The organism is Streptomyces zagrosensis, assembly GCF_014203645.1.
GTDB classification, from domain to species: domain Bacteria; phylum Actinomycetota; class Actinomycetes; order Streptomycetales; family Streptomycetaceae; genus Streptomyces; species Streptomyces zagrosensis.
Genome location: NZ_JACHJL010000004.1, coordinates 230,687 through 346,029, shown reverse-complemented (window position 1 = coordinate 346,029; position 115,343 = coordinate 230,687). Strand labels below are relative to the sequence as shown.

The 115,343-nt window shown below is 69.4% G+C and carries 85 protein-coding genes, 3 tRNA genes and 6 pseudogenes (1 of these 94 cut by a window edge); 38 read left to right on the top strand and 56 right to left on the bottom strand.

The window, feature by feature from the left end:
- Positions 1-151 precede the first annotated feature (151 nt).
- On the top strand, positions 152-691 hold the full coding sequence (locus FHS42_RS10480) for a GNAT family N-acetyltransferase (RefSeq protein WP_246494455.1): 540 nt from the start codon (positions 152-154) through the stop codon (positions 689-691).
- 107 nt (positions 692-798) lie between these two features.
- Here FHS42_RS10480 and FHS42_RS36170 read toward each other — a convergent pair.
- From FHS42_RS36170 to ehuB, 8 genes and pseudogenes are all read right to left on the bottom strand, one after another.
- Positions 799-894: pseudogene (locus FHS42_RS36170) on the bottom strand (DUF5999 family protein); the annotation flags it as partial.
- A gap of 105 nt (positions 895-999) precedes the next feature.
- A complete protein-coding gene (locus FHS42_RS10475) occupies positions 1,000-1,593 on the bottom strand; it encodes a DinB family protein (protein WP_184571295.1) in 594 nt (197 codons plus the stop codon).
- 258 nt (positions 1,594-1,851) lie between these two features.
- A tRNA-Lys gene (locus FHS42_RS10470) sits at positions 1,852-1,925 on the bottom strand.
- A gap of 123 nt (positions 1,926-2,048) precedes the next feature.
- Positions 2,049-2,810 carry an IclR family transcriptional regulator gene (locus FHS42_RS10465; RefSeq protein ID WP_184571293.1) on the bottom strand — a complete coding sequence of 254 codons (762 nt, stop codon included), beginning with the start codon at positions 2,808-2,810 and terminating at the stop codon, positions 2,049-2,051.
- A 280-nt stretch (positions 2,811-3,090) separates the two neighbouring features.
- Positions 3,091-3,861, bottom strand: a complete 771-nt coding sequence (gene ehuA, locus FHS42_RS10460) for an ectoine/hydroxyectoine ABC transporter ATP-binding protein EhuA (protein WP_184571641.1) — start codon at positions 3,859-3,861, stop codon at positions 3,091-3,093.
- Between the two features lie 22 nt (positions 3,862-3,883).
- Positions 3,884-4,534 (bottom strand): ectoine/hydroxyectoine ABC transporter permease subunit EhuD, encoded by a 651-nt coding sequence (gene ehuD / locus FHS42_RS10455; protein ID WP_184571291.1) that lies wholly within the window; start codon positions 4,532-4,534, stop codon positions 3,884-3,886.
- Positions 4,531-5,274 carry an ectoine/hydroxyectoine ABC transporter permease subunit EhuC gene (gene ehuC / locus FHS42_RS10450; RefSeq protein ID WP_184571289.1) on the bottom strand — a complete coding sequence of 248 codons (744 nt, stop codon included), beginning with the start codon at positions 5,272-5,274 and terminating at the stop codon, positions 4,531-4,533. Before ehuC ends, ehuD begins: the two co-directional genes overlap by 4 nt.
- Positions 5,271-6,179 carry an ectoine/hydroxyectoine ABC transporter substrate-binding protein EhuB gene (gene ehuB / locus FHS42_RS10445; RefSeq protein ID WP_184571287.1) on the bottom strand — a complete coding sequence of 303 codons (909 nt, stop codon included), beginning with the start codon at positions 6,177-6,179 and terminating at the stop codon, positions 5,271-5,273. The genes ehuC and ehuB overlap by 4 nt, the downstream gene beginning before the upstream one ends.
- Before the next feature lie 131 nt (positions 6,180-6,310).
- On the opposite strand from ehuB, the gene FHS42_RS10440 reads away from it, so the two are divergent.
- Positions 6,311-6,874: a DUF3830 family protein gene (locus tag FHS42_RS10440; RefSeq protein WP_184571285.1), complete on the top strand. Its 564-nt coding sequence runs from the start codon at positions 6,311-6,313 to the stop codon at positions 6,872-6,874.
- On the opposite strand, the gene FHS42_RS10435 is transcribed toward FHS42_RS10440, so the two are convergent.
- Both FHS42_RS10435 and FHS42_RS10430 read right to left on the bottom strand, forming a co-directional pair.
- Positions 6,855-8,345 carry an amidase gene (locus tag FHS42_RS10435; RefSeq protein WP_184571284.1) on the bottom strand — a complete coding sequence of 497 codons (1,491 nt, stop codon included), beginning with the start codon at positions 8,343-8,345 and terminating at the stop codon, positions 6,855-6,857. The genes FHS42_RS10440 and FHS42_RS10435 overlap by 20 nt on opposite strands.
- Positions 8,346-8,454: 109 nt before the next feature.
- Entirely contained in the window at positions 8,455-9,399 is a 945-nt protein-coding gene (locus FHS42_RS10430; protein ID WP_184571282.1) for a D-2-hydroxyacid dehydrogenase, read from the bottom strand.
- A gap of 203 nt (positions 9,400-9,602) precedes the next feature.
- Here FHS42_RS10430 and FHS42_RS10425 point away from each other — a divergent pair, with 203 nt between their 5' ends.
- From FHS42_RS10425 to FHS42_RS10415, 3 genes are all read left to right on the top strand, one after another.
- Positions 9,603-10,493, top strand: coding sequence for a maleate cis-trans isomerase family protein (locus FHS42_RS10425; RefSeq protein WP_184571279.1), 891 nt, complete (start codon positions 9,603-9,605; stop codon positions 10,491-10,493).
- Positions 10,494-10,797: 304 nt separating this feature from the next.
- Positions 10,798-11,514 (top strand): maleate cis-trans isomerase family protein, encoded by a 717-nt coding sequence (locus tag FHS42_RS10420; protein ID WP_184571277.1) that lies wholly within the window; start codon positions 10,798-10,800, stop codon positions 11,512-11,514.
- A 325-nt stretch (positions 11,515-11,839) separates the two neighbouring features.
- Positions 11,840-12,931 (top strand): LLM class flavin-dependent oxidoreductase, encoded by a 1,092-nt coding sequence (locus FHS42_RS10415; RefSeq protein ID WP_312866815.1) that lies wholly within the window; start codon positions 11,840-11,842, stop codon positions 12,929-12,931.
- A gap of 191 nt (positions 12,932-13,122) precedes the next feature.
- On the opposite strand, the gene FHS42_RS36875 is transcribed toward FHS42_RS10415, so the two are convergent.
- A complete protein-coding gene (locus FHS42_RS36875; RefSeq protein ID WP_376772561.1) occupies positions 13,123-15,180 on the bottom strand; it encodes a putative bifunctional diguanylate cyclase/phosphodiesterase in 2,058 nt (685 codons plus the stop codon).
- Positions 15,181-15,547: 367 nt separating this feature from the next.
- Between FHS42_RS36875 and FHS42_RS10400 the strand changes: the two genes are divergently transcribed.
- Complete coding sequence (locus FHS42_RS10400) at positions 15,548-16,828, top strand: M6 family metalloprotease domain-containing protein (protein WP_312866814.1); 1,281 nt, start codon at positions 15,548-15,550, stop codon at positions 16,826-16,828.
- Positions 16,829-16,965: 137 nt separating this feature from the next.
- Here FHS42_RS10400 and FHS42_RS10395 read toward each other — a convergent pair.
- The 12 genes and pseudogenes from FHS42_RS10395 to FHS42_RS10335 form a co-directional block, all read right to left on the bottom strand.
- A tRNA-Lys gene (locus FHS42_RS10395) sits at positions 16,966-17,039 on the bottom strand.
- 728 nt (positions 17,040-17,767) lie between these two features.
- A pseudogene (locus FHS42_RS10390) lies at positions 17,768-18,184 on the bottom strand (bifunctional DNA primase/polymerase); the annotation flags it as partial.
- Positions 18,185-19,089: 905 nt separating this feature from the next.
- On the bottom strand, positions 19,090-19,458 hold the full coding sequence (locus FHS42_RS10385; RefSeq protein ID WP_184571273.1) for a DUF8844 domain-containing protein: 369 nt from the start codon (positions 19,456-19,458) through the stop codon (positions 19,090-19,092).
- A 281-nt stretch (positions 19,459-19,739) separates the two neighbouring features.
- Positions 19,740-20,204, bottom strand: coding sequence for a hypothetical protein (locus FHS42_RS36865; RefSeq protein WP_246494454.1), 465 nt, complete (start codon positions 20,202-20,204; stop codon positions 19,740-19,742).
- A gap of 99 nt (positions 20,205-20,303) precedes the next feature.
- Positions 20,304-20,531: a DUF397 domain-containing protein gene (locus tag FHS42_RS10380; protein ID WP_184571271.1), complete on the bottom strand. Its 228-nt coding sequence runs from the start codon at positions 20,529-20,531 to the stop codon at positions 20,304-20,306.
- Between the two features lie 424 nt (positions 20,532-20,955).
- Positions 20,956-21,828, bottom strand: coding sequence for a helix-turn-helix domain-containing protein (locus FHS42_RS10375; protein WP_246494453.1), 873 nt, complete (start codon positions 21,826-21,828; stop codon positions 20,956-20,958).
- A complete protein-coding gene (locus FHS42_RS10370) occupies positions 21,797-22,333 on the bottom strand; it encodes a DUF6879 family protein (RefSeq protein ID WP_184571267.1) in 537 nt (178 codons plus the stop codon). The genes FHS42_RS10375 and FHS42_RS10370 overlap by 32 nt, the downstream gene beginning before the upstream one ends.
- Entirely contained in the window at positions 22,314-22,517 is a 204-nt protein-coding gene (locus FHS42_RS10365) for a hypothetical protein (RefSeq protein WP_184571265.1), read from the bottom strand. The genes FHS42_RS10370 and FHS42_RS10365 overlap by 20 nt, the downstream gene beginning before the upstream one ends.
- A 244-nt stretch (positions 22,518-22,761) precedes the next feature.
- On the bottom strand, positions 22,762-24,123 hold the full coding sequence (locus FHS42_RS10360; protein WP_184571637.1) for an AAA domain-containing protein: 1,362 nt from the start codon (positions 24,121-24,123) through the stop codon (positions 22,762-22,764).
- A 344-nt stretch (positions 24,124-24,467) separates the two neighbouring features.
- Positions 24,468-26,288 (bottom strand): annotated as a pseudogene (locus tag FHS42_RS36860) (hypothetical protein); the annotation flags it as partial.
- Positions 26,279-27,895, bottom strand: coding sequence for a hypothetical protein (locus FHS42_RS36855; RefSeq protein WP_376772559.1), 1,617 nt, complete (start codon positions 27,893-27,895; stop codon positions 26,279-26,281). The pseudogene FHS42_RS36860 and the gene FHS42_RS36855, both read right to left, overlap by 10 nt.
- A gap of 322 nt (positions 27,896-28,217) precedes the next feature.
- A pseudogene (locus FHS42_RS10335) lies at positions 28,218-29,153 on the bottom strand (phosphatase PAP2 family protein); the annotation flags it as partial.
- Between the two features lie 272 nt (positions 29,154-29,425).
- On the opposite strand from FHS42_RS10335, the gene FHS42_RS10330 reads away from it, so the two are divergent.
- Positions 29,426-30,043, top strand: a complete 618-nt coding sequence (locus FHS42_RS10330) for a histidine phosphatase family protein (RefSeq protein WP_184571263.1) — start codon at positions 29,426-29,428, stop codon at positions 30,041-30,043.
- A gap of 17 nt (positions 30,044-30,060) precedes the next feature.
- Here the strand turns inward: FHS42_RS10330 and FHS42_RS10325 are convergent, their stop codons facing one another.
- Positions 30,061-31,407: an NsdA family TPR-like regulatory protein gene (locus tag FHS42_RS10325; RefSeq protein WP_184571261.1), complete on the bottom strand. Its 1,347-nt coding sequence runs from the start codon at positions 31,405-31,407 to the stop codon at positions 30,061-30,063.
- Positions 31,408-32,220: 813 nt separating this feature from the next.
- Here FHS42_RS10325 and FHS42_RS10320 point away from each other — a divergent pair.
- The 4 genes from FHS42_RS10320 to FHS42_RS10305 all read left to right on the top strand — a co-directional run bounded on the left by FHS42_RS10320 (position 32,221) and on the right by FHS42_RS10305 (position 35,910).
- Positions 32,221-32,697 (top strand): hypothetical protein, encoded by a 477-nt coding sequence (locus FHS42_RS10320; RefSeq protein WP_184571258.1) that lies wholly within the window; start codon positions 32,221-32,223, stop codon positions 32,695-32,697.
- Positions 32,698-32,883: 186 nt separating this feature from the next.
- Positions 32,884-33,927 carry a spermidine synthase gene (locus FHS42_RS10315; protein ID WP_246494451.1) on the top strand — a complete coding sequence of 348 codons (1,044 nt, stop codon included), beginning with the start codon at positions 32,884-32,886 and terminating at the stop codon, positions 33,925-33,927.
- 376 nt (positions 33,928-34,303) lie between these two features.
- The gene (locus FHS42_RS10310) at positions 34,304-35,359 is read left to right on the top strand and encodes a LacI family DNA-binding transcriptional regulator (protein WP_184571634.1); all 1,056 of its coding nucleotides are present in this window, start codon (positions 34,304-34,306) and stop codon (positions 35,357-35,359) included.
- Positions 35,360-35,685: 326 nt separating this feature from the next.
- Complete coding sequence (locus FHS42_RS10305) at positions 35,686-35,910, top strand: hypothetical protein (protein WP_184571256.1); 225 nt, start codon at positions 35,686-35,688, stop codon at positions 35,908-35,910.
- A gap of 168 nt (positions 35,911-36,078) precedes the next feature.
- Here the strand turns inward: FHS42_RS10305 and FHS42_RS10300 are convergent.
- From FHS42_RS10300 to FHS42_RS10285, 4 genes are all read right to left on the bottom strand, one after another.
- Positions 36,079-36,151, bottom strand: a tRNA-His gene (locus FHS42_RS10300).
- A gap of 94 nt (positions 36,152-36,245) precedes the next feature.
- Positions 36,246-36,854 (bottom strand): oligoribonuclease, encoded by a 609-nt coding sequence (gene orn, locus FHS42_RS10295; protein WP_184571254.1) that lies wholly within the window; start codon positions 36,852-36,854, stop codon positions 36,246-36,248.
- Positions 36,855-36,858: 4 nt separating this feature from the next.
- A complete protein-coding gene (locus FHS42_RS10290; RefSeq protein ID WP_184571252.1) occupies positions 36,859-38,202 on the bottom strand; it encodes a helix-turn-helix domain-containing protein in 1,344 nt (447 codons plus the stop codon).
- Between the two features lie 368 nt (positions 38,203-38,570).
- Positions 38,571-38,945: a hypothetical protein gene (locus tag FHS42_RS10285; protein ID WP_312866812.1), complete on the bottom strand. Its 375-nt coding sequence runs from the start codon at positions 38,943-38,945 to the stop codon at positions 38,571-38,573.
- 587 nt (positions 38,946-39,532) lie between these two features.
- On the opposite strand from FHS42_RS10285, the gene FHS42_RS10280 reads away from it, so the two are divergent.
- On the top strand, positions 39,533-40,054 hold the full coding sequence (locus FHS42_RS10280; RefSeq protein WP_184571250.1) for a universal stress protein: 522 nt from the start codon (positions 39,533-39,535) through the stop codon (positions 40,052-40,054).
- A 678-nt stretch (positions 40,055-40,732) separates the two neighbouring features.
- Here the strand turns inward: FHS42_RS10280 and glmS are convergent.
- From glmS to FHS42_RS10240, 7 genes are all read right to left on the bottom strand, one after another.
- Positions 40,733-42,553, bottom strand: coding sequence for a glutamine--fructose-6-phosphate transaminase (isomerizing) (gene glmS / locus FHS42_RS10275; protein WP_184571248.1), 1,821 nt, complete (start codon positions 42,551-42,553; stop codon positions 40,733-40,735).
- A gap of 137 nt (positions 42,554-42,690) precedes the next feature.
- Positions 42,691-42,990 (bottom strand): hypothetical protein, encoded by a 300-nt coding sequence (locus FHS42_RS10270; RefSeq protein WP_184571246.1) that lies wholly within the window; start codon positions 42,988-42,990, stop codon positions 42,691-42,693.
- 86 nt (positions 42,991-43,076) lie between these two features.
- A complete protein-coding gene (locus FHS42_RS10265) occupies positions 43,077-43,973 on the bottom strand; it encodes a DUF4429 domain-containing protein (RefSeq protein WP_184571244.1) in 897 nt (298 codons plus the stop codon).
- Between the two features lie 192 nt (positions 43,974-44,165).
- A complete protein-coding gene (locus FHS42_RS10260) occupies positions 44,166-45,332 on the bottom strand; it encodes an acyl-CoA dehydrogenase family protein (protein ID WP_184571242.1) in 1,167 nt (388 codons plus the stop codon).
- Positions 45,333-45,334: 2 nt separating this feature from the next.
- A complete protein-coding gene (locus FHS42_RS36850) occupies positions 45,335-46,474 on the bottom strand; it encodes a hydroxymethylglutaryl-CoA lyase (protein WP_246494510.1) in 1,140 nt (379 codons plus the stop codon).
- A gap of 14 nt (positions 46,475-46,488) precedes the next feature.
- The gene (locus tag FHS42_RS10245) at positions 46,489-48,708 is read right to left on the bottom strand and encodes an acetyl/propionyl/methylcrotonyl-CoA carboxylase subunit alpha (protein WP_184571630.1); all 2,220 of its coding nucleotides are present in this window, start codon (positions 48,706-48,708) and stop codon (positions 46,489-46,491) included.
- Positions 48,709-48,856: 148 nt separating this feature from the next.
- Positions 48,857-50,503: a carboxyl transferase domain-containing protein gene (locus FHS42_RS10240; protein WP_184571240.1), complete on the bottom strand. Its 1,647-nt coding sequence runs from the start codon at positions 50,501-50,503 to the stop codon at positions 48,857-48,859.
- Positions 50,504-50,604: 101 nt separating this feature from the next.
- On the opposite strand from FHS42_RS10240, the gene FHS42_RS10235 reads away from it, so the two are divergent.
- The 3 genes from FHS42_RS10235 (at position 50,605) to FHS42_RS10225 (ending at position 53,705) form a co-directional block, all read left to right on the top strand.
- Positions 50,605-51,198 carry an SACE_7040 family transcriptional regulator gene (locus FHS42_RS10235; protein WP_184571628.1) on the top strand — a complete coding sequence of 198 codons (594 nt, stop codon included), beginning with the start codon at positions 50,605-50,607 and terminating at the stop codon, positions 51,196-51,198.
- A gap of 436 nt (positions 51,199-51,634) precedes the next feature.
- On the top strand, positions 51,635-52,792 hold the full coding sequence (locus tag FHS42_RS10230; RefSeq protein WP_184571238.1) for an acyl-CoA dehydrogenase family protein: 1,158 nt from the start codon (positions 51,635-51,637) through the stop codon (positions 52,790-52,792).
- Between the two features lie 16 nt (positions 52,793-52,808).
- The gene (locus FHS42_RS10225) at positions 52,809-53,705 is read left to right on the top strand and encodes an acyl-CoA thioesterase (protein WP_184571236.1); all 897 of its coding nucleotides are present in this window, start codon (positions 52,809-52,811) and stop codon (positions 53,703-53,705) included.
- Between the two features lie 263 nt (positions 53,706-53,968).
- Here FHS42_RS10225 and FHS42_RS10220 read toward each other — a convergent pair whose 3' ends face one another.
- The gene (locus FHS42_RS10220) at positions 53,969-54,778 is read right to left on the bottom strand and encodes a phosphatase (protein ID WP_184571234.1); all 810 of its coding nucleotides are present in this window, start codon (positions 54,776-54,778) and stop codon (positions 53,969-53,971) included.
- A 335-nt stretch (positions 54,779-55,113) separates the two neighbouring features.
- Here FHS42_RS10220 and speB point away from each other — a divergent pair, with 335 nt between their 5' ends.
- Both speB and FHS42_RS10210 read left to right on the top strand, forming a co-directional pair.
- Positions 55,114-56,088, top strand: a complete 975-nt coding sequence (gene speB, locus FHS42_RS10215) for an agmatinase (RefSeq protein ID WP_184571232.1) — start codon at positions 55,114-55,116, stop codon at positions 56,086-56,088.
- 414 nt (positions 56,089-56,502) lie between these two features.
- Positions 56,503-59,871 carry a discoidin domain-containing protein gene (locus FHS42_RS10210; RefSeq protein ID WP_184571230.1) on the top strand — a complete coding sequence of 1,123 codons (3,369 nt, stop codon included), beginning with the start codon at positions 56,503-56,505 and terminating at the stop codon, positions 59,869-59,871.
- A gap of 275 nt (positions 59,872-60,146) precedes the next feature.
- Here the strand turns inward: FHS42_RS10210 and map are convergent, their stop codons facing one another.
- Positions 60,147-60,914, bottom strand: a complete 768-nt coding sequence (gene map / locus FHS42_RS10205) for a type I methionyl aminopeptidase (RefSeq protein WP_184571626.1) — start codon at positions 60,912-60,914, stop codon at positions 60,147-60,149.
- Between the two features lie 171 nt (positions 60,915-61,085).
- On the opposite strand from map, the gene FHS42_RS10200 reads away from it, so the two are divergent.
- Together FHS42_RS10200 and FHS42_RS10195 are read left to right on the top strand one after the other, a co-directional pair.
- Complete coding sequence (locus tag FHS42_RS10200) at positions 61,086-61,367, top strand: helix-turn-helix domain-containing protein (protein ID WP_184571228.1); 282 nt, start codon at positions 61,086-61,088, stop codon at positions 61,365-61,367.
- A 333-nt stretch (positions 61,368-61,700) separates the two neighbouring features.
- A pseudogene (locus tag FHS42_RS10195) lies at positions 61,701-66,227 on the top strand (ABC transporter ATP-binding protein); the annotation flags it as partial.
- 326 nt (positions 66,228-66,553) lie between these two features.
- On the opposite strand, the gene FHS42_RS10190 reads toward FHS42_RS10195, so the two are convergent.
- Positions 66,554-67,012, bottom strand: a complete 459-nt coding sequence (locus FHS42_RS10190) for a hypothetical protein (protein WP_184571224.1) — start codon at positions 67,010-67,012, stop codon at positions 66,554-66,556.
- A 167-nt stretch (positions 67,013-67,179) separates the two neighbouring features.
- Here FHS42_RS10190 and FHS42_RS10185 point away from each other — a divergent pair, with 167 nt between their 5' ends.
- A complete protein-coding gene (locus FHS42_RS10185; RefSeq protein ID WP_184571222.1) occupies positions 67,180-68,601 on the top strand; it encodes a S28 family serine protease in 1,422 nt (473 codons plus the stop codon).
- 431 nt (positions 68,602-69,032) lie between these two features.
- Here FHS42_RS10185 and FHS42_RS10180 read toward each other — a convergent pair whose 3' ends face one another.
- A complete protein-coding gene (locus FHS42_RS10180; RefSeq protein ID WP_184571220.1) occupies positions 69,033-69,941 on the bottom strand; it encodes a LysR family transcriptional regulator in 909 nt (302 codons plus the stop codon).
- A 133-nt stretch (positions 69,942-70,074) separates the two neighbouring features.
- Between FHS42_RS10180 and FHS42_RS10175 the strand changes: the two genes are divergently transcribed.
- Positions 70,075-71,064 carry an EamA family transporter gene (locus FHS42_RS10175; protein WP_184571218.1) on the top strand — a complete coding sequence of 330 codons (990 nt, stop codon included), beginning with the start codon at positions 70,075-70,077 and terminating at the stop codon, positions 71,062-71,064.
- A gap of 78 nt (positions 71,065-71,142) precedes the next feature.
- On the opposite strand, the gene FHS42_RS10170 is transcribed toward FHS42_RS10175, so the two are convergent.
- Both FHS42_RS10170 and FHS42_RS10165 read right to left on the bottom strand, forming a co-directional pair.
- The gene (locus FHS42_RS10170; RefSeq protein WP_184571216.1) at positions 71,143-72,024 is read right to left on the bottom strand and encodes a sugar phosphate isomerase/epimerase family protein; all 882 of its coding nucleotides are present in this window, start codon (positions 72,022-72,024) and stop codon (positions 71,143-71,145) included.
- Positions 72,025-72,259: 235 nt separating this feature from the next.
- Positions 72,260-73,513: a LacI family DNA-binding transcriptional regulator gene (locus FHS42_RS10165; RefSeq protein WP_184571214.1), complete on the bottom strand. Its 1,254-nt coding sequence runs from the start codon at positions 73,511-73,513 to the stop codon at positions 72,260-72,262.
- A 1,207-nt stretch (positions 73,514-74,720) separates the two neighbouring features.
- On the opposite strand from FHS42_RS10165, the gene recD2 reads away from it, so the two are divergent.
- Together recD2 and FHS42_RS10155 are read left to right on the top strand one after the other, a co-directional pair.
- The gene (recD2, locus tag FHS42_RS10160) at positions 74,721-76,988 is read left to right on the top strand and encodes an SF1B family DNA helicase RecD2 (RefSeq protein WP_246494450.1); all 2,268 of its coding nucleotides are present in this window, start codon (positions 74,721-74,723) and stop codon (positions 76,986-76,988) included.
- A 127-nt stretch (positions 76,989-77,115) separates the two neighbouring features.
- Positions 77,116-78,405 (top strand): citrate synthase, encoded by a 1,290-nt coding sequence (locus FHS42_RS10155; protein WP_312866810.1) that lies wholly within the window; start codon positions 77,116-77,118, stop codon positions 78,403-78,405.
- 256 nt (positions 78,406-78,661) lie between these two features.
- Here FHS42_RS10155 and FHS42_RS10150 read toward each other — a convergent pair whose 3' ends face one another.
- Positions 78,662-79,219 (bottom strand): TetR/AcrR family transcriptional regulator, encoded by a 558-nt coding sequence (locus FHS42_RS10150; protein ID WP_184571204.1) that lies wholly within the window; start codon positions 79,217-79,219, stop codon positions 78,662-78,664.
- Between FHS42_RS10150 and FHS42_RS10145 the strand changes: the two genes are divergently transcribed.
- Positions 79,118-79,672, top strand: a complete 555-nt coding sequence (locus FHS42_RS10145) for a hypothetical protein (RefSeq protein WP_184571687.1) — start codon at positions 79,118-79,120, stop codon at positions 79,670-79,672. The genes FHS42_RS10150 and FHS42_RS10145 overlap by 102 nt on opposite strands.
- Here FHS42_RS10145 and FHS42_RS10140 read toward each other — a convergent pair.
- The 3 genes from FHS42_RS10140 to FHS42_RS36845 form a co-directional block, all read right to left on the bottom strand.
- Positions 79,610-81,289 (bottom strand): MFS transporter, encoded by a 1,680-nt coding sequence (locus FHS42_RS10140; RefSeq protein ID WP_184571202.1) that lies wholly within the window; start codon positions 81,287-81,289, stop codon positions 79,610-79,612. The genes FHS42_RS10145 and FHS42_RS10140 overlap by 63 nt on opposite strands.
- A gap of 998 nt (positions 81,290-82,287) precedes the next feature.
- Positions 82,288-82,545, bottom strand: a complete 258-nt coding sequence (locus tag FHS42_RS10135) for a heavy-metal-associated domain-containing protein (protein ID WP_184571200.1) — start codon at positions 82,543-82,545, stop codon at positions 82,288-82,290.
- Between the two features lie 191 nt (positions 82,546-82,736).
- On the bottom strand, positions 82,737-83,708 hold the full coding sequence (locus FHS42_RS36845) for a TetR family transcriptional regulator (RefSeq protein ID WP_312866809.1): 972 nt from the start codon (positions 83,706-83,708) through the stop codon (positions 82,737-82,739).
- Between the two features lie 163 nt (positions 83,709-83,871).
- Between FHS42_RS36845 and FHS42_RS36840 the strand changes: the two genes are divergently transcribed.
- A complete protein-coding gene (locus FHS42_RS36840; protein ID WP_246494449.1) occupies positions 83,872-86,502 on the top strand; it encodes an MMPL family transporter in 2,631 nt (876 codons plus the stop codon).
- A gap of 46 nt (positions 86,503-86,548) precedes the next feature.
- Here the strand turns inward: FHS42_RS36840 and FHS42_RS10115 are convergent, their stop codons facing one another.
- From FHS42_RS10115 to FHS42_RS10100, 4 genes are all read right to left on the bottom strand, one after another.
- Complete coding sequence (locus FHS42_RS10115; protein ID WP_184571197.1) at positions 86,549-86,749, bottom strand: helix-turn-helix transcriptional regulator; 201 nt, start codon at positions 86,747-86,749, stop codon at positions 86,549-86,551.
- Positions 86,750-86,938: 189 nt separating this feature from the next.
- Positions 86,939-87,958, bottom strand: coding sequence for a Gfo/Idh/MocA family protein (locus FHS42_RS10110; protein ID WP_184571195.1), 1,020 nt, complete (start codon positions 87,956-87,958; stop codon positions 86,939-86,941).
- Positions 87,959-88,456: 498 nt separating this feature from the next.
- Positions 88,457-89,476, bottom strand: coding sequence for a Gfo/Idh/MocA family protein (locus FHS42_RS10105; protein ID WP_184571193.1), 1,020 nt, complete (start codon positions 89,474-89,476; stop codon positions 88,457-88,459).
- Between the two features lie 111 nt (positions 89,477-89,587).
- Positions 89,588-90,511: a sugar phosphate isomerase/epimerase family protein gene (locus tag FHS42_RS10100; protein WP_184571191.1), complete on the bottom strand. Its 924-nt coding sequence runs from the start codon at positions 90,509-90,511 to the stop codon at positions 89,588-89,590.
- A gap of 267 nt (positions 90,512-90,778) precedes the next feature.
- Between FHS42_RS10100 and iolC the strand changes: the two genes are divergently transcribed.
- The 8 genes from iolC to FHS42_RS10060 all read left to right on the top strand — a co-directional run bounded on the left by iolC (position 90,779) and on the right by FHS42_RS10060 (position 102,033).
- A complete protein-coding gene (gene iolC, locus FHS42_RS10095) occupies positions 90,779-91,768 on the top strand; it encodes a 5-dehydro-2-deoxygluconokinase (protein WP_184571189.1) in 990 nt (329 codons plus the stop codon).
- 465 nt (positions 91,769-92,233) lie between these two features.
- Complete coding sequence (locus tag FHS42_RS10090) at positions 92,234-93,121, top strand: Cgl0159 family (beta/alpha)8-fold protein (protein WP_184571187.1); 888 nt, start codon at positions 92,234-92,236, stop codon at positions 93,119-93,121.
- A 29-nt stretch (positions 93,122-93,150) separates the two neighbouring features.
- The gene (iolB, locus tag FHS42_RS10085; protein WP_184571185.1) at positions 93,151-94,146 is read left to right on the top strand and encodes a 5-deoxy-glucuronate isomerase; all 996 of its coding nucleotides are present in this window, start codon (positions 93,151-93,153) and stop codon (positions 94,144-94,146) included.
- The gene (iolD, locus tag FHS42_RS10080; protein ID WP_184571183.1) at positions 94,143-96,020 is read left to right on the top strand and encodes a 3D-(3,5/4)-trihydroxycyclohexane-1,2-dione acylhydrolase (decyclizing); all 1,878 of its coding nucleotides are present in this window, start codon (positions 94,143-94,145) and stop codon (positions 96,018-96,020) included. The genes iolB and iolD overlap by 4 nt, the downstream gene beginning before the upstream one ends.
- A gap of 254 nt (positions 96,021-96,274) precedes the next feature.
- Positions 96,275-97,768 (top strand): CoA-acylating methylmalonate-semialdehyde dehydrogenase, encoded by a 1,494-nt coding sequence (locus FHS42_RS10075; RefSeq protein WP_184571181.1) that lies wholly within the window; start codon positions 96,275-96,277, stop codon positions 97,766-97,768.
- A 570-nt stretch (positions 97,769-98,338) separates the two neighbouring features.
- The gene (locus FHS42_RS10070) at positions 98,339-98,827 is read left to right on the top strand and encodes an ATP-binding protein (protein WP_184571179.1); all 489 of its coding nucleotides are present in this window, start codon (positions 98,339-98,341) and stop codon (positions 98,825-98,827) included.
- Positions 98,828-99,101: 274 nt separating this feature from the next.
- Entirely contained in the window at positions 99,102-99,629 is a 528-nt protein-coding gene (locus FHS42_RS10065; protein ID WP_246494448.1) for a hypothetical protein, read from the top strand.
- A 154-nt stretch (positions 99,630-99,783) separates the two neighbouring features.
- Positions 99,784-102,033 (top strand): FUSC family protein, encoded by a 2,250-nt coding sequence (locus FHS42_RS10060; protein WP_184571177.1) that lies wholly within the window; start codon positions 99,784-99,786, stop codon positions 102,031-102,033.
- Positions 102,034-102,197: 164 nt separating this feature from the next.
- Here the strand turns inward: FHS42_RS10060 and FHS42_RS10055 are convergent, their stop codons facing one another.
- Positions 102,198-102,734 carry a P-loop NTPase family protein gene (locus FHS42_RS10055; RefSeq protein ID WP_184571175.1) on the bottom strand — a complete coding sequence of 179 codons (537 nt, stop codon included), beginning with the start codon at positions 102,732-102,734 and terminating at the stop codon, positions 102,198-102,200.
- A gap of 165 nt (positions 102,735-102,899) precedes the next feature.
- Entirely contained in the window at positions 102,900-103,859 is a 960-nt protein-coding gene (locus FHS42_RS10050) for an alpha/beta hydrolase family protein (RefSeq protein WP_184571173.1), read from the bottom strand.
- 167 nt (positions 103,860-104,026) lie between these two features.
- On the opposite strand from FHS42_RS10050, the gene FHS42_RS10045 reads away from it, so the two are divergent.
- Positions 104,027-104,623, top strand: a complete 597-nt coding sequence (locus tag FHS42_RS10045; RefSeq protein WP_184571171.1) for a TetR/AcrR family transcriptional regulator — start codon at positions 104,027-104,029, stop codon at positions 104,621-104,623.
- A gap of 228 nt (positions 104,624-104,851) precedes the next feature.
- Here the strand turns inward: FHS42_RS10045 and FHS42_RS10040 are convergent, their stop codons facing one another.
- The gene (locus tag FHS42_RS10040) at positions 104,852-105,424 is read right to left on the bottom strand and encodes a GNAT family N-acetyltransferase (RefSeq protein WP_184571169.1); all 573 of its coding nucleotides are present in this window, start codon (positions 105,422-105,424) and stop codon (positions 104,852-104,854) included.
- A 329-nt stretch (positions 105,425-105,753) separates the two neighbouring features.
- Between FHS42_RS10040 and FHS42_RS38160 the strand changes: the two are divergent.
- Positions 105,754-106,122: pseudogene (locus FHS42_RS38160) on the top strand (DUF1062 domain-containing protein); the annotation flags it as partial.
- A gap of 511 nt (positions 106,123-106,633) precedes the next feature.
- Here FHS42_RS38160 and FHS42_RS10030 read toward each other — a convergent pair.
- Genes FHS42_RS10030 through FHS42_RS10020 form a run of 3 tightly spaced genes read right to left on the bottom strand, consistent with a single transcriptional unit; the run spans position 106,634 to position 110,194 of the window.
- Positions 106,634-107,392: a succinate dehydrogenase/fumarate reductase iron-sulfur subunit gene (locus FHS42_RS10030; RefSeq protein WP_184571165.1), complete on the bottom strand. Its 759-nt coding sequence runs from the start codon at positions 107,390-107,392 to the stop codon at positions 106,634-106,636.
- Positions 107,389-109,488 carry a fumarate reductase/succinate dehydrogenase flavoprotein subunit gene (locus tag FHS42_RS10025; protein ID WP_246494447.1) on the bottom strand — a complete coding sequence of 700 codons (2,100 nt, stop codon included), beginning with the start codon at positions 109,486-109,488 and terminating at the stop codon, positions 107,389-107,391. The genes FHS42_RS10030 and FHS42_RS10025 overlap by 4 nt, the downstream gene beginning before the upstream one ends.
- A 1-nt stretch (position 109,489) precedes the next feature.
- Entirely contained in the window at positions 109,490-110,194 is a 705-nt protein-coding gene (locus tag FHS42_RS10020; RefSeq protein ID WP_184571163.1) for a succinate dehydrogenase cytochrome b subunit, read from the bottom strand.
- An 84-nt stretch (positions 110,195-110,278) separates the two neighbouring features.
- Between FHS42_RS10020 and FHS42_RS10015 the strand changes: the two genes are divergently transcribed.
- Positions 110,279-111,244, top strand: a complete 966-nt coding sequence (locus FHS42_RS10015; protein WP_184571161.1) for a LysR family transcriptional regulator — start codon at positions 110,279-110,281, stop codon at positions 111,242-111,244.
- Between the two features lie 75 nt (positions 111,245-111,319).
- Here FHS42_RS10015 and FHS42_RS10010 read toward each other — a convergent pair whose 3' ends face one another.
- Entirely contained in the window at positions 111,320-112,741 is a 1,422-nt protein-coding gene (locus FHS42_RS10010; protein WP_184571159.1) for a PKD domain-containing protein, read from the bottom strand.
- A gap of 876 nt (positions 112,742-113,617) precedes the next feature.
- On the opposite strand from FHS42_RS10010, the gene FHS42_RS10005 reads away from it, so the two are divergent.
- A complete protein-coding gene (locus FHS42_RS10005) occupies positions 113,618-113,902 on the top strand; it encodes a PKD domain-containing protein (protein WP_184571157.1) in 285 nt (94 codons plus the stop codon).
- Between the two features lie 569 nt (positions 113,903-114,471).
- Positions 114,472-115,343, top strand: the start of a protein-coding gene (locus FHS42_RS36825; RefSeq protein WP_246494446.1) for a helix-turn-helix transcriptional regulator. It continues 2,446 nt past the right edge of the window; the window shows 872 of its 3,318 coding nt (coding positions 1-872); the start codon lies at positions 114,472-114,474; its stop codon lies beyond the right edge, outside the window.

Here is a 115,343-nt window from a genome sequence, read left to right as displayed (position 1 = left end):
TCAGCGGTCCCAGCCATTTGACCCACACCACCCGTTCCGCGTCCAGGCAGCGGAGAACGGCGTAATGCACCCCAGGGTGGCGGGGACGCAGCGCGCAGCCGAACCAGAGGAGCGCATCCTGCTCCAGTAGGCGTGAGGCAAGATCAGTCTCATGACGGACACTGCTTCGAGCCTGACCATGTCCTTCCGACAGGCCGCGGAGAGTGACCTCTCCGAACTCGTTCGCCTTCGAGATGCTGCTGCACACTGGCAGATCGAGCGCGGCATCGATCAATGGAAGCCGGGTGAGCTGGGGCGGTCGCACTTCCGCGCACGCCTGCATGACGGGGAGGTGTGGATCGCCACACTTGGGCCGGAAGGTCCGACCGCTGGGGCATGGGAGTTGTGGTGGGACGACCTCGCCGCATGGGGAGAACAACCGCCGGTCGCCGGCTACGTGCACCGGCTGATGGTTGACCGCATGACGGCACCGTCCGGTGCGGGACTCATCATGCTGGCTGAAGCCGAGCAGCGGATCTTCGCGTACGGCCGCGCGATCTGCCGACTGGATTGCCTGGCCAACAACGCGCGGTTGCGCCGGTATTACGAGGACGCGGGGTACACGGTGGTCGGGGAGCAGCCCTCGAAGAACGGTGATGGTGGGAAGAGTTACGGCGTCACGTTGCTGGAGAAGCACCTCGGCGCAGTGTGAGCTCGAGCCGCCGTCCCTCACGGACTGCTGAGAAAACATGTCCCTCGCAAATGAGCAGCTCAGGTCTGTAGGCAGCGCCTGAGATCGACATCACCTCGAAGAGCAGTTACCCCGTGGCACAGCGCACTCCAGCCCTGCTCAGGGTGGTGTGCGGTGATAAAAGCGGCCTCCCTGTCGGGGGCCTCAGCCGTGGGGCGCGGCACGGCGAGGTGTGCGGGCACATGGTGCTCGTCCTCTCCGGTGCGGGGCGGGAAGTCGGCCCCTCTGTCGCTCCCGCTCACCCCCCGCCGGGGCAGGCGGCGCAAGCTTCAGCCGCGGTGGGACTCCCGCGCCACGCGCTCCAGTCGGCTGCGGTGGTTCTCCCACCACGACTGATCACCCGGCGGCATGTTCTCGTTGCTCGCCCGCATCCCGGCGGCCCCATCGATGAGCTCGCGCACGATGTCGGCATGGCCGGCGTGCCGGTGGGTCTCGACGCTCACGTGCACCAGTATCTGGTGCAGGGTCACCTCGCTTCGTTCCTCCGGCCACCAGGCCACGTGACCGATCGCGTCAAGCGGCAGGGTGGCGATCGTGTGGTCCGAGTGCTTCCATGCCTGGTGGTAGAGCTCGACAAGCTGCTCGCGGGACTCATCAGCGGTGGCCCACATGTCCGCATTGGGCTCGGCGTCGTCCTCGAAGCCGGGGGGCGGACCGCCGGGGTATGGCAGTCCGAACGTCTCACCGAAGTACCCCAGCTCCACGCCGGCGACATGTTTGACGAGCCCCAACAAATTGGTGCCAGTCGGCGTCAGCGGACGCCGGATGTCATATTCCGAAAGCCCGTCGAGCTTCCACAGCAAGGCGTCTCGGGCCGTTTGTAGATAGCGGATCAGGTCCGCCTTCGGCTTCGTTTCGATCATGCCAAGCAGTCTCGCACCCCGCACTGACAGTGGCAGCGGCCCGCGGTGTCGTGACGGTGCGTACCAGCAATGCCTGCGCGTACCGGCCAGGACGGTGCATATCGGCAGTGGCAGTGGACATCGGCCATGACGGTGCGTGCCGGCGACTCTTTACGGAGAAACCTTGGCCGAGGCCACCTCGGCCCCGGGGCGGCCCGACACGGCGGTGGGGCCCTCGGAGATCTCCGAGGGCCCCACCGCTTGCTGTGTCACGCACAGTGCGCCGCCAGGGACTCGAACCCCGGACCCGCTGATTAAGAGTCAGCTGCTCTAACCAACTGAGCTAGCGGCGCGCGTTGACGGGGACGATAATACCCGCTTGCCAGGGGTGCTCTGGACCAACCTCATTCGCCCCCCACCCGCCGTGACCTGCGGGGCTCGTTGATATGTCGGCTCCGCCCGGCAGGGCCGCCGGTTCAGAGCGTCAGCGACAGCAGCACCGGAGCGGCCTCACGATTGAGGGCGTACGCCGCCTGCTTGAGCCGGTGCGCGTGCTCTACCGGCAGCGACAGCGCCAGGCAGCCGACCGCGCGGCCCGCCGTGATCGGGACGGCGGCGCAAACCGTGCCCACCGCGTACTCCTGGAGGTCGAGCATGGGGACCGTCGCGGGCTGGCTGTCCAGCTTGCTGAAGAGCACCCGCTCGTTGGTCGTCGTGCGCGACGTCAGCCGTACGATCTTGTGCCGCGAGAGGTGGTCGCGGCGTCCGTCGTGGTCGAGCTGCGTGAGCAGGCATTTGCCGATCGCGCTGGCGTGCGCCGCGGATCTGAAGTCCACCCACTCGTTCACCTTGGGCGCGTTCGGGCCGTCCGCGTATTGCGTGATCTTTACTTCGCCGTCGATATACCGGCTGATGTACACCGCGGCCCCGACCGCGTCGCGCAGCGCGGTGAGCGTGCGTTGAAGCTTTTCGTGCAGTGCGTGGTGGCGGTCCTTGCCGTTGCCGCCGAGGACCAGTAGGGCCTCGCCGCTGATGTAGGCGCGGTCGGTCGTCTGCTCCACGTAGCCCTCGCGGTGCAGCATGGTCAGGAGCTCGGCGAGCTGCCCGGTGGAAAGGTCGAGACGGCGTGCCATCTCGCCGTCGCTGACGCCGTTGGAGTGCTCGGAGACCATTTCCAGCACCCGCAGGGCATGCCGCACCGAGTTCAGTGGTGCGGCCGGATCGGGCTTCGGCGCCACGGTTTCCCCCTACCAGGTTGTGACCGCTTGCGGTGTTGCTGTCGCTGCTGGTCACGGTCGATGGGTAGCTAGCAACGCAGCAGCGGAGCTTCGTACCACGATAGCCGTCAAACGGTGGCCGTGGCGGGCTTGTTGAGGGAATTACTGGTGCGTTACCCCCGGCTCAGCAGGAAAGCGCCACACTGGCATATGCCACAGGCACGGATATGCAAATCAGTTCGGAGTTGGCCGACCGCGTTCGCCTGCGCGTCACGCGGCGGCCATTCCCCGGTCCTAGAGCTCAGAGGACGGCGCTGAGGAACTCGCGGGTCCGCTCGTGCTCCGGATCGCTGAAGATCTTTTCTGGTGGCCCGGACTCGATCACCCGCCCGGCGTCGAACATCAGCACGTCGTCGGAGATGTCGCGTGCGAAGTTCATTTCGTGCGTCACGCACAGCATCGTGATGTCTGTTGTATGGGCGAGGTCGCGCAGTACGTCCAAGACGCCCGCGACCAGTTCCGGGTCGAGCGCCGACGTCACCTCGTCGAGCAACAGCACCTGGGGCCGCATGGCCAGCGCTCTGGCGATCGCGACGCGCTGCTGCTGCCCGCCGGAGAGCTGCGTGGGGTACGCGTCGCACTTGTCGCCGAGCCCCACCAGGTCGAGCAGACCGCGAGCGCGCTCCTCGGCCTCCTCCTTGCCCATGCCCAGGACGTGCACCGGTGCCTCGGTGACATTGCGCAGCACCCGCATGTTCGGGAAGAGGTTGAACTGCTGGAAGACCATGCCGATCTTCTTGCGTACCTCGCGGGTGTGCTTCTCGCCCGCCGGTATCAGCTTGCCGTTCTTGGACTCGTGGGTGAGGTAGTCGCCGTCCACCGTTATGGTGCCCTCTTCGGGCCGCAGCAGTGTCATCAGCAGCCGCAGGATCGTCGTCTTGCCGGAGCCGGACGGGCCGATGAGCGTCACATGCTTGCCGGAGGCGACCGTGAAGTCGAGGTTGTCCAGGACCGTGTTGGTGCCGAACCGCTTGGTCACGTTGTCGAAGCGGATCAGCTCGCCGCCGTCCACGGCAGGGTTGGGGGTGGTGATCTCAGTGGCCAAGACGACGCTCCAGGGCTCGCATCAACAAGGATGCCGGGTACGAAATGAGGATGAAGGCGATGCCGACCATCGTGTACGGCTCGATGTACTGGAAGGACGTGGCGCCCTCCGACCGGGCGTTTTGCAGCATGTCGGTCACGCCGATCAGCGCGATCATCGGGGAGTCCTTCAACATCGCGATGACGTAGTTGCCAAGGGCCGGCACCACGCGCCGGATGGCCTGCGGCAAGATCACCATGAACCAGGTCCGGCCGCGCGGCAGGCTCAGCGCGGTGGCCGCCTCCCACTGGCCGACCGGCACGCCGTCAATGCCCGCTCGGTAGACCTCGGCGATGTACGTCGAGTAGTGCAGGCCGAGCGCGACCACGCCGGTGGTGAGCGCGGAGAACTTGATGTCCCAGGTCGGCAGCACCCAGTAGAAGAAGAAGAGCTGAACGAGCAGCGGGGTGTTGCGGATGAACTCCACGAACACGCCCACCGGCCAGCGCACGAAGCGCGTCGGTGAACGCAGGGCCATCGCCCACACGAGTCCGAGCGCGAAGGCGAGCACCGAGCCGAGCGCGGTGGCCTGCAACGTGATGAGCAGCCCGTCGAGCAGTTCGGGCAGGAAATCCTTGGCGACGTCCCAGTCCCAGGTCACTGGGCACCTCCGGAGACCACGGTGCCGGAGGACTGAGCCGTCTCCTGTTGCGCGGACAGCTTGCGGGTGACCAGGCCGCTCTTGGGCGGCGCCTGGCCGATGTTGGCCTTGGCCTTGCGCTCAAGCAGCCGCATCAGCCGGGTGAGGATGAAGGCGAGTACGAAGTACAGGCCCAGGATGATCGAGTAGATTTCCAGGCTCTCCCCGGTGGCGAGCCGCGAGAGCTGTGCGGCGAAGGTGATGTCCGCGACGCTCACCGCGGAGACCAGCGCGGTCGCCTTCAGCAGCTCGATCAGCAAGTTGTTGAACGGCGGGATCATCTCGGGAATGGCCTGCGGCAGGATCACCCGCCGCATTCGCTGCGCCGGCGTGAAGCTGAGCGCGATGGCCGCCTCCCGCTGCGCCGGAGCGACCGCGGCGAGCGCCCCGCGCACGATCTCGGAGCCGTACGCGCCGTACGTCAGGCCCAGCGCAAGAACCGCGGCCCACATCGGTACGAGCTGCATCTCAAAGCCCAGTGGCATCACGAAAAACAGCCAGAACATCAACACCAGGGCCGATGTGCCCCGGAAGATCTCGACGTAGCAGCCGGTGAGGAACCGGACGATCCACAGCCGCGAGGTGCGCAGTATGCCGATGCCGAAGGCGACGGCGGTGGCGAACAAAGCGCTGTACAGGGTGAGTTGGATGGTGATCCAGATGCCCGGGAGGAGCCAGTGTTCCCACAATCCTGCTGTCATGAGCACAGCTCCTTGGCGGTCAGGTCGGTCATCTCCGTCTCGGTGAAGCCGAACGGCCGCATGATGCGCAGGAGTTCGCCGCTCCTCTTCATCTTGTGCAGCTCCACGTTGAAGGCGTCCCGGAGCTTGGTTTCCTCCGGGCGGAAGGCGAATCCGCCCGCGCCGATCGCGGGCTTGCCGTCCGCGTCCTTGGGCTGAAACGGCTCGGTCGCCTCGGCCTTGCGGCTGTTGCGCTGCTTGACCACGTTGTGCACGGTCACCGAGGTCCCCGCGAAGACGTCCACCCGGCCCTGCTCCACCGCGAGGAGGCCGGCGAGCTGGTCGGGGAGCACGGTGATGGCGGACCGCTTGACCCCCGCGACCACCGCGTATTCGATCTCGGCGTACGCGGTGCCGCTGGCCATGCGTGCGCCCGAGCGCACGATGTCCTGGTAGTTGCGGAGCTTCTTCGGATTCCCCTTGGCCACGATGAACGCGTCGAGCATCTGGTAGTCGGGGTCGGAGAAGATCACCTGCTCGCAGCGGGGCGGATTGATGTACATCCCGGCGGAGACCACGTCGAACTGCTGGGACCGCAGACCCGGTATCAGCGACGCGAACTCGGTCGGCACCGGCTGTACGCTCCGCACCCCAAGCCGCTTGAAGATCACCTTGGCGATCTCCGGCGCCTCCCCGGTGAAGTCCCCGTCCCTGTTGATGTAACCGAAGGGGATCTCCCCCGCTATCCCCAGCCGCACCGTGCCCTGTGCCGTGAGCCGGTCCAGCAAATTCCCCCCGTTCTTGGCGTCAGCGCTGGAGACCCGGCTACAGCCGACCGCTCCCAGCAGACCCAGAGCAGCGCCACCCGCAAGCAGCGAGCGCCGTGCGAACCCTTTTCCGTTGTTAACCCCTGGTGGTGAAGCCATGGGCGCGTCGCTACCCGACTTGGCCGAAGTTATGCAGATCGTTTCCAGCCCTTGATGTAGCCGGACGGTGGCCCGTGACCTGGACTCTTGCGGCACGATGGATTCCGGAAAGCGACCGAGAGGAGCGATCGGTGACCGACCGATTCATTGAAGTCTCGCTCGATAAGCGCGGAGTGCGCTGTACGGCCAAGCTGCTCACCGACCGTGCGCCCGTCACCTGCGACGCTGTCTGGAATGCGCTGCCGCTGGGCGGCGACGTCTACCACGCGAAGTACGCGCGCAACGAGATCTACACCCTGCTGCCGCCCTTCGCGCCGCAGGAACCGCCCCTGGAGAATCCGACCGTCACCCCAATTCCCGGGGATCTGTGTTATTTCACCTTCACCGAGACGCAGTTGGGTACGGCGTCCTATGGCTACGAGGCGGCGCGTGCGGCCTCTGCGCGGGGCGCGGCAGGGGCTCCCGCGCAGGGCGCGGGCGAAGCCCCCGCGCCCTTGCGGCCGGTCCAGCACCATGTCATCGATCTGGCGCTGTTCTACGAGCGCAACAACCTGCTGATCAATGGTGACGCCGGCTGGGTGCCAGGCATTGTGTGGGGTGCCGTCGTTGACGGCCTCGATCCGATGGCCGAGGCATGCCAGGACCTTTGGCGTGCGGGGGCGCTGGGGGAGTCCCTCAACTTCCGGCGGGCCTAGCCGAGTTTGAGGAAGCGCTAGCCGCACCGGGCGCAGGCGGCCGTACCGCGTCTGCAAGGCCCGCCTCGTACAGCGCGTGCGCGGCGCGCAACACCAGCGCGTCCGCATGCCGCGCGGCCACCAATTGCACACCGATCGGCAGCCCCTGCGACGACAGGCCACACGGCAGCGAAGCGGCGGGCTGCTGGGTGAGATTGAACGGGTAGGTGAACGGGGTCCACCCCGTCCACCTGCGGTGTGCGGAGCCCGCCGGCACCTCAACCCCCGCTTCGAAGGCGGTGATCGGCAGCGTCGGCGTCACCAGCAGGTCATACGTCGCGTGGAAGCGGCCCATGGTGTGCCCGAGCGCCATCCGCGCGTCCACCGCCGCCACATAGTCCAAAGCGCTGTACGCGGCGCCCTGCGCGCACACCTCACGCAAGCCGGGGTCCAGCAACGCCCTACGCTCCGCGTCCAGCGGCTGCACCACGCGCGCCGCCCCGCTGAACCACAGCACATGGAACGCCTCCACCGGGTCGCTGAACCCCGGCTCCGTTTCCTCCACCTCGGCGCCGAGCTCCGCCAGCACACCCACCGCACGCCGCACCGCCACCGCGACCTCCGCGTCCACCGGCACCCCGCCAAGTGCAGGGCTAAAGGCCACCCGCAGCCCGCTCAGCGCGCCGCTGTGCGCGCCACTGTTCGCGCCACTAAGACCTCCGCGCGATCCACCGAGCGCCGCCCGGAAGCCACCGGTGGGCTGCGCGAGCTGGGACCAGTCCCGCCAGTCGGCGCCGGTGATCACGTCCATCAGCAGGGCCGCGTCCGCCGCGTCCCGGGTCATCGGGCCCACGTGCGACAGCGTCCCGAACGGGCTCGCCGGATACAGCGGAACCCGCCCGTACGTCGGCTTCAGCGCGAAGACCCCGCACAGCGACGCCGGAATGCGCACCGAGCCCCCACCGTCCGTGCCCAGGCTCAGCGGCCCCGCGCCCAGGGCCACCGCCGCCGCACTGCCCCCGCTCGATCCGCCCGCGGTGCGCCCAGCGTCATACGGGTTGCTGGTCACCCCGTGGCGCGGGCTGTCGGTCACGCCCTTCCAGCCGAACTCGGGCGTGGTCGTCTTGCCGAGGAGAACGGCGCCGTGCTCGCGCAGCCTGGCCACCGCGGGCGCGTCCTCCGCCCACGGGCCGTCCTCGGGGATGGTGAGCGAGCCGCGCAGCGTCGGCCCGCCGCGGAGCAGCAGTATGTCCTTCACCGACACCGGCACCCCGTCGAGCAGCCCCCGCGGCTCGCCACGCGCCCACCGCCCGGCGGACTGCGCCGCCTGCCGCAGCGCCTCATCGGCGTCCACCCGGGCGAAGGCGTTCACCCGGGGCTGAATCTTTTCGATCCGCTCCAGGACGGCCCGGGTGGCCTCGACCGGAGACACGGTGCGCGCCTCGTACGCCTCGATCAGTTCAACTGCTGTCAGGTCGCAAAGATCGGTCATCCGGCCCTCCGGGCAAAGTCGCGCGAGCGGTGGTGCCGGTCGGCCCACCGGCGGGGTCGCAGAGCAGCGAGTGCGGGTGGCCCGCGGCCCGCGTACGGCGTCGTGGGCGTCATCCGGGAACGTAGCCGAGTTGCTTGTCCACCACGTTGAACAGGGGCTCGCCCGCGGCCCAGTGGTCGTAGTTGTCCTGGAACTGGCGGGCGAGATCGTCACGCCAGCCGATCGTGTCACCGCTCATATGCGGCGACATCAGCAGTCCTGGGGTGTCCCACAGCCTGCTGTCCAACGGCACCGGCTCCTCCTCGAAGACGTCGAGAGCCGCCCCGGCGATGCGCCGGCTGACCAGCGCGGTACGCAACTCCTGCGTGCTCACCAACGGGCCGCGGCCCACGTTGATGAAGTACGACGAGGGTGCCATCCGGGCAAACGCTTCCCGGTCGAACATCCCCCGCGTCGCCGGCGTCAGCGGCGCCGCGCACACCACCCAGTCGGCGGTGGGGAGAAGCCCGTTCAGCTCATGCGCCCCTCGAATGCCCTCGCGTGTCGAACGCCCCACCAATTCCACGCGCACGCCCAGTGCCCCCAGCGTGCTGGCGATGGCCCGCCCGATCGGCCCCGCACCCACGACCACCGCCCGCGTACCGGCCAGCCGACGCGTCTCACGATGCCGCCAACGGCGCTGACGCTGAAGCTCCCAGGTGCCGGGCAGGTCCTTGGCGAAGGCGAGCACCAAGCCGGCGACGTACTCGGCGATCGGCTGATCGAAGAGGCCACGCGCGTTGGTCAGCACCGTCTGCGACTCGATCAGCTCCGGAAACAGCAGCCGATCGACACCGGCGCTCGCCGCGTGCACCCACCGCGGCCGTGGCCCCGCGCCGGGCCAGGCGTCGCGTACGGCATCCGACAGGAAGTCCCACACCAGCAGCACATCGGCCGCCGGAAGTAGTTCCGGCAGCGCGTCCGCGTCGCTGACCAGCACACGAGCGCGGCCGGACAGCCGATCGAGCCGCACGGGGGGAGTGTCGCCAAGGACGACAACGGTGCTTTCAGACATGGGCGGGAAACCATTCTGGAACGTCGAGCGGGTTGGCTGTTCGGGGGCGCCGTAAATCGCTAGAGATATGAGGATTGACCACGCTAGGCAGCAGAAACTACCGTCGTCAACAACGGTTCTTATCCCGACGTCCCGGCATTCCCCCGGCTCTCGTTTCCCTTGGCCAATGGCCCAAGCCCGGCGTTCGTATTGGGGCTCGAAAAATGGACGTCTCCTTTCTGGGTGGCCCACAGCAACAGCGTGGCGTGGGCGTTGTGGCGCCCTTCGATTTCGCGCTCGACCGTGAACTGTGGCGCTGGGTTCCGGATGAGGTCTCGCTCCATGTGACCAGGACACCGTTCGTCCCGGTCGAGGTGAGCCTGGATTTGGCCCGGATCGTCAGCGAGCACGAGACGCTGCACTCGGCCGTGCAGGCGCTGTGCGCGGTCGCGCCCGAAGTCGTCGCGTACGCCTGCACATCGGGCAGTTTCGTCGGCGGCGTACCGGGTGAGCGGGCGATGTGCGCGGCGATGACCCAGGCCGGTGACGTGCCGTCGCTGACCACGTCGGGCGCGCTGCTCGCGGCGCTCGATGAGATCGGGGCGCGCCGTATCGCCCTGGTCACGCCCTATACGAAGTCGGTTACGGACGCGTTGGAGGAGTACCTGGCCGAGTCGGGGATCGCCGTCGTCGGACGGGCCTACCTCGGGTTGACCCGCGAGATCTGGCGGGTGCCCTACCGGGACGTGGTGGACATGGCGCGGCTCGCGGTGGTCGGGTCCGTGGACGCGCTCTTCATCAGTTGCACCAACCTCCCCACCTATGACGTGATCCCGCAGCTTGAGGCCGAGTTGCGGATGCCGGTGCTGTCCGCGAACCAGGTGACGATGTGGTCGGCGCTGCGGGCGATCGGCGCCGACCCGATCGGGCCCTACCAGGCATTGATCGACCCGGCCGCGCGCTCGGGCCCGGCCGCGATGGCAGCCCAGCCGGCTCCTGAGCCGGAGGAGGCGTTCGCGGGGCCACCGGGCGGCCCGGAGCCGGAGACATCCGATGGCCTCGATCCGCCGCCCTATCGGGAGGATTACGGCGGGCAGCCACCGTACGGGCCATGACCGGGGGCCCGAGGCCGGGCGGGCCTGGACGAGCGCGGTCTGGGCTGGACGGCCCCGGACAAGCACGCGCCCGGCTCGCCCCGCTCTTGCCGGCTTGGCCAAGCCCCGTACCGACGATTTTTAGCCCCGTTCCGCTTCTGCCTGCAAAGGGTTGGTCCCAAAAGGCGCCGCCCGAACGGTAGCGGCGTCAAGCGGTAAAGGCGGAGACAATGATCGATTCCCGGAGGCTGGGGGCCGAATAGCGGACGGGGAGAGCGGCGAGTACGTCCCGTAGGGCGAGAGAACGGCGATGAGGAGACAGCGCGTGACGACGGTCGGATTCCTTTACCCCGGTTACTCGGCGGAAGATGACTATCCGCGTCTGGAGAGCCTGCTCGGCGGCGATATTCGGCTGCCCTTGGTCCATACCGATATCGGTGAAGACGCACACCGGGCGGACGCGCTCTTGGAGATGGGCTCGGCGGCCCGACTCGCAGCCGGGGCCGCGGAGCTGAGGAAGCACGGCGCCGAAGCAGTCGTCTGGGCCTGCACCAGCGCCAGCTTCGTCTTCGGCTGGGAGGGCGCGGGCCAGCAGGTACGGGAGCTGGCGGCCACCGCCGGGGCGCCCGCGTCCAGCACCTCGTTCGCCTTCGCTCGGGCGGCGCGGGCCATCGGCGCCGAGCGGGTTGCCGTCGCGGCCACCTACCCCGAGGACGTCGCCGCGTATTTCGCGGCATTCCTCAAGGCCGCCGGCATCGAGGTCGTGTCCACGCGCGGTAGCGGCATCATCACGGCCGCCGAGGTCGGCACCTGGGGCGAGAACGAGGTGCTGCACCTCGCCCGCACCGGCGACCACCCCGACGCGCAGGCGGTGCTGCTGCCCGACACGGCGCTCCACACGGCGGCCCACCTCCCCGCCCTTGAGTCCGCCATCGGCAAGCCGGTGCTGACCGCGAACCAGGTCACGGCTTGGGAGGGGCTGCGCCTTACGGGCCGCACGGTCGGCGCACCGCGGCTGGGCCAGCTGTTCGCGGCACGGTGAGGGCAGCAGGGCAGCGAGCGCGGCAGGGGAGCAGGGCAGCGAGCGCGGCAGGGGAGCAGGGCAGCGGGCGCAACAGGGCAAGGGCAGCGGGCGCGGCAGGCCGGCGTCGGGCCTAGTGTCGGACTCTTCAAGTGCGGTGGCGCGATGGCGCGGGCGCGTCACGACGGCGTGGCGCCACTACAGCATCGGGCCGTGCCGGGGAGCACCCTGACCGCTTGGCCAAGTCCCGCTTGGTGGAAGGAGAACCTGCGGTACGGGAATAAGCGGAGTGTTTCTCCGGTTGCCATCTGTGGCACGTACGCGACTTACAGGAGGCACGACGCCGGTGGACACAATTCGAGGAACGGCGAGCGGCAGCGCACCCGTACCGCTGTCCGTACTGGACTTGGCGACCGTTGGCAGCGGAGCGACCGCAAGCGATGCCATGCGCACCTCTGCGGAGCTGGTCAAGCTCGCCGAGCGGCGCGGCTTCCACCGGTACTGGGTGGCCGAGCACCACTCGATGCCGGGCGTCGCCAGTTCGTCGCCCGCGGTGATCCTCGCCTACCTCGCCGCTCACACCGAGCGCATCCGGCTCGGCTCGGGTGGCGTCATGCTGCCCAACCACGCGCCGCTGGTCATCGCCGAGCAGTTCGGCACCTTGGAGGCCATGGCGCCCGGGCGCATTGATCTAGGGCTCGGCCGGGCGCCCGGGACGGACGGGGCCACGGCCGCCGCTCTGCGCCGCAGCGAGCGGCTCGCCGAGGGCGCCGACGAGTTCCCCCGACAACTCGCCGAGCTGACCAAGTTCCTCGACGCGGACTTCCCGGACGGCCATCCGTACGCGCGTATCCACGCCATCCCCGGCCCCATCCAGGCGAAGGCGCCCGGCGGGGTGCAGTCCACCAACCGGCCCTCGGTCTGGCTGCTGGGCTCCAGCGGCTTCAGCGCCCAGCTCGCCGGCGCGCTCGGGCTGCCGTTCTCCTTCGCGCACCACTTCTCCGCCGCCAACACCATCCCGGCGCTCGATCTCTACCGCTCCTCGTTCCGGCCATCGGCCGTGCTCGATACGCCGTACGCGTCCATCGGTGTCGCCGCACTCGCCGCCGACAGCGAGCGGGAGGCCAGGCGCCAGGTGATGACCGGTGCCCTGGCCATGATTCGACTGCGACTCGGCAAGCCGGGCCTGGTGCCGACGCCGGAGGAGGCGGAGAGCTACGCATTCAGCCGGGCGGAGGCCGAGTTCGTGGACAGCCACATCCCCCACATCGTCCACGGGACCCCGGAGGCGGTGCACGAGGGCCTGGACGCGCTGGTCAAGCGCACGGGCGCGGACGAGCTGGTGATCACGGCGAATGTGCACAGCGCGCAGGCGAAGCTCCGTTCGTACGAGCTGATCGCCGACACGTACGGCCTCACGGCGCCGGCCGCGGCCTAGCTCACCCGTCCACAACCTCCCCGAACAGAGCACCTAGCGCGCCCAGCGCCCGTGCGGGCCCGTGCGGCGACCTGAACGCCGCCGCACGGGCGTGCGCCGGCCACTGCCGGCGGGCCCGCGCCACCCGCGCCAGGCCCCGGCTGCCCGCAGCCCGTGACCCGCGGCCCGCCGCACCCCGTGACCCGCAGCCCTCAACCCTCCGCCCGCAGCAGGGCGGAGATCTGTTCGGGCGCCACCGGGCGGGAGAAGAACCAGCCTTGCCCCGTATCGCACCCGATGCGGCCAAGCCGTTCCGCCTGCTCGGCGCTCTCCACGCATTCCGCGGTCACCGTGAGGCCCAGCCGGTGGGCGAGTTGCACCAGCGCTTCCACGATCGTTTCGTCGGCCGGATTGGGATGTTCCTCCGCTCGGAAGCCCCGTACGAAGGAACCGTCCAGCTTGAGCGAGGAGACCGGCAGCCGGCTCAGATAGGCCAGGTTGGAGTAGCCGGTCCCGAAGTCGTCGATGGCGATGGTCACCCCCATGTCGCTGAGCTGCTGCAACGCTTGCAGCGGGCGGCCCGCCGAGCCCATCACGGCGGACTCGGTGAGCTCCAGTTGCAGCAACTCGGCCGGTAGCCCGGTTTCGGCGAGCGTCGCCGCCACGTCGGCGACCAGGTCCGAGTCCCAGACCTGCCGCACCGCGACATTGACGCTGACCCGCATCGGCTGCTTGGGATGAGCCAGTTGCCAGTGCCGAGCCTGCCGGCACGCGGTCCTCAACACCCAGCGGCCCAGCGGCACGATGGCGCCGTTCTCCTCTGCCAATCCGATGAACCGATTCGGCGCTAGCAGCCCGAACTGCGGATGGCGCCACCGCACCAGCGCCTCGGCGCCGTGCACCACACCGTCATCAAGGCCCACAAGCGGCTGGTACTCCAGCACGAATTCGCCCCGCTCAACGGCCTGCCGCAGCGTGCTGGACAGGGCCTGCCGGGTCATCCGGTGGGCGTTGCGCTCCGGGTCGAAGAGTGCCCAGCGGGCCTTGCCGTCCGCCTTGGCCCAGTACAGCGTGGTATCGGCGGCCTGCATCAGGGCAGTGGTGTGTGTCCCGGCGGCCAGTCGCTCCACGACGCCGATGCTGGCCGAGACGGTCAGCCGGTGCCCGGACACATCGAAGGGCCGCTGGAGGGCCACAAGCAGCGCGTGCGCCAACTCCGTGAGCTGGTCGGTGCCGGTCGAGTCGGTGACCAGCAGCGCGAACTCATCACCGCCCAGCCTGGCCACCAGATGCCCGCCCGGCGCGGCGCATTCCGTCAGCCGTTGGGCCACCGCGCCGAGCAGTTCGTCCCCGACCCGGTGCCCGAGGGTGTCGTTGATGGCCTTGAAGCCGTCCAAGTCGAGATAGCAGAGCCCAACCCGCCCGCTGCGCCTGGCCTGGGGCCCACCGCCGTGCTGAGTCAATGCCGGGGTCGGCTCGCCGTCCGCGGCACCGGATCGGGCGGGTGGCGGCTGCGCGCCGGGCGGCCAATCGGGCAGCCCGCCCCATGGCGCGTCGCCCTCGCCGTCGCCGTGCAGCACGGTGGGTCCGCCCGGTGGGCGCGGCGGCTGCCCATTGCCTGGCACCACGGTGGCCGACTCCAGGGCGCTGGCCAGCCGCTCGAAGAACAGGCTTCGATTGGGCAGCCGGGTCACCGAGTCGTGCATCTGCAAGTGCCGCAACCGGGCCTGTAGATCATGCTGCTCACTGACGTCCACGATGGTCAGCAGCACCGACCGCGGCTCGTCCAGCGACTGCGCACGCCGGTCCGGCTGCATATCGGGGTGCCGGTCAGGGCGGAGGTCCGTACGCCGTTCCTTCCGCAGGTCCGGTGGCCGGTCGGCGGGCAGGTCCCGGTCCTCGGGCAGGGGGACGACGGTGATCTCGGCCCACCGAGAGCGGCCGTCGCGGCCCCGCAACCGCCGGGTGCAGCGCAGCCGATCGTGCCGTCCGCGCAACACCTCACGGTAGGCACTCCGCAGCCGCGGGTCCTCCCGCAGGTCAGCGAGGTCCGCGGCGACGGCGCCGCGCAGTTGCTCAGGGTCGGCGCCGAGCAGTGCTCCGAGTGCCGCGTTCGCGGCGATCACCACCCCCTCACGGTTGACGACAGCCATCGCAACATGCGCTGCGTGAAAGGCGGCGCGGTACTCACTCAGTGGCGCGTTACGTTCCGTCATCTTCGGCAGGGTCGCGCTCAGCGCGCCGCTCTGGCCGTCGAGAGATCCGCTCACCGCTCGCTCCCGCAAGGCGCTCGTCTCGTACAGGGTGTGGGTCAGTCGCATACCGGGCGTCGGGCCACCGATGCGGGCGACCCGGAGAGGGAATTCGCGCTGGAAATGTGGCGATCATAGAGGTTTGCGCTTCGGCCATTCCAGCGACACCGCCGTGATCAACGGCGTCACCTTCGGTCGCAGGCAAGAGAATGACTGCTTTTGGCGGACCGTGCACGATCCCAGCTTTCAATTGACCGGCTGTGACTTTCTGTTACATACCCGCATGGCGGCCATGTCACTCGACCGGTCGTGTGGAACAGGGCGTACCCGAGCAAATCCCCCCAGGGTGGGTGAGGTGCCCTCTCATCCATCCGGGGAGGTCGTTGTGGTGCGTTCGCCTGTACCCGACGGGGTGGGGCCGCTTCGCCGCGCGGCGGCGGTCCTGACCTCGCTGAGCGCCGTCATCGCCACCACCGTGGTCGCAGGTCCCGCGGTCGCGGTCGGGCCGGGCGGCCCGTGCGCCCTGGAGCGCACCGACGCCCATCACTCCGAAGGCGTGGATACCTGGAACGCGGACTACCCGCGCCCCACGGGCTCCCTCGACGCCGTCATGATCTTCCTGTCGTTCCCCGACGCCAAGCCCACCCTCACCCCCACCGAACTGGCCGCCGACCACTTTCCCAGCACCTCCCGGTTCTTCGAGCGGGCCTCGTACGGGACATTCGACCTACGGGCCCACCCCATGCGGCACTGGTTGACGATGCCGGCCGCGTCCACCTCGTACGCCATACAGCGCGACTGGGGAAGTGACCGGCGCGCCGCCTACCTGAGCGACGCGCTCGCCACCGCCGACCCGGCCGTGGACTTCAGCCGCTACGACCTGATCTACCTCGTCGCCGACCCGAACGCCCCGGGCGTGGACGCGGACGCCACCAAGGTGGTCAACCTCGATCGGCCGCTGACCTTGGACAACACCCGGCTGCGCCGCCTGGTCACCGTCTTCGAGCAGCACCCGCCCGACCACAACGTCCTCGCCCATGAGACCGGGCACGTCTTCGACCTGCCCGACCTCTACCACCGGCCCAGCGACGGCAAGGGCGACTGGGACACCCACGTCGGTGACTGGGACCTCATGGGCAGCCAGTTCGGCATGGCGCCTGAGCCCTTCGGCTGGCACAAGTGGAAGCTTGGCTGGCTCGGTGGGCGACAGGTCGCCTGCATCCACCGCTCCGGCACCAGCCTGCACACCCTCGACCCCCTGGGCGCGGGCCGCGTCCCGGGCCACGCTGGGCACACCCGACTGGTGGTGGTCCGCACCGGGCCCAACCGTGCGCTGGCCATCGAGGCGCGCGGCGCGTACGGCAATGACGCGGGCACCTGCTCGGAGGGCGTACTGATCTATCGCGTACGCAGCGAAACCGCATCCGCCGAAGGCCCCATAGAGGTCATCGACGGGCATCCCGGCACGCGGGCGTGCGCGAGCGCCTCGGTCTACCCGGCTCTCGCGGACGCGACGCTCGATGTCGGCGAGAGCTATGTCGCGGCGGAGGACGGCGTACGGGTCAGCGTTGAGGACATGACCCTCGCCGACGACCACACCGACGACGGCACCGAGGGTCAGGGCGCCACCTGGACGGTGAAGGTCACCAACAAGCCCACGGGCTGAGCCGCGCCGCGGGGGCGCGGTCCCGGGGCGCGACGGAGGCTGGAAGAAGGCCGGCGGAATGGCAACAGGTCAGGGGAGGCGAAGGCCATCGACATGGCAAAAGGCCCTCGTACCGAAGTACGAGGGCCTTTCTCAGGTGCGCCGCCAGGGACTCGAACCCCGGACCCGCTGATTAAGAGTCAGCTGCTCTAACCAACTGAGCTAGCGGCGCGCGCTGACGTGGAAAACCTTAGCACCCGGGTCCGGCGGAATGAAAATCGGTAACGGCTGTTGCGCTCAGCCACGCCTGGCGGCGCCTGCCCTGGTCACAGCGGTGCCGGCGGCTGCGCTCCGGGCCTGGCTGCGGACCGCCCGTACACACGCCCACAGCAGCACCTCAGGTCCGGGCAGCCAGGGGTGGCGCACCTCCGGCGCCACCAGCCACCGCGAAGCGGAGCCAGGCGCGGGGGAGCGGCGCCTGCCCGCCGACTCCGCCGGTGTTGCTAGCCCCTCTAGCCCCCCTAGACCCTCTAGCCCCGCCAGCCCGGTCGGCCCCGCCAGCCCTTGCGGTTCCTGCGGCCCCGGCGACGCTGGAGTCCTCGGGGCGTCGAGAGGGTGCGGGCCCGGGGCCGCCATACGAGGGTGGGCGCGCCCGCTGGCCCCCTGGCCCGAGGGCGTCGGGGAGTGCTGGAGCTCAGCGCCGTACGCGTCGTAGGCCGGGACGGCTCCTTCACCTCGGACGTGGTGCCCCGGCCGCGGGAGCCCCGGATGGGCCTGATGCTGATGTTCCAGGCGTGTCGCATACGGCGTCGCCACGTCGCTGAGCAGTTCCAGGGCCGGGGCCGGGTCCGCCGGGTCATGGTGTGGTCCGTTCGCCGGGTGTCCCCCGGGGCCGGCCCGGTGCGCGAGGAACGCGTCCATCAGCGGCCCGTCCGATTGCGTTACGCCGTCGAGGCCGGGCGGCTCCGGGGCGCGCAATGGCGGGATGGTCACCGCGTCTCCGACGCCATGACACAGCAGCGGTGGCACGCCCGCGCCCCACTCCTCCCAACTGAGCAGGGCCGGCAGTCGCTGGGCGACACCTGGCCGGGTGAACATCAGCACCCGCCCGCGCTGCACGGCCACCGGGCCCGAGCCCGGGCCATCGGACCACAGCCGATCGACCATCCGACACCCGAACAGGGCGGGCGCACTGACCACATCGAACGCCGTGCCGCAGGGCAGCACGCTGGGAGCGGTGGGCCGGGCCGACCAGAGCGCGTGCACGCTACGCGGGAAGGCGCTCGCCGATGCGAGCCAGTCCGCCCCGGCAGACGTCACCACGGGCCGCGGTTGCGCTGTGCGGCTCGCTTCCCGTGCGGGCCGCGGCTCGGGCAAGCCGGCCGCCTCCGGCAGAGGGCGCGATGCCCGCTCCCGCCGAGGTCCTAACTCCGGGGCGCGAGCTGGCTCCCGTGCGCGCCCCACCTCCGGTGGGCGGTTGCCGCCCGGGGTGTGGGTTCCACTGCGGGTCTGGCCCGGCCCCGGGGTACCCGCCTCAGCCGGCGTGCGCCGGCCATCAGGCGTGTGGCTTCCGTCCGGCAGGTGGCTTCCGCCCGGTGTGCGGCTCTCCTCCGCCGTGTGGTCGGACGCTCGGGTGTGGCACGTATCCGGGGGAGTGCGGTGCAGGCTGCCGTGTTTGCGCTCGGGCGCGGTGTCGGGGGCCTCGGGCCCACGCCCCGCCGCGGAGTGCGAGCCGACGCTCGCGCCGGGACCAGTGTTGGAACCGTCGTACGCGATCGGGCCTGGGCTCGGATCGGGTAGGGCTGCGCACCCTGCGCTGGCCGCCGCACCCTCGCCCGCAGCCCCGTTCCTCGTCCCGCCCCTCGCCATGCGTCCGGACCCGCATCTCTTCGGGAGCGGGATATCGATGCCGTCTCTGCCGCCGCCGCTAGTGCTGTCGCTCGTACTGGTCATGTCGGACATACTTACCGGGCGTTCAGTTTCCGTTTTGGGCGAATTCCGGAAACTAGGACACGGCGGGGCAGCACGGAGTATCTTGCCCCGCCTGCCAACTCGCCCGGCATGTGCCCCAGTCATCTCGAAACCGTGTCCGATGACCGCGGGGATGAGCGGGGGCCGTGACCGGGCCTGATCACCAGATCGGCCCGGACACGAGGACCGCCCGTGCCATATGCCAGCCGACCGTGTTGCGGCGCACATGCCTGGTCATCGAGCGCCCCGGCGATCACCGGGGCGCCGGGGCCCAGGTTGTGCCGCCCGGGGAGGCCGTGGGGCCGGGCCGGCTACGGCTCGCTCACGGCGCCGTCCCGCATCAGCTCGCGCCCGAACTCGACCATCTTCCGCGCATAGTCCTCGGTCCAATCCGCCCGCTCGGCGATCATGGCCATGGACAGCCGGTCGAAGCGCTTGGGGTCGGCGAGCTGCGCAGCCGCCATCGCCTGGTACTCGGTCGCCCGCTCTGCCGCCGCCCGGAAGGCGAGCGTCAGCTCCGTCGAACGCGCCAGCAACTCACGCGGGTCCTCGACCGACTCCAGATCAAAGAAGTGCTCGGGGTCCGCGGCGGCCTCGGATGGCTCGAAGAGCAACGGCGCGGGTTTAAGGCGCCGCGCTGGGCTACTGCGCGGATGAGGGGCTGGATGCGGCTTGGACATGTACGTACCTCCAGAGTCGAGTGCCGCGTTCCATTGTCCCGCTGCGCGCAAGGGCGCTCCGGCACGCCATACGCGGGGATGCGGCACCGCGTGTACGCGCCGCACGGATGCCGGGACGATGGGCTGCTGACAGCGCCGAGGCGGCCCCTCGGAGCCCCGCGCGGAGGCCGGGGGCGGGGCACCAGTGCAGAAGCGGCAGAAGGTGCGCGTATGCCCACGTGGAGGTCGCCAGCCTGGTAGGCGACTCCTTGAGCCCCGGCACACGCCCCCCGATCACCTCACTATCGGAGCGGACACGCCAGCTCCGGCTTCACACGATTCGGGCAGCACACCACGGCCAAAGACAGAAAAGCGGGCCGCTCCAAGTAGAAGCCATGGGACACGTCCGAGCCCCAACTCAAGCGTTCGGCGGTCGAGTTGACCACTACCGCCAGTCGACTACTGTCCCGGTCGGCCTCAGAACCGAACCGGGGCGCGTACTCCGCCAGCCGCTCCCCGACCCATGCCGCTGCCTCCTTCGATTCCTCCCATGTTCCCTTGACCAAGGAGCGGGGCTTGATGAGCCAGTAGGCGGTTTCGAGTGGAGGAAGGTCCACTACGGGAAATTCGGCTCTTACTGCCCGGTGGCGCTGGATCAGCTCCGGCCTGCTGTCGGCCGGAGGCGGGTCAGGATGAGGAGGCCGCCGCAGAGCCTCATCATCGAACCGTTGCTTGGAGCCGGCCCACAGATACCCGTGGTGGTGCAACTGTTGTCCCGTTCAGTGCAGGAAGAAGAGGGGAAAGTGCCCAACCGGCTCCGCATCTCGGGGGATCGATCCGGGGCCGGAGGGCACCAGGAATGGCCGTCAGGCAGACAGGCCGAAGCGAGCCGGGTCGATACCGGCCGCCCTCAACTCGGCAGTGGTGAACCTCAGCGGCTCCGCACCGGGCCGCTTGCCGTCGCCCAGCGCCCATGCGTCGGGGCCGATCTTCGCGAGGGTCGCGCACGATTCGCCGTCGGGGTGCGTGTTGCCGCCGCATGCCTTGCGGAACGCGGCGGACTCGGCAAGAGGGAGGTCGTACAGGTCGGTCATGAGCTGTGCCTTCCTGATCGTTTGCACGGCCGCAGGTGCGACCGCCGCCACCCGAACCGGGTGGAAGTCATGGAGAGGCCCCGAAGGGGGCTTAAGCGGTTCGCTCAGGCCGTGCTGGACCGCGTACCGGGACCGCTCGCGGAAGTCGCCTGTCCCCGAAAGGGCTCCTGCACGATCGAGCGGGAATCGCTTACCGCGTTGGTAAGCCGGTTACTCAGAAGTTCTGCTTCGGAGGACAGGAGAACCATCTCCGTGTCGGCTACGTGCTTTCCATTTCGAGTGATCCACATGGGTACTCGGACGTTGCCGTCGTCACCCCGATACGCCTTTCGGGTCGGGATCGGGTCAAGTCGCCAACCTCGCGGGGTCTTCGGTTCGCTCGCCATGAGCCCATCATCAGGCGCCAACAGAAGCGAAGGAAGAGCTAGTTGCGTTGACGCATAAACGCCTCTGACGTCTCATTCAGAAACGCCGAAGCGGCATCGCCGGTAAGAGCGTGCGACCAGAACAGGTCGAACAAGTGCAGGTGCTGAGTGATATCCCGAGGGTCGCGCAGGACGACTTCCCCGGAGAACAGTTCCACCGTCACAAGGCGGTCATCGTAGACGACGAAGATGTTCATGGGAGTGCCCGGAACCTGCACGCCCTGCGGAACTATCCCGATCTCGATGTTGGGCTTCCTGTTGACTTCCGCCATGTGCGCACACTGCGCCGCCATGGCCCCGGGGCTCACCCGCTGCCACTTCACGGCCTGCTCGGTCAGCAGGAACCAGAAGGAGCGGGACGTGTCGTCCAAGATGGCCTGGCGGTCTATGCGGGCCTGCACAGCCCTAACGACATCCCTGGCCGGATCGCTGGCCACCGTGGGCGTCAGCGTCTCAACGGCGTACTCACGGACGTGCAGGAGGCCAGTAGGGATGGCAGGGAGGAAATGCCGCATCACGCGTGAGGAGGACTCAAGCGCCTTCAACTCGGTTTGCTTGTGATAGAGGCCGACACGGGCGTATGCGCGCCAAGACGCGTAATCCACGTTGGCCCGACGCGCCAGCACTAGAAGTTCGTCGGACACCTCATCGGGTACGGCGAGAGCTTTGAGGATACGCTCAACATCAAGCACCGAGGGCAGTGCGCGGCCGGTCTCGATCCGGCTGATTTTGGTCTGGCTCATGTTGCAGCGGATCGCCAGGCGTTCACCGCTGAGGCCGGAAGCGCGGCGGAGACCCCGAAGGGCCTCCGCCAATTCTTTCCGCTCCCGTCCTCGTATTTTAGGTTCGATAGGCACTGAATGGAACGGCATTTTCCAGGGCGAGCTCTCGCCATGCGAGATACTTACCGATGTCCGGGTCTTGGATCAGTTCCCGATTGATCTGTGTTCCGTCGGGGCGGTAGTTGAGGTGCACGACCGTCGATTCGTCGAACAACCAGAAGTCTTGTTCCGGAAGCCCAGAGTTCAACTGGTCGGTCACATCGACTATTTGGTAGTCCTCCCCGGCCGCGACATTCTCGGGGATGCACCACTCGAACAGATACCGGCTGTACGGAGTGAGCGGTCGGCGCACGATCTTGGCTCGGGTCATCGTCCGCCCGGCCGACGCATGGTCCCTGATGGTCCGGTGCCAGAGAGCGTTGAAGCCCTCCGGCCTCTCTGCTCCCGCGAGGAAGTCGCGGACCGTTTCGGCCTCGGCGGGCATGGTGTAGGTCTGGTGCACTTCGAGCCGGAAGGCGGACCGCTCGAAGTCGCGGAAGTACGCCTGCCACTCGTCGCCGTCGAGTAGTACGGGGTTAGAGCCATCGACGGGCACGGGCCGCCTCCTTCAGGATCTCCTCCGGGATCAACACGACCGATTCGCCATCCGGTGTCGGGTGGGTCACGTCATATCCCTGGATCGCCAACACGCCGGGCTCCGGCGTCGCGTAGACGGTCGGGCAGTCACCGTTCCCGCACTTGTCGTCGTCATCGCTCCTGCACGGTCCGCCAGCGATCATGCGTAACCCTTTCACTGAGACCCCCTCCGGTCTTGGTGTGGTCAGCAAGCTACGGACGGTCATACCTCCGCCACAAGAGGGACGAGCCTTCAGTCACGTACTCGCATAAGTCCGAGCCAGGCAGTCACGAGTGGGCGGCCGCTGACCAGCGCCGGGAGGGCTTGGGAGCGTGGCCGGTGCATGACCGGCGGCGTGCCCTACGCTGCTGTGTGATCTTGTTTTCCCAGGCATCCGATCCCATAGGTCATGGGCTCCAGCGCACGCGGTGCTCGGACCAGTGATCCCACGTGGAGAACATCGCCTCCCAACCATCGGGGAACTTCACCGTCACCCCGAGCTGGACCGGCTCCGTCGACGGATGCTCGTCCAGCAACTCGGGCACCCCGGCCCGGCAGACCACGACACACGCGTGCCGGTGCCGCGAGGCCAGCACGCACAGTCGGCCTGTCTCCAGATGGAAGGCGGTGGCGTCGGGCCGTCCTGACAGGGGATGCAGCACCACGGTCACATCGAACTCGCGGCCCTGTAGCCGATTCGCGGTGTCCACCACCACTCCGGACACCCCTAGCCCGGCGAGCGCCGCGCGCACGGCGGCTGCCTGGTCGCGATGGGCCGTGCCGACCGCTATCCGGGCCGCCGTCAGCGGTGCGGGATCGGGGGAGCGCTCGCTGGTCGCCGCCCCGCCGCGGTCGAGTAGCCGGCGCACCACCAGCGCGACCGCGCGTACCGCCTCCGGGTCCGTGCGCGGGGTGTGCCGCGCGGGCAGTTCCAACAACCCCCAGCCGGATTCCGCCGCCTCATCCAGCACCCGATCCACGCCCGACCCATCGGAGGCCACCCCGAAGGACAACTGGCGGTCGTCGTGTCCGGTGCCGCTGCGGAAGGGCGTGTACGGGTAGAAGGCGTTCGAGACCAGCGGCGCGGCGGACGCGGGCAGTCGCCACGAGACCGGCAGTCGATGTTGTGGCAGCCGTGGATTGTGCGCGAGCAGCGTGGTGACGGCGCTGGTGGACGGGTCGTAGGACAACCCCGACCACTGGTCCGCCCCCACCACGCTGAACGGATCGAGCTGCCCGGGGTCGCCGACGAACAGCGCCCGCTCGAACAGTCCGGCGACGGCCAGCAACGCGTCCGAGCGCATCTGGTACGCCTCGTCCACGATGGCGTGCTGCCATGGCTCCACGTTCTTGGTGTGCGCCCACTTCGCGGCCGTGGAGACCACCACGTCGAGTCCGGCGAGTTCGCCGGCCTTGGCTGAGGTACGCACCGAGGGGAGCGAGTCCAAGGCCGGGTCGTACGCCGTGGCGTCGCTGCTGTGTAGCCGGCCGACCGGAAGCGTCGGCTCCGCCTCGGCCAGTCGTAGCACCAGGTCGTCCACCTGCGCGTTGGTTTGCGCGACGACCATCAGCCGCCGGCCGGCAGCAGCCAGTTCGCAGGCCGCACGCACCACGAGCGTGGACTTGCCGGCGCCGGGCGGGGAATCGACCACCACACCGCGCTCGGTGCCATGCAACGTGTCGTGCAAGATGGCGGCCGTCGCCGCGGCAGCCGCCGCCCCGGGGTCGAAGTCGGCCCGTCCCGCCCGTTCACCGCCGGACGATGGCACGCGAACCGCACGCGACAACCGTGCGGCACCACCAACCGGGGCGGCCAGGGCAGCCGCGTCGGCGTCGCTCACAGAAAGTCCTCGTCGGTTACGGGGTCGGGTTGCAGGGCGAGGCGGGGACCCACCGTGGTGCCGATGCCCGCGGCGGCTAGGGCGGGACCGACGCCTGCGGCGCCCAAGGCGGGACCGGCGTCGAAGGCCGGGACGACATCGGGGGCTGAGTGGTCTGCGGTGAGGCGCTCCTCCGCTTGGCGGCCCGTCCCGGAACGATCTTCCGCAAGGTGCCCTGCCTCCCGGTGTTCTTGCGCTCCTTCGGCTGGCCGGACGGCGGGCTCGGCCGGCACGGGCGGTCCGCCGTGTGTCCATGGAGTGTGCTCGGGCTCCGGCAAGTCGGGCCCGCCGCGCGGGGCGTGCTCGAACAGCGTCCAGCACACCTGGTCGCCCCTTTCGGGCACCGAACCGGGCTCGGGGGCCTTCCCCCGCCCCATCCCGCCGGTGAGCCGCAGCACGAGAGCCCCGGTATCCGGTGCATCCCCCGCCGCCCCGCGACCGTCCGGTTCGGCCGGCTCATCGCGCCCGCCCGCCCCAAGCTGCGCGTCCGCCACGTCCACCACGTCCGTCACGTCCGTCACAGCCGCTACGTCCGTCTCGTACGCCACGAACTCCGCCGTCTGCGTCTTGCCGTCGGCCAGTGCGCGGTAGACCTTGGTGCCTTCGTCCAGCAGTGGGCGGTCGGATGTGCGCAGGGTGACGAGCGGGCGCGGGCGCGGAACCTTCGCCTCCGAGTACGCCATCACCACCTCGGTGACCTCCCCGGCGAACGCTTCACCCGCCAACCGCCGGGCCGCCATGATCAGCGGGTCATCCAGCGCCTCCTGGGCATCGAGCTGGGCCTGGGCCGTCTCGCGGGCCGACAGCTTCCGCGCGGCGGTCACCGCGTCATCCCACTTCGGCTGCGGCGGCTCGCCGGCCCGTACGCGGTCGCGGTGGCCCGTATACGACCAGCGGTCGCGCTTCCAGCGATCGCCGACCCTGCTGCCGGGTGGCAGCGCACGCAGCAGGTCCAGGCCGTGCCATAGCGCGTCCCAGGTGGGCCGGAGCTGGCCGGCGATCAGTGCGCGCACCTCCTGCTCGGCCGCGGCGACCTGCTGGGGCACGGCCGCTGCGCGCGCCGCGTCGTAGCGGGCCATGGCCGGGCCGAGCAGCCGGTTGTCGAACGCGGGGTCGGTCGCCGGACCTGCGGGCGGGCACAGCAACTGCCCGCGCCGGTCGCGAGCCACCTCGGCGCGCAGCGCCGCCTCCGCCCCCGAAAGCCCCCCGGCCGGGTCGATCCAGGCCAGCAACGCCCCCAGGTGCTGGTCCTCAAGCCTGCTCTGTCCACTCGCCCAGTGCTGCCCCAGCAGATCGGTCAGCGCGAGCAGCAGCGAAGAACCGGGGACCCGGGCCCGCTCGCCGTAGTGCGTCAACCAGCGTCCGAGTAGCGGCACCCGGGCCGGAGTCGTCCGCGCTACGGGACCTTCGCCCGCGGCACCACCCAGCGCGAGGTCGGCGCCACCTGGGCCATCCGCGCCACCCGGCTCACTTGGCCGCCCTGACTTCGCTAGCTCAACTGTCGCTGCGAAGGCGTCGTCCGGGCCGAAGCCGGCCACCGGCGCGGCTACCTCCGCCGGGCGCGCCTGCAACACGCCGGGGGCCGCCGGGCCCTCCGGCTCCCGCTCCGTGGCCCTGCGAAACCGCATCGACCGGCCGAGCAGCCGTACGAAGTCGATGCCAGGGCCGCTGGGCACGAGCAGTTGCGGCGCGTCCGCGCACAACTCGACCTCGACCGTCACACGTTTTCCGGTCTCCGGATCGGTCTCCTTGCGCTCCTGGAGCTCCACCTCATCCGCGTACGCCGCAAAGTGCGGCAGCATTTCCTCGGCCAGCGCGGCGAGGAAGGCGAAGCGCAGATCACGGTCGCGGGGCTGTGGCACGACCAGCAGTCGCGGCGCGTCCCGGTCCGTGCCCACGAGCGCACCCAGCGGCGCTCCCGCCTCACCGGCGGTGATCAGCGGCACGAACACCAGCGGCTGTTCGGCGATGTGCCGGTGCCGCACCGTCGCGGCGGGCAGCGCCCGCCCACTGCGCACGGCTTCCATCCGCGCGAGCGTCATCATCAGCGACATGCGGCCTCCCCCGCACGGCCCGCCGGGCCGCCCGGCCCCGCGGCAGCGTCCCGCCTCGCGGCAGCGCCCGGCTGAGCGTCTGCGGCGGCGCCATCGCCACACGCCACGGCCAGCGCCTCCGCTCGAAGGGCCGCCGCACGGCGCAGGGCGCGCACGGCCGGATCGTCGTCGGCCGGATTGTCGTCGGCCGGCGCGGAGTCCGGCGCCCGCTCGCCGAGCGCCGCCGCGAGCACGGCCTCCACCGTGGTCAGCCCGCCCAGCTCACCCCGTACGCCCCGACCCAAAGTCTCCACCGCGCCCGCCGCCCTGGCCTGCTGTCGGCAGTGGAACGCCAATTCGCAGGAGGCCAGGCAGTCGGGCACGTATGTCGCTGACACCGCATCCACCGTGGCCGTCAACTCCTGAACGGGCCGGGTCGCCGTCTTGCCGTCGTCCGCGAGCCGCAGATCGAACGTCGCCCCCTCGGGCAGCGCCGCGGTGATCTCCTCGATGCGGGTGAGCCGCGCGAGTTGCCGTCGTGTCACGGAAAGCTGTCTGCGTACGTCGATCAGTTCGGCCGTAGGCAAGTTGGAGAAGTCTTTGGGACAGACCAGCAGCGCTCGCTGCCGCACCAGACCAGCCGCTCCCACCGTGGCGTCCGCCGGCCCGCTCAGCCCACCGCCGCCATCGGCTCCCGGCGCCCCAGCCGGCCCCGCAGCTCCCTCGCTCACCTTCACCGCGCCGCTGCCGGGCACTGCCACCCCGTCGCTCGACTGCGGCCCGCCAGCCTCCGCCACGCCAGCAGGCTCCGCCGGCCCGCCAGGCTCCGCCGGCCCGCCAGCAGCCTGCGGCGAGGAGTCGCCCGGCTGCGAGCCGTTGTTGGCCTCCGAGGACACGGGGGCCAACCCTGCGTTGGGCCCTATGGGCCCGTCGTCTTGGCTGCGTACGGCGTCCGCCAGATCGCTCAGCGCCATCACGTACACCGCCGCCTGCCGGGCCGCCCCGCCCACCTTCGCCGGGTCCGCCGCGCCGTCGAGCATGGGGAAGGACTTGATCTCCACGACGGTCCAGCTCCCGTCCGGGTGCACCACGACCACGTCCGGCTCCAGATACGCCGGCGACCCAGCCACCTCCACACTGACCATCGGGTGGTTGAGCACGGCCCACCGACCGGCAGCGGTGGCGTCCGCCAAGGCCAGCCGGGTGCGGGCCGTACGGCCCTCGGGGCCGTCCGCCGTCAGCTCGGGCGTGTCAATGGCGCCCGGTTCGGGAGCGGGACCCGGGTCGCTCAGCCGCTCCCGCAACAGCGCGATCAGCTGCTCCCCGCCGTCCGCAGTGACCCGAGCCTCGAAGACATGGCCGCGCTGGTGGGCGAAGTGCGACTGACCGAAGGACGCCGGGGCGCCCAGGGCTGCGGCGAGCGCCGTCTTGTCCACCCCAGCGCTGTCGAGCAGCGCGCGGCGGCGGCAACCGGGATTGGCCGCGAGCGCCGCCAGAGCGCGGGCGTCCAACGGGCGTGGTGCGACCCGCGGACCCCGCAGTTCAGCGAGCCGCTGCCGCAGCGCCATCCGCTGGCGCGGTGGCGTCCCGGTCCGCGTTTCGCTTCGACTGTTGAGGGATGTGCTCACCTGCCGAAGTCTCGCACTCACCACTGACAATCGACACGGTCACCCCAGACTCGGGCGTGGAGCGGTCTGCCGATGCACCGGCCACAGCAGCCCTAGCGCCCACCTCGGCTGCGTTGGCTGCGTTGGCTGTTTTGACCGTATTAACAGTATTGGCTGTATTGAGTGCGTTGATTACGTTGCTAGCGTTGATTGTTTTGGCTGTGTCGATTGCGTTGATTGCGTTGATCGCGTTGGCTGTATCGGCTGCCTTTGTCGGATCGGCTGGGTCGGCTGCCACGGTTCGAGCCTTAGCCGTATCTTTCGCCCCCGCCGCCCCGTAGGCGGCCTTGGCTCCGGACCCGACCGCGCCGGGAGTGTTTCCCGGCGCGTCTCGACCCGCAGCGGCGCCTGCCGCCCCGGTCGTCTGCGCCGCGATGGTCGCGGTGGCTCCGGCCTTTGCCCCAGTCTCGTCCGACGCAGGCGCCTCAGTGGCCCCATCCGGGCTCCGCTGTGCGAACCGTGACCACGCCCGGTCCGACACCCGCAACGCGGGCTTGGCCAGCAGGAAGCCGACGCCCATGACGGCCGCTCCGGCGACGGCGTCGAGGAAGTAGTGGTTTGCCGTGCCCATGACGATGAGCGTGGTCAGTAGCGGATACGCGATGCCCGCGGCCTTGACCCAGGCCGACCGGCCGTTTCGCCACAGGGCGATGCCGCACCACAGCGACCACCCCACATGCAGGCTCGGCATGGCCGCGTACTGGTTGGTCAACCCACCGAGTCCGCGCGGCGCGCTCGCCTCGCCGCCCCACCAGCCATACGACCCGTACTGCGCCATGGTGTCCACGAACCCGTGGCTGGCGTCGAGCAGCCGGGGCGGGCAGGTGGGCAGCGTCACAAAGCCGATGAGGCCGATCAGCGTGGAGAGCAGCAGCCAGGTACGCATCAGGCGGTACTTCGCCGGGCGGCGCTTCCACAGCCACACCATGATCGCGGGCGTGACGACGTAGTGCAGTGACGCGTACGCGAAGTCGGCTGGTATGCCGAGCGAGGCGTGCTGAGTGAAGAGGTCGTTGAGCGGCGTCTCGAAGTCGATGCGCAGCTTCTGCTCGAACTCAAGGATGCCCAGGCCGTGGCCGACCGCGCTGGACACGGAGCCCCGTGCTAGCAGTCGGCCGGCCGAGTACGCGGCGTACACCACGGCGATCAGCGGCAACTCAGCCCACCAGCGAGGCCGTGTGCGCTGTGGTGTCCCCGTACGGGGCACGGTCTGGGGCATCCGGTCGCTCTCCCAAGTGTGTTCAGGCGGCCAAAAGGCGCGCAGTCAACCGTACGGTCTCCGTGGCGTAGCCCGCGCACCACCCCCGGAGAGTCCGGCGAAACGCCGTGTTTACCTCTTGTTGGGCTCCCCCTTGGTTGAGCACGCAGGAGACAAGACGTTACGGGAGCCCTGCGGGTTGCCTATCGAACTCGTAAGCGATGATGGACGATGAGCATCCGGCGCGCCGGATCTGCCCCGCTAAATCACCAAATGAGTGAAAGGCCCCCTCGATGGCACCACGCATCCTGCTGGCCCGCCACGGACAGACGGCATGGTCGCTGTCCGGGAAGCACACGGGCCGCACGGACGTCCCGCTCCTGGACGAGGGACGGCGCGGCGCCAAGCTGCTGGGCGAACGGCTGCACCGCGCGCCGTGGAACGGGCTGCCGGGCATGGAGGTCCGCACCAGCCCGCTGCTGCGCGCCAGCGAGACCTGCGAGCTCGCGGGCTTCGGTGACCGCGCGGTGGCCTGGGACGCGCTCCTGGAGTGGGACTACGGCCCGTACGAGGGGATGACTCCTGACGCGATCAAGGCGGCGCGCCCCGACTGGCTGATCTGGCGCGACGGGGTGCCCGCCGGCACGCCCGGCTCCGTGACCCCCGGCGAGACGCTGGCCGACGTCACCGCGCGCGCGGACGCCGTCGTGGAGTGGGCCCGCTCCGCCGACCGTGATGTGCTCGTCTTCGCCCACGGCCATATCCTCCGCTCGCTCGCCGCCCGCTGGCTGGGCTTCGATCTCTCCTTCGCAGCCCGCATCCGGCTCGATCCGACCTCCCTGTCCGTCCTGGGCTGGGCCTACGGCGAACCGGCCATCGAACGCTGGAACGACACCGGCCACCTGGCCTGACGGAGCGCACCGGGCGCTCACATCTTCTGGCCCGCCATCTTCTGGACCTCTCGATGGCATGCCAAAAAGCGCGCCACCACGGCCTCCCGCCGCCATGGCCGCAACCCCTGGGCCAGCTCGTCGAGCATCGCCTGGATACGCGTGGACTGGACGTCCCCCAAGAGGGCGAGCACCCGTTCACCCGCGGCGGCGGCCTCATCGGGCAGCCGGCATCCCACCAGGTCCATGGCCAGCTCCGTGGTGAACAGCGCCCTGTTCCGGACGAAGTGCGGGCTCTGTAGAGCCACTGCCTGGCGCGCATGCTCTACGGCGCGCTCCCAGTGCCGCAGCGCCGACCAGCACTGCGCCTCAAGCCCCGCGCACTCGGCCTGCCCATAGAACGTCATCCACTCCGGATCGGCCTCCGATGGCCCGGCGTCAAACAGCCGCTGCGCCCGCAGCAGCGCCCGCTCACAGCCGGACCGATCCCCGAGCCCAGCCCTGCCGCCCGCCTCGCGCAGCGCGAGCAGCGACAGCAGCCGGGGCGAGCCGAGCCGCCGCCCGGCATGTTGTGCGGCCTGCGCGGCCCGCACTGCCTCGCGCGGCCGTTGCGCATCGCGTGCCAAGAAGGCGATGTTGCAAAAGGCGTGCGCTTCAAGCGCTAGGTCGCCGGCCAGCCGAGCGGTGGCCAGCGCTTCCGCGTAGTGCGAGCGCGCCTGCGGGACCCGGCCGGAGTCATGGGCCAGCCAGCCGACGGAAATAGCCAACTCACCGGCGCCTGCGTGCAGCCGATCGGAAATGGACTGCTGCTCCGTGCCCGCGTCGAGCAACTCGTACGCGTCGCTGAGCGGCTGGGCGGCGCCGCGGTAGATGCCGTCTGCGCCGTGCCGGTCATCCAGCAACCGAATGTGGCGTACGGCCTTTTCCAGCGCCGCAACCTGCGTCGTACCGATGCGCCCGTGCGGCCGGGGCACCTGAGGCATCTCGGCCGGGAGCGGGCGCCGAGGCACCCGAGTGGCCCGCGCGCCGCCCCCCGGCGCATGCTGGCCGGTCACCGCCGCGCCGTTCGTGTCCTTCGTCGGCCCGCTCACCCCGGCCTCACGGCTCCCGTGTCCGCGTACGCTCTCGCGAGGTGCGAAACCCAGATCCAAGAGCGTACGGTCGGGGAACATATGCCGGAACACCCGCTCATAGGCGTAGTTGGGGCAGCGAATGGCGCCGGCCTCGACGCGCCCGATGTAGCGGGCGTCGCAGGAGACCTGTTCCCCGATCTCTCGGGCCGAGCGCCGCACGAGCGCCGCGAATTCGCCCGGCGAGAGCTGCCCGCGTAAGTGTCTGAAGGCCGCATTGGGTCGCGGCGACGAGGATTGTGCTGCCGAGGCCATGGTCGCAACCTCCTGGCGTTCCCCGCCCCGGACGGTTGCCGTGGGGCGGACTGCTGCCGTGATGGGCGGCACGACCGTAGTGGCTGTTACGGAGTAACTACGCGATGTTTAGCCATAAAAGGGATAAGTCATCCATGATCTGCCATGAAGTGCCATCCTTTGCGGCGGCCTGTCGCCGTAGCTGTTGACGATGTGTTGCGTTGAGTTCGTTGGACCATCGCAGTCACACGCGAAGGAGCGGTTCCCTTGCTGGACGCCACAACAGCCACCGGGACAGACGTTAACGGCTCGCGGATGCCCGCACAGTTCCGCCACCGGCCCAGCGAGGACCACAGCGCATCGCTGCCAGCCTCCTGTGCGCACCCGGTAGGTCGGCAGGAAGCCGATGAGGCGGGGACGAAAGCGATGCACGAGGCGCGCGGGGCCTGCGATCCACCTGAGACGCACGAGGTGCGACGTACCGGTGGGACGAGTGATTCCCATGATTCCTCTGACTTTGATGCCCCCTATAACTCCTGTGCCTCTTACGACTCCTACGGGAAAGGCCGTCCCTTCGATGTGCGGGGCGGCGATGGGGCGCGCAAGGTTTCCCAAGTGGCGTATGGGGTCTGCGAGGGAGACTGGACAGGTGAGACCGCTGCCTCATCCGAAGCACCTGCGCCACGGGCCGCCCGTCCGGCCGAGGCCGATGAGGGCTCGGGCAGTCACGGGGCCCAGCAGGGCCGGGAGGCTCTGAGCGCCCAGGAGACTGCGGCCCGGGCAGCTCACGAAGCCCAGGGTCGTGAAGGGCACGAGGCGAGGGTTTGTTGCGACGTGGTCACCGTGCCCGCCCGGCAGGGTTTCGAAGCGGTGGACCTGCTCAGACTGGGCGACTCGGGCGGCGTGGGCCCCGTCCTGCACAACGGCACCTGCGACACGCTCGGCTTCGTCGTTCCCCCGGGCACGGCCGCCGGATGGGACCTGCCGGGTAGCGTCTGTACGCGGGCGTACGCGGGGCGCGGAGCGCGTGCTGGAGCGTGTACGAGCCTGGCCGCGAGCCCGCATACCGCTCTCCACGAGGCCACGACCGCGGCCACGTCGGCAGCCGCGGGCGACGCGGGCGCCACGGGCGTCGCCGGCGACGGAAGAGAGCGCGAGGCGACGGTCCGGGCCGCGTCACCGCCGGGCGTGGGCACCAGCTGGTTGGTCCCACCCGCCGACGCCTACTGGGACGCCACCGACCCCGCCATGCTCCGTGCCGCGCTCGGTGAAGCCGCCCGCGTCATCGAGGTCATCGACCGCTCGCACTGACCGACCCACGGACGCGTCCCGTGCGCACTGTCCGGCGCGGTGTATCGCCACATCCAGCGCCCCGAGCCCCTATCGCCCCGAGCCCCCTAGCGCCCCCGAGTTCTCCAGCGCCCCGGATACCTCGGGGTGTCCTACCGCTCGCGCTCACTCGGCGGTCCGCTGCTGGTCAGCGGCGATACTGGGCACATGGCACGAGGAAGGCGTGGGCGGCACAGCAGCGCCGAACGAGGTACGCGGCGAGACAAGCGAGCAGAGCAGGACCAGCCGCCGGGCGAAGGCACCGGCGGGAACGGGCAGGACCGGCAGGACCGGCAGGACCCCGCCCGGGGCGGCGTCCCGGACCCGGACGGCGCGCGGCAGCAACGGGTGCGCGGGCGCGGCCGGGCACGCGCCGGGACGGCGGAGCCCATCAGCGCGCCCGTACAAGGCGGTCTCGCGGAACTGCTGCCGGACCGGGATCGCCCGCGCGGGCGCACGCTGCTCATCGACGGTGCCCCGCAGTCCCATGTCGATCTCGACGACCCCGGATACCTCGACTTTTCCTACCAGCGCAGGCTCGGGCACATCGCCGACCTGGCCGCGCCATCGGGGCGCCCGATCCAGGCCGTGCATCTGGGCGGCGGAGCCTTCACCCTCGCCCGCTACATCGCCGCGTCCCGGCCCCGCTCCACCCAGCAGATCGTTGAACTGGACGCCGCACTGGTCCAGTTCGTGCGCCGCGAACTGCCGCTGGACGGCAACTGGCGCATCCGAGTGCGTGGCACCGACGCCCGCGCCGGGCTCGGCAAGGTGCCGGACGGTTGGGCGGACCTGATCATCGCGGATGTGTTCAGCGGCGCCCGCACCCCCGCGCACCTCACCAGCACCGAATTCCTCACCGATGCCAGCCGCGCACTACGGCCCGGCGGACTGTACGCGGCGAACATCGCTGATGGCGCCCCGCTGGCCTACCTCCGCTCCCAGGTCGCCACCGCCCGCGCGGTGTTCGCCGAGAGCTGTCTGACCGCCGATCCGGCGGTGCTACGGGGCCGGCGTTTTGGCAACGCTGTCCTGCTCGCCGGTGACGGCATCTTGCCCGTGCCCGAACTGACCCGCCGCGCGGCCAGCGACCCGCACCCGGGACGAGTCGAACACGGTGCTGCCCTGGCCGACTTCACGGGCGGCGCGCGCCCGGTCACCGATGCGAACGCCACACCGTCCCCGGCCCCGCCCGCCACCGCCTTCGACTGAGTGCCCCACCGCTCCGACTGCCCCGCCCCGGCCCCTGCACAGCACCCCGTAGGTGGGCGCGTACGAACGCTCCGGTGCCGGTGGGGGCAGCGGTCACGTTACTGCCGCACCGTGCCGTGCGTGGCCAGCCCCGTACGGGGGAGAGAACGGGCGTACGGACGGGCGGGAGACCCAGTCGTGGGGCGGGGGTGTGGCGCTGAGTTGTGAACACACTCCAGCCTCCAAGCGGTCGCCCGTGGTGAGGAGTTGAAGCATTGGTGCAGATCAGGGCCGCGCGGCCAGGTGCGCGGCGCGGCTGCCGACATCTGACTGTTGTTGAATGTCCAGCGATCGTCGGCGCGGCGGAGGGGTCCGGCGCATGAGGGTGGAGGCAGGTATGGCGGCGGCTAGACGGCGTGGTGCCGGGCGAGGCAGGCCCACCCTGGAGGAGGTTGCCGCGCGGGCCGGGGTGGGACGCGGCACCGCGTCCCGGGTGATCAATGGTTCGCCGCGGGTGAGCGACCGGACCCGTGCCGCGGTCGAGCAGGCGGTCATCGATTTGGGCTATGTGCCCAACCGGGCGGCCCGCGCGCTTGCCGCCAACCGGGCCGACGCCGTGGCACTGGTCATACCCGAGCCGGAGACCCGGCTGTTCGCCGAGCCGTACTTCTCCGACATCATCCGTGGCGTCGGCTGCGAACTCGCCGATACGGACCTGCAACTGCTGCTCACCCTCGTGCGTACCCCCAAGGAGCGGCAGCGGCTGGCCGACTACCTGTCCGCGCACCGCGTGGACGGCGTACTGCTGGTCTCCGCACACGCCGAAGACCCACTGCCCGACCTGCTGGAGCGGATCGAGGTGCCCGTCGTCCTCGGCGGTCGGCGCGCAGCCCGTGAGACGGTCCCCTACGTGGACTCCGACAACCTCGGCGGCGCGCGGGCCGCCGTGGCCCACCTGGTGGAGCGGGGCCGCCGAACGATCGCCACCATCACCGGGCCGCTCGACATGTACGCGGCCCAGTGCCGCCTCGACGGTTACCGCGAGGCCCTGGAAGCAGCCGAGCAGCCCAAGGCCCCCGAACTGATCGAGCCGGCCGACTTCACCGAGGAGGGAGGGCGGCGGGCGATGGCCGCACTGCTGGCCCGCCGCCCGGACCTGGACGCGGTCTTCGCGGCGTCCGATGTGATGGCCGCAGGCGCCCGTCAGGTGCTCCGGGAGAACGGCCGCAAGGTCCCCGGCGATGTGGCTCTCGTCGGTTACGACGACTCACCCATAGCCCGCCACGTGGACCCGCCGCTGACCAGCGTTCGACAGTCAACCGAGGACATGGGCCGCGCGATGGCCCGCGTCCTCCTGGAACAGATCGCTGCCCGCTACACCGACGTCAAGACGCCCCCTACCTGCCCTCAACTCGTCCTGCCTGCCGAACTCATCCGCCGCGAGTCCTCCTGACGTACCCCCGCGCCTACTCCGTACCGATCGCCGCACCTGCCCCCGGGCCCCCCGTCAGGTGCACCCACCGCCAGGGCCGGAGTCCGTATCGCCGGCCACCCGGGCCACGGGCCGTGCCGTACGGACCTGCGGGCGAGCTCGCAGGGAGCAACGGCGATGGCGCACGGAGCAACGGCGCAGGTGTACGGAACAGCGGCGCTGGCGTGGCGACGTGAGGGGCCCACGGGTCACGCCGTACGCGCCCGGCCCTGTGGTGCCTGCCCGAATTGGGCGCTGGGTTCCTCGCCCAATGTGCGACCGCACCGCGCCGGGCGCACGCTGGAGACATGGCTGAACATCCGCCCGTGATCGTCCATCCGCCCATAGCGTCGGGCGGACGCCGCGTCACGATCCGCGGCGTCATCGTCGGCCTCGCCCATGGCCGGGGGGACGTCTCGGAGTTTTTGCGCAGGGCCGGCATCGAGGACCCCGAGGACCTGACGCTGGGCAACCCCGAGCAGATCGAGTGGCGGGGCGGCGATATGGACCACTGGCCCGCTCCAGCAAGCTGATGGCCGGGGCTCCCTTTGCGGGCCCCAGTCCGCGCCAGGCCCCGGGGCCGGCCGGCGTGGCGTTCGCATCGGGTCCTCACCGCGCCCGGTTCCACTGCCAGTGCCACTTCCACTGCAACAACGAAAGGCCCTGACCTGCTTTCGCAGGTCAGGGCCTTGATCGTTCAGGGTGAGTAACGGGACTCGAACCCGCGACATCCTGGACCACAACCAGGTGCTCTACCGTCTGAGCTATACCCACCATGACCGGTGCTTTCCGTACCGGACGAGGAAAAGTGTACAGGGTCCGAAGGGGTGCTCGCTCCCGGCTTGTTCAGAGCCGGGAGCGAGCACCCTCACGCTGGCGACGAGGGCAGGACGTACTTGCCCGCGATCGACTTCGCCCGCTCCGAGTCCGGGCCCGGTTGCGGCACGAAGATCGCCTCGCGGTAGTAGCGCAGTTCCGCGATGCTCTCTTTGATGTCGGCGAGTGCCCGGTGGTTGCCGTTCTTCTTGGGGCTGTTGAAGTAGGCGCGCGGATACCAGCGGCGGGCCAACTCCTTGATCGACGACACATCGACGATCCGATAGTGGAGATGGCTCTCCAGGTCGGGCATGTCGCGGAGCAGGAAGCCTCGGTCGGTGCTCACCGAGTTTCCGCACAACGGGGCCTTGCCCGGCTCCGGCACCTGGGCCTTGATGTACGCCAAGACCCGTTGCTCGGCGTCCGCGAGCGTGGTGCCGCTGTCCAACTCGTCCAGCAGCCCGGACGTGGTGTGCATCTCGCGCACCACGTCCGGCATGGTGGTCAGCGCCTCGGCGGGCGGACGGATCACGATGTCCACACCGTCGCCGATGATGTTCAGTTCGGAATCGGTGACCAGCGCGGCCACCTCAATGAGCGCGTCGTCGGACAGCGAGAGGCCGGTCATCTCGCAGTCGATCCACACCATGCGATCGTTCATGGCGTCACCCTACGGGGCGTTCCCGCTGGCCGGGCAGGCTGGCGCGGCCAGGAGTACGCGCCGACTGTTCGGGAAGACGTGGAACGTAGGCATCCGACTCGGGCTTCCCCGGATCGGAGCCGCCGTGCATCGAGCCGCCGTGCTGCATGCCACCGTGGTGCATGCCACCGTGGCCTAGCGCGGTGGCGCCGGATGGTCCGCCATGTGCGGCTGCGGCGGCCATCGGTGCGCGGCGGACCTGGATTGGCTCGCCGGAGCGTTGCTCGATGAGCTCCGCTCGGTCGGCTCGTTCATGGCGTTCCGCCCGATCGGCGCGTTCGGGCGGCCCGCTTTGTGGCCTGCGCGCCCGGTACGCCGCTCGGTAGGCCGCCGGGGACGATCCGAGCTGCCGCCGGAAGTGGCCGCGCAGCGCGACCGGTGAGCGGAACCCGCAGCGTCCGGCGACCTCGTCCACGGAGTAGTCGGAGGTCTCAAGGAGTCGCTGGGCCTGAAGCACCCGTTGGGTGATCAGCCACTGAAGTGGAGCGCTCCCAGTGAGCGAGCGGAAGCGTCGGTCGAAGGTTCGGCGACTCATATAGGCGCGAGCCGCCAGCGCTTCGACGTCGAACTGCTCATGGAGATGCTCCAACGCCCACGCCACGACCTCGGCCAGCGGGTCGGCGCCGATTTCTTCCGGCAGCGACCTGTCTAGGTAGCGTTCCTGTCCGCCCGATCGGCGCGGCGGTACGACGAGACGGCGGGCGAGTGCCCCCGCCGCGTCGGCGCCGTGGTCGGTGCGCACGATGTGCAGGCAGAGATCGATGCCGGCGGCGGTGCCCGCCGACGTGAGCACGTCACCGTCGTCCACGAAGAGTTCCCTGGGGTCCACGTGGACCGACGGATATCGCTTGGCCAGCGTCGGCGCATACATCCAGTGCGTCGTCGCGGGCCTTCCATCGAGTAGTCCGGCCGCCGCCAACACGAAGGCACCGGTGCACAACCCGACGATGCGGGCGCCCTCCTCGTGCGCACGGCGCAGCGCGTCCAACGCGGCCGTGGGCGGTGACTGGGTGATCGACCGCCAGGCTGGTACGACGACGGTGCCCGCTCGGGAGAGGGCCTCCAAGCCGTACGGTGCGGTCAGTTCGAGTCCGCCCGTGGTGCGAAGCGGTACGTCTTCGCCCGCGCACACCAACAATCGGTAGCGAGGGACGCCGGCGTCTTGCCGGTCGATGCCGAAGACAGAGAGCGGTATGGAGCTCTCGAAAATGGGGCCGCCGCTAAAGAGCAGCACTGCGACGATCTCCCGGCGGCGGCGTCCGGAGAGCTTTCGGGCGGCCTCCGGTACGGTTGTGGAGTCCTGGCTCATGGAACTAAGCCCCCCTGGGTGGTCGCGTCCTCTCGGTCCTGCACGTTTCCCCTCGGTCCTGAACGGTTCCCCCGCCGGTCATGGCCAAGATCGAATCTACTGTGTCGCGTGTGGTCACCGTGACCAGTTCACCACCCGCCTGTAAGTCGACATGACAACTTGGCGTAAAGCATTCGATCACGAAGCGTTGCACTCGTGGGGCCCAGAGGGAAGTGCGCCTTTCGCCTTCGCCGCCTCCCCGTAGGGGGTAAGTCCCCCCGACACTCCTTTCCTAGCTGGTCAGACGTGGGTTGGAGGGGCTATTTGGCAACAGGCACAACTTGTTCCGAAGTTGGCTGAAAACCGTTGGCCGCAAACGTACGAGCGGGTCAGCCGACAGGCGTACAGCCTTCGGACAGGTGGCCAACAGGGCGCTCGGCGGGCGTCGTACGGCCGTATCGGGCGCAGTGCGCGCGCAGGTGTTCGGCGGTCATTCGGGCCGCCCGCCGCTCCGCTCGGCGAAGCAATGTGCGGCAGGCGGCGGTTACCGCGGCGAGGCCGAGCGCGGTGCCTGCCGCGCCACCGAACGAAGATCCACACACCAGCAGGACCATCGGCATCAGCGCGCAGCAAAAGGCGCCCCAACTGACCATGTCGCCCGCGGCGGCGGAGGCCGACCTTCCGGTCGCTCGGGTGGGCGCCGCGCCCCCACAGGTGAGCCCGGCGAGCGCGAGGGTCTCGGCCCGAGAGGTAAGGCGCGGCACTGAGCGGGGTCCGGCGGAGGTGACCCGGGGCGCGGTGAAGAGCCCCGCACGCGCCGGCGCCCGCCCTTCGAGGTGTGAGGAGCGGACGGTACGTAATGGGTCTGACGCGCCGGCTGGGGCGTCAGGGGCAGAAGGTGTGGCAGTGGTGGCAGGGGCAGAAGGGGATGTGTCGGGTGTGGTGCGGGGCGCGGCGGGGGCGTGGGCGGGGATGTACTCGCTGAGTCGGGGCACGAAGTCTTCCCTCCTAGGGGAGGAGGTCCCTCCGGGTGACGGCTAGCGGGTACTACAACGCCTTGTTTGCCATCGGGTCACTACACGGCGTACGCCGGGGGGCCACTTGGGGCATTGCGCTCTGAGCGGCCCTCCGGCATGCTCCGATGAAGCTTGCCCAGCTTGCCCCGCCTGTCGGGGTTGCCTCTGGGCAGGCGGGGAGTGGCGCCGTACCCTTGGGGGTGGGTGCTTGGAAAGGTGAATCCCGGACGATTTCCGTCCGGCGCCGCCGATCCCGCTCCCACAGTCCGTTGTCCACCGCAACAACCCCCCCGCCGAAACCCTCCGCAGCAGGACTTTCTTCGCCGAGATAACAGATGGCCGGTTACGAAATCCCCGAACCCGCGGACCGCAAGCGGGTCGCCGACTCCACGGCGCACCCCGAAGCGGCGGAAGAGACGCGTCATCCTTGCGATCCGGCGTTCCAGCATGGAGTGGTAGTCGGCTTCGACGGCTCGGTGTCCAGCGAGCGCGCGCTCGCCTACGCCATTGGCATGGCCCGCCGCTCTGCCTCCGGTCTGATCATCGTGCACGTCGCCAACCGGTTGCCTACGACCGTATGGGCCGGCTGCGAGCCCCCCGTCTTTGTGGACGTCCCCGACCACCGCACCGAGGTCCTCGGCCTCGAACTGGCTTGCGCGGACTACCTCTCCGAGGTGCCGTGGATTCTTGTTGAGCGCGGCGGCGACATCTGCCATGAGCTGGAGGAAGTGGGCAGGGAGTACGCGGCCGACGCCATCGTCGTGGGCTCCACGCATGGGCTGGTGGGCCGGATCTTCGGCTCCGTCGCCGGGCGGCTCGCCCGCCGCGCGCAGCGCCCGGTCGTGGTCATCCCGTAGCGCGCGAGCCCTTCCGCGGTCAGCGCCTCCTGGGGCGGTGCTTCCCTTTATAGGGCCCAGCGCGGGGCTTTTCTGGGCCCGCCGTGGGGCGCCGTAGGCCCGCTGCGGGGGCCTGGGGCTGTGCTGGGTACCTCGCGGCGCCATGGGGCTGTGCCGGCTCTGCTAAAGCGGATGGCGCGGATGGCGCCGGGGCGCGAGTGCCCAACGCCCGCGCCGTGGCGGTCATTTGACGGGCCTCAGTTTGTTCGCCCAGGCAGGTGGATTGTGCGTTTGTGACGGGTACACCCCCATCACGTGGCAGTACAGGCGCGCCAGCGGGGGCGCGACGCGCCGCTCGCCGGGAGTGACGGTTCCCGAGCGGGATGGCCGCATGCCGACGTAAGGGCGACGTCGGCGCAGGGGAGGTGGCTTCCCGCGCGCGTGGTGGCATGCGCGGGAAGCCACCCCTCCGTATCCCCCGACCATCCGATGCGGCTGTTCCGTACGCGGCAGCCCGTATGCAGCCCGTGTGCAGTCGTGTGCAATCGATGCAGCCTGGTGCAGCCGGTGCGTACGCGCTGGTTGGTGCAGCCGATGCGTACGCGGCAGCCGGTGCGCGGGGTGCGGTGCGGCGTAGCTGAGCGCTGCCGGGGCCTTGCGGGTGGTGTGGAAGGGGAGCGGCGAGGTCGGTGGGGTCGGTTACTCCACCGTCACGGACTTGGCGAGGTTACGCGGCTTGTCGATGTCCCGGCCTAGCGCCAACGCCGAGTGGTAGGCCAGCAGTTGCAGCGGAATGCCCATCAGGATCGGGTCGAGCTCGACCTCGTTACGGGGCACCAGGATCGTGTGATCGGCCTTTTCCTGCTCCTGGTGCGCGACGGCGAGGATGCGACCGCTGCGGGCCTTGATCTCCTCCAGCGTCGCCCGGTTCTTCTCCAACAGGTCGTCATCCGGAAGCACGGCGACCGTGGGCACCTCCGGCTCGATCAGCGCGAGCGGGCCGTGCTTGAGCTCGGACGCCGGGTACGCCTCGGCGTGCACATAGCTGACCTCCTTGAGCTTCAAGGACGCCTCGCGGGCCACCGGATAGCCGCGGACCCGCCCGATGAACATCATGCTCTTGGCATCCGCGTACAGCGCTGCGAGCTTCTTGATCTCCTCCTCGCCGCTCAGCACCTCGGCGATCTGCTCCGGGAGCTTGCGCAGCCCGGCGATGATCCGCTTGCCGTCTGCGACGGACAGGTCGCGGATGCGGCCGAGGTGCAGGGCGAGCAGCGCGAAGGCAACGGCGGTGTTGGTGAAGCACTTGGTTGAGACGACACACACCTCCGGACCCGCGTGCACGTACACGCCGCCGTCCGTCTCGCGGGCGATGGCGCTGCCGACGACGTTCACCACGCCGAGGACCCGCGCTCCCTTGCGCTTCAGCTCCTGCACGGCCGCCAGGGTGTCGTAGGTTTCGCCGGACTGGCTGACCGCGATGTAGAGGGTGTCGGGATCGACCACGGCGTTGCGGTAGCGGAACTCGCTCGCCGGCTCCGCATCGGCCGGGATGCGCGCCAGCTCCTCGATCAACTGGGCCCCGATCAGGCCCGTATGGTAGGCCGAGCCGCAGCCGAGGATCTTCACTCGACGGACCCCGCGCGCCTCGCGGGCGTCCAGGTTGAGGCCGCCGAGGTGGACGGTGGAAAAGCGATCGTCGATGCGTCCGCGCAGCACTCGGTCCACGGCGTCCGGCTGCTCGCAGATCTCCTTGTGCATGTACGTGTCGTGGCCGCCCATGTCGTACGACTCGGCCTCCCACTCCACCGTGGTCGGCGACGCGGAGGTGCGGCTGCCCTCGGTGGTGTAGGTGCGGTAGTCGTCGGCCTTGACGGTGGCCATCTCGCCGTCGTCCAGCGTGACGACCTGCCGGGTGTGGCTGACCAGGGCCGCCACATCGGAGGAGACGAACATTTCCTTCTCGCCGATGCCGAGCACCACGGGCGAGCCGTTGCGGGCGGCAACGATGCGGTCGGGGAAGTCGGCGTGCAACACCGCGATGCCGTACGTGCCCTCGATCAGCCGCAGCGCCTCGCGAACCCTCTCCTCCAGGGTCTCGGCGGTGGAGCGGCCGATCAGATGCGCGAGCACCTCGGAGTCGGTGTCGGAGATGAACTCCACGTTGTCGGCGACCAGCTTGGCGCGCAGCGCGGTGGCGTTGTCGATGATGCCGTTGTGCACGATGGCGACCTTGCCGGTGGCGTCCTGGTGCGGGTGCGCGTTGAGGTCGTTCGGCGCACCGTGGGTGGCCCAGCGGGTGTGCGCGATGCCGACCGTGCCGGCGAAGCGCTTGGGGAGGCGGGACTCCAGTTCGCGGACCCGGCCCTTGGCCTTGGCGGTCTTCAGCCCCCCGGTCTTGCCGCCGGTGTGCAGGGCGATGCCCGCGGAGTCGTAGCCGCGGTACTCCAACCGCTGGAGCCCCTCAAGAAGCAGCGGAGCCACGTCCCGTTTGCCGATATAGCCGACGATGCCACACATGGTCGGTCCCTCCCGCGTGATGTAGATGTCTTGGAGCGATCAACAACTCGCTGACCTGTCCGCCGCCGATGCGTCGGCTCGCGGCCCGCTGGTCTTGACCTGGCGAACTGTGGATTGCTGGGTTCAGGGTGGCCCGGTCAGCCGTAGACAATGCGGCGAAGTTGCCGCAGGGAGAGCGCGGGCGGCGCTACCGCACGGTGCGGCAGCTCGGTCGCAATCCGCTCAAAGATGTCCGCATTCGTCAGCCCCGCGGACTGTAGTTCGCGGTGGCGGCGGCGTACGAACTCCTCCGTCGTCTCATCGAAGTACGCCAGCACATCGAGCACCACCCGGCTGGCCTCGCCGCGGTTGAGCGGTGAGCTACGCACCAGGTGGTCAACGAGGTCGTCATGAGACGTCTGGCTGGCGCCAGCGCTTCGGTTACGGCGATCGAGCACCCGTCGATACTGCGGGTGAGCGAGGAGTTTCGCAAGAAATCTGCCCGATATCGGGCACGGCTCGATGAAAATGACGACGGGATGGCCTAAAGGAGGCGCAGCACGGCCTGCTTTGCGGTGCTGAACTCGTCGTCGGTCAGTATCCCCTCGCGGTGCAGCTCACCGAGCTCGCGCAGGCGTCGTAGCAGCGCATCGTGGTCGCTTCCGCTTCCGCTTCCGCCGGGCGCGGCCGGTGTGGCGGCGGCCGACGCCGGGGCCGGTACGGAAGCGGGCTCGGGCGCCGCGCCAGGGTGCGGCATCCGGGCGGTGACCGCCGCCGCTACCAGCGCCATCAACGGGTCCTTCTTGAAGCCGTACAACTCGACCGCGCGCGGGTCGTACTTCGGTGGCGTCTTGGTGGGCGCCTTGGCCACGATGAAGCGGAGGTAGCCGTTCTCCAGGCCGGCGGGCCATAGCCACTCCACGGCGTCCACGTCGGCGATCGAAAAGACCTGGGTCCCGGCCGACTTCTTGGAGTCCTCAGTCTTCCAGTTCCATTCCAGGCGGATGTTCTCCCCGTCGAAGGAGGCCGTGGCGTCACCGGCCGAAGCCGACAGCGGTACCGGTGGGCCGGGCAGCAGATATCGGTCGCACGGTGTTGCGGGCACCTGCTCCAGGAGCAGCGCGTTGCGGACCTCATCTACGAGGTACTCGGCGACGCCCGAGCGGTCCGGCTCGACCGAGAGCTGATAGGGGTCAGCGCCGTCCGGCAGCCACCCACCCACCGCCTGCAACAACGGGTCGGAGCCCTCCCGCAGGCGCAGCCGTAGCCGTCCCGATTTGCGGCCCACCTCGAAGGAAACTCCCGTCAACACCTGCAACGGCACGACCAGTTCACCGAGCGCCTGCCGAACGGGGCTGACGCTCTTGTCCCGCCCCGGCACGATACGTATGGCCTCCCCGTCGAAGGTCCATGTGCCGTCCTTTTGGATGATCTCCGCCATGACCTGGATTCTTCCACGCGCTGTCGCCATGGACGGTGGGCTCTGCCCGTTCCGCGGGGCTGCTGCACGGACGCCGTGGGGGCGCGCGGCACGTGCGGAACGGGCAGAGTGGGGGAGCGGGCAGGGCGGAAATGGGCGGGGCGGGGTGGACAACGAGCGGCGGGCGGGAACGGGGTTCGCTGGGAAGTGGCTTTAGGCTTCCAGGCCGAGCTCGCGGGCGATCAGCATGCGCTGCACCTCGCTGGTGCCCTCGCCGATCTCCAGGATCTTGGAGTCGCGCCACATGCGCGCCACCGGGTACTCGTTCATAAAGCCGTAGCCGCCGTGCACCTGGGTGGCCTCGCGGGCGTTGGTGACCGCCACCTCGCAGCTATACAGCTTGGCCATGGATGCCTGCTTCTTGAACGGCTCACCGTGCGCCATCCGGGCTGCGGCGTCCCGCCAGGCCGTACGGGCCGTGTAGGCACGCATGTCCATGTCGGCGAGCTTGAACTGGATGGCCTGGTTGGCGCCGATCGGCTTGCCGAACGCCTCACGAGTCTTCGCGTACGCCACGGACTCATCCACACAGCCTTGGGCGAGCCCGGTGGCCAGCGCGGAGATGGCGACCCGCCCCTCGTCCAGGATGCGGAGGAACTGCGCGTATCCGCGGCCCTGTTCGCCCAGCAGGTTGGCGGCCGGGACGCGGCAGTCGGAGAAGGACAGCTCGCGGGTGTCGGATGCGTTCCAACCGACCTTGGAGTACGGAGCGCCCACGGTGAAGCCCGGAGTGCCGGAGGGCACGATGATCGACGAGATGAGTGGACGTCCATCGGGCTTGCGGCCCGTGACGGCGGTGACCGTGACCAGTGAGGTGATGTCGGTGCCCGAGTTGGTGATGAAGCACTTGGTGCCGTTGATCACCCACTCGTTGGTCTCCTCGTCCAGCCGGGCCGTGGTGAGGGTGCCTCCCGCGTCGGAGCCGCCGCCGGGCTCGGTCAGCCCGAAGGCGCCCAGCGCGGCACCGGAGCACAGGTCCGGCAGCCAGGTGCGCTTTTGCTCCTCGGTGCCGTACAGGTAGATCGGCATGGAGCCGAGCGAAACGCCGGCCTCCAGCGTCACGGCCACGGAGGAGTCCACGCGGGCCAACTCCTCGATGGCCAGGCACAGAGCGAGGAAGTCACCGCCCATGCCGCCGTACTCCTCGGAGTAGGGCAGCCCGAACAAGCCCATGCGGCCCATCTCGCGGATGATCTCGTACGGGAACTGGTGGTTCTCCCAGAACTCGCCGATCGACGGTGCGACGACATCGTGCGCGAACGCCTCGACGGTCTTGCGCAGTTCCTCGTGCTCGGCGGACAGACGGTGGTCGAGGGACATGGCTACGGCTCCTTGTGGGAGAGGGCGCGAACAGTACGGGAAGGGCTGGGCCGGCCCAGTTGGTCGGCCATCCACACGCTGGTAGCGGTGAGCCGGCCGAGATCGACCCCGGTGTCGATGCCGAGGCCGTGCAACATCCAAACGAGGTCTTCGGTGGCGAGGTTGCCGGTGGCGCTCTTGGCGTACGGGCAGCCGCCGAGACCGCCGGCGGAGGCATCGACGGTGGTCACGCCGTGCTGGAGCGCTGCGAGGGTGTTGGCCAGGGCCTGGCCATAGGTGTCGTGGAAGTGGACACCGATCCGGTCGGTCGGCACCCCCGCCTCGTTCAGCGTGGTCAGCAGCGCGGAGACATGGCCGGGAGTGGCGACGCCGATGGTGTCGCCCAGGCTCAGCTCGTCACAGCCGAGGTCCAGGAGGCGGCGGCTGATGTCGGCGACCCGCGCTATCGGCACGGGGCCCTCCCAGGGGTCACCGAAGCACATCGACAGGTAACCGCGCACCCGGGCCCCCGCCCCGGCAGCCTTGGCGATCACCGGTGCGAACATGGCCAGCGCCTCGTCCACCGTGCGGTTGAGGTTGGCCTTGGCGAACGACTCGGTGGCGCTGCCGAAGACGGCGATATCGCGAACACCGAGCGCCAGCGCACGGTCCACACCGCGTTCATTGGGCACCAGAACCGGCAACCGGACACCGCCCGCACCGTCGGCCCCGGCCGTGCTGGCGCTGGCCCTGCCGATCCCGACTGGGCTGGTCCCGGCTGGGCTGGTCCCTACCGGGCTGGTCCGGGCTGGGTTGGCCCCGAGTGGGCTGGTTCCGGTCGTGCCAGCGCCGCCGTGGGCGCCTTCGCGAGCGGCGGCGTCCCCAGTGCTGCTGTCGCTGCCGTTAGTGCCACCGGGGCCCACGCCGAGCCCGTCGAGCAGCGGCATCAACTGTTCGGCATCGGCGAGTTGGGGCACCCACTTGGGGTGGACGAAGCTCGTGGCCTCGATCGTGCCGAGCCCGGCGGCGGCGAGGCGACGGATGAACTCAGCCTTCACCTCAACGGGCACGATCGCTTTTTCGTTCTGGAGGCCATCGCGCGCGCCGACCTCGTAGATACGGACCCGAGCCGGAAGGCCGGCGCCCGGCGCGGGGACGGCCATCGGCAGACCCTCGATCATCGTGTGCCCTCCTCGTGCCCGGCCGCGGCATCGGCCGTACGGGTTTGGGGAACGGCCGCGGCGCCGTCAGCGGCCGACTCCGTGCCCGGGGCGGGACCGGGCTCGGCCGGGGGCTCGCTCGCCGTTTCGTGCGGGGTGACCACGGCCAGCACCTGGTCCATGGCCACCGTGCTGCCCGGTCGCACATCGAGCTCGGTGACGGTGCCGTCATGCACCGCGGCGATGACATGCTCCATCTTCATCGCCTCGACGACCAGCAACCCCTGGCCCGCCGTGACCGTGTCGCCAACGGCGGCCTTGACCACGGTGACCGTGCCGGGCATCGGGGCGGTCAGGGTGCCCGCGTGTGCGCCGGCGGCGCTGCCGCTCAGCGCGGCCTCCACGGGATCGTGGTCGGCGACATGCCAGGCGTCACCGTCGCGCGCCAGCCAGGAGCCTCCCACAGCGTCTCCCGGGGAGCCGGCGAGGGAGTGGGAGAAGACCTGGGTGACTCCGCCCCATTCGAGGAGCACCCGGGAGGCACCCGTCGTCCCGCTCGTCGTGTCGCTCTGGGTGATCAGCCGGGCGGTGACCGGCGCTGCGTCTGCGATCGCGACCTCGGCATCATGCGCCCGGCCGCGCACCTGCACGGCCACCGGGTCGTGACCCGGAACGCGCAGGTGGTGCACGGTGGGGGCGGTGTCGCCGCCGAGCCGCCAGCCCGTTGGCAGCGAGAACGGGTCGGTCCAACCGGCCGCTGCGGGAGCGGCCGGCTCCAGGGCGGCCTGCCGCAGCAGGGCCGCCGCCCCGTACACCTCGGCCGGGATGGCCGCCGGGGTCAGCGCCGCCGCAGCGCGGTCTACCAGGCCGGTGTCCAACGCGCCGGAGACCACATCGGGGTGGGCGAGGAGACGGCGCAAAAACCCGGTGTTGGTATCAAGGCCGAGAATGGTGGTCTCGGCGAGGGCGGCCCGCAGTCGTCGCAGCGCGGTCGCGCGGTCTGGGCCGTACGCGATGACCTTGGCGAGCATCGGGTCGTACGCGGTGCCCACCTCGCTGCCCACCGAGAGCCCGGAATCGACCCGCACCCCTTCGCCGGCGGGCTCGCTGAGCGCGGCGACCGTGCCCGCCGAGGGGAGGAAGTCCACCCGATCCCCGTCGGCCGTGGCACGGACGGTCTCGGCGCAGATGCGGGCCTCCACCGCGTGCCCGGTCAACGTGATGTCCGCCTGCGTGAACGGGAGCGGCTCGCCCGCCGCGACCCGAAGTTGCCACGCGACCAGGTCGAGGCCGGTGACCAGCTCGGTGACCGGGTGTTCGACCTGGAGCCGGGTGTTCATCTCCATGAAGAAGTAATCGCCCGGGCCTTGGTGGTCCCTGCCCGCGGCCAGGGTGCTGCCGGGGACGATGAACTCGACGGTGCCCGCACCGGTGTAGCCACAGGACCGCGCGGCCTGAACCGCAGCCTCGCCCATGGCCGCCCGGGTCGTCTCGTCAAGGAGCGGGCTCGGCGCCTCCTCGATGATCTTTTGGTGCCGGCGTTGGAGGGAGCACTCGCGCTCGCCGAGGTGGATGACATGGCCGTGGGCGTCGGCCAGGATCTGGATTTCGATGTGCCGGGGCTGGTCCACCCAGCGCTCGACCAAAAGCGTGTCATCGCCGAACGAACCCTGCGCCTCGCGGCGGGCCGCCGCAATCTCATCGGCGAGCAGCGCCTCGTTCCGTACCAGTCGCATGCCCTTGCCGCCGCCCCCGGCGGAGGGCTTGAGCAGCACGGGGGTGCCGATCTCGCGGGCTGCCTCGATGAGTTGGTCGTCACTCAACCCGCTGCCCGACGAGCCGGGCACGACCGGAACACCCGCAGCCTGCACCGTCTCTTTGGCGCGGATCTTGTCGCCCATCAGCTCGATCGCATCGGCGGGCGGACCGATAAAAGCCAGGCCCGCGTCCGCGCAGGCGCGGGCAAACGCGGCGTTCTCGGCGAGGAAGCCATAGCCGGGGTGGACCGCCTGGGCTCCGCTGCGCGCCGCGGCGTCCAACAGCCGCTCGATGGACAGATAGCTCTCGGCCGCCGCCGTAGGGCCGATCCGCACGGCTGTGTCCGCCTCGCGCACATGCCGGGCATCCGCGTCGGCGTCGCTGAAGACGGCCACTGACCGCACTCCGAGTTCGCGCAGCGTGCGGATGACCCGGACCGCGATCTCCCCACGGTTCGCAACCAGCACGGTGTCGAACATTGCCGCTGTCACCCGCTCCGCCTCCTGCCCGGCCCGCGAGCCGGGCGCCTTGTGGGCCGCCGACCGACCGGCCACCCGCTGTGTCGTCTGTGCTGCCTGTGTCGCTTGTGCTGTCTGTGCCGTCTGTGCTCTCGTCATGGTGCGCCCCTCACATCCGGAAGACGCCGTAGCCGGGGGCCGCGTCCGCGCTGGCGAAGCCGGGAGTGCCGGGCAGCGGCGCGTTTGCGCAGGCGGTGAGCGCCAGGCCGAGCACGGTGCGGGTGTCCAGCGGGTCGATGACCCCGTCGTCCCACAGCCGCGCCGTCGCGTAGTAGGCATTGCCCTGGGCGTCGTACTGCGCACGGACCGGGGCGCGGAAGGACTCTTCGTCCTCCTGGCTCCACTCCTCGCCGCGCCCCTCCAACTGGTCCCGCTTGACGGTCGCGAGGACCGAGGCAGCCTGCTCCCCGCCCATCACCGAGATCTTGGCGTTGGGCCACATCCACAGGAAGCGTGGCGCATAGGCACGGCCGCACATGGAGTAGTTGCCTGCGCCGTACGAGCCGCCTATGACCATCGTCAGCTTCGGCACCCGGGCGCAGGCCACCGCCATCACCATCTTGGCGCCGTGCTTGGCGATGCCGCCCGCCTCGTACTGCTTGCCGACCATGAAGCCCGAGATGTTCTGCAAGAAGACCAGCGGGATGCCGCGCTGGTCGCACAGCTCGATGAAGTGGGCGCCCTTTTGAGCGGATTCGGAGAACAAAATGCCGTTGTTCGCGATGATGCCTACGGGGTGGCCGTGAATGCGGGCGAAGCCCGTGACCAGCGTCGTCCCGAACTCGGCCTTGAACTCCGCGAACTGCGAGCCATCAACCACCCGGGCGATCACCTCGCGCACGTCGTACGGCGTACGAGAGTCCACCGGCACCGCCCCGTACAGCCCCAGGGGGTCCACGGCAGGCTCCCGGACCGGCTCGACCGCCCACGGCAGGGAACCGCGCTCGGGCAGTGTGGAGACGATGGTGCGCACGATGCGCAGGGCGTGTGCGTCGTCCTCGGCCAGATGGTCCGTGACGCCGGAAATCTTGGAGTGCGTCTCGCCGCCGCCCAACTCCTCCGCGGAGACGACCTCACCCGTGGCTGCTTTCACCAGCGGCGGGCCACCCAGGAAGATCGTGCCCTGCTCGCGGACGATGACCGCTTCGTCACTCATCGCCGGAACATAGGCCCCACCCGCCGTGCAGGAGCCAAGGACCGCGGCGATCTGCGGGATGCCCGCGCTGGACATCCGGGCCTGGTTGTAGAAGATCCGGCCGAAATGGTCGCGGTCGGGGAAGACCTCGTCCTGCATCGGCAAGAACGCGCCGCCGGAGTCCACCAGATACAGGCACGGGAGACGGTTTTCCAGGGCTACTTCCTGGGCCCGTAGATGCTTCTTGACCGTCATCGGGTAATACGTGCCGCCCTTGACCGTGGCGTCGTTGGCGACCACGACCACCTCGCGACCCGCGACCCGGCCCACACCGGCGATCACACCGGCCGCCGGTGCCTGCCCGTCGTACATCCCATCGGCGGCCAACGGGGCCAGCTCAAGGAAGGGGGAGCCGGGATCGAGCAGTGCATCGACCCGCTCGCGCGGCAGGAGTTTGCCGCGGGCGGTGTGCCGCGCTCGGGCTCGCTCGCCGCCGCCGAGTCGCGCCGCCGCGAGCTTCTCCCGCAGCTGAGCCGCCAGCTCTCGGTGCGCCGCCTCGTTTACCCGCCAGGCGTCGGACGCCGGATCGACGCTGCTGGCCAGCACTGGTGCCTGCCCCATACCGTCGAGCTCCCTTGCTCGGTTAATGAGCGTTAACTGTCTCCGTCAGGTTAACGATGACTAACGCCGCTGTCTACAATGGTTGTGTGAGCGAACCAGTTCTGAGCACGCAGGCCCCGGCGCCGACCCGGCGGGAGCAAATCCTCGCCGAGGCTGCCCGGCTCTTCGCCGAGCGCGGCTTCCACGGCGTCGGGGTCGATGAGATAGGGGCTGCCGTGGGCATCAGCGGCCCCGGCCTCTATCGACACTTCGCGGGCAAAGACGCGATGCTCGCCGAACTGCTGGTCGGCATCAGCGGCAGGCTGCTCGCCGGCGGCAAGCGGCGGGTCGGCGAGGCGGCCGAAAACTCCGCGGGGCCCGCCGCCGTACTCGGCTCACTCATCGACGGGCACATCGAGTTCGCCCTCGACGACCGCCCGCTGATCACCCTGCACGACCGTGAGCTCGGCCAGCTTCGCGAGAGCGATCGCAAGCTGGTGCGCCAACTCCAACGCCAGTACGTCGAGCTGTGGGTGGACGTCGTCCGAGAACTGCGCCCCGACGCGACCGAGGCCCAGGTCAGGGCCTCCGTACACGCGGTGTTCGGGCTGCTCAACTCCACCCCGCACCTGGGGCACTCCAGCATCCTGCCCGGCCGCGATGACACCGCCGCCCTCCTGCGGCGCCTGGCTCATGGGGCGCTGGAGGCGCTCTAAGGCGCGTGGTCCCCGCGCGTGCGGGGTGAAAGCTACGCCGGCCCCGCACCGCGACGAGCCGGTGGTCCCCCGCGGGTGCGGGGGTGAGCGGCATCGGTCAAGACGGCGGCGATGACGGTGGTCCCCCGCCTGTGCGGGGGTGAGTAACGGGTTCGAGTCCTGTTACTCATCTTGCGTGCTGCGACTGTAGGGGTGCGATGGCCCGGTGCCCTCAGCCAGCCCCGACCGGCCTGCCCTGGACAGCCCACCCGACCCGCGGGTAACTTTTCTGAGCGAGCGCTTAGCCAGCCTCCGGGCTCGTGATCGTCCATGACCGTGACCCCCAGGCCGCCGCGACCGTCAGCACAGTAACCACGAGACGAGTGACCGCGCCCGGCGCGGAACGGGCACCGCCCGCTTCCGCCGGGCGGAGATTCAGCCGCACAAAGGAGGCAGCGTGCGCCGTACGGTGTTCAACGAGGACCATGAGGCGTTCCGCCAGACGATCCGCGACTTCATCGCGGCCGAGGTCGTGCCGGTCTACGACGAGTGGATCGAGGCCGGCCAGGCCCCGCGCGAGTTCTACAAGCAACTTGGTGAGCTGGGCGTCTTCGGCATCGAGGTGCCCGAGGAGTACGGCGGCGCGGGCGAGACCAGCTTCAAGTTCAATGCCGTCATCACCGAGGAGTGCGCGCGGGCGGGGGTCAGCTTCGGAAGCTCCGGCGTGCACACCGCGCTATGCCTCCCGTACTTCCTCGCGTACGCCAGCGAGGAGCAGAAGCAGCGCTGGCTGCCGCCGTTCGTCACCGGCGACATGATGACGGCCATCGCCATGACCGAGCCCGGCACCGGCTCGGATCTGGCAGGTATGAAGACCACCGCCAAGCTCTCCGACGACGGCACGCACTACGTGCTCAACGGCGCCAAGACGTTTATCACCGGCGGGGTGCTGGCCGACCGCGTCATCGTCTGCGCCCGCACCGCGCCGCCCACCCCCGAGGACCGCCGCGCCGGCATCACCCTGCTCGTCGTGGACGCCACATCCGATGGCTACGCGGTCGGTCGCAAGCTCGAAAAGCTCGGCCTCAAGACCTCCGACACCGCCGAACTCTCCTTCACCGACGTCAAGGTGCCCGTCGATGACCGGCTCGGCGAGGAGGGCAAGGCGTTCTCGTACCTGGGCCAGAACCTTCCGCAGGAGCGGCTCGGCATCGCGGTCGGCGCGTACGCCCAAGCCGCCGCGGCCGTGGAGTTCGCCAAGAAGTACGTCCAGGAGCGTGAGGTCTTCGGCAAGCCGGTGGCCTCCTTCCAGAACACCAAGTTCGTACTCGCGGACTGCAAGTCCGAAGTGGACGCCATGCAGGCGGTCGTGGACCGCGCGCTGGAAGCGCACGATGTGGGTGATTTGTCCGCCGCCGACGCGGCGTCCGCCAAGCTCTTCACCACCGAGCGCGCGGCCGTCGTCATCGACAAGTGCCTGCAACTCCACGGCGGATACGGCTACATGATGGAGTACCCCATCGCCCGGCTGTACGCGGACACCCGTGTGAGCCGCATCTACGGCGGCACCAGCGAGGTCATGCGCTCCATCGTCGCCAAGTCCATGGGCCTGTAGGCGGGTCCGGGCGATCATGAGCGAAGCACTTGAGGACCTGCTTGACCTGCTCGACCTGGAACGGATCGATCGGGACATCTTCCGTGGTACCAGCCGCGCATCGCTGGTGCCCCGGGTATTCGGCGGCCAGGTGGCGGCCCAGGCGCTGGTCGCCGCGGGCCGCACCGTACCGGAGGACCGTCCGCCGCACTCGCTGCACGCGTACTTCCTGCGCCCGGGCGATCCCGGAGCACCGATCGTCTACACCGTCGATCGCATCCGGGACGGACTCTCCTTCACCACCCGCCGCGTGGTCGGCGTCCAGCACGGACACCCCATCTTCCATCTCTCGGCCTCCTTCCAACGGGTCGAGGGCGGCCTGGAGCATCAGGAGGAGATGCCCGCCGCGCCCGACCCGCTGACCCTGCCCACCACGGAGGAGACGCTACGCAGGCATGCGGACCGGTTCTCCGATCCATCGGTGATCCCGCGGTTGATCAAGGCCAGGGCCGCGGTCGATCTGCGGTACGTGGACGACCCGCCGTTCGTCAGCGCCGGACGGCCGCGCGACGCGAGGTCACAGGTGTGGTTCCGTACGAACGGCAAGCTGGACGGCGTACACGATGACCCGTTGCTGCACATCTGCCTGGTGACCTACGTCTCCGACATGACCCTGCTCGACTCGATCCTGCTCGCGCATGGCAAGGGCGGCTGGGTGATCGGCGATGTGGTGGGCGCCAGCTTGGACCATGCGATGTGGTTCCACCGCCCGTTCCGTGCCGACGAGTGGCTGCTGTACGACCAGGAGAGCCCGTCCTCGTTCGGCGGCCGTGGCCTGGGCAAGGGCCGCATCTTCACGGCGGACGGACGCCTTGCGGTCTCGGTGATCCAGGAGGGGCTGATCCGCACCCCGCGTGCGCGGACCGGCCGGTAGCCCTTCCGCACGCGCGGACCGGCCGGGTCCTTCGACCATTCGGTCAGTGGTCTTGTGCCGCCCCCGCGGCGGCGGCTCGCGGCGGCGCCCTCAGCTTTACCGGGGGCGCCGCCGCGTACGCCCTCGCGCGGGTGCCGCCGACGCAAGCCCCCGTACGCCCGCACGCGCTGCCGGGGAGCCCCCCCGTGCCCCCTGTGCCGCGCTGCCTACCGTTCTCGTACGCCTACGCGTACGTCTACGAAGAGGCCACCAGCCCTGTACGGCTACGGCAGCGCCACCAGGTCAGCCGCATCCAACAGGTACGCCGTCATCGGGTCGTAGAAGCGCGGGTTGGTGACGTGATCATCCAGCGGGACCGTCACCGCCAGCGTGCCCTCCGCCTCGCCGAGGAACAGTGCCGGGTCGTTGCAGTCCGCGTACCCGACTGCGTCGATGCCACGCTGGCCCGCGCAGCCGGCCCAGCCATGGTCGGCGACCACCAGATCGGGCAGCGGGCGACCGTCCCGGACCAGCCCGTCGAGGATGGCGGTCATCGGCTCGGGGGAGTGGGTGTGCCACAGCGTCGCACCGCGCTCCAACATCGCCACGTCGGCAAATTGGAAGACGAACCCTTCGTCGGCCTGGAGTCCGCCGGGGATCTCCATGATCTCGCAGCCGGCTGCCCGGAGCCCGGCCGCGACGCTGCGGTGTACGTCGATGAGGCCGCCGGGGTGGCCGGTCGCGAACAGAACCCGGCTCTGGCTCTCCGCCGCCTTACGCAACACCGCCGCCTTGCGGTCCAGCGCGTCCACCGTGAGCTCTGGGTCGATGGTGTCCTGGCCCGTACGGTGCTCGGGGTCGTCGATCACCCCGCACCGCTCGGCCATGACGGCCAATACGTCCTGCTCATCGCGCCAGCGATCGCCGAGTTCCAGACCTAGCCAGAAGTGACGGTCGCCGTTCGCGAGCTTGCGGTAGTGGGAGAGGTTGTTCTCGCGGGGAGTGGCGACGTTGCCCGCAATGCGGGTACGGACCAGGTGGTCGACCAATTCGGCCCGGTCGGGCACGGGACTGGGTATCGGCATGCTGCCCATTGTGCCGCGCGTGGCCCGAGGTCACCTGAACGTTTGATCAACGAGGGGTACAAACGCCCACAGGGGGGCGTTTTCGGTAGGGAGCGAAGGTGGCGGGCGTGACCGCCGTCATGGACACCATGGCGAAAACGGTCGGGGGGTCCGCTTCGGAACGTATATGTCGGAGCGAGCCGAGCCGGCCGTACCCTCCAGGAGCACCTGTGCGCCGCCGCGTCGCGGTCCGCTCGCGCAGGGTCGCTCCGCGGGGGACAGTCCTCGCAGAGCCGCCGGCCGCGGGGTCGCCTTTGGGCCGCGACGATGACAGCAGCAGGCACAAGAGCATGAGAGGCAGTCGCATGAGCAGTGCCCCCCGGGAGCCCGTAGGCCCCATCGACTCGTCCCGCATACCGCGCTATGCAGGGCCCGCGACCTTCGCGCGGCTGCCCCGCCTCGACGAGGTGGGCGGCACGGCGGACGTCGCCGTGGTCGGTGTCCCCTTCGACTCGGGGGTCTCCTACCGCCCCGGCGCACGCTTCGGCGGCAACGCGATCCGGGAGGCATCGCGGCTCCTGCGCCCGTACAACCCGGCGCAGGACGCGTCGCCGTTCGCACTTGCCCAGGTCGCCGACGCCGGCGATATCGCGGCGAACCCGTTCAACATCAATGAGGCCGTGGAGACGATCGAGGCCGCGGCGGATGACCTGCTGGCCACCGGCGCGCGGCTGATGACCCTCGGCGGCGACCACACCATCGCGCTGCCCCTGCTGCGTTCGGTTGCCAAGAAGCACGGCCCCGTCGCGCTGCTGCATTTCGATGCGCACCTGGACACCTGGGACACCTACTTCGGCGCGGAGTACACGCACGGCACGCCGTTCAGGCGGGCGGTCGAGGAGGGCATCTTGGACACCTCCGCGCTCTCCCACGTCGGTACGCGTGGTCCGCTGTACGGCAAGAAGGACCTGGACGACGACGCGAAGATGGGCTTCGGCATCGTCACGTCCGCCGATGTGATGCGGCGCGGCGTGGACGAGGTGGCGGACCAGTTGCGGCAGCGCATCGGCGACCGCCCGCTGTACATTTCCATCGATATCGACGTGCTCGACCCGGCCCACGCACCCGGCACCGGGACTCCGGAGGCGGGCGGCATCACCTCGCGCGAACTCCTGGAGATACTGCGCGGCCTGGCCGGTTGTCACCTCGTCTCGGCCGATCTGGTCGAGGTCGCCCCGGCGTACGACCACGCGGAGATCACTTCGGTCGCGGCTTCGCACACGGCGTACGAACTGACGACGATCATGTCCCGGCAGATCGGGGCGCAACGCTCGCTGTAGCCGCTCCCTTGTGATGAGTTGTGGCGAGCCGTGACAGATTGCGGCGGGTTGTGACGAGTGCGCACGTAGGTGACGAGTGCGCGCGTACGTGACGAGGTCTGAGCAAGCGCGCGGTCGCGAACTCTTGCAGGTTCGCAGTCTCGTCGTGTGCAGTGTGCCCACCTACGAGGCACCTCACAGGTAGGCGAAAAACGTAAAAATACCGCCAACCGAATGACTCATCCGTTTAACCATTGAACGTGCCGCGCTCGTCATTGACGCGGCACGTTCCTCTCTTTATGTTCACTGCTGCCTTCCACTGCTGCCTTCCTCACGTTTGCGCTCGCCCGCGCATCCCCTTCTCAGCCTTCTCGCTCCCCGCGGGCCTTCCGTTGGCCTTTCGCTGGCGTCCCGCCGACCATGCGACGGAGAACGATGACGTACTCCCCGGGCCGCACAAGCCCTTCCGACCTCGCTGGTCCCCGAGCTCACCAGGCCCATCCGACCCGTGCCGCCGGCTCCGCCGCCGTGCACCCCCCGCACCCCCCGCACCGCGCCCGCTTCGCCGTGCCGCGGGGCTTCGCCGTGCCGCGCGGCTCCGGGGGGCGAACGCAGCACCGCGCGGTGCCCGTCCTGGCCTCATTGCTCGCCGGAGCCGTCACCGTCGCGCTGCTGCCGGCCGTGGCCGATGCCCGGGACCACGGACCCCGCGGCAGCGGCGCCCGCACCGGCGCGCACGGCACGGCGACGGCGCTCGACCGCACCCCTGGCCCCGGCTTCTCCTGCGGACGTGACGGGCATGACCGGCATGACGGGCACGATCGAGGCGATGGGCAGGACCGGCGCGCCGGCTGGGCCCTGAGTGCGGACCGGATCGATCCCAAGGACAGCCACCACGCATACGTCGGCAACGGCTACCTGGGCCACCGCGTGCCGCCGCTCGGCATGGGGTACGCCGCACCGGGAGGGAAGACGGGCTATCCGCTGTACACACCGCGCTACGACGGGGCGTTCGCCGCGGGGCTCTACGCGCACCACCCAAAGGTCACCGAAGACCGGCAGGTCATCGCCGCGCTGCCGACCTGGACCGGGCTGAACGTGCGTACCGGCGGCGCGATGGGCGAGATCTTCACCCCGCAGACCCCCATCGGGCGCATCTCGGACTATCGGCAGACGGTGTTTCTCCGCTGCGGGCTGGTACGTACCTCACTCACCTGGACCGCGACCAATGGCCGCGCCACCGACCTGGTGTACGACGTGCTTACCGACCGCGTACGTGCTCACGTGGGCGCCGTGCGACTGCGGATGACGCCGCGCTGGAGCGGTACAGCGACCGTCACCGACCTGCTCGACGGGCGTGGCGCGCGCCGAATCAGCGGCACGCGCGGCGAAGGGCCGGCGGTGCGCCGAGGACAGCAGCAAGAACAGCAGCAAGAACAGCAGCAAGGGCGGCAACAGGAGCAGAAGGCGGGGCCGGAAAAGCGGCGGACCCATGATCGGACCGTCGCGGTGCCGTTCCGTACGGACGGCACGCGGATCGATGGCGCGGTGGTGTCCACGCTGCGTGCGGGGCACGGCGTGCACGACGATGGCGCCAGCCACAGCCACAGCCACAGCCACGACCACCGGAATCCGGCATCGAGACCGGGCGCGCCGGCCCTCGCCCGTGGCGTGCGTGAGTTGAGCGCCGAACAGTCGGTCAGCTTCCCCGCTCAGCGCGGCAGATCGTACGAGTTCACCAAGTACGTCGGCGTGCATACCGCCCGCACCTCGCGCGCACCGCTCCACGCCGCCACCGTGGCCTCGCAGCAGGCCGCCGCTCTCGGTTGGGAACGGATGCTCGACGGGCACACGGCCGCTTGGGAGAAGCTGTGGCGGGCCGATATCGAGGTACGCGGGCGGCCGGATGTGCAGTCCTGGGTACGCTCCGCACAGTACGGGCTGCTCTCGGGCAGCCGGCACGGCTCCCGCGACAGCATCGCCCCCACTGGCCTGACCAGCGACAACTACGCCGGGCAGATCTACTGGGACGCCGAACTCTGGATGTATCCAGGGCTCGTCGCCACCCGGCCCGAGCTTGCCAAGTCGGTGCTTGAGTACCGATATCAGACTGGCGCGGGCGCCCGTGCCAACGCCCGCAAGCTCGGCTATCCGGGCCTGTTCTACCCCTGGACCAGCGGTTCCCATGGCGACCTGTGGAAGGAATGCCACAGTTGGGACCCGCCCCACTGTGTCACCCAAAACCACCTACAAGGCGATATCTCGCTCGCCGCTTGGCAGCACTACCTGGCCACCGGCGACAAGCGGTGGCTGCGGGAACGGGGTTGGCCACTGCTCAAGGGCATCGCCGAGTTCTGGGCTGGACGCGCCACCCGTAACCCAGACGGCAGTTACTCGATCAAAAACGTCGCGGGCCCTGATGAATACAGCAACGGCGTAAACGACGGCGTATTCACCAACGCGGGCGCCGCCACTGCACTACGGCACGCCACCCGGGCGGCCACGCTCCTCGGTGAGCGTGCGCCGGCCGAGTGGAATCGGGTCGCCGGCAAGCTGCGCATTCCGTTCGACGCGCAGCGGCAGGTATTCCAGCAGTACGACGGCTATCGGGGCACCACCATCAAGCAGGCTGACACGGTGCTGCTCCGATACCCGCTGGAGTGGCCCATGTCGAAGAAGGTCGCCAGCAACACCCTCGACTACTACGCCGCGCGTACCGACCCCGATGGCCCGGCCATGACCGACTCGGCGCACTCCGTCATCGCGGCCGGCCTCGGGGAGCCCGGCTGCACGACGTATACCTACCTGGAGCGCGCGAGCAGGCCGTTCATGCGGGGACCGTTCGCACTGTTCTCCGAGGCGCGCGGCGGCAAGGTGGGCGCTTCCGACCCGCTATCCGGCCCTCCGTCGCAGGACTTCCTCACCGGAAAAGGCGGACTTCTCCAGGTCTTCACGCATGGCCTCACGGGACTGCGCATGCGTGAGGATCGGGTGCGGTTCGACCCGTTGCTACCGCCGCAACTCGCTGCCGGAGTCACCTTGCGCGGGTTGCGCTGGCAGGGCAGGACGTACGACGTGGCCATCGGCGCGCACGAGACCACGGTGCGATTGACTGGCGGCGCGCCGTTTGAGATCGAGACCCCGCAGGGTCGGCAGGTCGTCAGCGCGGACGCGCCCGCCGTGCTCAAGACCCGCCGCCCCGACCTCGTGCCCAGCGACAATGTCGCCAGGTGCCGTACGGGCAAGGCAAGTTCGCAGGAGCCTGGCCGGTACGCGGGGGCCGCGCTGGATGGCAGCACCGCCACCTCGTGGGCCCCCGACAGCCCATCGGGCACGCTCACCGCCGACCTCGGTCGCACCGTGCGGGTCTCGGCGATCTCCCCGTACTGGACCAAGGTCCGGCCCGTCGCGTACACCCTGAGCACCTCGCTCGACGGGCGTGACTGGCACCGCTGGAACCCGGCCGACCCCGCTCCGACCACGGCCCGATATGTCCGCGTCTGGTTGCGTGGCCCGCAGGAGGCGAAGCCAGGCGACAAGGTGCAACCGGGTCATGGGGCGCAGTCGAGCAGTGGAGCGCAGCCGGAGGGCAGTGGAGCGCCGGTGCGGGGAGCGCAGCAGGCGGCGTCAGGGGCCAGCCGCGCGCCGGCGGCCGAGCCGGAGCGCGCCGGGGTCGCGGAGCTGAAGGTGACGGGCGCTGACCGGCGTGCCGGCAGGGCCAGTGCGCAGGACCCACAGAAGGCGCAGGAGCCGCGGCAGGCGGCGGGGGCAGCACAGCAGGGACAAGGGGCGCGGCAGGGCTGAGGGCCGAAGTCCGAGTCAGCGCTGCGCCGTTCCCCCGAGGGGTGGGCGGCACCCGCGTCGGCGAGGCTGGCTCGACGGCTCGACGGCTCGACGGCTCGACGGGATCTCGGGGTGTCGGGCTGATGGGCCGGGGGACGACGCGGCGCGGGCGGTTGGCCTGTGCGGTGCCGGGGAAAGCGGGATGCGGTGCCGTATATGTCTCGCGGAGCCTCGACCCGCCTCGTTCTGCGCTGTGGCACCCCGCGAGTCGCTTGAGCCGCCCACAGGAGCAGGGGTTACGGGAGGGTGAGGATGCGCGGGCCGTCGTCGGTGATCGCCACCGTGTGCTCGCTGTGCGCGGCCCGGCTGCCGTCAGTCGTACGCAGCGCCCAACCGTCCGCGTCTTCCCTGTACGTATCCCCGCCGCCCGCAAGGAACATCGGCTCAAGCGCGAGCACGAGGCCGTGCCGCAACCGGAAACCCCGGCCCTGCCTGCCCTCGTTCGGCACCGGTGGGTCCTCGTGCATCTGCCGCCCGATGCCGTGGCCGCCGAAGTCGGCGGGGATGCCGTAACCGGCGGCCCGTCCGACGCTGCCGATGGCGTGCCCGATATCGCCCATTCGCGCGCCGGGCACGGCAGCGGCGATGCCCGCCTCCAGGGCCTTGCGGCTGGTCTCGATCAACTGCACGTCGGCGGGGCGCGGGGTGCCTACGGTGAAGCTGACGGCGGCGTCGCCGGTCCAGCCGTCGAGCGAGGCCCCGCAGTCGATGCTGACCAGGTCGCCGTCGCGCAGTCGGTAGCCGTCCGGAATGCCGTGCACGATCGTGTCGTTGACCGAAGCGCAGATCACGGCGGGAAACGGAGTCGTGGCGAAATTCGGCTGGTAGTGCAGGAACGGGGAGCCGGCACCCGCAGCCCGCAGCACGTCGCGCGCCACTTCATCCAATTCGAGGAGCGATACGCCGATCGCCGCCGCCTTCTCCGCGGCAGCCAGCGCGTGTGCCACAACGCGGCCCGCCTCGCGCATCGCGTCGAGCGCGGCGTCAGTCTTGATCTCCACCATCTCGCTGTGGCCTTTCGTGTTGTGCCTACGGCGAACTCGCAGGTCGCCGCCGTCAGCCGAGCTCACGAGCCAGCGCTTTCGCTGGCGCGTGAGCAGGGCGAATGAGGGCGTAGCCGTGGCGGCTCGCCCTTGCTCGTACCGTTATTACTATACCGGTATTAGAATGGTCGCATGGTGCGCACACCTCTTACTCCGCTCGAACGCGAGCGCGGCCGTCACCTCGGGCTGCTGCTGCGACAGGCACGCGGCGAACGCAGCATGGCCGTCATCGCCGCCGGGGCCGGCATCTCCGCCGAGACCCTCCGCAAGATTGAGACGGGCCGGGCGCCGACCCCGGCCTTCTTCACCATCGCAGCCCTGGCGGTGACGCTCGGCCTGCGCCTCGATGACGTCGCGACACACTGCGCCGCTGCCGTCGTGCTGCCTGAGGGGGTGGGTGTCGCGGCGGCCTAGCTGGGTGCAGGAGTTGTCATGTACGGCCTGGGTCCTGTGAGGGCTGCCCGGTTACCCCGCCTGGCTGGCGAGATCGGCGCGTGGGCTGTGGGCTGTGTTGGGTGGGGCGGGGACTGCTGCGGCGAGGTGCGGGACCGGCGCCGCGGGCCCGCCTCGCCGGCCTGGGCCGGGGGTATGAGCCCCGGCGCTTAGGGGGCGTGAACCCGGCGCTCGATCATGTGTACGCCCCCTGTATGCCCCCTGTGCGCGCCTTCATTTGTTACAGCGGAATGAAATCCGCACGCCACGGCGTTGCAGCCTTCCGATGATGACCATCAGGCGGGGAGGCCGGGAGTGACAGCGACAGCCGCGACGACCAGCGCAAAGCAAGAGGGCTGGGCGCGCAGACTGACCCGTTACTGTTGGCGGTATCGGCGCAATGTGGTGCTCGCGCTCGGTGCGTCGCTCGCTGGCATGGCCGTCACGGCGCTCGTCCCGCTCGTACCGAAGCTGATCATCGACGACGTGATCGTCTCCAACGACCGGTCGCTCGCCCCGTGGGCTGTGCTGCTGATCGTCGCCGCTCTCGTGGTGTACGGGTTGACGTACATCCGACGGTTCTACGGCGGGCGCTTGGCCCTCGATGTGCAGCACGATCTGCGGACCGAGATGTTCCAGTCGATCTCCCGCCTCGACGGGAAGCGGCAGGACGAGCTGAGCACAGGCCAGGTCGTCGGTCGTGGTACCAGCGACTTGCAACTGGTGCAGGGCCTGCTGTTCATGATCCCGATGATGATCGGGAACGTTCTGCTCTTCATCATCTCGCTGATCGTGATGGTGACGTTGTCCCCGCTGCTCACCGTGGTGGCGCTGGCCGTGGCCCCCGCCCTGTGGTTCATCGCCTCGCGCAGCCGTGACCGTCTCTTCCCCGCGACCTGGTACGCGCAGGGGCAGGCGGCAGCTGTGGCCGGTGTCGTGGAGGGCGCGGTCACCGGCGTGCGGGTGGTCAAGGGCTTCGGCCAAGAGGAGCAGGAGACCGGCAAGCTGCGCGAGGTCAGTCGTAGGCTGTTCGCGGCCCGGCTGCGGACCGTGCGTCTCAACTCCCGTTACACCCCGGCTCTCCAGGCGGTGCCCGCGCTCGGTCAGGTCGCCATGCTGGCCCTCGGCGGCTGGATGGCCACGCGGGGAGAGGTCACCCTCGGCACCTTCGTCGCCTTCTCCACCTATCTGGCGCAACTCGTTGGACCCGTCCGCATGCTCACCATGATGCTGACCGTCGGCCAGCAGGCCCGCGCCGGCGTCGAGCGGGTCTTCGAGCTGATCGACACCGAGCCGGCCATAGCGGAACGGCCGGATGCCAAGCAGTTGCCCGACGACGCACCCGCGACGGTCGAGTTCGCTCACGTCACCTTCAGATACGGCGTCGCCGACGCCCAGGCCAAGACGGTCGAGGCCGATACCGCCGCGCCCACTACGGCGGACACGGCTGATGCCCAGGCCAAGACGGTCGAGGCCGATACCGCCGCGCCCACTACGGCGGACGCGGCCGATGCCAAGGCCAAGACGGTCGAGGCCGGTGCCGACGTGCCCGCCAAGGCCGCTGCGGCCGGCCCCGGTGAGCGTGGCACACCCCTGCGCCCCGTGCTCGATGACGTGTCGCTGCGCATTGCCCCGGGCGAGACGCTGGCCGTCGTCGGCGCGTCCGGCAGCGGCAAGTCAACGCTGTCGCTGCTGCTACCGCGCTTTTACGACGTGACGGGCGGCTCGGTCAGGATCGGCGGGCACGACGTACGCGATCTGACCTTCGAGTCGTTGCGCGCCGCCATCGGCCTGGTTCCGGAAAACAGCTTTCTCTTCTCCGCCAGCGTGCGCGAGAACATCGCATACGGGCTGCCCGACGCCACCGACGAGCAGGTACGCACCGCCGCGCGCGCCGCTCAGGCAGACGGCTTCATCATGGACCTGCCGGACGGCTACGACACCGAGGTCGGCGAGCAAGGACTGACTCTCTCCGGTGGCCAGCGCCAACGGGTCGCCCTGGCCAGGGCGATTCTCACCGACCCCAGGCTGCTGGTCCTCGACGATGCCACCTCCGCGGTGGACGCCCGCGTAGAGCATGAGATCCATGAGGCGCTGCGCGGCGTGATGGCCGGCCGTACCACGCTGCTCATCGCCCACCGTCAGTCCACGCTGGCCCTCGCCGACCGGATTGCCGTGCTCGACAGCGGGCGCCTCGCCGACGTCGGCACCCATGACGAGCTCACCGAGCGGTGCCCGCTCTACCGCCGGCTGCTGACCGACCCGGACGAACTGGGCGATGTACCGCACGACGCGGCCGGTCTGAGCTACCAGGCCGGACCCCCGCATGCGGCCCTGGACAAGGGCCCCGGCTCGGGCTCCGGCTCGGGCTTGGGCTCCGATGACAGTGGCGGGACGGGCGCGGACTCGTCCGCGCCGGGCCGCACCCAGCGGGTTGAGCGGGCCGAGGGCGCGGGGCCGGGAGGAATACGAGCGTCGCTCGCCGGGACGTTCGGCGGCGAGTCCGCCGCGGCAGGGCTTCTCACGCCCGCAGCCCGCCCGTCCGCTCCGGACAGCGACGCCCCCGGTTTCGACGAGCGCCGTGCCGGCCGTGCGGGCCATGCGCCGGACGACCGCGGACGAAGCCTGTCCGGCCCCGGTGGGCACCTAGCAGAGTCCGCCGGCCGCCGACCCCACGCGATACCCGACGATCGAATACCAGAAGATCGAATACCGGGGCTCGATGACCGAATAGCCGAGGAGATAGCGGAGATATCGGTTGCGGAGACAGCGGCGGGGAACATCCCCGCGGCACACTCCGACGCCGCGGGGCGAGCCCGCGAGGCGCGCGCCGCCGCGCTCACCATCACCCCGGAACTGTGGGTGCGTCCCGACGCCGCGGAAGGCGACGACATCGCCGCAAGCGGCCCCGGCAAGGCCGCCGAGGGTATGACCGCGGGTAAGGCTGCCGCGGGTAAGACCACGCCGGGCAAGACCACGGCCGAGACGGCTGCTGCGAGGACGGCTGCCGCGGGCGCGATGGCCGGGATGCCGGGCGAGCCTGAGTTGTTGGCGAAGGTGGCCGCGCTGCCGCCTGCCACCGACACCCCACAGGTCGATGAGAAGCAGGCCACCCGGGCGGAAAGCTCGTATGGGCTGCGGAAGTTGCTGCGTGGCTTCGGCAAGCCGCTCGCCCTGAGCCTGCTGCTTGTCTCGCTGGATGCCCTGGCGGGGTTGCTGCTGCCGGTGCTGATCCGACACGGCATCGACGAGGGCGTGCAGGAAACGGCGCTGAACGCCGTGTGGGCCGCGTCCGGGCTTGCGCTGCTCGTGGTGCTCGGCCAATGGGCGGCGCAGATCGGCGAGACCCGGATGACCGGCCGGACCGGCGAACGCGTCCTCTACGCGCTCCGCGTCAAGATCTTCGCGCAGCTCCAACGGCTCGGCCTCGACTACTACGAGCGCGAGCTGACCGGCAAGGTCATGACCCGGATGACCACCGACGTGGACGCGCTCTCCACCTTCCTACAGACCGGCCTGGTTACCGCGCTGGTCAGCCTGTTGACCTTCTTCGGCATCCTGGTCGCGCTTCTGGTGATCGACCTCCAGCTCGCCTTGGTCGTCTTCGCGACGTTGCCGCTCCTTGTCATCGGCACCATCTTCTTCCGGCGGCAAAGCGTCAAGGCGTACGAACTCGCCCGCGAACGCGTCAGCGGCGTCAACGCCGACCTTCAGGAGAACGTTGCCGGGCTGCGCATCGTGCAGGCGTTTCGGCGCGAGACCAGCGGTCGGCGGCGCTTCTCCGAGCGCAGCGACGGCTACCGTCAGGCCCGGGTGCGCGGCCAGTGGCTGATCTCGGTCTACTTCCCGTTCGTCCAACTCCTGTCGTCGGTGGCCGCGGCCCTGGTCCTGATCGTCGGTGCCGGACGGGTCAGCGATGGCACGCTCACGACGGGCGCCCTCGTGGCGTATCTGCTCTACATCGATCTGTTCTTCGCCCCCGTACAGCAGCTCTCCCAGGTCTTCGACGGTTATCAGCAAGCGTCCGTCTCGCTGCGCCGCATCCAGGAGTTGCTGCGCGAGCCGACGACGACGCCGGAGGCCGAGGCACCGCGCGAGGTGCGCGAGCTGCGGGGCGACATCGCATTCGAGAACGTACGGTTCCACTACGGGCCCGCGGACCAGCCCGAGGAGGCGCTGTCCGGGATCAACCTGCGGATTCCGGCGGGTCAGTCCGTCGCGTTCGTAGGGGAGACGGGTGCGGGCAAGTCCACCCTGGTCAAGCTCGTCGCCCGGTTCTACGACCCCTCGTCGGGCCGGGTCACTGTGGACGGGATGGATGTGCGGGAGCTCAGTCTGGCGGGATACCGGCACCGGCTCGGTGTGGTGCCGCAGGAGCCGTATCTGTTCCCCGGGACCGTACGAGATGCCATCGCCTACGGTCGCCCCGACGCCTCCGATGCCGAGGTGGAAGCCGCCGCGCGGGCGGTCGGAGCGCACGACATGATCGCCACGCTGGTCGGCGGCTATCTCCATGAGGTCACCGAGCGTGGACGTAACCTCTCGGCCGGGCAGCGGCAGTTGATCGCGCTGGCGCGGGCGGAACTGGTCAACCCGGACGTGTTGTTGCTCGACGAGGCGACCGCCGCGCTCGACCTCGCCACTGAGGCGCTGGTCAACCAGGCCACCGACCGGCTCGTAGGCAAGCGCACCACGCTCGTCGTGGCGCACCGACTGACGACGGCCGCACGCGCGGACCGCGTCGTGGTACTCGATCGGGGCCGGGTCGTCGAGGACGGCACCCACGATGAGTTGCTGGCCAACAACGGGCGCTACGCACGGCTGTGGCACGCCTATTCCGGGGGTGACCCGACCACCGCAGCCACCGCAGCAGTGCAGGGCTGAGTGGGCTGAGTGGCGACGGAAGGCGCCGGCGTGGCAGGCACGCGGGCGGCACCGAGCGCGGTAGTGGTACCCGGGCCGCACCGGACGCGCCACAGGTGCCACAGGTGCCACAGGTGCCACAGGTGCGCCGGGCTGCGGTGTTCCCCTGAGCCTGGTGGCCCAAACCGGTAGCCACCAGCAAGCCCGGGTGGCGAGGGAAGTTCACCCCACCGGCGGTTGCCCGGCGACCTCCACGGCGTGCGCTTCGTGCTGGTTGCCGGGTTTCGTGCCCCCTCGTCGGGGGCTCACGGGTCCATGCCGCTGGCCCGCGCGATGGCCTCCACCTCGCGCCGGTCCGCCTCCCGCTCGGCAGCTTCCGCGGCTACCCGCTCCTTGTGGCGATGGAGGAACTCGGGGTCGTGCGCCCGGTCTTGGGGGACGAGCACCTTCATGCCCTTCGCGTGCGGGCTGTCTCCCAGATCGACCACTACTCGCTCGTCCTTCGAGGTGAGCAGCCCGAACAGGACCAGCAGTTCGGCCTGGAGCGCGGGGGTGAACAGCTCCCGCTCCTCCGGGCTCATGCCCAGTTCGTAGGTGCCGCCTCGCACGGCCGGTGAGACACTGAGTTCGCGGAGCAGGCGCATCAGCAGTTCGAGCGAGCGAGCATCGATGCGCCGCTCCAACTCGCTCAGATACTGGCGCAACCGCTCGGCCCGCTCGCTTGGCTCGGGGCGCCCCGGCCCCTGGCGTTCCTCTCGGTCCATGCCGACAGCATGGTTCATCTCATGCGGAGAGGGGAGGGGCACGACGTAGCGTAACGGGACTCGACCATTGCGTACGGGTCGCCGCCCCCGTGTGAACTGGGGCTAGCCGGTCGCGTACGCCCCCCGATAGGTTCACGGCGACCATCATGGACTCCAGGGGAGGGCGAATGCACAAGTCGCTCAGATGGCTGCTCGCGCTTGCGGTGCTCATAGGCACCGTGGGCGTGGGCAGCGCTTCGGCGGGAACGGCGACCGCCGCACAGCCAAACGACATCAAAGAACGCATCCTCAAGATACCGGGGATGAGTTTCATAGAAGAGAAGCCTTACGACGGCTACCGCTTCTTCGTGCTCAACTACGAGCAGCCGATCGACCACCGGCACCCGACCAAGGGCACGTTCAAGCAGCGGATCACCCTGCTGCACAAGTCCATCGACCGCCCGACGGTCTTCTTCACCTCCGGCTACAACGTCAACACGGCGCCGCGCCGTAGCGAGCCGACGCAGATCATCGACGGCAACCAGCTCTCCATGGAGTACCGCTTCTTCACTCCTTCCCGGCCCAAGCCGGCTGACTGGAAGAAGCTCGACATCTGGCAGGCCGCCAGCGACCAGCACCGCCTGTACAGGGCCCTGAAGCCGATCTACGGCGAGAACTGGCTGGCCACCGGCGGCAGCAAGGGCGGCATGACGGCGACGTACTTCCGCCGCTTCTACCCCAACGACATGGACGGCACCGTGGCGTATGTGGCGCCCAACGACGTGGTGAACAGGGAAGACCGCGCATACGACCAGTTCTTCTCCCGCGTGGGTGCAAGCGAGTGCCGCAACAGCCTGACCGCTGTGCAGCGCGAGGCGCTGGAGCGCCGCGGCCGGCTGGTTGCCCGCTTCGAGAAGTGGGCGGGCGACGAGGGCCGTACCTTCAAGGTGATGGGCAGCGCCGACAAGGCGTACGAGAACGCTGTCATCAGCCTGTCCTGGGCGTTTTGGCAGTACAGCCTGGAGAAGGACTGCGCGGATGTGCCGGCGCCGACCGCGTCCGACGATGTGCTGTACAACTACATCGACAAGATCTCGGGCTTCGACTCCACTACGGATCAGGGCCTGGAGGGTTACACCCCGTACTACTACCAGGCGGGTACCCAACTGGGCTGGCCCACGGTGCAGTACACCAAGCTCAAGGACCTGCTGCGCTACCCGGGCATCGACGCGCCCCGGCACGCGGTCCCGGCCGAGATTCCGATGAAGTTCCAGCCGTATGTCATGCATGACATCGACTCCTGGGTGCGCCACGACGGCGAGCAGATGCTGTTCGTCAACGGCGAGAACGACCCGTGGGGCGCGGAACCGTTCCACGTAGGCAAGCGCAACGACTCCTACGTCTACACCGTGCCCGGCGCCAACCACGGTGCCAACATCGCTGGCCTGCCCGCTGAGAAGCGCGCCAAGGCCACCGCACGTGTCCTGGACTGGGCAGGCGTCCAGCCGCAGGCCGTGAAGTCGGGCGACGAGGCGGCGAAGCCGCTGGCCCCGTACGACAAGCAGCTCGACCGCAGGGACCTCAAGCGCGAGGCCATCCTCCAGCCGTAGACCTGTGGGCCCGTAGTCCCGTGGGCCCGTAATTTCTGCGGAACTGAGGACTGGCCGTGGATGGCCGAGTTGGCGGCCGGGTCGCATTGACCGTGCTGGTAGGCCGCCGACTGTGCTTGCTGTGAAGGGGCGTCCGGAAGACCACCGGGCGCCCCTTCGGCCTGTGCGGGCACGCAACCACAGCGGACGACCTTGGTCGGGTACGGGTACGGGTACGGGTACGGCTCGGCCCGCGGCCCGCCGGGGTACGCGGGCGGGGCGCACTCCGCGTGTGACGGGGCTGCGGCCTGATGGGCGCGCGGAGGCGTACAGAGGCGCACAAAGGCGTGTGGAGGCGTATGGAGGCGTGCAGGCGCATGAGACGCACACGGCGCATGAGACGCACACGGTGCATGAGGTGCGCGAGGGGGAGGTGACCGAGGGGCGGGGGTTTAGGCCGCTGCGCAGCGCGGCCAGTGGTCGTGGAGGACGCGGACGGCCTCCGTGATCGCCGGGCGGCGGGCCGCGCCCAGGCGCCAGAGCGCGTACAGCCGGCGCACTGGCGTGGGTTCGAGTGGTACGACGGATACGCCATCCGGCAGCGGGCTCCGGCCCAGCCTTGGTACGAGAGCAATGCCCAAGCCAGCGCCGACCAGTGCAAGTTGCGTGTGATATTCGGCGACCTGGTAGGCCAGGTCCGGCTCATGGCCGGAGGCGCGCAGCGTCCGTACCAGCCAGTCGTGGCAGACCGTGCCCGGCGGTTGGCAGATCCATCGTTGCGCGGCCAGGTCGCTGCGGCGTACCAGGGTGCGGCCGGCGAGCGGATGGCCGCGGGGCACCAGAATGTCCGAAGGGTCGTCGCCGATCACGGCCCGCTCCACCCCATCGGGCGCCGGTAGTGGCGATATGTCCCAGTCATGCGTGATGGCGAGATCGATCATGCCGCGCGACACCAGGTCGGGTGATACATGGGGGTCCACCTCGATCAATCGGATGTCCAAACCCGCGTACTGAGCCGTCATTTCGGCGAGCACCGAGGGCATCAACCCGCGTGCCGCCGAAGCGAAGGCACCCACCGCCAGCCGCCCAGAAGGCTGCCCGCGGCGCTCCTCAAGCGAGGTCTCGGCGCGCTCCACGATGGCGAGCAACTGCTGAGCCGTATGCGCCAAATGTTGTGCGGCATCGGTCAAGGCGATGCCACGGCCCCGGCGTTCGATGAGCGTGGTCTTGGTCTCCCGCTCCAGCTTCGCTATCTGCTGCGAGACCGCAGACGGGGTGTAGCCGAGGGCCACCGCCGCCGCGCTGACTGAGCCGTGCACGGCCACCGCATGCAGGGCCCGCAACCGAGACAGATCCAGCATGCTCTCCCCAAGGATTTTCGGACTGTGGTCGTACTGGCGACTAGCGATTTCCTCTGGTTGTAGCGCTGCTTCATCCAATCATGAAGACATTCGCGCTGGTGCTACATGGTTCGCTGAGTCGATCCTCGATCACATGCGTCCCGCTCACATCGCCCTGGCCGTGTTTATATCCGCCACCTGGGGCGTCAACTTTGTCATTATCGAGGTCGGTCTCGACCATTTCCCTCCGCTTCTCTTCTGCGCACTGCGCTTCATGGCCGCCGCGCTGCCCGCCGTGTTCTTCGTCGGCAGGCCGCAGGTCGCCTGGCGTTGGATCATCGGCGTCGGGTTGGCGCTGGGAGTCGCCAAGTTCGGGCTGCTATTCGTCGGCATGCGCGAGGGCGCGCCCGCCGGCCTCTCCTCGCTCATACTTCAGGTGCAGGCGGTGTTCACGGCCCTGTTCGCAGCCGTCGTACTCGGCGAGCGGCCGGGCAGAACCCGACTCATTGGCATGGCCATCGCGTTGGGCGGCATCGCAGTCGCTGCCGTCGATGAAGGAACGTCGGGCCCCGTTCTTGGATTCGTGCTGGTCATCGCTGCGGCCGTGGCCTGGGGAGTGTCCAACGTTCTGACCCGTAAGGCCGCTCCGCCCGATGGATTGCGCTTCATGGTCTGGGTGAGCGTCATCCCGGTGCTACCGCTGCTGGCCCTCTCGCTGCTGTTCGAGGGGCCAAAGGAGGACATGGCCGCGCTGCGAGCGCTGGACTGGAGTGGCGTCGGCGCCATTGCCTACGTGGCCTGGTTCGCCACCCTGCTTGGCTTCGGGGCCTGGGGCTATCTGCTTCGTATGTACGATGCCTCCGCCGTTGCGCCCTTCGCCCTTTTGGTGCCGGTCTTCGGGATGTCGTCCGCCGCGCTGCTCCTGAACGAGGGAGTGAGCCCTCTGCGCTGGCTGGCTGCCGCACTCCTCGTCGGCGGGGTCGCCCTGACGTCATTCACGGGAGCCAGGCGCGGCGGACGCCCAGACGCACTGGCTGCGAAGAACGTTCCGGTTGCCGTCGGGGGCGGGGCGCAGACAGGGGCGAACGCCGGCAGACGCGCGGGTGCGAGCCTCAGTGAGAAAGCGGGCGCTGGCCCTGAATGAGCGCGTCGCCACCCCCAGGCAGTGGCTACGAAAGCGGGCGCTGGTCCTGGATGAGCGCGTCGCCGCCCCAGGCAGTGGCTACGGATGATGCCCCGGTTCCTCCTGCTGCTGGGGCCACTGCGCATCGGGCCGGATGGCGGCGGCCTCGGCCAGCAGCCCCAGCAGCTGGTCCCGGCCCGGCCCCAGCAGCGGCGGCAACTCGGCCGCCTCCGGGTGCCAGCGCTTCTCGTACTCCCAGCACACCCAGCCCTCGTCCGTATCGGGCCGCGCGGCGTCAGCGAAGTTGGCGCGTACCAGCGTGGTCAGGCACTCGCGCAGCGGCAGCACCCCTTCGCCGAGCGGCAGCGGGGTGGTGTCGTTCGCCGAGGCCACGTCCTTGACCTGCACATAGCCCAGGTGCGGAGCGAGGGCGGCGTGCGAGGTGACGGGTTCCTCGCCGCCGAGCCAGGTGTGCAACACGTCCCAGATGGCCCCCACGCTGAGGTGTCCGACCAGTCCGAGCACCCGACAGGCGTCGGCCGCGGTGCGGTGCGAGTCATGGGTTTCGAGTAGTACCCGCACGCCGAGGTCGTGCGCGTCCGCAGCGACGGCGGCCAGCCTGCGCGCTGCCGTCGCGTCGGCCTGCGATGGGGTCTGGTCGCCGCCGCCGGGGAAAACTCGGACATACGGGGCGTCGAGGTCTCGGGCGAGCGCGAGGAGTTCCCGTAGCTGGGTGAGGATCGGGCCGTCCGCGCCCGCCTCGGCAACACGTACGTAACCGGCGACGGCAAGGACCTGCATCTGAGCCACGCGAAACTCCTTGGCGACTGCGGCCCGTTCGGCCGGGCTCAGTCCGCTGTGGACGTGCTCTTCGGGGTGGGCCCGCAGTTCGACGCCCTGATAGCCGTTGTCGGCGGCGAGCCGGACGACATCGGGGATCGGCAGGCCGGGTACGCCGAGGGTGGAAAAGGCGAGCTTCACACGGGGCTCCAGAACGGTCGGTGCACGTGGGCGGCACAGCGGACGCTAGGCAGCGACGATGCCGAGGTCAATGCCGCCACGGCGCGGCGGCACAGTATCCGCGTGCCCGGTTGCCCGATTGCCACACCCGGCCCGTCTATGACCCCCGCCGTCGGCGTCCGTGGCCCGCCGGGACATCACCTAGCCTTGGGCAGCTCGCCGAGACGCCGCCCAGCCTTGGGTAGCTGGTGACGGCTCAGAGCTCGCCCGCAGCACCCGGCGGCGGGGCGGTCGAGTTACGGATCATCAGCTCGGCGCGGATCATGGCGACCCCGCCCGGCGGCGCGATTTCCCGCCCGAGCGCCAGCCGTCCCGCCCGCGCGCCCGCCTCGTACAACGGCAGCCGTACGGTACTGAGCGCTGGAGCCGCGTCCGCGCTGAACGGCAGATCGTCGAATCCGGTGACCGACACGTCATGCGGAATGCGCAACCCCAGGTCCCGCAGCGCCGCACAGGCGCCGAGTGCCACCGTGTCATTGGCGGCGACCAGCGCGGTAATACCCGGCTCGCGGCGGAGGAGCTCGCACGCCGCGTCGTAACCGGAAGCCCGGTCGTACGCTCCATGGACGACCAATGGCGGACCGCCGGGCGCCGTGTCGTGCGCCGCATCGGCTGATCCGCGCCGGGGGCGTGCACGTCCTGCCGCCATGGGGATCTCGGCGCCCGCCGCGCCCTCGACGACGGGCCTGACGGGCCCAGTCGTCTGTGGACCATGCGCGGCGAGAGCGGCGAGGTGGCCCTCAAGCCGATGCCTCGTGGTGGTGCGGTCGGCGGGACCGGCGATATAACCGATGCGCCGATGCCCAAGGGTGAGCAGGTGCTCGGTCAGCCGTCTGGCACCGCCCCGATTGTCAAAGGTGAGCGTCAGAGCGCCCGGCACCGGTGGTCTTCCGCAGAGCACCACCCGGGTACCGGCCGCGGTCAGCTTGGCCACCTTGGCCGCCAGCCGCTCGGTGTGTTCGGGGTCGTCCGCCCCGCTGCCGGTGAGCACGACGGCTGCGGCGCGCTGACGCTGGAGCAGGGTGAGGTAGGTCAGTTCACGCGCGGGCGAGCCATTGGTGTTGCAGACGACGGCCAGTTTCTCCCCGCTGGTGCCCGCCCCCGGCAGGCTGGGCCCGCTCAGGGACAGCGGTCCGCCTCCCGGCATGCTCCGGGCCTCGGCACCGGCGGAAACGGTGCTGGGCCCGCCACCCATCTCGGCTTGGATGGCCCCCGCCATGATGCCGAAGAAGGGGTCGGCGATGTCGTTGACCAGGATGCCGACGAGGTCGGAGTTGGCCGCGGCAAGTGCGCTGGCCGGTCCGTTGACCACGTAGTCGAGGTCATCGACCGCACGCAGAACCCGGGCCCGAGTCGCCTCCGCGACCGGGTAGTTGCCGCTCAACACGCGGGAGACGGTGGCCGCCGAGACACCTGCCCGCGCCGCCACATCGGCCAGGGTCACCGTCATTGCTTCCGCTCCATCCGCCGTCCGTTGCTGTTGCTCTCGCTGTCGGGGTGCCGCCGATATTGCTGATGATGGCGCTGAGGCCACCGTTGTTGTTTCTGTTGTCGCCGATGCTGTGGCCCGAAGCTGTTGCCGGCGGCCGTGATCCGTGGCCGTGATCCGCGGCCGGGGGTGTGGCCGCTGCCTTGCGCCGCTGGCGTCGGGGTTCGGATCGGCACCGCCATCGGTCCCGCCAGGAGCGCGGTTGTGCCCCCGGCGCTGCGATGCCCGGACGCGTCACGCCCCGATGGTGCGAACGCCATACGCCCGACTGTGCCCGACATGTCACGCCCCCGATACACCGCGCCCGACACGTTGACGAGTCCGGCCCCATAGCCGGCCTCGGCTGCGCGGCCCACGGTGGACGGTGCCGTGCCCTGCCGTGCTGCGCAGCGTACGTCCCGTGGGCCAGCGGCAGACTAGCGGTGGCTGTTGTGCGCAGGGGGTCCGGGGCGGCCATCCTGCTCCAGGACGGATGCCGAACATCCGCCAGGGCCGGAACGGCGCCCATTCGCCTCACGAACCCTCGGCAGCCTGCTGGTCAACAGGTCAAGACGTGTCTGTCTCCCCGTCATCCGGTCACCTCAAAACCTTGACTCCAGGTAACGGATAAATAACAGCACGGAATCGTGCAACCCTTCACGCCTGCAACGGGTCGTATGTGTCATCCGGCTCTCGCGGAGGGGAATCTGGGGGGATTTCGAGCGGAGCCAGTGGAGGGGGAAACCATGAGGGGCCTGGTCTGCGGACCAGGCCCCTCGTGGCTTTCTGGTCCGCCCTTCGACCTCCGCTGCTCGCGGGCGCCTCCGGCCCGGCTCCGCAATGCCGCCATCTTGCTGCGCCTTGGCCGTCCGGTACGCCCCCGAGTTCGCCCGAAGTCGCCGTGCGGGGTCGCACCGGTGCTGTGGGCCTGTCCCCATTCGCGCCTGATCTGGGGGTCTGCCCCCTGCCCGCCAGGAGCCCGGCGGGCGGGAGTGGCACGTATCGGCGGGGGTCCGGTGGGCGTGAGTTGGACGCGTCGGCGGGGAGCAGGATGCAAGCGTCGGCGGGAGCAGGGTGTACGCGTCGGCGCGGGTGGGATGTGTGCGTTCGAAGTCCGCCGCTCAGCCGGCCGTTCGCAGTTATCCACAGGCCCGCACAAGCTGTCGGAGTCCGGCGGTACGGTCGCCTCATGTCCAACCTTGCGGTGGTCGAAGGGGTCCTGGAGCGGATCACCTACGCCAATGAAGAAAACGGCTACACGGTCGCGCGGGTCGATACGGGGCGCGGTTCCGGCGATCTGCTGACCGTCGTTGGGTCGCTGCTCGGCGCACAGCCGGGCGAGTTGCTGCGGATGGAGGGGCGCTGGGGCTCGCACTCGCAGTACGGCAAGCAGTTCACTGTGGAGAACTACACGACGGTGCTGCCGGCCACCGTCCAGGGCATACGCCGCTATCTCGGCTCCGGCCTCATCAAGGGCATCGGGCCGAGGATCGCCGACCGCATCACCGAGCACTTCGGTGTACAGACGCTGGACGTGATCGAGCAGCAGCCGAAGCGGCTGATCGAGGTCCCGGGGCTTGGGCCCAAGCGCACCAAGATGATCGGAGCGGCCTGGGAGGAACAAAAGGCCATCAAGGAGGTCATGATTTTCCTTCAGGGGGTCGGCGTCTCCACCTCCATCGCGGTGCGTATCTACAAGAAGTACGCAGACGCCTCGATCTCCGTCGTGCGTAATCAGCCCTATCGCCTGGCGGCCGATGTCTGGGGCATCGGCTTCCTCACCGCCGACCGGATCGCCCAGGCCGTCGGCATCCCGCACGACAGCCCCGAGCGCGTAAAAGCGGGCTTGCAGTACGCCCTGTCCCAGTCCACCGACAACGGTCACTGCTACCTGCCCGAGGAGCAACTCATCGCGGACGCCGTGAAGTTGCTTCAGGTCGATACGGGCCTTGTCATCGAGTGCCTGGCAGAGCTGGCGGACGACGCGGAAGGGGTGGTGCGGGAGACGATTCCCGGCGCCGCTGACGGCGAGAGCGTTACCGCCGTCTATCTGGTCCCCTTTCACCGCGCCGAGCTTTCTTTGGCCGGAGCGCTGCGGCGGCTGCTGCGCTGCGACGAGGATCGAATGCCCGCCTTCCACGACGTGGACTGGGACAAGGCGTTGGTCTGGCTCGCTCAACGCACCGGTGCCGACCTCGCCCCCGAGCAGCAGCAGGCAGTCAGACTCGCACTCTCCGAGAAGGTCGCCGTGCTGACCGGCGGCCCCGGCTGCGGCAAATCGTTCACGGTGCGCTCGGTGGTGGAGTTGGCTCGCGCAAAGAAGGCCAAGGTGGTGCTCGCCGCACCTACCGGACGTGCGGCCAAGCGGCTAGCCGAGCTCACCGGCGCCGAGGCGTCCACCGTGCACCGGCTGCTTGAACTCAAGCCCGGTGGCGACGCCGCCTACGACAAGGAACGACCGCTGGACGCCGACCTGGTGGTCGTGGACGAGGCATCGATGTTGGACCTGCTGTTGGCCAACAAGCTAGTGAAGGCCGTGCCGCCCGGCGCCCACCTGCTACTGGTAGGGGATGTGGACCAGCTCCCCTCCGTGGGCGCTGGCGAGGTGCTGCGGGATCTGCTGGCCCCGGGCGGCCCGGTTCCGGCCGTCCGACTGACCCGGATCTTTCGGCAGGCCCAGCAGTCGGGCGTGGTCACCAATGCGCACCGCATCAACTCCGGAGTGCCGCCCATCACCCAGGGCCTGCCGGACTTCTTCTTCTTCGTGGAGGACGACACCGAAGAGGCGGGACGGCTCACGGTCGATGTGGCGGCGCGGCGCCTGCCGGCGAAATTCGGGCTGGACCCGCGCCGTGATGTGCAGGTGCTCGCACCGATGCACCGGGGTCCCGCGGGCGCGGGCACGCTCAACGGACTGCTTCAGCAGGCCGTGACGCCGGCCAGGCCCGACCTGCCCGAGCGGCGCTTCGGCGGCCGGATCTTTCGCGTCGGCGACAAGGTCACCCAGATCCGCAACAACTATGACAAGGGCGCCAACGGCGTCTTCAACGGCACCGTTGGCGTCGTCACCGCGCTCGACAGCGAGGAGCAGCGGCTGACGGTCCGCACGGACGAGGACGAGGAAGTCGGATACGACTTCGACGAGCTGGATGAGTTGGCACATGCGTACGCCATGACCATCCATCGCTCGCAGGGCAGCGAGTACCCCGCGGTGGTCATCCCGGTGACGACCGGGGCGTGGATGATGCTGCAACGCAACCTGCTCTATACGGCAGTAACCCGAGCAAAACGGCTCGTGGTGCTGGTCGGCTCCCGCAAGGCGCTGGGCCAAGCCGTTCGCACCGTGAGTGCGGGGCGGCGCTTCACCGCGCTCGACCACCGACTCGGCGGCGGCACCGCTGGCCCCGACGCCTCGCGGGTTTCCGGAACCGGCGGTAAGGGGGCAGGATGGACATGATGGCGGCACTCAGTGCCGCAGTTAGGCCCTATGGCCGACCCCGAGTGCACGTTCATCGTCCAAATGGGGGAAGGTAGGGCTAGTCAGGGCACCTCGAAGAAGAGGCACAACGTCGGTGAGGGATGACGTGAGCGACAACTCTGTAGTACTGCGGTACGGGGACGACGAATACACCTACCCGGTGATCGAGAGCACCGTCGGCGACAGCGGTTTCGATATCGGCAAGCTCCGCGCCCAGACCGGTCTGGTGACCCTGGACTCTGGTTACGGCAACACTGCTGCGTATAAATCCGCGGTCACCTACCTCGATGGCGAGGGAGGCATTCTGCGGTACCGCGGCTACCCCATTGAGCAGCTGGCGGAGCGCAGCACCTTTGTGGAGACGGCCTTCCTGCTGATCAACGGGGAGCTGCCGACCGTCGATGAGCTGGCCAGCTTCCGCAACGAGATCACTCAGCACACGCTGCTCCATGAGGACGTCAAGCGTTTCTACGACGGCTTCCCGCGTGACGCGCACCCGATGGCGATGCTGTCGTCCGTGGTCAGCGCGCTGTCCACGTTCTACCAGGACAGTCACAACCCGTTCGATGAGCAGCAGCGGCACCTCTCGACGATCCGGTTGCTGGCCAAGCTGCCGACGATCGCTGCGTACGCGTTCAAGAAGTCGGTCGGCCACCCGGTCGTCTACCCGCGTAACGACCTCGGCTACGTCGAGAACTTCCTGCGGATGACCTTCTCGGTGCCAGCCGCCGAGTACGACCTGGACCCGGTTGTGGTCAGCGCCCTGGACAAGCTGCTGATCCTGCACGCTGACCACGAGCAGAACTGTTCCACCTCGACGGTCCGCCTGGTCGGCTCGTCGCAGGCGAACATGTTCGCGTCGATCTCGGCGGGCATCAGCGCACTGTGGGGCCCGCTGCACGGCGGAGCCAACCAGTCGGTGCTGGAGATGCTGGAGAGCATCAAGAACTCCGGCGGTGACGTCGATGCCTTCATCCGCAAGGTGAAGAACAAGGAAGACGGCGTGAAGCTCATGGGCTTCGGGCACCGCGTCTACAAGAACTTCGACCCCCGCGCGAAGATCATCAAGTCGGCGGCGCACGATGTCCTGTCCGCGCTCGGCAAGTCCGACGAACTGCTCGACATCGCGCTCAAGCTCGAAGAGCACGCGCTGGCCGACGACTACTTCGTGGAGCGCAAGCTCTACCCGAACGTTGACTTCTACACCGGCCTCATCTACCGAGCGATGGGCTTCCCGACCGAGATGTTCACTGTGCTCTTCGCGCTCGGCCGGCTCCCCGGCTGGATCGCCCAGTGGCACGAGATGATCAAGGAGCCCAGCTCCCGCATCGGCCGCCCCCGTCAGATCTACACGGGCGTAGTCGAGCGCGACTTCATCCCTGTGGAGCAGCGCTAGCCCCTTTCCGGCGAGAGACCGGTGGGGCCCGCTTCGACCGCTGCACGGTTCGATGATCGTTCCCCGTCCTCTCTCGCGCCCTCCTCGCTACGTCATCAACGCCGGACAGGCCGCCCCTTGGCCCGTCCGGCGTTCGCGGCTTGCCAGTGGTGGGACCCCGGGTCCGACCGCATGGCGCCGACTGCGCGATGGCCCGGCGATCGCTGGGCTGTGCGGCAGCACGGCGGCCGGGCCCCGGTATGAGTGGCCGGCAGCCCTAGTCCTCTGGGCATGGCAGCAAATCGCGCAGTATTTCCTCGAAATCCGCCACCCCCGGCGGGTCATCAGTGAGCAGCGCCTGAAGCAGCAAACCGTCGATGGCGCCCACGACGACCCGCACCCGGACCGGGTCCTGGGTGTACCCCCGAACGAAGTCCGCCGCCGCGTCCAGCCACACCTGGGTCACCTCGCGCAGCTCGGGTCGCCGCGCGGCCTGAAGGTAGAGCTCGTACTCGGCAAGCAGCCGCCCCGGTGCGGCGACCACGTCCGCCATGAGCTGGGCCAGTGTCTGCCTGCTGTCGAGCCCACCGTCCGTCTCGGCAGCGAGCCGCCGCATCCGGCCGGCGTCCTCGGTCATCACGCTGGTAAGCGCCGCGCACAACAGATCGTCGATGCCGCTGAAGTAGTACGTGGCGGATGTGGTCGGCAGCCCGGCCTCGCGGGCCACCGACCGATGGCTGACGCCGGCGGCCCCATCTCGTTCGACTACCCGCAAGGCCGCCTCGATGAGTGCGCGCCGCCGCCTCTCTCCCTTGACCCGGCGGCCATCGGTCACAACTCCAACGGCTTCGGCCTTGCCGGCGCCCCCGGGCGACGACCCGGGCCGGTGGCCGCCACCAGCGGCCCCAGGCTGCCCACCGCCAAAACCAACATCACCAACATCACTGCCAACATCAACACCACCGCTATCCGCTGTGGCATCGGCATCTTCTGTTGCACCAGCGTCTGCGGTACCGCTGGCCTCTGCTACGCCGCCACCGAGCTCCGCACCTGCGGCATCCGCGACACGATCCGTATCTGCGACACCACCGGTTTGGGCGGCGCGCCCGGTGCCCGCGGCAGCGCGGGGGTGGCGGGCGTCGGCACCATCGCCCTCGGCCTGTGGTGTGGGTCCAAGCTGATTCAGGGCAAGCTCCCGTATCCCGGGCGGCCTGAACGAGCCCGTTCAGCCGCAGTCAACGTAAGGCTGTTGTCGGTCGAAGTCCGGTTCCCGATCGGTGTCCGCTGAGGAGCGGGCGCCCGTCTGGAGGTCGGTCGCGCCGGACGCGGCACTCGCCTCCGTGCGAGAGCCGACGTCCGTGCTCGTACCTGCATCCGTTCCGGTACCGGAGCCGGAGCCGGCACCCGAGCCCGTCTCGGCGCTCGCGTTCGCACGGTCCGAGGAGTCCCGGAGGTCCGGGGAGCCTTGACGGCCCGACGAGGCCCCCGGGGCCAAGCCGGCACGGTTCGAATCGGCAGCCACCGTGACGGTACCTTTCCCGCCGTGCGGCTCGGCACCTTCCCCGGCTCCGCGCACGGTGTCGCCCGCGGCTTTGGGAAGGGGGGCTGGCGTGGCGATAGGCGCGGCATCGTCATCCAGGCTCGACACGGCATCGTGTTCTGTGCCCGTTCCGTCCTGCGATATGAGGACCTTGTCGCCGTCCTGCGATGCGGAACGCATGCCAGCCATCGCGGTCACCAGCGGTCGGTAACCGATCGCCGCGACAACCACTCCGCACGCGCCCGCTGCAATGGCCACGGCGAAACCGCCGCGCGGACCGAACTCGTCAACTATCGCGCCGGAGAGTGCCGAACCCAGCGCAGCCCCGGTGGCGAGCCCCGTCGTGGCCCAGGTCATGCCCTCGGTCAGCCGGTGCGCCGGCACGATGCGCTCGATCACATTCATGATGGTGATCATCGTGGGGGCGAAGAACACGCCCGCGAAGAACACCGCCACCGTCAGGGCGACGACGCTGTCCACCAGCAGGAACGGCAGCGTGGTGGCGGCCGTGCCGAGCAGGCCGATCACCAGCAGCCGGGGCAGCGGCGTCCGTAGCGTCATGGCCCCGAACGCCAGCCCGGCCAGGCAGGAGCCAACGGCGTACACGGCGAGCACCAGCCCGGTCGCGCCAGGCTGGCCCTGCTCGTGCGCGAACGCCACGCTCACCACGTCCACCGTGCCAACGATCGCGCCGCCCGCGACCAGAGCGAGTATCAGCACCCGTAGCGGTCCGCTGCGCAGCGCTGAGCCGCCACCACCATGCGCCTCCGTACGCACCGGTGGCTCCGTACCGCGCTGCATGACGAAGAGCGCGACACCCACGGCCAGCAGCACCGCAGCGGCCAACGGCCCGGCTTCCGGGAAGAGCGTCGTGCACAGCAGCACCGAGAGCGCAGGCCCCGCGATGAAGGTGATGTCCTCCACCACGGCCTCCAACGCATAGGCGGTGTGCAATCGGGGTGAGTCACGGTAGAGCTCGGTCCACCGGGCCCTGACCATCGCCGCCATGCTCGGCATGCAGCCCGAAGGCACCGCGAGCAAAAACAGCGTCCACACCGGTGCCGCGTAGTGCGCGCAAAGCAGCAGTAACCCCAGCGCGGCCACGCTCACTCCGGTGACCGGCAACAACACCCGGCTCTGCCCGAAGCGATCGACCAGCCGGGAGACCTGTGGCCCGAAGAACGCCATGGACAGGGTGAACGTGGCGGCGACGGCACCGGCGATGCCGTATTGGCCGCGCAGGTCGGACAGCATCGTGATCAGCCCGATGCCCGTCATGGACAGTGGCATCCGAGAGACGAACCCGGCGGCGGTGAAGGCCCGCGCACCAGGGGTGGCGAAGAGCACGCCGTAGGGATTGGCCATCGCGACTCCTGACATAGAAACTGGGACGGATGTTCCAGTTTCTATCACGTGCCAGGGGCGCGGCGACGGGGAGCGATGAAAGGCAGGAGATGAAAGGCGGGCGAAAAGTGAAGAAACTGAAACCGGCGCGCGCGGCGGGAGGGTGGGCTCGCAGGCAAGAGTGCGAGATGCCTCAATGCGCCCCGGTGGGCGGTGCGGATAGCCGCGTTGAGTGGCGCGTGCGCGCTGGATGGGGGCGGACGCACACACGAAAGCGCCCCGCTACCGATCCCCCCACGGGTCGGAGCGGGGCGCTTCCTGTTCCCCGGTGCGGATTCCCCCCACGGGATCCGGCCGGGAGCCTTGCTGGCCCAAGGGCCGTGCGCCCGCGATCTGCCGGGACGCGTACATGCGGGAGGGCCGCTCAAAGCTCCCCGGTACGTCGCCCCGGCTACGCGCAGTCTGGAAACGTCCCCCAAGACGCCCCAGCACCACACGGTTAGACTCGCGATCCCTGTGAATGGTTACCCCCATACCGCTGTGATCTGCGTCTCCTGCCATATGGGTACGTAAAAGGGCAAGGGTCTCGATTTGAATATCGAGGCGCTCGCGTATGGGTGTTGTGTGGCTTATGGGGATTTCGTGAAGGTGTACGAACGTGCAGGCTCAGCACAACTCGTCGTCCGGGCGAGTGGCGCGATGAACTCGTGGGCACCGTTCGGGGGCCGGCCGCACGTGGCACGGGCGCGATGCCTGCCGAGGCCAGGTGGCTCTGCTGGTCGGGAGAGGGTTGGCTGCTCCGACGAGTAGCGGACGTCGGGAGTTGGCGGACGCCCGGCCTCGGCGGGGTGTCGGGCCGGAGGCGTGTGTACGGGGTGAGGCGCGCGGCCGGTGAGGCCGAAGCGAGCTCGAAGGCGCGGCGCGAGGGGCAGCGTGAAGGCCGGGTCGCGCGGCGGCCCTTGAGGGCGCTGCATGACCCGGCCCCGGGTGGTGCCGGTGGCGACAGTGGTGGCTGGCGCCTAGGCGGTCCGGCCGGTGAGTTCGTACCCCGCCTCGTCGATGGCGGCGCGCATGGCCTCATCGTCGAGCGGACCGGTCGATGCGACGGTCACCTGGCCAGTTGCGGCCACGGCCGTGACGGACGTGACGCCGTCCAGGGCCGAGACCTCCTCGGTGACCGCGTTCTCGCAGTGGCCGCAGGTCATGCCCGTCACCGTATAGACCGTGGTGACGCCGTTGGTGGTGCTGAAGGAACCGGAGTTGGCCTCGGAGCTCATGGGTTCTCCTCTGAAAATGGGGGTGTGGCGGTCTCGTGGAGCTTCGGAGGTTCTTCCGCGTCCCCACCATGGTCACTCTATACCCCCCTGGGGTATGAAGCGCTTCTGGGGGCGGCGCCCTGCCTATCAGTTTCGGTGCACTCGATCGGCGCTCGATGGCGACGCTCCGGGTGGCCGGGTGGCCGGGTGACTCAGGGGCTCGGTGGGGGCTGGGGCGATGCTGAGGCGCCTGCGTGGGCCTGGTCGATATAGGGGGCTAGGTAGCGGTAGACGGCGGCCTTGGACTCCCTTGTGTACCAGTCCCGTTCGGCGCCCTCGTGAGCGACCACGAGTTCAAGGCTCGCCTTGAATAGCGCCACGGTCATCTGAGCCAGCCGAATTCGCTCGTCGGTGGATAGCGCGGGGGCGCGTAGCGCGATGAGTTCGGCCGTACGCTCCAACAGGGCCGCATGCAGCGCATCGTGATCAGATACGACCCTGCCGGGCACATCGGTGCCGTAAAGCAGAGCGAGCGCAGCGGGATGTACGCAGTTGAACTCGATCATCGGATCGAGCACGGTGTCCACCAGCTCGGCCAGGGGAAGGTGGGCGTTTTCGGGTGCGAAGGCGGCACCATGCGTCGCGCGGAGACGATGAATGAGCCGCTCCCCAAGCTCGACTGCGATCGACTCTTTGTTGGGAAAGAACTGGTAGAGCGTGCCGGGCGAGACGCCGGCCTCGCGCGCGATGGCATTGGTACTCGCCGCTGAGTAGCCCACCGATGTGAAGACGGTCGATGCGGCCTCAAGTAGTTGTTCGATGCGCCGTTCGCCACGTGCCTGCCGTCGTCGCGGCTTGGCCGTTGCCGGGTTGTCCTCGGCCAGCGCGCGCTCGGCATCGGATGCCTGGGGCGCTTGCCTGTCGGGCTGGACGCCCTCCGCTTCGGGCTGGGCAGTGTTCGCGGTGGGTTGATGAGTGCTCGGGTTGGGCTGGCTGGCCTTCGGGCTGCCCTTGCCGCCGGCTGACTTAGCGCTGGTTTCGGTGCGTGAACCGGCCGCGGAACTGGCGCCTGAAGCGGCTGTGGATCGGTCTGCGCGTTGCGGGGCGGACTCGGCCGTGCTGTCCCGCTCATCTGCGCCCTTCGCGCTCCCGCCCTTTCCGTTCCCCGATCTGGCTCCGGTCACCGATGCCCTCGTCTTTCCCGCTCTGACCTGCGATGGTTGACAAACGCGAGCGGCAGCTCGCATTCTGATACGCGAGTGATAGCTCGCGTTTGCCAGTCTATGGCATGCGGAGGTCTATGCGCTCTGCCATGACGTGAGGGTGCGGGGGAGGGAACGGCGCGTGATGAACAAGCTCAATGCCCCGGACGAAGACCGGGTCGATGACCCGGCGGGGGACGGGATCGGCGGTTGGACCCGGCTGGTCACCGCACGCCCGAGGCTCTCCTTGCTCCTTGCCCTGCTGTTCACCGTGCTCGCGGTCCTCGCCGGGAGCGGTGTCGCCGATCGGCTCGGCAGCGGCGGTTGGGAAGACCCGGCGGCCGAATCCTCGTACGCAACCGACGCGTTGGAGCGGCAGTTTCCCGCCTCGCAGCCCAACCTCGTGCTGCTGGTAGACAGCGGTCAGCGCACGGTGGACGACCCGGTCGTTGCGGCTGAAGCCCGAGCGATCGCGCACCGGCTTGCCGGCGAGAAGTCCATCACGGGCGTGACGTCCTATTGGGACACGGCTGCCCCGGCGCTACGGGCCAAGGACCGACACGAGGCGCTGATCGTGGCCCGTATCCAAGGCGACGAAGGTGCGGCCAACGACGCGCTGGACCGACTCGCACCGCATTACCGAGGCGACCACGGGCCGGTGGAGGTGTCGCTCGGTGGGCAGGTCGCCGTGCGGCACGAGTTGCAGAGCACCATCGAGGAGGACCTGCTCCGGGCGGAAGTGATCGCTCTCCCTATCACGCTGATTCTGCTGATCATGGTTTTCGGTAGTGCGGTCGCCGCATTGCTGCCCCTCGGGGTGGGCATCGTCGCCATATTGGGCACCAACGCCGTGCTGCGGGGCCTCACCGAGTTCACCGACGTCTCTGTCTTCGCCCAAAACCTCACCACCGCGCTGGGCCTTGGACTCGCGGTTGACTACGCCCTGTTCATCGTCCGGCGTTTCCGCGAAGAATTGGTTGTCGGAGTCACCCCACGCTCCGCCGTCGGTAGGACGCTGCGCACAGCGGGCCGCACGGTTCTCTTCTCGGCGCTCACCGTCGCCGTGTCGCTGGCCGCAATGATGGTTTTCCCACAGTATTTTCTGCGGTCATTCGCGTACGCGGGTATCGCCGTTGTGCTGCTTGCCGCCGCGGCGGCGCTGGTGGTGCTGCCGGCCGTGCTGGTCCTGCTCGGTGAGCGGGTCAACGCGCTTGATGTGCGACGTCTGTTGCGGCGCCGCAAGGAGACAGGGCGTGGACGGCAAGCCGAGAACCAAAAGGCCGGGGGGCGTCACAAGAACGAGGAGAGCCAGGAAGCTGGGGAGAGCGTGGGTGCCGCCGCGGACCAGGCGGGTACCCGGATCAGCTCCGATGGTCAGGGCGCCACGGCCGCGGTGTCGGGCGAGGGCTGGGCACGTCTGGCCCGGCTGGCGATGCGTCGAGCTCCCGTCTTCGCGCTGGTGACCGTCGCGGGCCTGATGGTGCTCGGCCTGCCGTTCCTGCGAGTGGAGTTCGGTACCGCTGATGATCGTCAGTTGCCTGCCAGCGCCGAATCCCACATCGTCCAGCAGCACATCCGCGATGGCTTCACGGGCGGCCCTGACGGTGCCATCGAAATCATCGCTCGAACTGATGCCAACTCCTCCGGAGCTGTCGACCAGGAACCCGGCCACGCGGTTGGTCGGACCCCGGACACCGGCAAGAACGGGGGAACCGGTAGGGACGCAAGCCCTGTCAAGTACAAGGCCCTTGGCACAGGCGGCCCGCGGCCATCACATGGCGCCAACACCCCAACGCTCGGCAGCCACACCGTGCCACCTCGCACCGCCGACCTCGCCTCCTACAGCGCCAAGGTTTCCCAACTTCCGGGCGTCCAACGGGTGAACGGCCCCGCTGGGGCGTATGTCAGGGGTGAGCGGGTCACAGAGGCCGGGCCCAGCGACGCCACCCGCACCGCAGAGGGCGGCGCGCATCTCACGGTGCAGCCCGAACATGAGGCCGTGGCCATCGAAACCCAAGACCTGGTGCGGGACATCAGGGCTCAAAGCGCGCCCTTCGATGCGTCGGTCACGGGTACGGCAGCGGCCCTGGTGGACAGCAAGGACGCCATCGCCGACCGGCTGCCCTGGGCCCTGGGCATCATCACCTTGGCCACGCTGGTGCTGGTCTTCCTGCTCACCGGCAGCGTTCTCATCCCACTCCAAGCAATCGTGCTGAACGGCCTCAGTCTGACCGCGATGTTCGGCGCCATGGTGTGGGTGTTCCAAGACGGCCATCTGTCCGGCCCCCTGAACTTCACAACGACCGGGGAAATCGAGACGACGATCCCGGTGCTGATGTTCTGTGTGGCCTTTGGGCTGTCCATGGACTACGGGGTCTTTCTGCTCTCTCGCATCAAGGAGGAGTACGACCGCACCGGTGATCACGAAAGGTCGGTCGTCTTCGGACTGCAACGAACGGGCGGACTCATCACCGCCGCCGCGGTGATCCTCGCGGTGGTCATGGTCGCGATCGGCACCTCTCGGGTGACCAACACCAAGATGCTGGGCATCGGCATCGCCTTGGCGGTGCTCATGGACGCGATGGTGGTGCGCGGACTACTCGTCCCGGCCGTGATGCGGCTGACCGGGCGGGCGACCTGGTGGGCGCCAGGGCCGCTGCGTCGCCTGCATCGACGAATCGGCTTGAGCGAGGGTGACGCACCACAGCAGCACATAGCTGGGTCCCGCGCCCCACAGAGCGAGGTGCGGGACCCAGATCACGCGGGACGGCGCTAGCTCCTCACGCCACGTCCCGCCGCCGGTTGCGGCCTTGAGCCGGACGCTAGGAGTCGCGGCGGGACCGGTTGCCCGGTCTGCGCAGAACCCAGGCCCGGATGGTATCCGCGAACCAGTAGGGCTTCGTGCCCTCCACGACATCAGGGGCTGGCAGTAGCCCGTGCTTCCGGTAGGAGCGCACGGTGTCTGTCTGGACGCCGATGTGTGCGGCGATCTCCTTGTACGACCAGAGCCTGCGATCAGTCATCTCTCGCGCCTCCTAGGGGCACCGCGGCCACGTCGGGGGAGACCGTCGGGGAACCGAGGTGCGGCTGTCGTTGATCACTTGAGCTGTGCCCGGTGAACGACGCTGAGTGACCATCAGCGAACGCCTGTTGATGGTCTGTGACGGAAGAACAGCGTAAGCGTGACGATTGTGACGGTAAAGCGATAGAAGTTATGAAACATCAGGCATGCGTTGCTGGATCTCGGTAAGGCGAACGGGGCGGTGTTCATGACGCGAAAGCTCGCAAGCTTCTGCTACCAGCAGGGCGTTCAACGCCTCCTGGCCGGAGCACGGGTTCGGCGCTTCACCACGCGCGGCTTGCACGAAGGCGGCCAACTCCGCCCGGTAGGCGGCGTCGAACCGATCCAGGAAGCCGGTCCATGGGTGCTGCGGGGCGGGGGCTCCGGTGGGCTCGACGGAGGAGAAGGGGGTGCGGTCGCCCAGGCCGACCACGAGCTGGTCGCGTTCGCCGGAGAGCTCCATGCGGACGTCATAGCCGGCGCCGTTGTAGCGGGTGGCGGTCGCCGTGACCAGTGTGCCGTCGTCGAGGGTGAGCAGCGCGGCAGCGGTGTCCACATCTCCCGCCGTGCGGAAGAACTCGGCGCCGCACGCCGAGCCGGTGGCGAATACCTCGGTCACCTCGCGTCCGGTCAGCCACCGCACGGCGTCGAAGTCGTGCACCAGGCAGTCCCGGATCAGACCGCCCGACAGGGGCAAGAACTCGGGCGGCGGTGGTGTTGGGTCCGAGGTGATGGCGCGGATGGTGTGCAGCCGCCCCAACGCGCCCTGCTGCACGGCCTGTCGCGCCGCCAGGTAACCCGCGTCGAACCGGCGCTGGAACCCCAGCTGCAACAAAGTGCCTGCTGCCTCGGCCTCACGCAGCGCGCCGATGGTCCCCGCCAGGTCCAGCGCGATGGGCTTTTCGCAGTAGGTGGGCAGCCCGGCGCGGGCCGCGCGGGTGATCAGGTGGGCGTGCGATGCGGTCGCGGTGGCGATCACCATGGCGTCGGGCCGTGCCGCGAAGACGTCATCCACCGTTGCCACCGCCCGGGCGCCGATGGCCTGGGCGAGCATGGTGGCCCGGGTGCCGTCCGCGTCGCCGATCACCAAGTCGCTGACTCCGTCCATGGCGGCCAGTGTGGCGGCGTGGAAGGAGCCGATCCGTCCAGCGCCAAGGAATCCGATGCGCATGGGGTGTGTTCCCGTCTGTATGAGTGGGGGGTTCGTGCTGCGTGGCGAGGGATGAGCACCGTGGGTGGTGCCGGGTGCGGCCGGCGCGGCCCGGTGCAGGCTCTCCGCCGGTTCTTCCAGCGCCATGCCCTTGGCCTGCGGCGGCTAGCGCACGCAGAAGACGATCGAGACGATGCCCTTCAGCCCGACTGGGCAGCACACCGGGCTGGGGCCTGGGGGGTCGATCACCACCGGAAGGCCCGGCGTCCCCAAGGAACTCGTTGTCTGCCTCACGAAGACGGGGTAGCTCATCGCGCTCCGGCGGCACGCGGGAGACACCCCATCGCCGGGAGGCGTCGGCAGTGGGGTGGGGTGGGGGCGACTCGCGTGAGGCGGCGGAGCCCGTGGGACAGGCCGTGGGACAGGCCGTGGGACAGGCCAAGGTCGGTCAGGGCGCGAGCGGGGCCGGGGGGTCTGGTGCGAGGGCTGGGGTGCGGTGGTGGGGGGAGGCGGGCAAGGCTAGCGGTAGAGGGCGGGGCGTTCGATCAGTTCTGCGGTGGTGCGCCGGCCGATGGCCTGGGCGTTGACGCCTGCCTCGCAGACGGCTGCCGCGGCGTAGCCGTCCCAGCAACTTGGGCCCTCGATCTCGCCGCGCCGGGTGGCGTCCACCCAGCGCTGTACTTGCCGGTCGTAGGCGTCCGCGAAGCGGTCCACGAAGTCCTGGGGGACGGCTCCGCCCCAGCGTCCCGCGGAACTGGTGAGCAACCCGGACTCCTCGCCGACCCGGGCGCTGCCGGTCTCGCAGACCGCCTCACAGCGCACCTGGTAACCGAAACCGCAGTTGACGAAGATCTCGACATCGACGACCGCGCCGCCGGAGGTCTCGAAGAGCACCAGTTGGGGGTCGCTCAGGTTTTGAGGGGCCGCGGTGGAGGGGGTGGGCCGGAGCACGGTGACGGCGGTGATCTCCTGGTCGAGCAGCCAGCGGGTGGTATCGATCTCATGCACAACCGAGTCGTTGATCATCATCTGGCTGGTGAAGCCGGGGGGAGTGGAGGCGTTGCGGTGCTGGCAGTGCAGCATCAAGGCGCGGCCGAACTCCTTCGCGTCCAAGAGCGACTTGAGCCGCGTGAAGTCGGCGTCGTAGCGGCGCATGAAGCCGACTTGTACACGGCGGTGGCCCAGGCGTTGCTCCGCTTCGATGAGCCGCAGCGCGGACGCGGCGTCCGGAGTCAGCGGCTTCTCACAGAGCACGGGCAGGTCATGCTCGAACGCTTGGAGCACCGCGGCTTCGTGGGCGGGGCCGGGCGAGGCGATGAGGAGGGCGTCCACGTCGGGGGAGGCCATGGCCGCGGCAGGTTCGGTATAGGCGGAGCAGCCCTCGATGCGGTCCGCGATCGACTTGGCCCGCTCCGCGTCGATGTCCACGACGGCGGCGACCCGGGCCCCGTTGGTGACCTCGTCGATGCGGCGTACGTGGTCCGCGCCCATGCGGCCGGTGCCGATGACGGCGACCCCGAGCGTTCCCTGCTGCGGCATGTGCTCTTACTCCTCTGCGGTGCGGACGGGGGCGTACGGGGTACGCACAGGTGCTGGTGCAGCTGCTGTGACTGGTGTGATCGTGCCATCCGGTGTGGCGCGGACGATGGGTCAGGCGCCGCAGCCGCGCAGATAGCGGCGGGTGCGCTGGGCGATCGCAAACGGCTGGTCGGGTGGGCAGGGGTACATGTCCTGTTCCACGATGGCGAACAGGTCGATGCCAAGGCCCTGGGCAGCGATGAGGACCGGTTCCAGAGCGGGTACTCCGGCCGGTGGTTCGCACATCACGCCACGCTGCACGGCGGGGCCGAACGGAATCTCGTTTTTGACCACGTCCGAGAGGATCACCGGATCGACCTGTTTGAGGTGCAGGTAGCCGATCCGCTCGCCGTAGGTTTCGATCAGCTTGACGCTGTCGCCACCGCAATAGCTGTAGTGCCCGGTGTCCAGACACAGGCTGACCAGTTCGGGGTCGGTGGCGTCGAGGAAGCGGGTCACGTTCTCCTCACCGTCAATGTGTGTGTCGGCGTGCGGGTGGACGACGATGTCCAGGCCGTAGCGGTCGCGCACCTGGTGGGCAAGGCGCTCCATGCCGGCGGTCAGCTCGTGCCATTGGGCCACGGTCAGTTCCGGGCTCTCGATGAGTTCGGCGGTCTTGTCATCGCGCCAGAAGGCGGGGATGACCACGAGGTGGCGGGCGCCCATGGCCCGCGTCAGCGCGGCCACCTGCGCGACGTGGTCCCAAGTCGCATCCCATACGGCCGGTCCGCGATGCAGCGCGGTGAAAACGGTGCCGGCGGAGACTTTGAGGCCGCGTTGGGCGGTCTCCTCGGTCAGTCGGGCGGGGTCGGTGGGCAGATAGCCGTAGGGGCCGAGTTCGATCCACTCATATCCGGCCTCGGTCACCTCATCGAGGAAGCGCCGCCACGGCGTCTGTTGGGTGTCGCTGGGAAACCAGACACCCCAGGAGTCGGGCGCTGACCCGACCCGGATGCGGTTTAGGGCGGTGGTGAGGGGCTGGTGGGCAGCGGCCATATGGCGCTCTCCTTTCGCCGGTCGTCGTGACCGGATCGTGGGATTCCCTTCGCGGGGCCGGGTGCGTATCGGTGGGCGGGGGTTGGTGGGTAGCTTTCCCGTCGCCTCCATGACTGTCAAGACTTAGTCCTGACATAAGGATGTAAGGTCAAATGGGCAAGTGGTGCGCAAGCGGTGCGTTCTTATGTCAGGACAAACTATTGACAGGTTGTGGGCGTCGCGATTAGACCTGTTGCTGAGTTTGCTGGCTGTAACGAAGGGGCGAGCATGACGGAGCCGTACGACCTGATCACGATGGGCCGCATCGGAGTCGATATCTACCCGTTGCAGATCGGCGTGCCGTTGGAGCACGTGGAGACATTCGGGAAGTACCTCGGCGGCTCTGCGACCAATGTCGCGGTGGCGGCAGCCCGACTCGGCCGCAGGAGCGCGGTGATTAGCCGCACTGGTGAGGACCCGTTCGGCGCGTACATCCACCAGGCGTTGCGTGAGTTCGGCGTGGACGACCGATGGGTGACCGGTGTCGAGGAGTACCCGACACCGGTCACCTTCTGCGAAATCTTTCCGCCCGACAACTTCCCGCTGTACTTCTACCGCCAGCCCAAGGCCCCCGATCTGGAAATTCATCCACACGAGCTCGATGTGGACGCGGTGCGCGCGGCACGGGTCTTCTGGATGACCGGCACCGGTCTGTGCGCGGAGCCCAGCCGCACGGCAACGCTTGCCGCGCTCGCCGCACGTTTCGCGGACCAGTCCGGGAGCACCGTCGCCAGCTCGGCCCCGGCCGTCCAGACCGCCACCATCTTCGACCTTGACTGGCGGCCGATGTTCTGGCGAGACCCGCAGGAGGCAAGGCCGTACTACGCCGAAGCGCTCCAGTACGCCACCGTCGCAGTCGGCAACCTCGATGAGTGTGAGATCGCCACCGGCGAGCGCGAGCCGCACGCGGCGGCCCGCGCGCTCCTTGACGCCGGTGTCGAGCTTGCCGTCGTCAAACAGGGCCCGGCGGGCGTCCTGGCCGTGCACCGCGACGGCACCACCGTCGAGATGCCATCCGTGTCCGTAAAGGTGGTCAACGGGCTGGGCGCGGGAGATGCGTTCGGCGGCTCGCTGTGCCATGGGTTGCTCGCCGGCTGGGAGTTGGAGCGCACCATGCGCCATGCCAATGCGGCAGGTGCCCTGGTCGCCTCTCGGCTGGCGTGTTCATCCGCGATGCCAACGCCGAAGGAGGTGGCGGATCTCCTTCAGCGATCATGACGGGAGTTAACCGTCGGACCAGGTCAGAAGCGGGTTGAGGCATACAAGGAGCGCCGTGTGGACCACTTGTCGCTTCCGACCCGGCGACGCATGGCCCCGGCGGTGTCTCGTCGCGGCCCGGCACCACCTCGGCCGCCGAGCCATCGCCCCGGGACGGCCCGCCCGGACCCCTGCCCGCCCGGACCCCTGCCCGCCCGGACCCCTGCCAATTGCCGACCTGTCGCCGTGCACCTGCCGCCGTGCACCCGTCGGTTGGAGCTCCCGCACCCCCGCCGCGGCGGCCACGCACCTCCTGCCGCCCCTTCCCATGCCGCCCCTCCCATACGGCCCGTTCCCGTCCGACTAGCGCCAGCACCGCCAGCACCGCCAGCACCGCCAGCACCGTCCGCACCGCCCGCGCCAGTACCGCCGGTCCCCGGCGGCGGTCCTGGTCCGCGCCCCTGACCAGCGAGAGAGAGCTTTCCCTTGACTATCCGTATCTCCGACATCGTGAAGGTGCGGACTCGGCATCCCGAGGCCATTGAGGAGGCCGCTGGGCGCCGGGCCAGGCGGCCGTTGATCGGGACCAGTGGGCGGCTTTTGATCATCGCCGCGGACCATCCGGCGCGGGGGGCGCTAGCGGTCGGGGGCCGTGAGTTGGCCATGGCCAATCGGGCGGACCTGCTGGAACGGCTGTGCCTTGCGCTCTCTCGGCCCGGCGTTGATGGAGTGCTCGGCACCGCCGACATCCTGGAGGACCTGCTGCTCATCGGCGCGCTGGAGGACAAGGTCGCGATCGGTTCGATGAACCGAGGCGGGCTGGCGGGGGCGGGTTTCGAGCTGGATGACCGGTTCACGGGTCATCGTGCCCAGGATGTGGCCCGGCTCGGGTTCGACGCAGGGAAGCTGCTGCTGCGCATCGACTACGAGGACCCCGGCTCGCTCGACACTCTGCATTCCGCCGCACGGGCCATCGACGATATGGCGGCGCACCGGTTGCCGGTCTTCGTGGAGCCGTTCATCTCCCGCCGGGTCGCGGGGAGGGTGCGCAACGATCTGAGCGCCCACGCCATCACCCGGTCCATCGCCATCGCCTCGGGGCTTGCCGGGACCTCCGCGTACACCTGGCTCAAGGTGCCGGTCACCGATGACCCGGAGGACATGGCGCGGGTCATGGAGACCTCGACGCTGCCCGCCGTCCTGCTCGGTGGCGACGTGGGCAAGGACGTCAAGGACCAGGAGCGGGCATACGAAAAGTGGCGGCACGCGCTGAAGCTACCCACCGTCCAGGGCCTTGTGGTCGGTCGCTCATTGCTCTATCCGGCGGATGGAGATGTCGCCGCCGCCGTGGACACCGCCGTAGGACTGCTGTAACCGCCGCCTTCCGCAGGAGACTTGATCGCATGACCGCCACCACCCCACAAAGTTTTCACCTACCGGCCCATAGCGCGGCCGATGGCCCGTACTCCCTCGCCATTGACCCCAAGCGCGCGGGTTGGGGCTACTCCTCGTTGCGCGTGCTCGACCTGCCGCCCGGCGGTACACACGAGTTGGTCACCGGCGAAAGTGAGTGGATCGTGCTGCCGCTGTCCGGTGGTTGCACGGTGTCCACTGGTGCGGACGTGTTCGACCTGCACGGCCGGGAGAACGTATTCAGCGGCGTCACCGACTTCGCGTATCTGCCGCGCGATGCCCACGCCCGCATCACCAGTGTGGCGGGGGGCCGGTTCGCGCTGACGGGGGCCCGCTGTGAGCAGGCGTTGCCTGCCCGCTACGGGCCGGCCTCCGCCGTCCCGGTGGAGTTGCGCGGTACCGGCGCCTGCTCCCGGCAGGTCAACAACTTCGGTGCGGCCGGGGTGTTCGCGTGCGACAAGCTCATCGCCGTTGAGGTGCTCACCCCCGGCGGCAACTGGTCTTCCTACCCGCCGCACAAGCACGATGAGTGCCGTCCTGGCGAGGAGTCTGAGCTGGAGGAGATCTACTACTTCGAGATCGCCGACGCGCACGGCACACCCGGGCTCGGCTACCAGCGCGTGACGCCTTCCGGGCCGGGCAGGGAGACCGACGTGCTCGCCGAGGTGCGTACCGGCGATGCCGTGCTGATCCCTGACGGCTGGCACGGTCCATCCATCGCCGCCCCGGGCCATCACCTGTACTACCTCAACGTCATGGCAGGGCCCGGCGCCGAGCGTGCCTGGTTGATCCGCGATCACCCCGACCACGCCTGGATTCGGGGTACCTGGCCCGAGCAGCCCGTCGATCCCCGACTCCCCTTCTACACCGCCCCACGCCCGGGGGGCCACCCGCCGAGCCTGTCCAGTCCATCGAGCCCAGCCAGTTCAGCTAACCCAGCCAGCCCAGCCAGATCAGCCAGCCCGCCGACAGGAGACGCCCGATGAGCACCCGACGCCTGACCGTGGCGCAGGCCCTGATCGAGTTCTTGGCCGTGCAGCACACCGAGCGCGACGGTCGCAGGCATCGTCTGATCAACGCCTGCTGGGGCATCTTCGGCCACGGCAACGTGGCTGGGATCGGGCAGGCCTTGCTAGAGACCGGCGACGCCGTTATGCCGTACCTCCAGGGCCGTAACGAGCAGGCGATGGTGCATGCCGCAGTCGGTTTCGCGCGGCAGTCGGACCGACTCGCCGCGCAGGCCGTCACCACCTCCATCGGCCCCGGCGCCACCAACCTCGTCACCGGCGCGGCGCTGGCCACCATCAACCGTCTGCCGGTGCTCCTGCTGCCCGGCGACGCCTTCGCCACCCGGCCCGCCGACCCGGTGCTCCAGCAGCTCGAAGTGCCGTACGCGGGCGACGTCTCCGTCAATGACGTGCTGCGTCCCGTCTCCCGCTACTTCGACCGCGTCACCCGCCCCGAGGCGCTGATTTCCGCCGCCCTTCAGGCCATGCGGGTGCTGAGCGACCCGGTGGAGACCGGCGCGGTGACCCTCGCGCTGCCGCAGGATGTGCAGGCCGAGGCGTACGACTGGCCCGAGGCATTCTTCGCCGAGCGGGTGTGGCACGTTCGCCGGCCTGCGCCCGATGCCGCCGCGCTGGCCGCCGCAGCGCAGGCGGTACGGGCCGCCCGGCGGCCCCTGCTCATCGCGGGTGGCGGCGTCCACCACAGCGAGGCCGAGGACGCGCTGCGCGCGTTCATCGACGCCACCGGCATCCCGGTGGCGTCCACCCAGGCCGGCAAGGGCTCGCTGCGTCATGACCATCCGGCCGACGTCGGCGGCATCGGGCATACCGGCACCGCCGTCGCCAACGACCTCGCCCGTACCGCCGACCTCGTCATCGGCGTCGGTACGCGCTACTCCGACTTCACCACCGCATCGGCGACGCTGTTCGCGGACCCCGCCGTCCGCTTCGTCAACCTCAACATCGCCGACTTCGACGGGCACAAGCTGGCCGCACTGTCGGTGGCCTGCGACGCTCGCGCGGGCCTTGAGGCGCTTGCCGACGCGCTGCACGGGCACCGGGTGCCCAGCGAGTACGAGGGGGAGTACGCGGCGGGCCGGGCCCGTTGGGAGGAGGTCGTCGAGCGCGCGTACGCCACACCGGACGAGGCTGCGCGGCCCACGCAGACACAGGTGCTCGGTGTGCTCGACGGGGTCGTCGGCGATCAGGACGTGGTGATCAACGCGGCCGGGTCGCTCCCCGGCGACCTCCACAAGCTGTGGCGCGCTCGTTCCCCGCGCCAATACCACCTGGAGTACGGCTACTCCTGCATGGGCTACGAGATCCCGGCCGCGATCGGTGTCCGCCTTGCAGCCCCTAACCGGCCGGTGTGGGCGTTGGTCGGCGATGGTACGTATCTGATGATGCCCACCGAGATTGTCACCGCGGTCCAAGAGGGCGTCAACATCAACATCGTGCTGATCCAAAACCACGGCTACGCCTCCATCGGTGGCCTGTCCGAGGCGACCGGTGGCGAGCGGTTCGGTACCGCGTACCGCTTTCGGGCCGCCGACCGTACGTACACGGGTCGGCCGCTGCCGGTCGATCTGGCCGCCAATGCGGCGAGCCTGGGCATCGAGGTGCTGCGCGCGGCGACGGTCGGTGAGCTACGTACCGCGGTCGCCACGGCTCGCGGCTCCGACCGGCCCACATGTGTCTATGTGGAGACCGAAACGGCCGACACAGTGTCTAGCGCTCCGGGCGCCCAGGCGTGGTGGGATGTTCCAGTCGCCGAGGCGGCAACGAGGCCAGCGGCGATCGAGGCGCGGAAGGAGTACGAGCGTCAAGTGGCCACCCGCCGCCACCACTTGTGACCCATGCCCCTACTTGTGACGACGTCCGGCGCCCACTTCGCTGGTATCGGGGCGCGGGCCCCGCTGCCCGGACAACCCGCCTCGCAACCGTCCGCACCTCCCGCGCTAACCCGTACATCCCGCAGCACCCGCAGCAACCCGTACATCCCGCACCACCCGCACCACCCGCACCACCCGAAGTTGCCGTGTCCGTGTCCGTGTCCGCGCTGCGCCCGCGTATCCGCGTGCCGTCTCGCAAGAAAGGTTCCGCACCCATGAAGACCATCGACCATTGGATCGGCGGCAAGCCCGTGGAGGGCACGTCCGGCGAGTACGGGCCGGTTACCGACCCGGCGACCGGCGTCCAGACCACCCGCGTCGCCCTCGCCTCGGCGGCAGAGGTGGACGCGGCCGTCGCGGCGGCGAAGGGCGCGTATGCCACTTGGGGTACCTCCTCGCTGGCGCAGCGCACCGCTGTCCTCTTCAAGTACCGCGAGCTGCTCGACGCGCACCGCGACGAGCTCGCCCTGCTGATCACCGCCGAGCACGGCAAGGTGCACTCGGACGCGCTGGGCGAGTTGGCGCGCGGCCTGGAGATCGTGGAACTCGCGTGTGGTATCCCGCAGTTGCTCAAGGGTGACCTGTCGTCGCAGGTCTCCACGCGGGTGGATGTCGCCTCGATCCGGCAGCCGCTGGGCGTGGTCGCGGGGATCGTGCCGTTCAACTTCCCCGCCATGGTGCCGATGTGGATGTTTCCGTTGGCGATCGCCTGCGGCAACACCTTCGTGCTCAAGCCGAGTGAGAAGGTGCCGTCAGCGGCCTACAAGCTGGCCCAGCTAGCGGCGCATGCCGGCCTGCCGGACGGTGTGCTCAACATCGTCAACGGCGATCGGGTGGCCGTGGACCGCCTCCTGGAGCACCCGGATGTCGCTGCCGTCAGCTTCGTCGGCTCCACCCCGGTCGCCCGACACATCTTCGCCACCGGCACCGCGAACGGGAAGCGGGTGCAGGCGCTCGGCGGCGCGAAGAACCACATGCTGGTACTCCCCGACGCCGACCTGGACGCGGCGGCAGACGCGGCGGTCTCGGCGGCCTACGGCTCCGCGGGCGAGCGCTGCATGGCCGTCTCCGCCATCGTCGCCGTGGGTTCCACCGCCGACCCGCTGATCGAGAAGATCACCGAGCGCGCCGCAAAGATCAAGATTGGGCCCGGTGACGATCCGGCGTCCGAGATGGGCCCGTTGATCACCAAGGCGCATCGGGACAAGGTCGCCTCGTATGTGCGCGGTGCGAGTGCGCAGGGTGCCGATGTCGTCCTGGACGGCACCGGCTTCACGGTCGAGGGCTTGGAGGACGGCCACTGGATCGGCCTTTCCCTGCTCGACAAGGTCTCGACCACATCGGATGCCTACCGTGACGAGATCTTCGGCCCGGTCCTGTCCATGCTGCGGGTGGACACGTATGAGGAGGGGGTCGAGTTGATCAGCGCCTCGCCGTTTGGCAACGGCGCCGCCATCTTCACCCGCGACGGCGGCGCCGCCCGGCGCTTCCAGATGGAGGTCCAGGCGGGAATGGTCGGCGTCAACGTGCCCATCCCGGTTCCGGTCGGCTACCACTCCTTCGGCGGCTGGAAGGACTCGATCTTCGGCGACCACCACATCTACGGCAACGACGGCGTCCGCTTCTACACTCGCGGCAAGGTGATCACCACCCGTTGGCCGAACCCGGAGGACGGTGGCGTGGACCTGGGCTTCCCCAGTAACCGCTAATCTCCCGGTCGGCCCGCTGGTGCGGCCCATCTGCCCAGCGGGTGCGGGGTGTGCCGGGTGCCCTCAGCAGGGCTCCGGGCCCTCAGCGGGGCCCCAGCGCCGCCGTGGCTCGGGGGCGCGCTGGCGCACCGCAGCGAGAGCGGTCATGGACGGCGTACAGCGATGACCAATGGCGCTCAGCAGCGCTCAGCAATGGTCACTAATAGCTACGAATGGTCACTGGTGGCCAATGCTGCGAAGGGTGCGGGAGGGCGCTGGGCGCCGTTGAGTGGCGCGTTGAGGGCAGCGGATGGGGCGCTGCGGGCTGGTGGTTCCGGTGGTTGTGCTGGGAATCGGTGAAGGGTGAGGTGTGGGGGGTAAGTGGGGCGGCTTGGGCCGAGGAGAGGGATGGGATTCGGCGCGTCCGGCTCGGCAATGTGGAACCGGATAGCCAACTACCCTCGGTAATGAACCGATCACCTGCGCTCTGCGTCCGGAAGTGCATCGCTGCTCGGGAACTCCCGAGTACGGCGGTGCCACCGGTTGGCGCCTCGTGCGGCGTCACATCGCCCATCGCAGAGGAGAAATCCCATGATCGTCGATGCCTCAGTAGCATCAACCGCCCAGGCCGTAACCTCCGTCGCCCCGACCGCGGTCACCCCGCAGGCCCCGCTCGGCACATGGCGATACACGCTGCACCTTCCTCACAGCCCCCTCGCCCCGAGCGTCGCGCGGGCCACCGTCCGCACCGTGCTGCGCGCCCACGGCCCCATCGAGCTCACCGACCGCGCTGAGCTGCTGGTTTCGGAGTTGGCCAGCAATGCCTACCGGTACGCGAGAGGGCCGGCCTCGCTGCGGATCTCCTGGCGCGCAGGGGTGCTGCGGATCAGTGTGCGGGACTCCAGTCCGCAGTTTCCTGATCCGCCGGGGGTGGGGGAGTGGGATCTCACCGGGGAGAGCGGAAGGGGGCTGCGCTTGGTGAGCGAGTGTTCGGACGCATGGGACTGCTATCGGCTCACAGGGCGCGGTCGGCAGGCGCGTGGAAGCGGCAAGGTCGTGTGGTGTGAGCTGACCGCGTGACCGTGCGCTGGCGTACCAGAATGCGCTGGTGTGTGACGGACACGCGGGGGCGGTACGCGGACGACGCCTGCGGGCCAGGGGGCAGCGGGTGGGGCCAGCGGGCGGGGCTACGGCAACGGCAGGGCCAGCGGCAGCAGCAGGGCTGGCAGCAGCGGCGAGGGCCGGCGCGGGACGGGGAGTGTGTCGGCGCGAGATGCTCCCGAAGCGCCGGGAGTCGGTGCAACCATTCGGGCGGCTGCCGTGTCTTTCCAGGTAACACCTCATAGTCGTGCTAATGAGCACAAACTATGGCATTGGAGGGATCACCGTGTCGCATTTCTCACGACGACCGGCCCTGTACGTCGCCACCTGTGTGAGCGCCCTCGGACTCGGCATCGCCGCCTCCGTACCGGCGGCGGCGTCCTCGGCGTCCCCGGCGTCCCCGGCGTCCTCGGCGTCCTCGGCGCCAAGCACCGACGCGACCACCCGTCAGTACGAGGCCGAGCAGGTGCACCACTTCCTGGAGGGCTTTTACGGGAACCACGGCCCGCGTTCCTGGGAGCGGGAGAACTTGGTTGCCGACCAGCTCAAGGAGAAGGCCGCGCAGACCCCCGACTACGACCTCTTGCTGTGCGCGCAGAACACGCCCCAGGACATCGAGATCGGCCCCGTCACGACCGCCCAGTCGGCGGGCATGGGTTGGGCGCCCGTGACGACGCACTGGAAGGGGGGCGACCGCGAAGTCTTCACCGCGTACGTCGGGCTCGACGCCAGCAAGCCGATCAAGCTGACCGACATCAGTTGCACGGCGCCGAACAACTGAGGCGCCGCGCGAGCACACCAGCCGGGGCGCAGGCCCCGCCCTCCGGTTTCGGTGAGCCTGAGGCCCGGTGGCCGGTGTGGCCACGGCGTGCTGCCTGCCTGGGTTGATGGGTGCGGGTTCCGGTTGTAGGTGATCAGCGCCGTATTCTCGGCGTATGACCTGGTCGCGCGCCCTTAAGGAGACCGCCCGCACCGGACTGACCATTGAACGCACCAGACTGGAGCCGCTGGTCGCGCTGCGGGGCGCGTGCGGGGTCGCCATCGTCATTGGGCTGATTCTCTGGCTCGGTTCGCCGCCGCTCGCGGTGTCGTCCGCCTTCGGGGCGTTTGCCTCCGGCATCGCGACGTTCCAACGCAGTTGGCGGCCCAGGCCGGTCCTTGCCCTCGCCGCGGCGGCCGGCCTCGCGGTCAGTACCTTCTTCGGCTATCTGGCTGCCGCGCATCCCCTGCCGTTCGTGCTGCTGCTCGCCGGCTGGTCGTTGCTCGCGGGCATGGCCTGGGCGGTGGGGCCCGTTACGGGTCTGGTGGCGACGCAGATGGTGGCCGTCATGCTGGTGACGGTCACGCTGCCGACCTCGGTGTTCGGTGCCGTGGAACATGCCGCGCTGATCGCCTTCGGCGGCCTGGTGCAGGCGGCGCTCATCGTGCTCGTACCGATCCGACCCTGGGGCGCGCAGCGCGATGCGCTGGCCGACGCGTTTGCCGCCGAGGCCGACTTCGCTCGCCGGCTGCGGGACGATCCGGTGGCCCCCTTCGATCCCCAGCCGTTGATGAATGCCCGGCACGCCGCTGCGATGACACCACGTCAGGCCCGGCGCAGGCCCCGCCAGCTCCGTGGCTACCGTGCACTGGCCGAGCGCATCCGCCCGGTACTCGCCTCGCTCGCCGACCCGGTGATCGGCGCCCCCGCCGAGGGGCCAGAACGCGACCGGGTCCGCGACCTGTTGGACGCGGCGGGGACCGTACTGGACGCGGTCGCGCACGCCATCCGCTGGGGCAAGCCGGTGCGCTTGCCATCCGAGGCGATGACCGTCCTGGAGGTGCCGGCGGCAGGCCCGATACTGCAAGGCGCCGCACGTCGCTCCGCGCTACGGCTGATGGCGCTGCTCGCCGACGTGGTCGAGTCGGCCGATGAGCCACTGGAGACGGTCGAGCCGGTACGCCCCACCCCACGACCCCCCTCCGACCAGCACGGCCCCACACCGCAAGACACCCAACAACAGGCGAGCTCCGGACAACGACCGAGCGCCGCCAAGCAGTCAGCCTCCGCCAAGCAGTCGGCCTCCGGTCAGCGGGCCGGTTCGGGCGTGGAGGCCGTTGCCGTGCGAAATGCGCTGCTGCGCCCGACCGTGCCGCGGCTGGTCCCGGTCGCGCTGCGCGCGTTGCGCCGTGAGGTGCGCTGGTCATCGCCCGTACTGCGGCACGCCATGCGGCTGGCGGCGGTGGCCTGCGCCGGCTATCTGTTGGGCCTCGTGATGCCGCTCGGGCACGGCTACTGGGCGCCCATGGCTTCCGTGATGGTGATGCGGCCCGACTTCGAGCAGACGTACTCACGTGGCGTCGCCCGGTTCGCCGGAACGCTGGTGGGGGTGCTGCTCGGTGGCGCGGCGGTGGCACTCGGCCACCCCGGCGAGTACGTGAGCGCGGCGCTCGCCGTGCTGTGCGTGGGCCTGCTGTACCTGCTGCTGCGTACCGGGTTCACCGTGGCCTCGGCGTGCATCAGCGCGTACGTCATCTTCCTGCTCGGCATCGCGGGGGAGGGTTGGTCCCAGACGGTGCAGGACCGGGTGGGGCTCACGTTGCTCGGTGGGTTGCTGGCGATGGCCGCGTACGCCCTGTTTCCGGCGTGGGAGACGCCGAAGCTGCGGGATCGGCTCGCGGACTGGCTGGTGGCGAACGGCCGGTACGCGATCGCCGTGTTCATCGGCCACGCCCGGCCGCTCGAACGCAGGCCGCGGCACGTGCGCGAGGCGCTGCTCGACGCTCGCGCAGCGCGGATGGGCTGGGAGCAGAGTGAAGCCCGCGCGCAGGCGGAACCCGTACGGCACCGGGGCATTTCGCGCCGCTCGGCCGGCGCGGCGCAGACCGCGCTGTCCACGATGGGGCGGGTGACGATGCTCCTGGAGGCCCATCCGCCGGACCGGGACGCGCCCCCGTCACCGGAGGCCGCGGAGTTCGCGGCGGCCCTGCGTGCCGCGCTGCCGGACGCGGCCACGGCCGTACGGGAGCGGCAGCCGCTCGACTGGAGCGCGGTGCACGCGGCGCTGGACACATGGCGGGACCGGGAGGGCACCGCGGCATTGCCGGTGCGGTGTGCGGAACTCCTGGTGGATGCGCTGGACGAGTTGGAGGGCGCGCTTTCCCGGGGGCCAGGCGGCCGAAACCGCCCGCGGCGCCGGCCCTGAGCCCGCCCCGAGACGCGGTCCATCGTCCCCGAGAGCCAGAATCCAGCGAACCCGCCCGCGTAACCCGCCCGCGTAACCCGCCCGCCTAACGCGCCCCCCGTAACCCGCCCCCGTAACTCGGCCCTCAGCGGCCCTCAGCGGCCCTCAGCGGCCCTCAGTGGCTCTCAGCGGTGGAGCGTGGGCAGGCTCGACAGGCCCGTATCCCGCAGGATGCGGTCGGCCGTTTCCGTGCGGAGGCTGTCGGCGCCGATCACGGTCTCCGTGTCGCCGCGCAGGAGGTCGAGCGGCTGGTACCAGGCGCGTAGCTCTGCCTCGCCGTACTCGCTCGGCTGGGGCTTGGAGGCGTGCCGGCGCAGCGTTTCGGCGAAGGGGACGTCCAGGTAGTACAGATGGGTGAGGCCGCGATGGTCGCGGTGGAGGCGCCCGAGCATGGGGCCGTAGCGTGCCGCGGAGAGAATGCCTTCGAGGACGACGTGGTAGCCGGCGTCGAGCGCATAGCGGGCCACGGTGTCGATCAGGCCGATGTTCGCACCGCCGGGGGCATCGGGCTCGTGCAGGACGACCCGACGCAGGTTGTCCTGTGCGACCAGGGCCAGGCCGGGTCCGAATCGTTCGCGCATCTCGGCGGCCACGGCTGACTTGCCCGATGCCGAGTTGCCGCGCAGGATGACCAACCGGGTTTCCGCAGTGCCTACCGTCATCCGCGTCACGCTACCGGCCTTGACGGCGCGTAAGAAAACGTGTTCTACCTTCCGCTTATGCCTGGCCCACGCCGCGTTCTTCTCGGGCCCGCAATCGGACGGTGGCGCCTCGTTGGCCCGGTTACTCGCTTACTCGCTTACTCGGCTACTCGGACCTACTTGGACCTACTTGGATTCGACGCGGCCGAGCGGGTTGGGGTCGGCCGCCAGCGCGTCACACGCCGCCTGCCAGGCGGGATCTCCGGGGTAGAGCTCTGTGCGCAGGTAGGCCCAGGTAAGTCGTTGGACCGCGGATACTCGCTCGGGGCTTTCGTCCGTGGTTTCGGCGACGTCATATCCAGCGATCCCGCCGAGCCCGTGCTCCGCGTCGAACAGGGTGAGCAGGGATTTGGGGCCGGGGGCGAGGACGTATGGATCGGTGTGCCAGTCCGGGCCCCGAACCGTCAGATGGGTAGCGGTGTCCTGGTCGCCTGCGACTACGAGAGCAGGCGTCGTCATGGTGGAGAAGTCCGTGGTCAGGAGGAAAGGCAGGGCCTCGGCTATGGATGCGTTGAGGGCATCGCCACCGCGGCCGGGTACGGCAAGCAGGAGGCCCGCCTTGATACGGGAGTCGGTCAGGTCTACTTCCTTTCCGTCCTGCGGGTCGGTGAGCCGGGTGCCCAGCAGCAGGCTCGCGGTGTGCCCGCCCATCGAGTGCCCGGCTACCGCGATCTTGCTGTGGTCCAGACGCCCGAGGAGTTGCGGGACGGCGGCCTCGATCACGTCGAGTTGGTCGATGATGCGCCGCATGTCCTCGGCCCGGGATCGCCAGTACAAGGGCGCCCCGGGGGCGTCGGGGGCCAGGCTCAGCGTCCTGGAGCTCAGATGGGTGGGCTGGATGACGACGAAGCCGTGTGCCGCCCAGAAGTTGGCGAGGGGGGCGTAACCGTTCAGCGAGGAAAGGTGGTTCGAATAGCCCTGACCGTGCGAGAGGAGGATGACTGGCAGGTCGCTGCCGGTCACGGGCGCGGAGACGCGCATCTCCAGGTCCACGGCTCGGTCGGGAGTTGACAGCACTACCGGACTGACCGACAGGACGGCCGTGGGTGAGCTGAGGGCGTCGGCTGGGTACGTCGATTCACTCATGATGCGCGATTCCCTTCGATGGCCTGTGCCGCCGGCGCCGTATGCGATGGGCGGCGGACGAGGCGGTCAGGATGCCCGGCTTCAGCTAGGCTGCAAGCGGAGCGTTGTTCCGATTACGATACGGAGCGCTGTTCCGCTTTGTCAATCGGCGTCGGAAGGAGAGCGTGGTGTCCGCTTCAAGCCCCTCCGGGGAGGTGCCGGCCCGCGGCAAGCGGGCCGATGCGGTGCGCAACCAACAGGCGCTGCTTTCCGCCGCAGCCGCGGTGTTCGTCACCTCTGGTGTCGATGCGCCCATCCGGGAAATCGCGGCCACAGCAGGCGTCGGCATGGGGACGATCTATCGCCACTTCCCGACTCGGGCGGATCTCGTCGTCGCCGTCTACCGCCACCAGGTCGATGCCTGCGCCGAGGCCGGGCCAACCCTGCTGACCAGCGCCGAATCCCCGTTCGCGGCGCTCCGTCAGTGGATCGACCTCTTCGTTGACTTCTTGGTCACCAAGCACGGACTCGCCACCGCGATGCAGTCCGACAGCAGCGGCTTCGACGCGCTACACGCCTACTTCCTCGACCGCTTGGTGCCCGTCTGTGCGCAACTGCTCGATGCCGCAGTCACCGCCGGCGACATCAGGCCAGGCACGCACGCCTACGAACTCATGCGCGGCATCGGCAACCTCTGCATCGGACGCGACAACGACCCTCGCTACGACCCCCGCCGACTGGTCGAACTGCTCCTTCAGGGACTACAGCGACCGCAGTCACCCTGACGACACGGCGAGCCCGTACGCGGCGCGGCGAGCCCGTAGAGGCGCGGAACGAGCACGGTGGCCGCGCACCCTCGAAGGCGTCACCGTCCGGGTCGCCCAGCGCATCCTCGCGATGGTCACGGCCATCTGGCACACACCACAAGACCGGCGCTCCGGGCCTGCGATCGCTGACCGCTTGTCGATCGCTGCCCACCGTCCGGCGGGCCGTTAAGACGCCGGGCTGATCTATCAGCGCAGGTCAAGCCGCATCAGAACGCGGGGGTGGCCGGCCAGTACCGAGGTGGTGTCGGCGGCGTGGGCGAACCCGGCGCGCTCGAAGTTCTTCCGAATCCCGGCGTACGCCATCGTCAGGTCTACCTTGGCGCCACCGCTGTCGAGCGGGTACGCCTCGATCGCCGGCGCGCCGTGGGCACGGGCGAACTCGACCGCACCGGCAATCAGGGCGTGCGAGATTCCCCTCCCGCGATAACCAGGGCGTACCCGGATGCACCACAGCGACCAGACCGGCAGGTCGTCGACGTGCGGGATCTTACGGCTGCGCGCGAAGGAGGTGTCCGAGCGCGGCGCCACGGCGGCCCAGCCGACCGGCTCATCGCCGTCGTAGGCGAGCACCCCGGGCGGGGGCTCCGCACGGCACAGCTCGGCGACGTACTCACCGCGAGCCGGCCCGCGAAGCTCGTTGTTGAGCTTGGACGGGACCCGGTAGCTCAGGCACCAGCAGACGTTGGCCCCAGGTGACTTCGGACCGACCAGGGTACGGACGTCCTCTACAACTGAAGCCGCGCGAACTGCAATGGTCATGGCCTCACGATGCCACGACGTACCTGCTGACACCGCACACACCCGATGACGCAGCACCACGACACCGGAACTGCTCATCCGGGCACGGCCGGTGGGCCGAGCAGTGCGGGCCAGGCCAGGCATCGCCATCCGCCCGAAACTCAGTGGAGCCATGCTCCCGTGTGCCGTTACCGTTCTTCCGCCCACAGTCGCCCTGTCAAGGACGTGCCGATGTACACCAAGTGAGACCTCCTGAGCGCTGATTCGTCGCGCGTCGCCCGTGTGCGCCGTGCTCTTTTTCGCTGCGGTCTTCTCACTGGAACCGGTGTATTTCTGTGTCCAAAAACCGGGTGGTCGTGCCCACCTGCCTGCCGATAGTCCTCCGCCGTTGCCACAGGTGCGCTCCCAGGCGCTTCCGGTCGAACGGAGAGTTCCGCGGCGACGCGAACCACAAGCTCCTCGACGCCAGGCTCCTCGCACTGTGCACCGAGTGCGGGAACACGATCAAGCTCACTGTCCCGGAGCGGATAAACGTGAGTTCCGTGCAACCCGACCTCCTGAACCTGCTGTACGCCAACGCCAACGCCAACGCCAACGCCAACGCCAACGCCAACGAAAGCGCCAGCGCCACCCACAGCAAACCTGGCCTGGCAGCTGGACTGCTCCACGACCTGGCCGGGTGGCGCCGCGATGTGGGTGGCTCGGGTCGAACCGAGCGGCCGGCCTGGCAGTCGCCGTACGGTCCACCGCCGCACCGGGCGCATCGCGGCCGGTGGGCGCCGGTGCCGGTGTTGGCCAGCTCTCGATGCGCTGTGCGGCGCGGATACTTGTGCGGTCGGCGCGACTGAGCGCCGACGGTTTCTGTATTCACGAAATGCATGAAGTGCACGGAATACACGAAATGCACGAGTTTCATGAGTTGCACGAGCCGAGGTCGCAGACTGCTTGCCGGGTGATTCCGTCGCGACCACCAACTCGCCCCGGTGCACCGGGAGAACAAGCCTCAAAAACGCCCTAACCCGGTCATAGGAAGCGGCCCGAGGTCAGTACCCAGTGACCCCGGGCCGCGTGTGGGGGCCCGTGCCTCGCCCGCAGGGGCCGCCCACGTTCTCGGTGCCGCCGTGTGGAGGCGGGGCGGAGCCATGTCTCGTACGACCTCACCCCACCCCACGGGGGTAAGGCGGGGGGAGGCCGCGCGGGACACGGAGACCGCCGAAGCGGGCCGACGAGCTAGCTGTTGCGGCGCTGGCCGCCCTTGATCGTGGCCCGCAGGTACTCCCTGTTCATCGTGGCGATCGAGTGGAGCGGGATGCCCTTGGGGCACGCCGTAGCGCACTCCCCGGTGTTGGTGCAGCCGCCGAAGCCCTCCGCGTCCATCGTGTCGATCATGTCGAGCACCCGGCTTTCGCGCTCCGGGCCGCCCTGGGGCAGGACGTTGAGGTGGACGACCTTGGCGGAGGTGAACAACATCGCCGAACCGTTCGGGCAGGCCGCCACGCAGGCGCCGCAGCCGATGCACTCCGCGTTCTCGAACGCCAGGTCGGCGACGGCCTTGGGCACCGGCGTTGCGTGCGCCTCCGGGGCGCTGCCGGTGGGGGCGGAGATGAAACCGCCGGAGCCGACGATCCGATCGAACGCCGAGCGGTCCACCACCAGGTCCTTGATGACCGGGAACGCCGACGCCCGCCAGGGCTCGATGTCGATCGTGTCGCCGTCGGTGAAGTGCCGCATGTGCAACTGGCAGGTGGTGGTGCGCTCGGGGCCGTGGGCCTGCCCGTTGATGACCATGCCGCAGGCACCGCAAATCCCCTCGCGGCAGTCGTGGTCGAAGGCGACGGGCTCATCTCCGCCGAGGATGAGTTCCTCGTTGAGATGGTCGAGCATCTCCAGGAACGACATGTCCTCGCTGATCCCGTCCACCTCGTAGGTGGTCATGACGCCCGGCTCGTCGGGGCCGTGCTGGCGCCAGATGCGCAGGGTGAGCCTCATGCGTAACTCCGCTGGGTGGGGTGGACGTACTCGAAGTTCAGGGCCTCGCGGTGGAGCACCGGGGCGCTGCCGGCGCCGGTGTATTCCCAAGCCGCGGCGTACGAGAACGACTCGTCGAGTCGCAGCGCCTCGCCGCCATCGGTCTGGCTCTCCTCGCGGAAGTGGCCGCCACAGGACTCCTTGCGGTGCAGCGCGTCCAGGCACATCAGCTCGGCCAACTCCAGGTAGTCCGAAATCCGATTGGCCTTCTCCAGCGACTGGTTCAACTCTTCGCCGCTGCCCGGCACCTTGATTCGGCGCCAGAACTCTTCACGCAGCGACGGAATGCGCTCCAGTGCCTTGCGGAGCCCCGTTTCGGTGCGGGCCATGCCGCACTCGTCCCACAGCAGTTCGCCCAGCTCCCGGTGGAAGGAGTCGGGGGTGCGATCGCCGTTGTTGGACAGCAGTGCGTAGAGCCGGTCGGTGACCGCGGTGACCGCCTCGTGCACGGCAGGATGATCCTGGGCCACCTCCTCATGGGGGTGGCGGGCCAGATAGTCGTTGATGGTGGCCGGGAGGACGAAGTAGCCATCGGCAAGCCCCTGCATCAGGGCGGAGGCGCCGAGCCGGTTGGCGCCGTGGTCGGAGAAGTTGGCCTCGCCGACCGCGAACAGGCCCGGCACCGTGGTTTGCAGGTCGTAGTCCACCCACAGGCCGCCCATCGTGTAGTGGATGGCCGGGTAGATGCGCATCGGCACCTCGTACGGATTCTCCGCGGTGATCCGCTCGTACATCTCGAAGAGGTTGCCGTACTTCTCCTCCACCGCCTTGCGGCCCAGCCGCCCGATGGCGTCGGCGAAGTCCAGATACACGCCCTGCCCACCGGGGCCGACGCCGCGCCCCTCGTCGCAGACGTTCTTGGCGGCGCGCGAGGCGATGTCTCGCGGCACCAGGTTGCCGAAGGCCGGGTAGATCCGCTCCAGGTAGTAGTCCCGCTCGTCTTCGGGGATCTGCGCGGGCGGGCGGTTGTCGTCCTTGGCCTTGGGCACCCAGATGCGCCCGTCGTTGCGCAGCGACTCGCTCATCAGCGTCAGCTTCGACTGGTGGTCGCCCGAGCGCGGGATGCACGTCGGATGGATCTGGGTGAAGCAGGGGTTGGCGAAGTAGGCGCCCTTGCGGTGCGCTCGCCAAATGGCGGTGGCGTTGGAGTTCTTGGCGTTGGTGGACAGGTAGAAGACGTTGCCGTACCCGCCGGATGCCAGCACCACCGCGTCGGCGAGATACGTGGACACCCTGCCCGTGATCAGGTCGCGGGCCACGATGCCGCGCGCCCGGCCGTCGATGACGATCAGGTCGAGCATCTCGGTACGTGGGTGCATCTCCACATGGCCCGCCGCGATCTCCTTCGACAGTGCCTGGTAGGCGCCAAGCAGCAGTTGCTGACCCGTCTGGCCGCGGGCGTAGAAGGTCCGCGAGACCTGTACGCCGCCGAACGAGCGGGTGTCGAGCAGCCCACCGTATTCGCGGGCGAACGGCACGCCCTGCGCCACGCACTGGTCGATGATCTCCACCGACGTCTCGGCGAGCCGGTGCACGTTGGACTCGCGGGCGCGGAAGTCGCCGCCCTTGACGGTGTCGTAAAACAGCCGCCGTATCGAGTCTCCGTCGTTGCGGTAGTTCTTGGCGGCGTTGATGCCGCCCTGCGCGGCGATGGAGTGGGCGCGGCGCGGGGAGTCCTGGTAGCAGAACTGCACGACGTGGTAGCCCTGTTCGGCCAGCGTCGCCCCGGCGGCACCACCGGCGAGGCCGGTGCCGACCACGATGACGGTGTACTTGCGCCGGTTGGCCGGGTTGACCAGCTTCGCCTCGAAGCGGCGGGTTTTCCAACGTTCCTCGATCGGGCCCTTCGGCGCCTTGGTGTCCACCAAGGGCACGCCCACCGAGTACGCGGCGTAGTCACCCGCGGCGGCGGCGCCACCGGAAAGGGCGCTGGAGGCGCGGGAGCCGGCGATCACCCCCGGGGCCGCGTTGTCAGTAGGAGGCACGCCAGAAGCCGCGTCCGAGGCCGTATCAGAGGTCGGGTCAGCGGCGGTTGCGTGCGAAGTCGCGTCAGCCATGTCAGTCCACCAATCCGAGCATCACGCTCACCGGAATAGAGATGAATCCGCACGTCATCACCAGCGCCAGACCGTTGGCCGTGGCCTTCAGAGCGCGGTCGCTGCGTGCGCTGTTCATGCCGAGGGTCTGCGCGGCGCTCCACAAGCCGTGCCTGACATGCAGGCCCACGGCGACCATGGCGGTGATGTAGATGGTGTTGCCGTACCAGGTGTTGAACGAGGCGACGAGGTTCTCGTACGGGTGGCCCTCCTCCGCCCGCTCGTTCACGGTGAGCGTCGTGAGGTCGAGGATGTGCCACACGATGAACAGGGTCAGGATCACCCCGCCCCAACGCATGGTGCGCGTCGCGTAGCTCTGGCGCTGCCGCTGATGCACGTACTTGTGTGGGCGCGCCGCCCGGTCGCGGCGGCTGAGTTGGTACGCCGTGATGCCGTGCAGCACCACGGCGGCGAGCAGCACGGGCCGCACGAGCCACAGGAACCAGCCGTGATGCAGGATGGGCGCGCCAATGGTCCGCAGCCAGTGGGCGTAGCCGTTGAAGTCGTCGGCGCCGAAGAACACCTTGAGGTTGCCCGCCAGGTGCGCGATCAGGTAGCCGAGCATGAGCGCGCCCGACACGGCCATGATCGTCTTCTTGCCGACGGTTGACCGCCATACAGAGCCGATGAGGGACGGGGAACGCTCCGTCCGAGTAGCCAGTGCCATGTCAACCGACGCTAGAGACACCCCGTGCCATTAGTCCAAGACATGAACAAGCTCGTTCTCATAGGCGCTGGCTATCATTCGAGCATGCAGTTGCAACAGCTTCGCTATTTCGCCGCCGTCGCGGACCTTCGGCACTTCACGCGGGCAGCCGAGGCGCTGCATGTGGCACAGCCCTCGCTCTCGCAGCAGATCCGCGCCCTGGAACGGGAACTGGGCGCGGATCTCTTCCACCGGGCGCGCGGCAACATCACCCTCACCGACGCGGGGGCCGCGCTGCTGCCACTGGCCCGGCAGATCCTCGCCGACACCGAGACCGCGCGCCGTGAGGTGCAGGAGGTGGCGCAGTTGCGGCGCGGCCGGGTGCGGCTCGGCGCGCCCCCGAGCCTGTGCGCCAGCCTGGTGCCCGATGTGTTGCGCCGCTTCCACGACGAGTTTCCCGGCGTGGACCTCATCGTGGACGAGGACGGCTCGCAGGACCTGGTACGCACCCTGGGCGCGGGCGAGCTGGACCTTGCGTTGATCATCAGCCCGCAGCCCAGCCAGGGCCCCGCCCTGGCCACCACCGAGCTCCTGCACGAGGAACTGGTGGTGGTCTCGTCGCCCACCTCGCCGCCCCCGGCCGGCTCGCGCCCCCGGATACGGGTCGCCGATCTGCGAGGCAAGCCGCTCGCCATGTTTCGGCGCGGCTATGACCTGCGGGAGTTCACCACGGCAGCCTGCCGGGCGGCCGGATTCGAGCCCACCCTCACCGTGGAGGGCGGCGAGATGGACGCCGTGCTCGGCTTCGTCCGCGCGGGCCTTGGCATCGCGGTGGTGCCCGGCATGGTGGCGGCCCGCTCGGGACTACGGGTCACGCCGTTCGTGGGCGCGGAAATGGCCCGTACCATCGCCGTTGCGCACCGTAAGGACGTGGCACCGCCGCGCGCCGCCCGCGAGCTGCGCCGGGTGCTGCTCGAATACCTGCGGACGGCCGACCTGGGCGATGCGGCGGTGACGGCATCGGCGTCGGCCTTGGCTTCAGCTTCAGCCTCGGCATCGGCTCCCACGTGAACGCGGGCGACAGACCCAGACATGCGTGTGCGGGGCCCCTGGGGGAGGCCCCGCACGATGCGCCGTAGCGCGAGATCAGCCGTTGAAGCAGAAGGCCCGGCCGCCGAAGTCCCAGCACTGGATCTTCTTCGAGGCGGTAGCGGCGTTGCCTGCCCGGTCGGTGACCGTGAGCTCCGCCGAGTAGGTCTTCTGGCCCGCCGGGTAGGAGTTCGACGTGGTCACGCCGGTGCCGGTCTTGCCGTCACCGAACTTCCAGGCGTAGGAGGCGATGTCGCCGTCCTTGTCCGTGCTCTTCGAGGCGTCGAAGTCGCACTTGTCGTACCAGCAGGAGACCGAGAACTGCGGCACCGGCGACTCGCCCACCGACTTGCCGGCGCTGACCTTCTTGGTGACGGTTCCGGTCTTGCCACTGTTGTCCGTAACGGTCAGCTTGACCTGGTACGCACCGTTCTTGTCGTACGTGTGCGACAGCTTGTCACCCTCGCCGGTCTTGCCATCGCCGAACTCCCACGCGTAGCTGGAGATCGAACCATCCGAGTCCTTGGACGCCGACGCGTCAAAGCGGCACGTCGTGTTGTCCTCGGAGCACGCTGCGTCGAACTCGGCGGTGGGAGCGCCGGGCTCGACGTTGGGCAGCTGGGTCTTGACCCAGTCACCCATCTCGCCCGTGAGGCGGCCCCAGGCGCCGTAGCTACCGCAACCGGTCTTCACCCAGGAGGCGACGCCGATCACGACACCGTCCACGACCAGCGGGCCACCGCTGTCACCCTGGCAGATGCCGTCGTGGCCGTCCGCGTATCCGGCGCACACCATGTAGGCGTCGTTGAAGCCACCGAACGAGCCGCAGGTGTTGCGCCCGTCCACGACCGGCAGGCTGGCCTTCTTGACCTGCGCGTACTGGTTCTCGCCGTCCCGCGTACGGCCGTAGCCGATCGCGGTGCCGGTCTTGCCCGGCTTGGACAGCTCGCTATCGGCCGACGTGGCGAACTTGGCGTACTGCCCGCCCTTGACCGGGATCGTCTGCTGGGTCTGGACGACGGCCACGTCATAGCCGGTCTGCCAGCCGTTCGGCGACTCGTACTTGGGGTGCTGGGTGTAGGAAACGACGTCCAGCTTGACGCCACCCTCGGGCTTGTTGAGGTCATCGGCGCCGTAGTAGAAGGACTTGGTCCCCTCGCTGTCCTTGCAGTGGGCGGCGATCAGGATCGTCTTCGGGCCGATCACCGAGCCGGTACAGGTTTGGCCCATCGGGCGCGGCCCGCCCTCGCGCAGCGCGGCGATGATGTACGGGAACGCGGCGACCGTCGTGGGCTCGCCGCCGATGATCTTGGCGTGCGGGCCGCTGGGAGCGGGTGCCGTGTCGGTCGGGTTGACGGCCTGCTGGCGATCTGTGGCGTCGTCGGCCACCGCCTGAGCGCCCCCGGCGAACAGGGGTGCGAACGCTAGGGCCGCCACCGCGAGGCTGGCCACCTTGGCCAGCCGTTTGGTTCCTCTCATGCCTTCCCTTTCCAGGTAGGAGCCCGCCATGGGAGCGGGCGGCCCCCGTCCGATCGACATGCAACTCGCCGGCTTCGCCCCGGTGGGCCCCGTGGCGCCGGTGTGTCGGTGCGCCGCGTGGGCCGTTGGGTGCGAGGCGCGGTCGCTGAGGCCCCGGTTCCGGGGGGCCCAGATTCCGCTCTTCGCAGGGTGCTTTTGGCGGGTGCATGTCGGGTTGGGAGATGTGGGGACCGTAGAGGCGGAAGTTGAAGCAGAACAATCCGCGTATCGGTCCGTAGCGCTACGCATCAAATGCACCGAACTCAAAGGGCGTTGACCTGATCGTCGAATACGTATTGGCTGCGTAGCGACTACGGATTGCTGACCGCGTGGCGGTGGACCAGGGTGGCGCGTGAGCCGGTTTCCGGCTCGTGCGAGGTCCGGCAGCGTTTCATGGGGCGCTACGAGCCGGACCTTCGGCCTCCCGTGGGGAGAGGCGCCGGCGCCGTACGCGGCCAGCGGCGTTCGGCGTCGGCCACCCCCTACAGGCGGCCTCATCCATTGCGGAATGGGAGGCTCGAAGCAATGACGCGGACGCGATGCGGTGGGATACGGAGTGCGCGGGGCGGACGGGGCGCGTGGCTGGGGGCTGCGTGCATGGCTCTTGCGGTACTGGGCGCGCCGTCGGCATCGGCGGCCCCGCAGCCGGGCGCGCTGGTTCCGGAACCGAGCCCGGCAACTCCCGCACCAGGACAGGTAACTCTCGCGCCCGGGCAGGCGATTCCCGTGCCCGGGCTGGCAACGTCGGCAACTGGGCAGGAAACGCCCGCGCCTAGACCGGCAATTCCGGCACCCGGGCAGGTGATGGTGGCGACCGGTCCTGCGCCGAGGGAGGGCTTGGCGCCCACGGCGCACCTGCTGGCCAGCTGCCTGTACGAGGCTTGCACCTTTGACGGTCGCGTATCCCTCGACCTCGACGACGCGATCGGCTCGTACGCCTGGGACTACGGAGACGGGTCCACGGGCTCGGAGCCGGCACCCTCACACACGTACCGCCGCGTGGGGCAGTACCGCATCACGCTCACCGTGACCGACGAGGCGGGACACCGAGATTCCGCGGCACGCCTGGTGGCGTGTCGCACGGGTTCGGGGACCCGGCTGAGCTGCTCGGTAACTGGCTGAAACGGGCGGGTGCCGGCGCTGGCCGGCACCCGACGAGCGGGCCCGCCGGGCCGTTCCGCCGCACTGCTCCACCGGCGCGTCCCACTAGCCTGGCCCGCGCCCGGCCGGTCCCAAATCTCCGCTGGGCCCGCCGCTGAGCACACCGCCGAGCCCGCCGGGCTTTGGCCAGCCCGACCGCCCCAGTACCCCACGGGCCCGTCGCGGCTCGGTCGTATCGCAGCCGGCACCAAGCCCGGACAGCGCCCCCTGCGGCCCCCGCCGTGGCCGAAACCGTGCCCCGCCGTGAGCGCGGCCCATTCGCGATGGCCGGGTCATGGTGCGTACCCCCTTGCCCCAGCGGCCTGCGGAAAGTAGCTTCACGTCACCGCGGTGACCGACGGGCAACAGGCGAGCCGGAGGAGACGGAAGACCGAAAAAGACCGGAGGGTACCGGCATAACGGAGAAGACCGGGATACCGGTACCTATCCGAGACGGCCGGCAGATGCAGCACAGCCGAACCGGGCGCCTCAGCGCCGGCTGGCCATCGCGGAGCACGGCCTCGGCCTTCCCTCGGGCACGGAGTCCCCTCATGACCAGTTCCATTCTTCGCCGTTCGGGAGCGCCGGTCCTCGTCGGGCGCACCGGCGAGCTCCACACACTGCTTGACGCGATCATCCATCCACCCTCGGTCGCCCTTGTCGAAGGAGAGGCCGGGATCGGCAAGTCCCGGCTCATCCGGGAGGCACTTGCGCATCCATCCGTACGGGGCCGCCGCATTCTGCCCGGCACCTGCCATCCACTGCGCGAGCCGTTCCCCTACGGCCCGTTCTTCGATCTGTTGCGGCAACTCGAAGGCCGGGTGCCGAGCGGACTCAACCCCGTATGCGGCTCGCTGCGGCCCTATCTGCCGGAGTTGGCCGACGCGTTGCCGCCCGCGCCGGAAGCGCTCCAGGACCATCGGTCCCGCCAACACCGGCTGTTTCGCGCCGTGCGCGCGTTGCTCGAACCGCTCGGTCAGGTCGTCGTCATCGTGGAGGACCTGCACTGGGCCGACGACGGCACCCGCGACCTGGTCCGCTTCCTCGTCGATGACCCGCCCGCCGGGGTGTCCGTGGTGCTCAGCTACCGCCGTGAGGACCTGCCGGGCGCCGGGCTGCCGCTGGGCCGCGCCTACCGGCATCCACCCGGCACCACCTCGGTCCTCATCCCGCTCCAGCCACTGGACGTGCCGGCCGTACGCAGCCTCACCGCTGCCATCACCGGCAGCGCGGCGGTACCCACCCGGCTCGCCGCCGAACTGCACGAACGCACCGCGGGCATCCCCTTCGTCCTGGAGGAGGTCGTCCGCGCGCTCAGCGGCGACGGCTTTCCGGCGGGTTGGAACCCGGCTCGCGAGACGCTCGACGCCATGGAGGTCCCCACGCTGCTGCGCGAGGCGATGGTGGACCGCATGACGGCCCT

Bases quoted from the DNA above. Each gene is read 5' to 3' on its own strand.
- FHS42_RS10480 (WP_246494455.1), top strand. From the start codon at position 152: ATGACGGACACTGCTTCGAGCCTGACCATGTCCTTCCGACAGGCCGCG.
- FHS42_RS10475 (WP_184571295.1), bottom strand. From the start codon at position 1,593: ATGATCGAAACGAAGCCGAAGGCGGACCTGATCCGCTATCTACAAACG.
- ehuC (WP_184571289.1), bottom strand. From the start codon at position 5,274: ATGACAGCAGGATTGTGGGAACACTGGCTCCTCCCGGGCATCTGGATC.
- ehuB (WP_184571287.1), bottom strand. From the start codon at position 6,179: ATGGCTTCACCACCAGGGGTTAACAACGGAAAAGGGTTCGCACGGCGC.
- FHS42_RS10435 (WP_184571284.1), bottom strand. From the start codon at position 8,345: ATGACCGATCTTTGCGACCTGACAGCAGTTGAACTGATCGAGGCGTAC.
- FHS42_RS10430 (WP_184571282.1), bottom strand. From the start codon at position 9,399: ATGTCTGAAAGCACCGTTGTCGTCCTTGGCGACACTCCCCCCGTGCGG.
- FHS42_RS10425 (WP_184571279.1), top strand. From the start codon at position 9,603: ATGGACGTCTCCTTTCTGGGTGGCCCACAGCAACAGCGTGGCGTGGGC.
- FHS42_RS10385 (WP_184571273.1), bottom strand. From the start codon at position 19,458: ATGTCCAAGCCGCATCCAGCCCCTCATCCGCGCAGTAGCCCAGCGCGG.
- FHS42_RS10380 (WP_184571271.1), bottom strand. From the start codon at position 20,531: ATGACCGACCTGTACGACCTCCCTCTTGCCGAGTCCGCCGCGTTCCGC.
- FHS42_RS10375 (WP_246494453.1), bottom strand. From the start codon at position 21,828: ATGCCGTTCCATTCAGTGCCTATCGAACCTAAAATACGAGGACGGGAG.
- FHS42_RS10365 (WP_184571265.1), bottom strand. From the start codon at position 22,517: ATGATCGCTGGCGGACCGTGCAGGAGCGATGACGACGACAAGTGCGGG.
- FHS42_RS10330 (WP_184571263.1), top strand. From the start codon at position 29,426: ATGGCACCACGCATCCTGCTGGCCCGCCACGGACAGACGGCATGGTCG.
- FHS42_RS10325 (WP_184571261.1), bottom strand. From the start codon at position 31,407: ATGGCCTCGGCAGCACAATCCTCGTCGCCGCGACCCAATGCGGCCTTC.
- FHS42_RS10315 (WP_246494451.1), top strand. From the start codon at position 32,884: ATGGCACGAGGAAGGCGTGGGCGGCACAGCAGCGCCGAACGAGGTACG.
- FHS42_RS10310 (WP_184571634.1), top strand. From the start codon at position 34,304: ATGGCGGCGGCTAGACGGCGTGGTGCCGGGCGAGGCAGGCCCACCCTG.
- FHS42_RS10305 (WP_184571256.1), top strand. From the start codon at position 35,686: ATGGCTGAACATCCGCCCGTGATCGTCCATCCGCCCATAGCGTCGGGC.
- orn (WP_184571254.1), bottom strand. From the start codon at position 36,854: ATGAACGATCGCATGGTGTGGATCGACTGCGAGATGACCGGCCTCTCG.
- FHS42_RS10290 (WP_184571252.1), bottom strand. From the start codon at position 38,202: ATGAGCCAGGACTCCACAACCGTACCGGAGGCCGCCCGAAAGCTCTCC.
- FHS42_RS10280 (WP_184571250.1), top strand. From the start codon at position 39,533: ATGGCCGGTTACGAAATCCCCGAACCCGCGGACCGCAAGCGGGTCGCC.
- glmS (WP_184571248.1), bottom strand. From the start codon at position 42,553: ATGTGTGGCATCGTCGGCTATATCGGCAAACGGGACGTGGCTCCGCTG.
- FHS42_RS10265 (WP_184571244.1), bottom strand. From the start codon at position 43,973: ATGGCGGAGATCATCCAAAAGGACGGCACATGGACCTTCGACGGGGAG.
- FHS42_RS10260 (WP_184571242.1), bottom strand. From the start codon at position 45,332: ATGTCCCTCGACCACCGTCTGTCCGCCGAGCACGAGGAACTGCGCAAG.
- FHS42_RS36850 (WP_246494510.1), bottom strand. From the start codon at position 46,474: ATGGCCGTCCCCGCGCCGGGCGCCGGCCTTCCGGCTCGGGTCCGTATC.
- FHS42_RS10245 (WP_184571630.1), bottom strand. From the start codon at position 48,708: ATGTTCGACACCGTGCTGGTTGCGAACCGTGGGGAGATCGCGGTCCGG.
- FHS42_RS10240 (WP_184571240.1), bottom strand. From the start codon at position 50,503: ATGGGGCAGGCACCAGTGCTGGCCAGCAGCGTCGATCCGGCGTCCGAC.
- FHS42_RS10225 (WP_184571236.1), top strand. From the start codon at position 52,809: ATGAGCGAAGCACTTGAGGACCTGCTTGACCTGCTCGACCTGGAACGG.
- FHS42_RS10220 (WP_184571234.1), bottom strand. From the start codon at position 54,778: ATGGGCAGCATGCCGATACCCAGTCCCGTGCCCGACCGGGCCGAATTG.
- speB (WP_184571232.1), top strand. From the start codon at position 55,114: ATGAGCAGTGCCCCCCGGGAGCCCGTAGGCCCCATCGACTCGTCCCGC.
- FHS42_RS10210 (WP_184571230.1), top strand. From the start codon at position 56,503: ATGACGTACTCCCCGGGCCGCACAAGCCCTTCCGACCTCGCTGGTCCC.
- map (WP_184571626.1), bottom strand. From the start codon at position 60,914: ATGGTGGAGATCAAGACTGACGCCGCGCTCGACGCGATGCGCGAGGCG.
- FHS42_RS10200 (WP_184571228.1), top strand. From the start codon at position 61,086: ATGGTGCGCACACCTCTTACTCCGCTCGAACGCGAGCGCGGCCGTCAC.
- FHS42_RS10190 (WP_184571224.1), bottom strand. From the start codon at position 67,012: ATGGACCGAGAGGAACGCCAGGGGCCGGGGCGCCCCGAGCCAAGCGAG.
- FHS42_RS10185 (WP_184571222.1), top strand. From the start codon at position 67,180: ATGCACAAGTCGCTCAGATGGCTGCTCGCGCTTGCGGTGCTCATAGGC.
- FHS42_RS10180 (WP_184571220.1), bottom strand. From the start codon at position 69,941: ATGCTGGATCTGTCTCGGTTGCGGGCCCTGCATGCGGTGGCCGTGCAC.
- FHS42_RS10175 (WP_184571218.1), top strand. From the start codon at position 70,075: ATGCGTCCCGCTCACATCGCCCTGGCCGTGTTTATATCCGCCACCTGG.
- FHS42_RS10165 (WP_184571214.1), bottom strand. From the start codon at position 73,513: ATGACGGTGACCCTGGCCGATGTGGCGGCGCGGGCAGGTGTCTCGGCG.
- recD2 (WP_246494450.1), top strand. From the start codon at position 74,721: ATGTCCAACCTTGCGGTGGTCGAAGGGGTCCTGGAGCGGATCACCTAC.
- FHS42_RS10145 (WP_184571687.1), top strand. From the start codon at position 79,118: ATGGCTGACGCCGGCGGCCCCATCTCGTTCGACTACCCGCAAGGCCGC.
- FHS42_RS10140 (WP_184571202.1), bottom strand. From the start codon at position 81,289: ATGGCCAATCCCTACGGCGTGCTCTTCGCCACCCCTGGTGCGCGGGCC.
- FHS42_RS10135 (WP_184571200.1), bottom strand. From the start codon at position 82,545: ATGAGCTCCGAGGCCAACTCCGGTTCCTTCAGCACCACCAACGGCGTC.
- FHS42_RS36840 (WP_246494449.1), top strand. From the start codon at position 83,872: ATGAACAAGCTCAATGCCCCGGACGAAGACCGGGTCGATGACCCGGCG.
- FHS42_RS10115 (WP_184571197.1), bottom strand. From the start codon at position 86,749: ATGACTGATCGCAGGCTCTGGTCGTACAAGGAGATCGCCGCACACATC.
- FHS42_RS10110 (WP_184571195.1), bottom strand. From the start codon at position 87,958: ATGCGCATCGGATTCCTTGGCGCTGGACGGATCGGCTCCTTCCACGCC.
- FHS42_RS10105 (WP_184571193.1), bottom strand. From the start codon at position 89,476: ATGCCGCAGCAGGGAACGCTCGGGGTCGCCGTCATCGGCACCGGCCGC.
- FHS42_RS10100 (WP_184571191.1), bottom strand. From the start codon at position 90,511: ATGGCCGCTGCCCACCAGCCCCTCACCACCGCCCTAAACCGCATCCGG.
- iolC (WP_184571189.1), top strand. From the start codon at position 90,779: ATGACGGAGCCGTACGACCTGATCACGATGGGCCGCATCGGAGTCGAT.
- iolB (WP_184571185.1), top strand. From the start codon at position 93,151: ATGACCGCCACCACCCCACAAAGTTTTCACCTACCGGCCCATAGCGCG.
- iolD (WP_184571183.1), top strand. From the start codon at position 94,143: ATGAGCACCCGACGCCTGACCGTGGCGCAGGCCCTGATCGAGTTCTTG.
- FHS42_RS10075 (WP_184571181.1), top strand. From the start codon at position 96,275: ATGAAGACCATCGACCATTGGATCGGCGGCAAGCCCGTGGAGGGCACG.
- FHS42_RS10070 (WP_184571179.1), top strand. From the start codon at position 98,339: ATGATCGTCGATGCCTCAGTAGCATCAACCGCCCAGGCCGTAACCTCC.
- FHS42_RS10065 (WP_246494448.1), top strand. From the start codon at position 99,102: ATGAGCACAAACTATGGCATTGGAGGGATCACCGTGTCGCATTTCTCA.
- FHS42_RS10060 (WP_184571177.1), top strand. From the start codon at position 99,784: ATGACCTGGTCGCGCGCCCTTAAGGAGACCGCCCGCACCGGACTGACC.
- FHS42_RS10055 (WP_184571175.1), bottom strand. From the start codon at position 102,734: ATGACGGTAGGCACTGCGGAAACCCGGTTGGTCATCCTGCGCGGCAAC.
- FHS42_RS10050 (WP_184571173.1), bottom strand. From the start codon at position 103,859: ATGAGTGAATCGACGTACCCAGCCGACGCCCTCAGCTCACCCACGGCC.
- FHS42_RS10040 (WP_184571169.1), bottom strand. From the start codon at position 105,424: ATGACCATTGCAGTTCGCGCGGCTTCAGTTGTAGAGGACGTCCGTACC.
- FHS42_RS10030 (WP_184571165.1), bottom strand. From the start codon at position 107,392: ATGAGGCTCACCCTGCGCATCTGGCGCCAGCACGGCCCCGACGAGCCG.
- FHS42_RS10025 (WP_246494447.1), bottom strand. From the start codon at position 109,488: ATGGCTGACGCGACTTCGCACGCAACCGCCGCTGACCCGACCTCTGAT.
- FHS42_RS10020 (WP_184571163.1), bottom strand. From the start codon at position 110,194: ATGGCACTGGCTACTCGGACGGAGCGTTCCCCGTCCCTCATCGGCTCT.
- FHS42_RS10015 (WP_184571161.1), top strand. From the start codon at position 110,279: ATGCAGTTGCAACAGCTTCGCTATTTCGCCGCCGTCGCGGACCTTCGG.
- FHS42_RS10010 (WP_184571159.1), bottom strand. From the start codon at position 112,741: ATGAGAGGAACCAAACGGCTGGCCAAGGTGGCCAGCCTCGCGGTGGCG.